The organism is Tatumella sp. UCD-D_suzukii (assembly GCF_000611875.2).
In the GTDB taxonomy this organism is placed as follows: domain Bacteria; phylum Pseudomonadota; class Gammaproteobacteria; order Enterobacterales; family Enterobacteriaceae; genus Tatumella; species Tatumella ptyseos.
On sequence record NZ_JFJX01000053.1, the window covers coordinates 57,672 to 173,014 of the forward strand.

At 51.7% G+C, this 115,343-nt stretch carries 101 protein-coding genes and 1 riboswitch (2 of these 102 cut by a window edge); of the genes, 39 read left to right on the forward strand and 62 right to left on the reverse strand.

The features are described from left to right. The 11 genes from CG67_RS10180 to serC form a co-directional block, all read right to left on the reverse strand. A protein-coding gene (locus CG67_RS10180; RefSeq protein WP_025902842.1) for a phosphotransferase crosses the window boundary here: on the reverse strand, positions 1-219 show its 5' end (the start). It extends 675 nt beyond the left edge of the window; the window shows 219 of its 894 coding nt (coding positions 1-219); its start codon is at positions 217-219; the stop codon falls past the left edge of the window. A gap of 81 nt (positions 220-300) precedes the next feature. Then, positions 301-1,056: a 3-deoxy-manno-octulosonate cytidylyltransferase gene (kdsB, locus tag CG67_RS10185; protein WP_025902843.1), complete on the reverse strand. Its 756-nt coding sequence runs from the start codon at positions 1,054-1,056 to the stop codon at positions 301-303. Continuing rightward, positions 1,053-1,235 (reverse strand): Trm112 family protein, encoded by a 183-nt coding sequence (locus CG67_RS10190; protein ID WP_025902844.1) that lies wholly within the window; start codon positions 1,233-1,235, stop codon positions 1,053-1,055. The genes kdsB and CG67_RS10190 overlap by 4 nt, the downstream gene beginning before the upstream one ends. A gap of 146 nt (positions 1,236-1,381) precedes the next feature. Then, positions 1,382-2,365 (reverse strand): tetraacyldisaccharide 4'-kinase, encoded by a 984-nt coding sequence (gene lpxK, locus CG67_RS10195; RefSeq protein WP_025902845.1) that lies wholly within the window; start codon positions 2,363-2,365, stop codon positions 1,382-1,384. Continuing rightward, the gene (gene msbA, locus CG67_RS10200; protein ID WP_025902846.1) at positions 2,362-4,110 is read right to left on the reverse strand and encodes a lipid A ABC transporter ATP-binding protein/permease MsbA; all 1,749 of its coding nucleotides are present in this window, start codon (positions 4,108-4,110) and stop codon (positions 2,362-2,364) included. The genes lpxK and msbA overlap by 4 nt, the downstream gene beginning before the upstream one ends. Positions 4,111-4,144: 34 nt before the next feature. Next, positions 4,145-6,397, reverse strand: a complete 2,253-nt coding sequence (locus CG67_RS10205) for a DNA internalization-related competence protein ComEC/Rec2 (RefSeq protein ID WP_025902847.1) — start codon at positions 6,395-6,397, stop codon at positions 4,145-4,147. 194 nt (positions 6,398-6,591) lie between these two features. Next, positions 6,592-6,888 (reverse strand): integration host factor subunit beta, encoded by a 297-nt coding sequence (ihfB, locus tag CG67_RS10210; protein ID WP_025902848.1) that lies wholly within the window; start codon positions 6,886-6,888, stop codon positions 6,592-6,594. Positions 6,889-6,978: 90 nt separating this feature from the next. After that, a complete protein-coding gene (gene rpsA, locus CG67_RS10215) occupies positions 6,979-8,658 on the reverse strand; it encodes a 30S ribosomal protein S1 (RefSeq protein WP_025902849.1) in 1,680 nt (559 codons plus the stop codon). Positions 8,659-8,783: 125 nt separating this feature from the next. After that, positions 8,784-9,467: a (d)CMP kinase gene (gene cmk / locus CG67_RS10220; protein WP_025902850.1), complete on the reverse strand. Its 684-nt coding sequence runs from the start codon at positions 9,465-9,467 to the stop codon at positions 8,784-8,786. Between the two features lie 200 nt (positions 9,468-9,667). After that, positions 9,668-10,948, reverse strand: a complete 1,281-nt coding sequence (gene aroA / locus CG67_RS10225; RefSeq protein WP_025902851.1) for a 3-phosphoshikimate 1-carboxyvinyltransferase — start codon at positions 10,946-10,948, stop codon at positions 9,668-9,670. A gap of 76 nt (positions 10,949-11,024) precedes the next feature. Then, positions 11,025-12,110 (reverse strand): 3-phosphoserine/phosphohydroxythreonine transaminase, encoded by a 1,086-nt coding sequence (gene serC, locus CG67_RS10230; protein ID WP_025902852.1) that lies wholly within the window; start codon positions 12,108-12,110, stop codon positions 11,025-11,027. 291 nt (positions 12,111-12,401) lie between these two features. Between serC and ycaO the strand changes: the two genes are divergently transcribed. The 4 genes from ycaO (at position 12,402) to pflA (ending at position 18,618) form a co-directional block, all read left to right on the forward strand. After that, positions 12,402-14,165, forward strand: coding sequence for a 30S ribosomal protein S12 methylthiotransferase accessory factor YcaO (ycaO, locus tag CG67_RS10235; RefSeq protein WP_025902853.1), 1,764 nt, complete (start codon positions 12,402-12,404; stop codon positions 14,163-14,165). A gap of 331 nt (positions 14,166-14,496) precedes the next feature. Next, entirely contained in the window at positions 14,497-15,357 is an 861-nt protein-coding gene (gene focA, locus CG67_RS10240; protein WP_025902854.1) for a formate transporter FocA, read from the forward strand. Positions 15,358-15,445: 88 nt separating this feature from the next. Then, complete coding sequence (gene pflB / locus CG67_RS10245; protein ID WP_025902855.1) at positions 15,446-17,728, forward strand: formate C-acetyltransferase; 2,283 nt, start codon at positions 15,446-15,448, stop codon at positions 17,726-17,728. 149 nt (positions 17,729-17,877) lie between these two features. Then, positions 17,878-18,618, forward strand: coding sequence for a pyruvate formate lyase 1-activating protein (gene pflA / locus CG67_RS10250; protein ID WP_025902856.1), 741 nt, complete (start codon positions 17,878-17,880; stop codon positions 18,616-18,618). A 51-nt stretch (positions 18,619-18,669) separates the two neighbouring features. Here pflA and CG67_RS10255 read toward each other — a convergent pair whose 3' ends face one another. From CG67_RS10255 to lrp, 10 genes are all read right to left on the reverse strand, one after another. After that, entirely contained in the window at positions 18,670-19,821 is a 1,152-nt protein-coding gene (locus tag CG67_RS10255) for an MFS transporter (RefSeq protein ID WP_025902857.1), read from the reverse strand. Positions 19,822-20,651: 830 nt separating this feature from the next. Continuing rightward, entirely contained in the window at positions 20,652-21,608 is a 957-nt protein-coding gene (locus tag CG67_RS10260) for a spore coat U domain-containing protein (protein WP_025902858.1), read from the reverse strand. Further along, on the reverse strand, positions 21,599-23,848 hold the full coding sequence (locus CG67_RS10265) for a fimbria/pilus outer membrane usher protein (RefSeq protein WP_235501127.1): 2,250 nt from the start codon (positions 23,846-23,848) through the stop codon (positions 21,599-21,601). The genes CG67_RS10260 and CG67_RS10265 overlap by 10 nt, the downstream gene beginning before the upstream one ends. Positions 23,849-23,906: 58 nt before the next feature. Further along, the gene (locus CG67_RS10270; protein WP_025902860.1) at positions 23,907-24,620 is read right to left on the reverse strand and encodes a molecular chaperone; all 714 of its coding nucleotides are present in this window, start codon (positions 24,618-24,620) and stop codon (positions 23,907-23,909) included. A 24-nt stretch (positions 24,621-24,644) separates the two neighbouring features. Next, positions 24,645-25,124, reverse strand: coding sequence for a spore coat U domain-containing protein (locus CG67_RS10275; protein WP_025902861.1), 480 nt, complete (start codon positions 25,122-25,124; stop codon positions 24,645-24,647). A 1,046-nt stretch (positions 25,125-26,170) separates the two neighbouring features. After that, positions 26,171-27,463 carry a serine--tRNA ligase gene (serS, locus tag CG67_RS10280; RefSeq protein ID WP_025902862.1) on the reverse strand — a complete coding sequence of 431 codons (1,293 nt, stop codon included), beginning with the start codon at positions 27,461-27,463 and terminating at the stop codon, positions 26,171-26,173. Positions 27,464-27,559: 96 nt separating this feature from the next. Continuing rightward, a complete protein-coding gene (locus tag CG67_RS10285) occupies positions 27,560-28,903 on the reverse strand; it encodes a replication-associated recombination protein A (protein ID WP_025902863.1) in 1,344 nt (447 codons plus the stop codon). A 7-nt stretch (positions 28,904-28,910) separates the two neighbouring features. Beyond that, a complete protein-coding gene (lolA, locus tag CG67_RS10290) occupies positions 28,911-29,522 on the reverse strand; it encodes an outer membrane lipoprotein chaperone LolA (RefSeq protein ID WP_025902864.1) in 612 nt (203 codons plus the stop codon). 174 nt (positions 29,523-29,696) lie between these two features. Beyond that, on the reverse strand, positions 29,697-33,497 hold the full coding sequence (locus CG67_RS10295) for a DNA translocase FtsK 4TM domain-containing protein (RefSeq protein ID WP_025902865.1): 3,801 nt from the start codon (positions 33,495-33,497) through the stop codon (positions 29,697-29,699). A 116-nt stretch (positions 33,498-33,613) separates the two neighbouring features. Beyond that, positions 33,614-34,108 carry a leucine-responsive transcriptional regulator Lrp gene (gene lrp, locus CG67_RS10300; RefSeq protein WP_025902866.1) on the reverse strand — a complete coding sequence of 165 codons (495 nt, stop codon included), beginning with the start codon at positions 34,106-34,108 and terminating at the stop codon, positions 33,614-33,616. 510 nt (positions 34,109-34,618) lie between these two features. On the opposite strand from lrp, the gene trxB reads away from it, so the two are divergent. The 5 genes from trxB (at position 34,619) to infA (ending at position 40,498) form a co-directional block, all read left to right on the forward strand. Further along, positions 34,619-35,578, forward strand: coding sequence for a thioredoxin-disulfide reductase (gene trxB / locus CG67_RS10305; RefSeq protein WP_025902867.1), 960 nt, complete (start codon positions 34,619-34,621; stop codon positions 35,576-35,578). 143 nt (positions 35,579-35,721) lie between these two features. Then, positions 35,722-37,494 carry a cysteine/glutathione ABC transporter permease/ATP-binding protein CydD gene (gene cydD / locus CG67_RS10310; protein ID WP_025902868.1) on the forward strand — a complete coding sequence of 591 codons (1,773 nt, stop codon included), beginning with the start codon at positions 35,722-35,724 and terminating at the stop codon, positions 37,492-37,494. Continuing rightward, on the forward strand, positions 37,491-39,266 hold the full coding sequence (gene cydC / locus CG67_RS10315; RefSeq protein WP_025902869.1) for a cysteine/glutathione ABC transporter ATP-binding protein/permease CydC: 1,776 nt from the start codon (positions 37,491-37,493) through the stop codon (positions 39,264-39,266). Before cydD ends, cydC begins: the two co-directional genes overlap by 4 nt. Further along, on the forward strand, positions 39,241-39,933 hold the full coding sequence (aat, locus tag CG67_RS10320; RefSeq protein ID WP_025902870.1) for a leucyl/phenylalanyl-tRNA--protein transferase: 693 nt from the start codon (positions 39,241-39,243) through the stop codon (positions 39,931-39,933). Before cydC ends, aat begins: the two co-directional genes overlap by 26 nt. Before the next feature lie 346 nt (positions 39,934-40,279). Further along, positions 40,280-40,498 (forward strand): translation initiation factor IF-1, encoded by a 219-nt coding sequence (gene infA, locus CG67_RS10325; RefSeq protein ID WP_002211347.1) that lies wholly within the window; start codon positions 40,280-40,282, stop codon positions 40,496-40,498. 88 nt (positions 40,499-40,586) lie between these two features. Here infA and clpA read toward each other — a convergent pair whose 3' ends face one another. Beyond that, on the reverse strand, positions 40,587-42,869 hold the full coding sequence (gene clpA / locus CG67_RS10330; protein WP_025902871.1) for an ATP-dependent Clp protease ATP-binding subunit ClpA: 2,283 nt from the start codon (positions 42,867-42,869) through the stop codon (positions 40,587-40,589). Between the two features lie 50 nt (positions 42,870-42,919). Further along, positions 42,920-43,243, reverse strand: a complete 324-nt coding sequence (gene clpS, locus CG67_RS10335; protein WP_025902872.1) for an ATP-dependent Clp protease adapter ClpS — start codon at positions 43,241-43,243, stop codon at positions 42,920-42,922. A gap of 302 nt (positions 43,244-43,545) precedes the next feature. Between clpS and cspD the strand changes: the two genes are divergently transcribed. After that, positions 43,546-43,773 carry a cold shock domain-containing protein CspD gene (gene cspD / locus CG67_RS10340; protein WP_025902873.1) on the forward strand — a complete coding sequence of 76 codons (228 nt, stop codon included), beginning with the start codon at positions 43,546-43,548 and terminating at the stop codon, positions 43,771-43,773. A 50-nt stretch (positions 43,774-43,823) separates the two neighbouring features. Here the strand turns inward: cspD and CG67_RS10345 are convergent, their stop codons facing one another. Continuing rightward, the gene (locus CG67_RS10345; RefSeq protein ID WP_025902874.1) at positions 43,824-45,431 is read right to left on the reverse strand and encodes an ATP-dependent endonuclease; all 1,608 of its coding nucleotides are present in this window, start codon (positions 45,429-45,431) and stop codon (positions 43,824-43,826) included. A 121-nt stretch (positions 45,432-45,552) separates the two neighbouring features. Here CG67_RS10345 and CG67_RS10350 point away from each other — a divergent pair, with 121 nt between their 5' ends. The 3 genes from CG67_RS10350 to ltaE all read left to right on the forward strand — a co-directional run bounded on the left by CG67_RS10350 (position 45,553) and on the right by ltaE (position 49,364). After that, positions 45,553-46,452, forward strand: a complete 900-nt coding sequence (locus tag CG67_RS10350) for a lysine exporter LysO family protein (RefSeq protein ID WP_025902875.1) — start codon at positions 45,553-45,555, stop codon at positions 46,450-46,452. Between the two features lie 124 nt (positions 46,453-46,576). Next, on the forward strand, positions 46,577-48,298 hold the full coding sequence (gene poxB, locus CG67_RS10355; RefSeq protein ID WP_025902876.1) for a ubiquinone-dependent pyruvate dehydrogenase: 1,722 nt from the start codon (positions 46,577-46,579) through the stop codon (positions 48,296-48,298). Positions 48,299-48,362: 64 nt separating this feature from the next. After that, complete coding sequence (ltaE, locus tag CG67_RS10360) at positions 48,363-49,364, forward strand: low-specificity L-threonine aldolase (RefSeq protein WP_025902877.1); 1,002 nt, start codon at positions 48,363-48,365, stop codon at positions 49,362-49,364. 16 nt (positions 49,365-49,380) lie between these two features. Here ltaE and CG67_RS10365 read toward each other — a convergent pair whose 3' ends face one another. After that, entirely contained in the window at positions 49,381-50,202 is an 822-nt protein-coding gene (locus CG67_RS10365) for an N-acetylmuramoyl-L-alanine amidase (RefSeq protein ID WP_025902878.1), read from the reverse strand. 185 nt (positions 50,203-50,387) lie between these two features. On the opposite strand from CG67_RS10365, the gene artP reads away from it, so the two are divergent. From artP to artM, 4 genes are read left to right on the forward strand one after another with little or no spacing between them, the layout of a single operon-like run. After that, entirely contained in the window at positions 50,388-51,116 is a 729-nt protein-coding gene (artP, locus tag CG67_RS10370; RefSeq protein ID WP_025902879.1) for an arginine ABC transporter ATP-binding protein ArtP, read from the forward strand. 13 nt (positions 51,117-51,129) lie between these two features. Further along, complete coding sequence (gene artJ / locus CG67_RS10375; protein WP_025902880.1) at positions 51,130-51,861, forward strand: arginine ABC transporter substrate-binding protein; 732 nt, start codon at positions 51,130-51,132, stop codon at positions 51,859-51,861. Positions 51,862-51,867: 6 nt separating this feature from the next. Then, complete coding sequence (artQ, locus tag CG67_RS10380; RefSeq protein ID WP_025902881.1) at positions 51,868-52,584, forward strand: arginine ABC transporter permease ArtQ; 717 nt, start codon at positions 51,868-51,870, stop codon at positions 52,582-52,584. Next, positions 52,584-53,252: an arginine ABC transporter permease ArtM gene (gene artM, locus CG67_RS10385; protein WP_025902882.1), complete on the forward strand. Its 669-nt coding sequence runs from the start codon at positions 52,584-52,586 to the stop codon at positions 53,250-53,252. Before artQ ends, artM begins: the two co-directional genes overlap by 1 nt. Before the next feature lie 120 nt (positions 53,253-53,372). Here artM and CG67_RS10390 read toward each other — a convergent pair whose 3' ends face one another. From CG67_RS10390 to CG67_RS10400, 3 genes are all read right to left on the reverse strand, one after another. Then, positions 53,373-53,846, reverse strand: coding sequence for a YbjN domain-containing protein (locus tag CG67_RS10390; protein WP_025902883.1), 474 nt, complete (start codon positions 53,844-53,846; stop codon positions 53,373-53,375). Positions 53,847-54,009: 163 nt separating this feature from the next. Next, positions 54,010-54,732, reverse strand: a complete 723-nt coding sequence (nfsA, locus tag CG67_RS10395) for an oxygen-insensitive NADPH nitroreductase (protein WP_025902884.1) — start codon at positions 54,730-54,732, stop codon at positions 54,010-54,012. A 34-nt stretch (positions 54,733-54,766) separates the two neighbouring features. After that, complete coding sequence (locus tag CG67_RS10400; protein ID WP_025902885.1) at positions 54,767-55,006, reverse strand: DUF1418 family protein; 240 nt, start codon at positions 55,004-55,006, stop codon at positions 54,767-54,769. Between the two features lie 167 nt (positions 55,007-55,173). On the opposite strand from CG67_RS10400, the gene CG67_RS10405 reads away from it, so the two are divergent. From CG67_RS10405 to ybjG, 3 genes are all read left to right on the forward strand, one after another. Then, complete coding sequence (locus tag CG67_RS10405; RefSeq protein WP_025902886.1) at positions 55,174-55,437, forward strand: GrxA family glutaredoxin; 264 nt, start codon at positions 55,174-55,176, stop codon at positions 55,435-55,437. 181 nt (positions 55,438-55,618) lie between these two features. Further along, positions 55,619-57,304 (forward strand): aspartate:alanine antiporter, encoded by a 1,686-nt coding sequence (locus CG67_RS10410; protein ID WP_025902887.1) that lies wholly within the window; start codon positions 55,619-55,621, stop codon positions 57,302-57,304. 326 nt (positions 57,305-57,630) lie between these two features. Beyond that, positions 57,631-58,236: an undecaprenyl-diphosphate phosphatase gene (gene ybjG, locus CG67_RS10415; RefSeq protein WP_025902888.1), complete on the forward strand. Its 606-nt coding sequence runs from the start codon at positions 57,631-57,633 to the stop codon at positions 58,234-58,236. A 44-nt stretch (positions 58,237-58,280) separates the two neighbouring features. Here ybjG and CG67_RS10420 read toward each other — a convergent pair whose 3' ends face one another. Beyond that, the gene (locus tag CG67_RS10420) at positions 58,281-59,480 is read right to left on the reverse strand and encodes a serine hydrolase (RefSeq protein WP_025902889.1); all 1,200 of its coding nucleotides are present in this window, start codon (positions 59,478-59,480) and stop codon (positions 58,281-58,283) included. 563 nt (positions 59,481-60,043) lie between these two features. Between CG67_RS10420 and moeA the strand changes: the two genes are divergently transcribed. Both moeA and CG67_RS10435 read left to right on the forward strand, forming a co-directional pair. Beyond that, positions 60,044-61,282 (forward strand): molybdopterin molybdotransferase MoeA, encoded by a 1,239-nt coding sequence (gene moeA / locus CG67_RS10430; protein ID WP_025902891.1) that lies wholly within the window; start codon positions 60,044-60,046, stop codon positions 61,280-61,282. After that, positions 61,283-62,044 (forward strand): molybdopterin-synthase adenylyltransferase MoeB, encoded by a 762-nt coding sequence (locus CG67_RS10435; RefSeq protein WP_025902892.1) that lies wholly within the window; start codon positions 61,283-61,285, stop codon positions 62,042-62,044. 47 nt (positions 62,045-62,091) lie between these two features. Here the strand turns inward: CG67_RS10435 and CG67_RS10440 are convergent, their stop codons facing one another. The 4 genes from CG67_RS10440 to ompX form a co-directional block, all read right to left on the reverse strand. Further along, positions 62,092-63,684, reverse strand: a complete 1,593-nt coding sequence (locus tag CG67_RS10440) for an ABC-F family ATPase (protein WP_025902893.1) — start codon at positions 63,682-63,684, stop codon at positions 62,092-62,094. A 253-nt stretch (positions 63,685-63,937) separates the two neighbouring features. Further along, entirely contained in the window at positions 63,938-64,336 is a 399-nt protein-coding gene (locus CG67_RS10445) for an H-NS family nucleoid-associated regulatory protein (protein ID WP_025902894.1), read from the reverse strand. Positions 64,337-64,976: 640 nt separating this feature from the next. Further along, on the reverse strand, positions 64,977-65,444 hold the full coding sequence (gene mntR, locus CG67_RS10450) for a manganese-binding transcriptional regulator MntR (RefSeq protein ID WP_025902895.1): 468 nt from the start codon (positions 65,442-65,444) through the stop codon (positions 64,977-64,979). 766 nt (positions 65,445-66,210) lie between these two features. Continuing rightward, positions 66,211-66,723 carry an outer membrane protein OmpX gene (gene ompX / locus CG67_RS10460; protein ID WP_025902897.1) on the reverse strand — a complete coding sequence of 171 codons (513 nt, stop codon included), beginning with the start codon at positions 66,721-66,723 and terminating at the stop codon, positions 66,211-66,213. A 376-nt stretch (positions 66,724-67,099) separates the two neighbouring features. On the opposite strand from ompX, the gene rhtA reads away from it, so the two are divergent. Both rhtA and dps read left to right on the forward strand, forming a co-directional pair. Further along, positions 67,100-68,008 (forward strand): threonine/homoserine exporter RhtA, encoded by a 909-nt coding sequence (gene rhtA / locus CG67_RS10465; RefSeq protein WP_025902898.1) that lies wholly within the window; start codon positions 67,100-67,102, stop codon positions 68,006-68,008. Positions 68,009-68,155: 147 nt separating this feature from the next. Further along, a complete protein-coding gene (gene dps / locus CG67_RS10470) occupies positions 68,156-68,659 on the forward strand; it encodes a DNA starvation/stationary phase protection protein Dps (protein ID WP_025902899.1) in 504 nt (167 codons plus the stop codon). A 51-nt stretch (positions 68,660-68,710) separates the two neighbouring features. On the opposite strand, the gene rlmF is transcribed toward dps, so the two are convergent. From rlmF to dinG, 3 genes are all read right to left on the reverse strand, one after another. Beyond that, positions 68,711-69,646 (reverse strand): 23S rRNA (adenine(1618)-N(6))-methyltransferase RlmF, encoded by a 936-nt coding sequence (rlmF, locus tag CG67_RS10475; protein WP_025902900.1) that lies wholly within the window; start codon positions 69,644-69,646, stop codon positions 68,711-68,713. Positions 69,647-69,731: 85 nt separating this feature from the next. Next, entirely contained in the window at positions 69,732-70,700 is a 969-nt protein-coding gene (ybiB, locus tag CG67_RS10480) for a DNA-binding protein YbiB (RefSeq protein ID WP_025902901.1), read from the reverse strand. Between the two features lie 45 nt (positions 70,701-70,745). Continuing rightward, positions 70,746-72,956 (reverse strand): ATP-dependent DNA helicase DinG, encoded by a 2,211-nt coding sequence (dinG, locus tag CG67_RS10485; RefSeq protein WP_025902902.1) that lies wholly within the window; start codon positions 72,954-72,956, stop codon positions 70,746-70,748. A gap of 193 nt (positions 72,957-73,149) precedes the next feature. On the opposite strand from dinG, the gene CG67_RS10490 reads away from it, so the two are divergent. Continuing rightward, complete coding sequence (locus CG67_RS10490) at positions 73,150-73,941, forward strand: MerR family transcriptional regulator (protein ID WP_025902903.1); 792 nt, start codon at positions 73,150-73,152, stop codon at positions 73,939-73,941. Between the two features lie 39 nt (positions 73,942-73,980). Continuing rightward, positions 73,981-74,085, forward strand: coding sequence for a protein YohO (locus tag CG67_RS18100; protein WP_025902904.1), 105 nt, complete (start codon positions 73,981-73,983; stop codon positions 74,083-74,085). A gap of 26 nt (positions 74,086-74,111) precedes the next feature. Here the strand turns inward: CG67_RS18100 and idi are convergent, their stop codons facing one another. From idi to pbpG, 5 genes are all read right to left on the reverse strand, one after another. Continuing rightward, complete coding sequence (gene idi / locus CG67_RS10495; protein WP_025902905.1) at positions 74,112-74,645, reverse strand: isopentenyl-diphosphate Delta-isomerase; 534 nt, start codon at positions 74,643-74,645, stop codon at positions 74,112-74,114. A 55-nt stretch (positions 74,646-74,700) separates the two neighbouring features. Beyond that, positions 74,701-75,585 carry an oxygenase MpaB family protein gene (locus CG67_RS10500; RefSeq protein WP_025902906.1) on the reverse strand — a complete coding sequence of 295 codons (885 nt, stop codon included), beginning with the start codon at positions 75,583-75,585 and terminating at the stop codon, positions 74,701-74,703. A 51-nt stretch (positions 75,586-75,636) separates the two neighbouring features. Then, on the reverse strand, positions 75,637-77,931 hold the full coding sequence (bglX, locus tag CG67_RS10505; protein WP_025902907.1) for a beta-glucosidase BglX: 2,295 nt from the start codon (positions 77,929-77,931) through the stop codon (positions 75,637-75,639). Between the two features lie 152 nt (positions 77,932-78,083). After that, positions 78,084-80,498: a DUF3772 domain-containing protein gene (locus CG67_RS10510; protein WP_084764950.1), complete on the reverse strand. Its 2,415-nt coding sequence runs from the start codon at positions 80,496-80,498 to the stop codon at positions 78,084-78,086. Between the two features lie 149 nt (positions 80,499-80,647). Then, positions 80,648-81,556, reverse strand: a complete 909-nt coding sequence (pbpG, locus tag CG67_RS10515; protein ID WP_038024781.1) for a D-alanyl-D-alanine endopeptidase — start codon at positions 81,554-81,556, stop codon at positions 80,648-80,650. A gap of 266 nt (positions 81,557-81,822) precedes the next feature. Here pbpG and CG67_RS10520 point away from each other — a divergent pair, with 266 nt between their 5' ends. Beyond that, entirely contained in the window at positions 81,823-82,398 is a 576-nt protein-coding gene (locus CG67_RS10520; protein ID WP_025902909.1) for a DedA family protein, read from the forward strand. 161 nt (positions 82,399-82,559) lie between these two features. Then, positions 82,560-83,621 carry a L,D-transpeptidase family protein gene (locus CG67_RS10525; RefSeq protein WP_051170826.1) on the forward strand — a complete coding sequence of 354 codons (1,062 nt, stop codon included), beginning with the start codon at positions 82,560-82,562 and terminating at the stop codon, positions 83,619-83,621. Positions 83,622-83,746: 125 nt separating this feature from the next. Here the strand turns inward: CG67_RS10525 and CG67_RS10530 are convergent, their stop codons facing one another. The 11 genes from CG67_RS10530 to moaA all read right to left on the reverse strand — a co-directional run bounded on the left by CG67_RS10530 (position 83,747) and on the right by moaA (position 92,968). Then, positions 83,747-84,937 carry an MFS transporter gene (locus tag CG67_RS10530; protein WP_025902910.1) on the reverse strand — a complete coding sequence of 397 codons (1,191 nt, stop codon included), beginning with the start codon at positions 84,935-84,937 and terminating at the stop codon, positions 83,747-83,749. Between the two features lie 87 nt (positions 84,938-85,024). Further along, positions 85,025-85,972: a tRNA dihydrouridine(16) synthase DusC gene (gene dusC / locus CG67_RS10535; protein WP_025902911.1), complete on the reverse strand. Its 948-nt coding sequence runs from the start codon at positions 85,970-85,972 to the stop codon at positions 85,025-85,027. Between the two features lie 4 nt (positions 85,973-85,976). After that, positions 85,977-87,308 carry an ATP-dependent RNA helicase RhlE gene (gene rhlE / locus CG67_RS10540; RefSeq protein WP_025902912.1) on the reverse strand — a complete coding sequence of 444 codons (1,332 nt, stop codon included), beginning with the start codon at positions 87,306-87,308 and terminating at the stop codon, positions 85,977-85,979. Positions 87,309-87,527: 219 nt separating this feature from the next. Next, on the reverse strand, positions 87,528-87,920 hold the full coding sequence (locus CG67_RS10545; RefSeq protein ID WP_025902913.1) for a YbhQ family protein: 393 nt from the start codon (positions 87,918-87,920) through the stop codon (positions 87,528-87,530). Positions 87,921-88,326: 406 nt separating this feature from the next. Next, positions 88,327-89,037, reverse strand: coding sequence for a Bax inhibitor-1/YccA family protein (locus CG67_RS10550; RefSeq protein ID WP_025902914.1), 711 nt, complete (start codon positions 89,035-89,037; stop codon positions 88,327-88,329). A 72-nt stretch (positions 89,038-89,109) separates the two neighbouring features. Continuing rightward, positions 89,110-90,252 (reverse strand): DUF1615 domain-containing protein, encoded by a 1,143-nt coding sequence (locus tag CG67_RS10555; protein ID WP_025902915.1) that lies wholly within the window; start codon positions 90,250-90,252, stop codon positions 89,110-89,112. A 2-nt stretch (positions 90,253-90,254) separates the two neighbouring features. After that, positions 90,255-90,722 carry a molybdopterin synthase catalytic subunit MoaE gene (gene moaE, locus CG67_RS10560; RefSeq protein ID WP_025902916.1) on the reverse strand — a complete coding sequence of 156 codons (468 nt, stop codon included), beginning with the start codon at positions 90,720-90,722 and terminating at the stop codon, positions 90,255-90,257. A gap of 3 nt (positions 90,723-90,725) precedes the next feature. Then, entirely contained in the window at positions 90,726-90,971 is a 246-nt protein-coding gene (gene moaD, locus CG67_RS10565; protein ID WP_025902917.1) for a molybdopterin synthase sulfur carrier subunit, read from the reverse strand. Beyond that, positions 90,964-91,449 carry a cyclic pyranopterin monophosphate synthase MoaC gene (moaC, locus tag CG67_RS10570; RefSeq protein ID WP_025902918.1) on the reverse strand — a complete coding sequence of 162 codons (486 nt, stop codon included), beginning with the start codon at positions 91,447-91,449 and terminating at the stop codon, positions 90,964-90,966. The genes moaD and moaC overlap by 8 nt, the downstream gene beginning before the upstream one ends. Before the next feature lie 2 nt (positions 91,450-91,451). Further along, positions 91,452-91,967: a molybdenum cofactor biosynthesis protein B gene (gene moaB, locus CG67_RS10575; RefSeq protein ID WP_025902919.1), complete on the reverse strand. Its 516-nt coding sequence runs from the start codon at positions 91,965-91,967 to the stop codon at positions 91,452-91,454. A 14-nt stretch (positions 91,968-91,981) separates the two neighbouring features. Beyond that, on the reverse strand, positions 91,982-92,968 hold the full coding sequence (moaA, locus tag CG67_RS10580; protein WP_025902920.1) for a GTP 3',8-cyclase MoaA: 987 nt from the start codon (positions 92,966-92,968) through the stop codon (positions 91,982-91,984). Then, positions 92,958-93,096, reverse strand: a riboswitch (molybdenum cofactor riboswitch). It overlaps the preceding gene by 11 nt. Positions 93,097-93,300: 204 nt before the next feature. On the opposite strand from moaA, the gene yvcK reads away from it, so the two are divergent. Further along, positions 93,301-94,203 carry a uridine diphosphate-N-acetylglucosamine-binding protein YvcK gene (gene yvcK, locus CG67_RS10585; RefSeq protein ID WP_025902921.1) on the forward strand — a complete coding sequence of 301 codons (903 nt, stop codon included), beginning with the start codon at positions 93,301-93,303 and terminating at the stop codon, positions 94,201-94,203. A gap of 22 nt (positions 94,204-94,225) precedes the next feature. Here the strand turns inward: yvcK and uvrB are convergent, their stop codons facing one another. Further along, complete coding sequence (uvrB, locus tag CG67_RS10590; RefSeq protein ID WP_025902922.1) at positions 94,226-96,253, reverse strand: excinuclease ABC subunit UvrB; 2,028 nt, start codon at positions 96,251-96,253, stop codon at positions 94,226-94,228. A gap of 839 nt (positions 96,254-97,092) precedes the next feature. Here uvrB and CG67_RS10595 point away from each other — a divergent pair. Beyond that, the gene (locus CG67_RS10595) at positions 97,093-97,803 is read left to right on the forward strand and encodes an ATP-binding cassette domain-containing protein (protein WP_025902923.1); all 711 of its coding nucleotides are present in this window, start codon (positions 97,093-97,095) and stop codon (positions 97,801-97,803) included. Here CG67_RS10595 and bioD read toward each other — a convergent pair. From bioD to bioB, 4 genes are read right to left on the reverse strand one after another with little or no spacing between them, the layout of a single operon-like run. Then, the gene (bioD, locus tag CG67_RS10600) at positions 97,784-98,479 is read right to left on the reverse strand and encodes a dethiobiotin synthase (RefSeq protein WP_025902924.1); all 696 of its coding nucleotides are present in this window, start codon (positions 98,477-98,479) and stop codon (positions 97,784-97,786) included. The two genes, CG67_RS10595 and bioD, sit on opposite strands and share 20 nt — an antisense overlap. Continuing rightward, positions 98,476-99,252: a malonyl-ACP O-methyltransferase BioC gene (gene bioC / locus CG67_RS10605; RefSeq protein WP_235501128.1), complete on the reverse strand. Its 777-nt coding sequence runs from the start codon at positions 99,250-99,252 to the stop codon at positions 98,476-98,478. Before bioC ends, bioD begins: the two co-directional genes overlap by 4 nt. Further along, complete coding sequence (gene bioF, locus CG67_RS10610; protein ID WP_025902926.1) at positions 99,236-100,387, reverse strand: 8-amino-7-oxononanoate synthase; 1,152 nt, start codon at positions 100,385-100,387, stop codon at positions 99,236-99,238. Before bioF ends, bioC begins: the two co-directional genes overlap by 17 nt. Continuing rightward, a complete protein-coding gene (gene bioB, locus CG67_RS10615; RefSeq protein WP_025902927.1) occupies positions 100,384-101,418 on the reverse strand; it encodes a biotin synthase BioB in 1,035 nt (344 codons plus the stop codon). Before bioB ends, bioF begins: the two co-directional genes overlap by 4 nt. A gap of 81 nt (positions 101,419-101,499) precedes the next feature. Between bioB and bioA the strand changes: the two genes are divergently transcribed. Beyond that, positions 101,500-102,792, forward strand: coding sequence for an adenosylmethionine--8-amino-7-oxononanoate transaminase (gene bioA / locus CG67_RS10620; protein ID WP_025902928.1), 1,293 nt, complete (start codon positions 101,500-101,502; stop codon positions 102,790-102,792). Between the two features lie 201 nt (positions 102,793-102,993). Here the strand turns inward: bioA and pgl are convergent, their stop codons facing one another. Then, positions 102,994-103,992, reverse strand: a complete 999-nt coding sequence (gene pgl, locus CG67_RS10625) for a 6-phosphogluconolactonase (RefSeq protein WP_025902929.1) — start codon at positions 103,990-103,992, stop codon at positions 102,994-102,996. 156 nt (positions 103,993-104,148) lie between these two features. Between pgl and CG67_RS10630 the strand changes: the two genes are divergently transcribed. Further along, complete coding sequence (locus tag CG67_RS10630) at positions 104,149-104,967, forward strand: pyridoxal phosphatase (protein WP_025902930.1); 819 nt, start codon at positions 104,149-104,151, stop codon at positions 104,965-104,967. Positions 104,968-105,022: 55 nt separating this feature from the next. Here CG67_RS10630 and CG67_RS10635 read toward each other — a convergent pair whose 3' ends face one another. Further along, entirely contained in the window at positions 105,023-105,181 is a 159-nt protein-coding gene (locus tag CG67_RS10635; RefSeq protein ID WP_025902931.1) for an AcrZ family multidrug efflux pump-associated protein, read from the reverse strand. A gap of 147 nt (positions 105,182-105,328) precedes the next feature. Between CG67_RS10635 and CG67_RS10640 the strand changes: the two genes are divergently transcribed. The 6 genes from CG67_RS10640 to gpmA all read left to right on the forward strand — a co-directional run bounded on the left by CG67_RS10640 (position 105,329) and on the right by gpmA (position 112,003). Continuing rightward, on the forward strand, positions 105,329-106,102 hold the full coding sequence (locus CG67_RS10640) for a TOBE domain-containing protein (RefSeq protein ID WP_025902932.1): 774 nt from the start codon (positions 105,329-105,331) through the stop codon (positions 106,100-106,102). Positions 106,103-106,198: 96 nt separating this feature from the next. Further along, a complete protein-coding gene (gene modF, locus CG67_RS10645; protein WP_025902933.1) occupies positions 106,199-107,674 on the forward strand; it encodes a molybdate ABC transporter ATP-binding protein ModF in 1,476 nt (491 codons plus the stop codon). A 210-nt stretch (positions 107,675-107,884) separates the two neighbouring features. Next, positions 107,885-108,928, forward strand: coding sequence for a galactose-1-phosphate uridylyltransferase (gene galT / locus CG67_RS10650; RefSeq protein ID WP_025902934.1), 1,044 nt, complete (start codon positions 107,885-107,887; stop codon positions 108,926-108,928). A 1-nt stretch (position 108,929) separates the two neighbouring features. Then, positions 108,930-110,078 carry a galactokinase gene (galK, locus tag CG67_RS10655; protein WP_025902935.1) on the forward strand — a complete coding sequence of 383 codons (1,149 nt, stop codon included), beginning with the start codon at positions 108,930-108,932 and terminating at the stop codon, positions 110,076-110,078. Then, complete coding sequence (gene galM / locus CG67_RS10660; protein ID WP_025902936.1) at positions 110,072-111,100, forward strand: galactose-1-epimerase; 1,029 nt, start codon at positions 110,072-110,074, stop codon at positions 111,098-111,100. The genes galK and galM overlap by 7 nt, the downstream gene beginning before the upstream one ends. 150 nt (positions 111,101-111,250) lie before the next feature. Next, a complete protein-coding gene (gene gpmA / locus CG67_RS10665; RefSeq protein WP_025902937.1) occupies positions 111,251-112,003 on the forward strand; it encodes a 2,3-diphosphoglycerate-dependent phosphoglycerate mutase in 753 nt (250 codons plus the stop codon). Between the two features lie 66 nt (positions 112,004-112,069). Here gpmA and aroG read toward each other — a convergent pair whose 3' ends face one another. Next, positions 112,070-113,122 carry a 3-deoxy-7-phosphoheptulonate synthase AroG gene (aroG, locus tag CG67_RS10670; RefSeq protein WP_025902938.1) on the reverse strand — a complete coding sequence of 351 codons (1,053 nt, stop codon included), beginning with the start codon at positions 113,120-113,122 and terminating at the stop codon, positions 112,070-112,072. A 274-nt stretch (positions 113,123-113,396) separates the two neighbouring features. Between aroG and zitB the strand changes: the two genes are divergently transcribed. Then, the gene (zitB, locus tag CG67_RS10675) at positions 113,397-114,359 is read left to right on the forward strand and encodes a CDF family zinc transporter ZitB (protein ID WP_025902939.1); all 963 of its coding nucleotides are present in this window, start codon (positions 113,397-113,399) and stop codon (positions 114,357-114,359) included. On the opposite strand, the gene pnuC is transcribed toward zitB, so the two are convergent. After that, positions 114,353-115,078 (reverse strand): nicotinamide riboside transporter PnuC, encoded by a 726-nt coding sequence (gene pnuC, locus CG67_RS10680; RefSeq protein WP_025902940.1) that lies wholly within the window; start codon positions 115,076-115,078, stop codon positions 114,353-114,355. The two genes, zitB and pnuC, sit on opposite strands and share 7 nt — an antisense overlap. A gap of 134 nt (positions 115,079-115,212) precedes the next feature. Further along, on the reverse strand, positions 115,213-115,343 hold the end of the coding sequence (locus CG67_RS10685; protein WP_025902941.1) for a methylated-DNA--[protein]-cysteine S-methyltransferase. Its footprint extends 367 nt past the window's final position; the window shows 131 of its 498 coding nt (coding positions 368-498); its start codon lies beyond the right edge, outside the window; the stop codon is at positions 115,213-115,215.

Below are 115,343 nucleotides of genomic sequence, written 5' to 3' on the forward strand. Positions count from 1 at the left end.
GGGGAGATGGATTGTCCCTTTCTGACGCAATAGCATCAGTTTTCTGGCTTCCTGTTCGGCCATGCCTGGCTGGGAAAAACAGCGTACGGCCATCGGCATCGCATGCCCGGCCCTGTCATAAATAGCATACAGACAGGATTGTGCCTGGCAATGAAGCGTCTCAATTCTGCTGATCGATTCCCCGAGGATAAGGCTGAGTTCAGCCTTTAACAGTTCCATTTTTCCTCCTGATAAGCTGCATCACGCGGCCCGCTATCAGGGACATTTCGTCAGCCTTTCCCTTACCGGCCGGACTGGAAGTTATTGCTGTTCTGCAAGGATCTCACGCACACGCTCAAGATCAGCCTGTGTGTCTACACCCACTTGTGGTGTTTCCAGCGCGACATCCACATGTATTTTTTCACCGTACCAGAGCACTCTTAGCTGCTCCAGCAATTCAATCTGCTCCAGCGCGCAGGGCTGCCAGCGGATATAACGACGGATAAACCCGGCACGATACGCATAAATACCAATATGCCTTAATAAGGTGTCCCCAATGGTATCGCGTGAGGCTGCATAGCGTTCACGATCCCAGGGGATAGTTGCACGAGAGAAATACAGTGCATATCCCTGATGATCAGTCACCACTTTGACTGCGTTCGGGTTAAAGGCTTCTTCCGCTTCGGTCACAGGAACCGCCAGGGTCGCCATTCCGGAACTGGCCTGCGAAAGGTTTTCAGCTACCTGCCGAATGATCGCCGGCGGAACCAGGGGCTCATCACCCTGCACATTCACAATAATGGTATCGTCGGCCAGCTGGCAGGCATCAATAACCTCGGCCAGACGCTCAGTGCCTGAGTTATGATCTTCACGGGTCATACAGACTTCACCACCCGCTGCCGTAACTGCCTCAGCCACTGCCGGATGATCGGTCGCCACAATCACACGGTCTGCCCCGGAGGCCAGCGCCTTATTTAGTACGTGGACAACCATCGGCAGGCCATTGATATCAACCAGCGGTTTTCCGGGCAGGCGTGTAGAGGCATATCGGGCAGGAATGATGACCACAAAACTCATGACAGGCTCTCATCCGCTGTCAATGGACGGGATTCATTTTCCAGTAAAACGGGAATACCATCACGCACCGGATAGGCTAAGCCATCAGGTTTACAGATCAGTTCCTGCTGTTGCTGATTATACTGCAATTTACCATTGCAGACCGGGCATGCCACTATTTCGAGTAAACGGTGATCCATATTTCCTCCATCACGGACCGCGGGTACAGAGTGATAGCATATCACAGCCGCCCGGGAGGAAACATGATTTGTCATAGCCGGAAAAAGAAAACAGAGGCCATCAGGCCTCTGTCAGGGATCGGGATCCGGGGATCGCTAACGGGGTATTATTGTGGCTGGCTAAGGTGAACTATTTTATCCAGTAATACCGATGCGGCTTCTCCGCTCAGTTGCGCAGTCACCGGCAAATACCACCAGTTGGCCCGGGCAAACTGGCGGCATTTAACCGCATCTTTCTCGGTCATCAGCAGTTGCTGAGCGCCGGAAAGCAATACCTCAAGTTCCTGCGCCGAATACGCATGATGGTCAGCGAAAGCAATTTCTGCCACCGGGGTCACTCCGCGGGATTTCAGTGTAGAAAAGAAACGGGGAGGATGACCAATACCCGCCATCGCCACAATATCGGTCAAGGCTGACAGTGGCCGGGTTTCACCGCTCAGCAGATTGACGGCCTCCCCGGAGACCAGCTGCATGGCAATTTCACCGGCATGAGCTTCTCCCCCGTTTGTCACCACCGCGTCCACTTCCTTCAGACGTGATGTGCGCTCTCTCATCGGACCGGCCGGCAGCCACCAGCCATTCCCGAAACGTCGCACACCATCAACCACTACGACTTCAAGGTCGCGGGCCAGCGCGTAATGCTGTAAGCCATCGTCAGTAATAATCACCTCGACCGGTGAGGATCCCAGCAGAGCCGCAACAGCATCTGATCGCCGCGGGGCGACAGCGACAGGCACCCCGGTACGCTGATAAATCAGCACCGGCTCATCCCCGGCTTCCGCCGTGGTGGTCGTGTCTTTCAGAACCAGAGGATAACGTTCGGCTTTGCCGCCATATCCGCGGGAAACAACCCCCGCGGAAATTCCCCTGGCTCTGAGTTGTTCCACCAGCCAGATAACCACCGGTGTTTTACCATTGCCTCCGGCGGTCAGGTTACCTACCACAACCACCGGAACAGGCGCCCGCCAGCTTTTGCGCCAGCCACGACGATAGCTCCAGCGGATAATGGCCGTAATAGCACCATACAGCAAAGAGAATGGCAGAAGGAGTCGCCACCCTCCTGACTTTCCGCTCCAGAGGCGCTCAATCATTGCCCGAACTGCATACTGTGAAGCTGAGCATAGGCACCGCGTTTCTCCAGCAATTCTGCATGAGAACCACGTTCGATAATCCGCCCGTCTTCGACAACCACGATCTCATCCGCTTTTTCGATAGTCGACAAGCGGTGAGCAATCACCAGGGATGTTCTGTTTTTCTGCAGTTCATCCAGAGCCGACTGGATCGCGCGTTCAGATTCGGTATCAAGCGCAGAAGTTGCTTCATCCAGAATAAGAATGGGGCAATCGCGCAGTAACGCCCTGGCGATAGCAATACGCTGGCGCTGACCACCGGATAAAAGGACCCCGTTCTCACCGATCACGGTATCCAGGCCATGTTCCATTTTACTGATAAAGTCCATGGCATGGGCCATTTTTGCAACACGTTCGACATCTGCACGACTGTATTCAGACTCACGGGCATACGCGATGTTATTGGCAATAGTGTCATTGAACAGATGCACGTTCTGAGACACCAGCGCTACCTGATTACGTAATGACTGCAAGGTGTATTCTTTCAGATCATGGCCATCCAGAATAATCTCACCGGACTGAATATCGTAAAAACGGGTCAGCAGACTGGCAATGGTCGATTTACCCGAACCGGAGCGTCCCACCAGGGCAACCGTTTTACCGGCGGGCAGTTCCATGGAGATATTATGTAACGCCGGAATATCCCGGCCAGGGTAACAGAAAGTCACATTGCGGAAAGCAATGTCTCCACGGGCACGGGAGACAACCCGGGTACCTGTGTCTGTTTCCTGCTCTGAGTCCAGAATGGTGAATAAGGTCTGACAGGCAGCCATCCCGCGCTGGAACTGCGCATTGACATTCGTCAGCGACTTTAACGGGCGCATCAGTGCAATCATTGATGAGAAGACGACAGTAATCGTCCCGGCGGTCAGTGTATCCATCACCTCAGGGAAACTGGCCGCATACAGAATAAAGGCCAGCGCCAGGGACGCAATCAGCTGAATAATCGGGTCTGAAATAGAAGAGGCTGAAACCAGCTTCATTCCCTGCTGTCGCATACGGTTACTGACCACATCGAAGCGTTTGGTCTCAATTTCCTGGCCACCAAAGATCAATACTTCTTTGTGTCCTTTGAGCATTTGCTCAGCACTGGTGGTCACCTGCCCCATCGTGTTCTGCATTGTCTTACTGATATTACGGAACCGTTTAGACACTAAGCGGATGGCAAAAGAAACAATCGGAGCCAACACGATAAGGATCAACGATAGCTGCCAGCTATAATAGAACATCATAATAAACAGGCCGATAATCGAGGCCCCTTCCCTGACAACAGTCACCAGCGCACTGGAAGAGGAAGAAGCTACCTGCTCAGAGTCATAGGTGATCCGGGAAAGCAAGGTCCCGGTTGACTGCTGGTCAAAGAAGGCCACCGGCATTCCCATCATATGGGCAAACAAGCTACGACGCATCCGCATGACCACATTACCGGAAACCCAGGAGATGCAGTAACTTGAGATATAACTGGTGATGCCACGCATCAGCATCAGGCCAATCACGGCTAAGGGCATCCAAATTAAAACGGATTTATCGGCTTTACCAAAACCATCATCAAGCAGAGGCTTAAGCAACGATAACATTAGGGTGTCACCGGCGGCATTAAGGACCAATGCAATTGCTGAAACGACCAGCCCCGCTTTATGCGGAGCAATCATTGGCCAGAGCCGACGGAATGTCTGCCACGTTGAGAGATCTTTATCTGAATGCATTATTTCTTCACGTTGTTTGAGATTACCGGTTATTCTACCTGGATTCAGGCCTTACACCAAACCACTGATGATACCAGCGAGGGAAAATTTCTTCGCGCATTTCTGAAATACGATAATGACGCTGGTAAATCCGCAACGAGATCTGCCCCGATATCGCGGTATCCGACCAGCGAAACCCCGCCTTACGATAACGCTCAATCACTTTCAATGACGGCATTTTCCATGCGTTATAACGGGCAAGAGACGCCATAGCCACCTCACCGTTTACCGACCTCAGCAGAACCGGCGATGACGAGGTATTACTCCCATGATGAGGTACCTGGAGAAAGGTTGCCTGCAGGTGCTGCTTCTCCAGCGCGACAAGCTTCATTTCTGCCTGACGTTCAAGATCCCCGGTCAGCAACAGGCTGAAAAAACCATCAGAGACTTTAATCACACAGGAGTCATTATTCTGGCCGTTAGTGCTGCCAGCAGGAGGCCATAGCACGGTAAAGCTCAGTCGCTGCCACTGCCAGCGATCTCCGCGAAAACAGCGAAGATGTCCGCGGCGGGACAATGCTGTTCTGACGGGGGTTGCCGGCCAGTAAGACAGGATCCCGCTCAGACCGCCATAGTGATCCAGATGACGATGACTGATAATGACTTGCTGCAATTTCAATCCGTGCCTTAATAACCAGGGAACAATAATGCGTTCACCGGCATTGCTTTGCTGCCAGCGATTCCCGGTATCATAAACTATCGCCTCATCCCCCTGGCTTATAACAACGGCCAGCCCATGCCCGACATCCAGCATATCCACTCGCCATTCTTCATTACGCGGCGGATAGCGCCAAAGCAGGCAACAGAGTAATAACGTCAGGCCGTGAAAGGGGTAATGATAGCAAGTGGCAGAACGAAAAAAGAGCAGGCCACCCCAAACCACCGTGCCCCATAAATAAGCATCGGTCACATACCACCATCCCGGGGGTGGAGACTCAAGCAACATCACCAACAGGGTGAGAGATTTATCAGCCAATTGCCAGAAAAGTCCGGCGAACCCTGTCGGTGTAAGAAGCAAGGCCAACCCTGCAACGGGCAATGTAAACAGAGAGACCAGCGGAATCGCTATCAGGTTTGCCGGTAACGCCACCAGACTGGTACCATTAAATAATAACGCCTGTAGCGGCAGCATCAGTAACAACATCCCCGACTGCAGATGTAATAGCTGCAGGCTTCGCCAGCGCCAATGACGGGCATAGTGCCGGGGTAAGGCAAACCACCGATACCAGACCAGTAACATCAGCACTGCCAGTGTTGATAACCAGAAGCTGTCCGATAATACAAACATCGGGTCACTGAGCAGCAGGCCCCCGGCACATAACAGCCAGATCTGCCAGCTATTGAAATTGAAATAATGCTGACGAAAGATCTGCCAGAGACTCATAGCAAGCATGGCCCGTAATGCCGGAGCCTGCATCCCGGAGAGCCAGGTATAACAGCCCGCCAGTAACAGGCTGATCATGCCAGGCAGAAAGGGCGTAATCAGTCGGGCTGGTAACCCCCGCTGAAGACATCGCATGACTCCCCATCCGGATGCCGCAGCCAGGCCAATGTGCATACCCGAGATAGCCATCAGGTGAGCAATCCCGGTCTCACGGAAGAGTTGCGAAATTTGCGGGGATATCGTATCCCGGACACCAAACAGCAGTGCCTGTAGTACACCACCGTACTTCAGACCGGTCAGTTCTTCTCCCGCCGCGGCCATAATATCCGCTCTGAGGCTGCATTCCGGCGTGATCACCGTTTTTTGCAGGATGCGCCCGCCGAGCGGCCGGTAACCGGCCAACGCTGCACGTTGCTGATCGTATCCCCCCTCATTCAGTCGGCCATGAACCGGGCGTAATCTCAAACGCATCCGCCACCGCTGTCCGGCACAAAATTCCGTCACCTCGTCCCCCACAGTTACCCGGGCTTGTAACGCCGGAAACTGTGCTTGTCCGGAAACTGAGACGATTTTTATGCTGATCTGCTGCCGGCCTGGTTCTGTCGTGATGACCCTGACTTCAGCCTCCAGTGGCCTTCGGGTCAGTTTATCGATCTGATTAATTTGTTGTTGTGCCACCAGTACTCCCCAGCAGAAGATACCTCCCAGCCAGGCCAGCGCCTGCAATATCCGAACTTCGCTACGTAACAACACGAATGAAAGGACGGCGATCCCGCACAGTACGCTTCCGGTCGGAAGTTCCGGTAAGAAAAGTAAAGCAGACAAAGCAAGGACGGTAATACCGGAAAAAAGTATCAGGCTCATCTTTCCCTCCCGGAGGCGAAAGAGAACAGTGCCCGTTCCGGTTCAGGAATGAAAACAGCCAGCAGAAGGAATGTGCAGGATAACCACAAAGATTACCTGAAGACGTCATACAGAGGGGAAAGGCGAGCGGGCGGGTTCACAACAGGCAAAAAAAAACGATACCCTAAGGTATCGTTTTTAGCATCTTCTGAAATTCAGGCTTTGGCATTAACCGCTAAATTCGCACGGTCACGTAACTCTTTTCCTGGTTTAAAGTGGGGAACGTATTTACCTTCCAGTTCCACTTTGTCACCCGTTTTCGGGTTACGGCCAGTACGGGGAGCACGGTAGTGCAAAGAAAAACTGCCAAATCCCCGGATTTCGATGCGTTCGCCTTGTGCCAGGGTCGATGCCATATGTTCAAGCATCTCTTTAACAGCATCCTCAACAGCCTTAGCCGGTATATGAGTTTGCTGGCTGGCAAGGCGTTCGATCAACTCTGACTTAGTCATGAATCCTCCGGTGATTTCCTTTAGGGAACTTTTTGACAGCTTGCCTGAACAGACAACAGCATTACACCGTTGTCTGTCTCTTCAGGGCAATTACTCGCCTTTAGATGCTGCTTTGAATGCTTCAGCCATCGCATTAGAGAAGGTGCTTTCGTCTTGCTGTTTGTTGTTAACAGTAGCAATTGCATCTTTCTCGTCAGCTTCGTCTTTCGCACGAACAGACAGGCTTACAACGCGGTTCTTACGATCAACACCGGTGAACTTAGCTTCAACATCGTCGCCTACGTTCAGAACCAGAGTCGCATCTTCGATACGGTCGCGTGAAGCTTCAGAAGCGCGCAGGTAACCTTCAACGCCGTCAGCTAATTCAACTGTAGCACCTTTCGCGTCAACTGCAGTAACTTTACCAGTTACGATCGCACCTTTTTTGTTCAGTGTGATGTAGTTGTTGAAAGGATCTTCAGCCAGCTGCTTAACGCCTAAAGAGATGCGCTCGCGCTCTGCATCAACCTGCAGTACAACGGCAGCGATTTCGTCGCCTTTTTTGTACTCACGAACAGCTTCTTCGCCGGTCGCGTTCCAGGAGATGTCTGACAGGTGAACCAGACCATCGATGCCACCGTCCAGGCCGATGAAGATACCGAAGTCAGTGATTGACTTGATTTTACCTTCAACACGGTCGCCCTTGTTGTGGGTTTCTGCGAACTGCTGCCATGGGTTAGATTTGCACTGCTTCAGACCCAGGGAGATACGACGACGTTCTTCGTCGATGTCCAGAACCATAACTTCAACAACATCGCCCACGTTAACAACTTTAGATGGGTGAATGTTTTTGTTAGTCCAGTCCATTTCAGAAACGTGTACCAGACCTTCAACGCCTTCTTCGATTTCAACGAAGCAGCCGTAGTCAGTCAGGTTGGTTACACGGCCGGTCAGACGAGTGCTTTCCGGGTAACGCTTAGCGATAGCAACCCAAGGATCTTCGCCCAGCTGTTTCAGGCCCAGAGATACACGGGTACGTTCGCGGTCGAATTTCAGTACTTTAACTGTAATTTCGTCGCCAACGTTAACAATTTCGCTTGGATGTTTAACACGTTTCCACGCCATATCAGTGATATGCAGCAGACCGTCAACACCACCCAGATCAACGAATGCACCGTAGTCAGTCAGGTTCTTAACGATACCTTTGACTTCCATGCCTTCCTGCAGGTTTTCCAGCAGCTGATCACGTTCAGCACTGTTTTCAGATTCGATAACCGCGCGACGTGAAACGACGACGTTGTTACGTTTCTGATCAAGCTTGATTACTTTGAATTCAAGCTCTTTGCCTTCCAGGTGCAGAGTATCACGAACCGGACGTACATCTACCAGTGAACCTGGCAGGAACGCACGAATACCGTTCAGCTCAACAGTGAAGCCGCCTTTGACTTTGCCATTGATAACACCGGTAACAGTTTCAGCTTCTTCGTAAGCTTTTTCCAGCGTGATCCACGCTTCGTGACGCTTAGCTTTCTCACGGGACAGCAGAGTCTCACCGAAGCCGTCTTCGACAGCGTCCAGGGCTACATCAACTTCGTCACCTACCTGGATTTCCAGTTCGCCGGCTGCGTTTTTGAACTGCTCTGCAGGAATTGCAGATTCAGATTTCAGGCCCGCATCAACCAGGACGATGTCTTTGTCGATAGCAACAACAACACCACGAACAATGGAACCCGGACGGGTTTCGATTTCATTCAGCGACTCTTCAAAGAGTTGAGCAAAAGATTCAGTCATATTGATAATCTTCAGGATTCTTCAATTTAACGTCCATCTGACATCATGTCGGATGGGGTTGTTTCACATTCTTCGCCTCATCCATGAAACGAAGGTAAAGCATTCTGTACGGTGTTCCCCGGGAATTAATCGAAACTCTTCAGCAAGGACTTCGCATAATTCAGAGATTTTTCAATCACCTGGTCGATAGTCATGCCGGTCGAATCAATCACCAGCGCGTCCGCTGCAGGAACCAAAGGTGCCACTGCACGATTGCGGTCCCGATCATCCCGTTCTTTTATCTCGGATAAAAGGCGCTCAAAGTTAACATCAAAGCCCTTCTCCTGCAACTGTAGCATGCGTCGTTGCGCTCTTTCTTCTGCACTTGCATCGAGAAATATCTTCACCGGGGCCTCCGGAAAGACCACGGTGCCCATATCACGGCCATCCGCAATCAGGCCTGGTGCTTCTTTAAATCCGCGCTGGCGACGCAGTAATGCCTCACGAACGCGCGGGAAAGCGGCGACTTTAGATGCGGTATTGCTGACTTCCTGGGTACGGATTTCGTGGGTGACTTCCTCACCTTCGAGGATCACCTGCAACTCGCCCTCTACCGACACAAAGCGGACATCCAGATGGGCAGCGATAGGAACTAATGCTTCTTCGGAACTGATATCCACCTGATGATGCAAAGCGGCCAATGCGAGCACCCGATAGATAGCCCCTGAATCAAGTAAGTGCCATTGCAATGTTTCAGCCAGGGCTTTACATAACGTACCCTTTCCTGCTCCGCTCGGGCCATCAATGGTAATCACCGGGACTGTTGTCATCGTTATCTCCTTGTCACTTTACTGAATTCAGCCTGTAAAAACGCCATCAGCTATCAGTATACCTTCTCTTAAACGTAATAAGTAGCAGAGGCTTATGCTGTCAGTCAGCCAGGAAAACAACATTTTCAGCTAATCTCTCAACACCGGTGTCCCGGTGCTGAGAATAAACATAGACGATAATTTATCATCGCGGGCAATTTTTACTGACTCAATGCCGCAAACTGCCGGAAATAATCAGGGAATGTTTTCGCCGTACAGCCCGGATCAAGAATAGTCACCGGCGTGTCTGAAAGTGCCACCAGCGAGAAACACATCGCAATACGGTGGTCATTGTAGGTCGCGATATCCGCATGCTGAAGCTTTTGCGGTGGTGTGATTTCGATGTAATCATGGCCTTCTTCAACCACCGCACCCACTTTACGCAATTCCGTTGCCATCGCCGCCAGACGATCGGTTTCTTTCACACGCCAGTTATAGATATTGGTCATCCGCGTAGTGCCTTCAGCAAACAGCGCGGTAGTCGCAATGGTCATGGCCGCATCAGGGATATGGTTCATATCCATATCGATACCTTTCAGACTGCCACGGCGACAGGCAATATAATCGTCACCCCATTCGACCTCCGCGCCCATATTCTGCAGCACATCCGCAAAACGGATATCACCCTGAACGCTGTTCCGGCCAATGCCGGTCACCCGCACGGTACCGCCACGAATGGCCGCTGCCGCGAGAAAATAAGAGGCGGAGGATGCATCTCCCTCGACCAGGTAATCACCGGGAGACAGATATTGCTGCTCTCCTTCGATAACAAAACGCTGATAGGCCTGATTTTCTACCGTAACACCAAAGCATTTCATCAGGTTAAGCGTAATGTCGATATAAGGTTTCGAGACCAGATCACCCTTGATAGTAATAGCCGTCTGTTGCGGTGCCAGAGGTGCCGCCATCAGTAACGCCGTCAGAAACTGGCTGGAGACGCTGCCATCCACACTGATCTCGCCCCCGGTGAAACCTCCCTCAATACGCAGTGGCGGATAGTCTTCATTTTCCAGGTAAGTAATCTCCGCGCCGCCCTGACGCAAAGCATCGACCAGATGGCCAATCGGCCGTTCTTTCATGCGAGGCTCACCGGTCAGGATGATATCATTGCCGGCCAGACTTAACGCCGCGGCCAGCGGACGCATTGCGGTACCGGCATTCCCCAGAAACAGTTCAACCGCGCCCGGGGAGCGTAATGCGTCCCCGGTCCCGGTCACAACACATTCGGTACGGTCGTCAGAAAGTGAATACTGAACCCCGAGCAGGGACAATCCGTTCAGCATATGTTTAATATCATCGCTGTCCAGGAGGTTGGTCAGGCGTGTCGTACCTTTCGCCATGGCAGCAAGTAACAGGGCCCGGTTTGAAACACTTTTAGAACCCGGCAGGTTTACGGTGCCCTCAACATGGGCAACAGGTTGTAAGGTCAGAGAATCCGACATGTAAAATCACTCTTTTTAAAAGACAAAAACCCCGTCCATGACGGGGTAAACACAAAAACCGGCATCCCCGGGGGTATCAGCCGTGGCGACGTTCAAAGTCCAGCATAAAATCAGTCAGGGCCTGTACGCCAGCCAGTGGCATAGCGTTATAGATGGAAGCACGCATTCCGCCGACCACACGGTGGCCTTTCAACGCATGCAGTCCCTGACTCAGAGACTCTTCCAGGAAAAGTTTATCCAGCGCAGAATCCGCCAACTGGAAAGGCACATTCATCTGTGAACGGTTGGCTGCTGCCACATTATTCCGGTAGAAGTCACTGTTATCAATGGTGCTGTACAGGAGATCCGCTTTCTGCTGGTTACGTTTTTCCATTGCAGGTACCCCCCCCTGCTCTTTCAGCCATTGGAACACTAACCCTGAGAGATACCAGGCAAAGGTCGGTGGGGTGTTAAACATCGAACCGTTGTCTGCCAGCACGGAATAATTAAAGACTGACGGTAAATCGGTACGGGCTTTGCCGAGCAAATCTTCACGGACGATCACCAGTGTCAGCCCGGCCGGACCGATATTTTTCTGAGCACCCGCGTAAATCACACCATAACGGCTGACATCAATTTCATGGGACAAAATGGTGGACGAAAAGTCAGCCACAACCACTTTATCGCCGAAATCCGGTTGTTCGAAAATCGCCGTGCCATCAATCGTTTCATTCGGGCAATAGTGAACATAAGCCGCATTATCATTCAGTTTCCACTGGCTCATCGGCAGAAGCGCCGTTTTGCCCTCTTCACTGACTTTGATATCGATAGTGTTTGGCGTACAGAATTTTTCAGCTTCTTTGATGGCGCTATGTGCCCAGTAACCCCCGTCGACATAATCCGCATGGCTTGCACCGTTGAGCAGGTTGCCAGGGACAGCAGCAAATTGCCCGCGCCCGCCACCATGGCAGAACAGTACTTTGTAATTCGAAGGGATTTTCAACAGATCACGAAAATCCTGCTCAGCCGTTTCCGCCACCTGGATGAATTCTTTACTGCGATGGCTGATTTCCATTACAGACGTGCCAAGTCCCTGCCAGTTGGTCAGTTCCTGCTGTGCACGACGAAGTACTTCTGCTGGCAACATTGCGGGGCCAGAACTAAAATTATACACCTGCGTCATTTATACTCACCATGGTTACAACGAATGATTATCCGGTACTTACCGGTTTTATCACTGCGGCAATAACGCTGCAATAATAAATCTCTGCCGGAGATGATTTTAAAGGATATCCCCCTGTTCCTTCATGGCGTTGGTGTTTTATCCTGCCACCGTTTACAGGCCTGCAGGCTCCCTCAGCCGCCGCATTCTGCGCGGGTAAGAATTTTCATTCATCCTCATAGCGATAGAGAAAGAAAATCCGTATCATTGCCGGCAACTCAATTACTCATGATCCCCGGGAGAACGCGGCCCATGACACAAACATTTATACCTGGCAAAGATGCTGCACTGGAAGATTCCATTACCCGGTTCCAGGACAAATTACAGGCACTTGGCTTCAATATTGAAGAAGCCTCATGGCTGAACCCTGTCCCCAATGTATGGTCAGTACATATCCGCGATCGCGATTGTCCGCTCTGCTTTACTAATGGTAAAGGCGCAAGCCGCAAAGCGGCACTGGCCTCGGCGCTGGGTGAATACTTCGAGCGTTTATCCACTAACTATTTCTTTGCCGATTTCTGGCTGGGCAACCGTATTTCAGAAGGTGATTTTGTACATTACCCGGACGAAAAATGGTTCCCGTTGACGGAAGATGACAGCCTGCCGGAAGGGCTGCTCGATGAAGGTTTACGTAAATTTTATGACCCGGATGATGTTCTGGGGGCCAGCCTGCTGATCGATTTACAATCCGGCAATGATGAACGCGGGATCTGCGCCCTGCCGTTCACCCGACAGTCGGACAACAAAACGGTCTATATTCCGATGAATATCATCGGTAACCTGTATGTTTCTAACGGCATGTCGGCAGGGAATACCGCGAGTGAAGCCCGTGTACAAGGGCTTTCTGAAGTCTTCGAGCGTTATATCAAAAACCGCATTATTGCTGAGTCCATCAGTCTGCCGGAAATTCCTGATGCGGTGATGGCGCGTTATCCTGCCGTGACTGAGGCTATCGGTCAGTTGGAAGCCGAAGGTTTCCCTATTTTTGCCTATGATGCATCGCTGGGTGGCAAGTATCCGGTGATCTGTGTCGTGCTGTTTAATCCCGCGAATGGCACCTGTTTTGCCTCATTCGGCGCACACCCTGACTTTGGTGTAGCTCTGGAGCGTACCGTCACCGAACTGTTACAGGGCCGTAGTCTGAAAGATCTCGACGTCTTCACACCGCCAACATTCGATGATGAAGAAGTCGCTGAACACACCAATCTGGAAACGCACTTCATCGATTCCAGCGGCCTGATTTCCTGGGATATGTTCAAAGACACGCCTGATTATCCGTTTGCTGACTGGTCTTTCTCCGGCACGACTGGCGAAGAATTTACGACGCTGATGAATATCTTTAAAGCGGAGCAGCAGGAAGTCTATATTGCGGACTACGAACATCTCGGGGTTTATGCCTGCCGTATTATCGTCCCTGGCATGTCAGATATTTATCCTGCAGAAGACCTGATGCTGGCTAATAACAACATGGGGGCAGATTTCCGTGATCTCTTCCTGAGTCTGCCTGACAGTGAGTGGGAGGCTCAGGATTATCTGGATCTGATCACGCGGATAGATGATGAAGGTCTGGATGATTTCACCCGGGTGCGTGAACTGCTCGGTCTGGCAACCGGTAAAGACAGTGGCTGGTCTACCTTGCGTGTCGGTGAACTGAAAGCCATGCTTGCCCTGGCCGGAGGTGATACAGAGCAGGCCCTGATCTGGACAGAGTGGACCATTGAGTTTAATGGTTCTGTCTTCAGTGCTGAACGGGCAAATTACTACCGCTGTCTGCAGACATTACTGTTACTGGCTCAGGAAGATGAACGTACTGCGGTGGAATATCTGAACGCGTTTAACCGGATGTACGGCAGTGATACCGTTGAAGCCGCCTCTGCCGCCCTCAGCGGTGAAGCGCCTTTCTATGGATTACATCCTGTGGATACCGATCTGCAGGCCTTCCCTGCACATCAGTCATTGCTGGCAGCTTATGAGAAACTCCAGAACGCCAAACGTGAGCACTGGAAAACACGCTGATACCCTGCCTTTTAGCACTCCCGACAGCGCCGTGAGAATGGCGCTGTTTTTCTTTCTGCCCCCCGCTTTTCTTCTTTTAATGACGAGCCTGTTTTCCGGCTCAGCTCTCCTGGTAAAACAACTACCGTACGGTAGGGCGATAGCACAAAAATCAAAAATAAGGATATTTTTTAAAAAAAATTTTATCGTTTTATTTCAATGAATTAACCTGAAAACACCTCTAAAACTCCCCCTTTTACTCTGCCTGCAGAGGTGAATGATGATCCATATCAAGTTGCCTTCATAGCCGTTTTGTTACGCTTAATTCAGCGAAATACCCGGAGGGGTTAGTGTGAAAACTGACAATCCTTTTGATTTACTGATGCCGGCAGCCATGGCTAAAGTTGCCGAAGATACCGGGGTATATAAAGCCTCGAAACATCCCTTAACCACGTTCTTGTTGGCTATCACTGCCGGCGTATTTATCTCCATCGCGTTTACCTTTTACATCACCGCGACGACCGGGAGTGCTGTTCTGCCTTACGGTTTGTCAAAACTGGCAGGCGGTTTCTGTTTTTCACTCGGGCTGATTCTGGTCGTGGTCTGCGGTGCCGATCTTTTTACATCAACCGTCCTTATGGTGGTCGCTAAAGCCAGTCAACGTATCAGCTGGGGTCAGCTCGCACGGCACTGGGTCAACGTCTACATAGGAAATTTGTTTGGTGCGCTTTTCTTTGTCGGGTTAATCTGGTTTTCCGGAGAGCATATGTTGGCAAACGGAGGCTGGGGAATGAATGTCCTGCAAACGGCTGACCATAAGATGCACCATACCTTTGTTGAGGCTGTCGTGCTGGGAATACTGGCCAATTTGCTGGTCTGTCTGGCTGTGTGGATGAGTTATGCCGGTCGTTCACTCACCGAAAAAACGATTGCCATGATTTTACCGGTCACAATGTTTGTCTCCAGCGGTTTTGAGCACAGCATTGCTAATATGTTCATGATCCCTTTAGGGATCATCATTAAAAACTTTGCGTCTCCCGAATTCTGGCAAACGGCGGGGATCTCAGCAGATCAATTCCCCTCCCTGACCCCCGGACATTTTATTCTGAACAATCTGATTCCGGTCACCCTGGGCAACATTCTCGGCGGAGGCCTGTTAGTAGGCTTAACTTACTGGATGATTTATCTGCGTAACGACGGTGTCAGTCAGTGACCGCTCGTTACCTTACGGATTCTTTGTACCGCCAGGCACGCATAATGCTGCCAGTGCGTTCAACTCAACTTAATAAGGCAGGCATATCATGACTGAACTCAACGAAAAAATGACCCTGGCGTGGCAGGAATTCACTGCGGGTGAATGGCAGGACAGCATTAATGTCCGCGATTTTATCCAGAAAAACTACACTCCTTATGAAGGCGATGAAACCTTCCTGAGTACTGCGACCGAAGCCACCACCGTGCTTTGGGATAAAGTCATGGAAGGGATTAAAATCGAAAACCGTACCCATGCACCGGTCGATTTTGATACTGACCTTGCCTCCACAATCACTTCTCACGATGCGGGATATATTAATAAGTCCCTGGAAAAAATCGTTGGTTTGCAAACGGATGCCCCGCTCAAACGTGCATTGATCCCTTATGGCGGTATCCGTATGGTGGAAGGCTCCTGTCAGGTTTACGGCCGCCAGCTCGACCCGTCACTGAAAAAAATCTTCACTGACTACCGTAAAACCCATAACCAGGGGGTTTTTGATGTCTATACCCCCGATATCATGCGCTGCCGTAAATCCGGTATCCTGACCGGCTTACCTGACGCCTACGGTCGCGGCAGGATCATCGGTGATTATCGTCGTGTGGCACTGTATGGTATTGATGCCCTGATGAAAGACAAACTTGCACAGTTTGGTTCTCTTCAGAGTGATCTTGAAAGCGGTAAAAATCTGGAAGATACCATCCGCCTGCGGGAAGAAATCGCGGATCAATATCAGGCATTAAAAGACATGAAAGAGATGGCCAGCCGTTACGGTTGTGATATCTCTGTACCGGCGGCAAACGCCCGGGAAGCCGTTCAGTGGACTTATTTCGGCTATCTGGCCGCCGTAAAATCACAGAACGGTGCGGCCATGTCTTTTGGCCGCGTCTCAACGTTCCTCGATATCTATATTGAACGCGATATCCGTGCAGGAAAACTCAGTGAAGATGAGGCTCAGGAACTGATTGACCACCTGGTCATGAAATTACGTATGGTTCGTTTCCTGCGGACACCGGAATATGATGAACTGTTTTCCGGGGATCCTATCTGGGCAACAGAATCACTGGCCGGGATGGGGCTTGACGGCCGGACACTGGTCACCAAAAGTACCTTCCGCTTCCTGAATACCCTCTACACCATGGGACCTTCACCGGAACCTAACATGACCATCCTTTGGTCAGAACACCTGCCGCTGAATTTCAAAAAATTTGCGGCAAAAGTTTCTATCGATACCTCGTCTATCCAGTATGAAAACGATGACCTGATGCGTCCGGATTTCAACAGTGACGACTATGCAATTGCCTGTTGTGTCAGCCCGATGGTGATCGGTAAACAAATGCAGTTCTTCGGCGCCCGTGCTAACCTGGCGAAAACGATGCTCTATGCCATCAACGGGGGCATGGATGAGAAACTGAAAATCCAGGTCGGTCCGAAAGAAGCGCCAATGACCGATGAGGTGCTGGATTTTGATAAAGTGATGGACCGGATGGATCACTTTATGGACTGGCTGGCGACTCAGTATGTCACTGCGCTAAACATTATCCATTACATGCATGATAAATACAGCTATGAAGCTGCCCTTATGGCGCTACACGACCGTGATGTTTACCGCACTATGGCGTGTGGTATCGCCGGGTTATCTGTCGCTGCTGACTCACTTTCCGCCATTAAATACGCAAAAGTAAGGCCGGTGCGTGATGAGAATGGCCTGGCCATCGACTTTGATATCGAAGGGGAGTATCCGCAATTCGGTAACAACGATTCACGTGTTGATGACCTCGCGTGTGACCTGGTAGAACGTTTTATGAAAAAAATTCAGAAACTGAATACCTATCGCAATGCGGTGCCAACGCAGTCTGTCCTGACCATTACGTCCAATGTGGTTTATGGTAAAAAAACCGGGAATACCCCGGATGGTCGCCGGGCTGGCGCACCTTTCGGTCCGGGGGCTAACCCGATGCATGGACGTGACCAGAAAGGTGCTGTTGCATCACTGACTTCCGTCGCGAAATTACCGTTTGCCTATGCGAAAGATGGCATCTCTTATACCTTTTCCATTGTGCCTAACGCGCTGGGTAAAGATGATGATGTGCGTAAAGCAAACCTGGCAGGTCTTATGGATGGCTACTTCCACCATGAATCAGCAATTGAGGGTGGACAGCATCTGAACGTAAATGTTATGAATCGTGAAATGTTACTGGAAGCGATGGAAGATCCGGAAAAATATCCGCAACTGACTATTCGTGTCTCAGGTTATGCCGTTCGCTTCAACTCTCTGACGAAAGAACAGCAACATGATGTCATTACCCGTACGTTTACTCAGTCTATCTGAAGCCACTGAGTCATGACCGATTAAGGCTCCTTAAAAGGAGCCTTTTTACTTGCGTTGTTTTATTATCGGTTAGATAACAATACGACCATCGTAGCCTGTTGAATATCCGCCCTGCATACACCGTTGCAGGTAAAAAGAGGAACCATTCCATGTCAGTGACTGGTCATATTCATTCTATTGAATCCTGTGGAACCGTTGACGGACCGGGGATCCGGTTTATCGTCTTTTTTCAGGGATGCCTGCTTCGCTGTCTCTATTGTCATAACCGGGATACATGGGATATCCATGGCGGTAAAGAGGTATCAGTTAAGGAACTGATGGATGACCTTCTCTCTTACCGTCACTATATTAAGGCTTCCGGCGGTGGAGTGACGGCATCCGGCGGTGAGGCAATTTTGCAGGCAGAGTTTGTTCGTGACTGGTTCCGGGCCTGCAAAGAGGCAGGCATTGATACCTGTCTGGACACCAATGGCTTCGTTCGCCGTTATGATAAAGTGATCGACGAACTGCTTGATGTGACAGACCTGGTTATGCTGGATCTGAAACAAATTAATGATGAGATCCACCAGAAACTGACCGGTGTGCCAAATCATCGGATGCTGGAATTTGCAGAGTATTTACACAAACGTGGGCAGAATACCTGGATACGTTACGTGGTCGTGCCGGGATACAGCGATGATGATGCATCAGCCCATCAACTGGGACAGTTTATCGCGCCGATGGATAATATTACGAAGGTTGAACTGCTGCCCTATCATGAGCTGGGCAAACATAAATGGACGGCCATGGGTGAAGACTATCAGCTCGAAGGCGTCCGGCCTCCACCGAAAGAAACAATGGAAAGAATTAAGGCCATTATTGCCGGTTATGGCCATAAGGTCATTTACTGATCTCCGGACAAAAAAGGGCCAGCAGCCCTTTTTTTGTCGTTAGTCTGAGAGTCAGGCATGTGCTACCGGGGTCGTCTGGTGGTCTGCTTTTCGCAGTAACATCACCAGATAAACAAAAGACACGGCTGCAATCATAGTAAACAGAATATTGTCCGAGTAGTGTTCCATCAGCAATGAGGTCATTACCGGCCCCAGCAGGCTGCCAATGGTATAACTCAGCAGCAAAGCCTGGTTCATAGCAATCAGTTCATGATGTGCCACTTTCTCACAAGCCCATGACATGGCCACCGGATAGAGCGTAAAACAGGAGCATCCCAGAATAAACAACGCCGGTACCATTGCCATTTGAGATAACATGGCCAGAGCGCCCAGTATCACCATAAATACCTGGATCCGTAACACCATCAGACGCCCGAAACGATCTGCAAGCCGACCGATCGGCCACTGCCCGAGGATCGCAGCACTGACCAATAATGCCATCCAATAGCCTACATTCGAATCACTCATGCCACGATGTGAAAGGTATAAGGGGAGTAAGCCATACAATGAACCCAGCACCACACCGGACAGGATGCAGCCATTGATCCCTAAGCGAGAAGAATGACGGCCGAACATCTCACGAACATTAGGCGTTTCAGCTTCATCCGCGATTTCAGGGGTGTTAATACGGGTAAACAGTAATGGCAGGAAGGCTACGATAATCAGCATCACCAACATAGGCAGTACATAACCTGCTTTATCGGAAACGAAGCTGACCAGTAACTGCCCCAACACCGTAGCAATATAATAAACGATCATATACGCTGCCAACAGGCGTCCGCGGTTGCGCGGTGTACCTGAACACAGTAAAGCACTCTCGACAACAACCCAGATTAATGCACAGCCGGTCCCTGCCAGGAAACGCCACAACGTCCAGCCTGCAAAACCGCCAGCGATGAGCAAAGCCCCGGTTGCCATTGCAAACAGCGCAGCAGCAAAGTAATAACTGCGGTTAAAACCGAGCCGGCGAATCACTTTGCCGGCAATGATCGTACCGAGTAAGTTACCGGAGAAATAAGCAGAACTGACGACGCCAACCTGCCAGGTCGCAAACTGGTCATGAGCCAGCCACAAAGGCACAAGCGTATTTAACACCGCAATCGCAATGGTTAATAACAATAAACCACTAAGTAAAAGCAATACGGGACGGGACCATGCAGACATAGCCATAACCACAGAAGGAAATAATGTGGCGAATAATGGCACCAACAATTTTAAAGTCAATTAACAAAAATAAGCAGAGCATTTTTTGCTGTCGTACAGGGAAATTGATGAGAAAAACGGGAAAGGCAGGGTCTGTGTAAATCAACAGTTTAATGACTTCAGGGCATAAAGATAGATAGCAATATCGGGCAGGACATAGAAGCTCTGCCACGGATACATCCTCTGATAGCGTCAGATTTTCCTTTTTATATGTCTTTTTAGTAACTCACCACCACACGGTTCATACCATCCACATTCACCACATCCGGACGAACAGAAATCCTATAGGCTACGTGTCTGTTGCAATGCACTGAGATATCACCTGCTGAGGCTTCTAGTAACATTGCACAGCGGTTAACCACCTGCAAATGTACTCCCAAAGAGGCCTCAACTATCTGACTCGATGCAGGAAAAGCTACCATCAGACTCATTGCTGAAAAAATAGCTGAAAAAACTAAAACTCTGATACTTCTGTATGGATATCGCATTTACCACCCCCTCTTGCAATAAATGCAGCAGGCTAATGCTTTCCGCCCTGGTTAAATGTTTAAAATATAAAACTACTTTAGGTAATCTCTGTTACCTGTTGTCTTAGATATACAAGAGGGTGCGAATATTTACAAATGAAATTAATATTTTTTATGATTTTAATCAGTTTTAAGAAAATCATCTGTTTTAACAGAACAAGGGATGAGCAGAATTTGGGTGAAGCGGGGGAAAATACATCAGGTGTTACTGAAGCCGGCTTGTAAAACGCCCTGAGTCGGGCAGAGTACAAGCCGGAAAGCAGATTAATAATTTAGTGTCACGGTCACTGTATCATTATAGCTGCCAGGCGTTGGCCAGCTTTGGGAAGGGACCACACCATAAACGGTCATACTTTGGCTGGAACCGGTTGCTGAAGAGAACGTTTGAGTATTGGTGTTATCCCATACCTTACTGTGTGCAGCATCCTGATACAGCTTATAAGACACACACTGATTATCTGAACTGTTACACAAATAACGGGTTGATTGCTGGCTATGAAGCCCGCTACCAAGCCCTACTGAGAAAGATGTATTCACAGGGCAGGTCACCGTGATTGTTGAGGTGGAAGTTGTCGACAATGTGGATGAAGCCGCCGGGCTTTGTTCACCGAAGCTCAGGTCACTGACATTGTTTATCTGACAACCATTTTTGATCACTGCACTGGCCCCACTGGATGCCTGATACACTTTTGTGGCGGGCATTGACGCACAGGAAGGCAGTTGAGACGCGCTGCTGGCATAGCTGTACTTAGTAATCGTTGTGAAATTATAGTTATAGTAGTCACCTGCCGAAAGCTTACTCTGTCCGGCGATAATCTTTGCAATCAAAGGAATATTTAACCCTGATTGCTGTCCTGAAGCGAGCACCAAATCTTGCTGAGCATAGACAGTGCTGCTTGCACTTAACGGCGAATCGGGATCAGTCGTTGGATACAAATTAAAATACAACGGATAGCCATTATCCGGATTGAGATGCATAGACAATGGCGCATTATCCTGCAATGTCAGACATGCTCTGATATAGGTCGGGGCTGAAGTATAATTCTGGCATGACAGGGGAACCTGAGCCGACGTCGATGCCGACTGCCCTGCTGTCACTGTACCAAAAGCGAAACTCGCCCCGCCATTTGTCCAGCAGTACGGATCGGCAGAAGCGCCGGAAGAAAAACTGAATCCGATCCCGGCAACGATTATTAACAGAATAACTCTGATCACTGGCATATCGCCTCCATCTGCACCACATTTTGCTCTGCGGGCAACTGTGCTGGTAATTTTATCCGGCAATCTCCGCCGGTACGGTGGACAACGACGTCACCACTGGCCGGAGGATCTTCCAGATAGATATTGCCTTCATAGCCAACTACCGTATGGGTTGTCCCTTTATCGGCAGTCAGCCCCTCGGCGTTTGTTACATCAACCGCGGCTGCAAAAGGTAACGCCGTCCCGTTTGCCTGTTTACCGATAATCAGTAATGCATGCGTGCGATAAATCGAGAACGATGCTATCGCCCCGCCTCCCCCTTTAGGGATGATCTCCTGCTCGGTATAAAGTGCGCGGTAGTCGAGCGGCAGAGACAGCACATCAATCGTAATATCATTTTTGAAGTAAGGATCCAGATCATTCAGGAACAATGTCCCATGCTTATCCGTCTTACCTGCCGGTCGGTGCTGAAGATATACAGGAATATTCGGTACCCCTGCAGTATCAACAATAGCGAACGCATCACCCAGTTCCCGGGTGGCATAGAAATGCCCCATAAAGAACCCAACAGCTCCGGTCATAGATGCGTAATAATTATTCTGCTGGTTGTACCGGTTATAGCCGAGCTCCAAATCACTCCAGGTAGTCCGCTGACGATAGTCTGCATGGGTATTCGGGTTATCCCCGTTTTGCACCGACAGATTGCCCCCCCAGCCTGGTTTATTAGAGTCCAGAGAACGTGACCAGCTAAGCTGGTTATACGTCGACTGACTTCCCTGCGACCGCTGAATCGATACATACTGATGATCTGTCAGCGGGAACGACAGATTGATATATACCGTCTTATCGTGTGTATCCTCCATCGATTGCGTCAGGCTGGTCGCGATATTAAAACGCTGACCGAACGTCTTAAACCATGAAAAACCTGCATATTGCTGATGTGTTTCCGGATACTGACGGTTAATCCAGCTCATACCGACGGTACCGATATGCCTGAAAGACCAACTGATAAATGCATTATCGGAATGTGTGGCTAAGGTGCTATCTGACAGCGCTGACATATCACGATAAGCCGTACTGCGCCGCGTTTGCGACACGGAAGCACTAAAGCGCTGATCCGACCATTGCCAGCCCATCCCCCATTGCTCGCCGGAATCTCCGTCATGGCGGCTGACAGAAAAATCACTATGAACAATCCCCAGTTCCGGGGAGAGCAAATAGTTAAATCCTAAGCCACCGTTCTGAAGAGGTTGCCCCTGTTCCGTATGCCCCTCAAGAGTAAGGTTATCGGCCAGTCCATAACGCCAGTTGCCTGTTGCCATCAAATCAGGATCGTAACTGAACGATCTGTAGCTGTAATTCTCACGGATCCAGCCTGCGTTCAGACTCCAGGTATTCAACCCTTTAGTCAGTAACAGGTCAGAACCATAAAGATTGAGATTGATGACGCGTTGCTGACCATTAATATCGGTGATCACGACCTGAGCCGTATTACTACCGGTAAAAAATGGTGAGGTTGTCAGAGTAAACTGACCGGGATTCACATGTTCTGACGATTGTTTAATCCCCTGCACATAGAGATCGACAGTCGACGGTAATGCTGTCGTATCTGATAATACATCCTGTGTTGAGGTATTAAAGTTTGGCTGCAAACTATAGTTATGAGAAATGCTGAGTCCGCCGAAACGGACGCTGTTAGTCCATGATTGCGAACCGGTATAACTATCGCCCAGGGTGACACTCAGCAGTTTTTCCGGATTGTCATAACTCCAGCTTGTCATAAGACGCTGTGTGTCATTCTCCGTATTCCCCTCCAGGTCCTCAAAACGACTGTTAAAGGAACTGCTGAAATTCCCCGGGCCGATGCCAAAAGAACGTAACTGCGTATAAGCGGTTAAGTCCTGCCCTGAAATATCCTGGCTGGCATAGAGGTCATAATTCAGAGCCATCCCTTTCACTGCCGGAGAGAATTGCTGGCTGGAAATAAAGCCGGAATGCTGCTGGCTATTGAGCTTTTGATCCCCCCCCAGCCAGTGCTTATCTGCTTTTATTTCCAGGATCTGATTTAAGGCATCATAATTGATCACGAGTCCGGGCTGACTGCTCAGATCTAAATGATTATTTTTTAATGGTAACTGCTGAGTATTAATATTTAATTTTTTCGCATCTTCAGCAGAAATATAAAAATTATTACCATTTTTTGAAATCTGAAACAGACCAGGAATGGATGCTCCATTGACAGAAATATTCAGATATAGCATTTCATCCGGAGCAGCAAAAACAGACGAAGAAACGATAAGCGATGTATATAAAAAATATTTACTGGATAGTGATCGGGACTGTTTTTGTTGTCGAATCATCATTAGTGGTAAAAGTAAGTGTTGAACCGGAGTACCTGCCTTTCGGCAAAGACCATGAACGGGTACTATGTGCTAAAACATACCCCATTAACCCCTGGTTAATCGTTACCTGATGCTTACCTGAAGATAAAATTACATTACTCAGTTTCAAGTGTTCCGGCCCATTATTTACGATGCGCAGTTTTTCAGGAACAGAATGAGTATCCAGATAAAAATTAATGTTACTTAAATTTGGCACGCTCTGAGGCGTATTAATAAATACCGGAAGTGTGTAACGCAGTAAGAATCTTACAGCACGCTTTCCGCTAGTATCGGCAGCTCCGGGCAATTCATCTACAACCAGTTTGTAAGTTTGCTCAGATGGCCCTGCCGGGACAGGAAGGATAATACGTAATAACTGCTGCTTGCCTGGCGGTATTGCTGTAATGGGCGGACTGACTATCAGAGACTGAGTTTCTGTCAGCACATCAGTTTCATTCTGCTGCGTCCATTTATAGACCCGAACCTGTGCGCTGATAGGATCGGCCCCCGTATTGTTTACATATATTGCTTTGACATTTTCTCCCTGTGAAAAATTAATATTCACGGGGAAAACCTGTAAGCTGGCGGCATATGAAGAAGAAAAGACAAAAGTCGCAATCAGGATACTGAAAAAATAACAGATACGAGTCATATACCTTACCAGCCAGGAAAATAATTAATAATCTACAGTCAGCATTACTGTATCAGTATAATCGCCAGCAGGTGCAACCTGCAATGCAGCTGAACTTACCTGGCCATAAATGTTAATGCTCTGAGCAACACCGCTACCGGTACCAGTGCTACCTGTGGTAAATGGTGTCGTTGCAGTCTTATCAGTATAGAGACTATAGGCAATTTTGTCTCCGTTAGTATCTGACATTTCATAATCATGTGAACTATCAGACGAAACCTTATACGGCGTATTTTTGGTGCAAACGACCGACGCTGTGGTTGAAACAGATAAGTCACCCGCGTTGCTGTATTGCTTACCAAAAGACATATCACTGGCAGTAATACTACATGCCTTTAATACTGTCAGCGACACATTCATATTGGCAGTTGCCTGCTCAGTATAAGCAGAAGTATCTGCATAACTTGCAGAAGTAAAAACTAAAGATGAAGTTACAGAAATCATTAACAGTGATTTTTTCAACATATTCTTTCTCTTTTTATTTTTTTGGTTGGTATGTTCAATCAGAAGATCGCCGGAGTACCTGAATAAACAGATTAGCGATTCAAATGATTCGTAGTGCGGCAGCACTATACTCGTCAATAATAAAAATCCAACGCAGATGAATGATCAAATATAACTATCAATGAAGTTAGCATCAATAAAACCCATGATGGAGATAGTTTTTAGAGTATATAACTATTAATATTCAAAATTTTAGCACAGAACACTATATAAATAAATAATATGCAATTAAATACTCTAAGGTGCCGTCTTGCATTAATAGGGAAAAACTATTAATCAGTCATTTAATCCAGCTTATAAATCGTCTAAACACCTCTTTTCAAGACTAAAATATCGTCGTAAATTACAAATAGCCTTGATTAATATCGTTATCTTTACAATAAAATTACTCTAAAGGCATTGACCTGATTATGTATTCACCAAAATAACTCTTTTATTCATAAGTACGTATATATATTCCATACATGTTTATTTTTTAACCAGATAAAACACTGGGTTTTTAATGCTTTTTTGTCACTTGTCGTTTTAATCAGGGTGCTATATATTTCAGGGCTATTCTATATTTCGCGGTAAATGTTCTGGTTATTATTAATATTCTTATTTGCGATTTCGTTTCGTTGGTTAATTATTCTGAGCCTATCGAATACACGCTTTTTATTATGATATCTATTGATGCATAAACATTAGGCAGGTAACTATACGCAGTAGGGTGCGGTATATTCTTCTTCTGATTATGGCTAAGCCCATTATCCCGGGACACTGTAAGCCTGTCTGAGAAGCCCCTCACCTGCTTGCTTCACAGGAAGTCAGCAGGCATGCATAAGCATCATTCCGGAATACATACCTGCCAGTAATAGTACTGCTTTTTTAGTACGGTTTAGCTCTGTTCATCACTGGCATGAGAAACATTCAGTGCCCGGCACAACGGTATCGAGAGCATCCTGTTTTACAGGCAAAAAAAAACCTGCCGTTCTTTCGAAAGGCAGGTTTTTTATCAGCATGAAGGATCAGCCAATAAAGTCCAGATTATTCATATAAGGCTTCAGGACTTCCGGAACACGGATCCGACCATCGGCCTGCTGGTAGTTTTCCAGTACAGCCACCAGAGTACGTCCGACCGCCAGTCCTGACCCATTCAGAGTATGCAGCAGCTTCGGTTTTTTCTCGGTTTTACTGCGGCAACGTGCCTGCATACGACGAGCCTGGAAGTCAGCCATATTTGAACAGGAGGAAATCTCGCGATAGGTATCCTGTGCCGGTAACCAGACCTCAAGGTCGTAAGTCTTAGTGGCACCAAAGCCCATATCGCCGGTGCATAGCAGCATTTTGCGGTAAGGAAGTTCCAGTAACTGCAGAACTTTCTCTGCATGACCGGTCAGTTCTTCCAGCGCCTGCATCGACGTCTCCGGAGCAACAACCTGCACCATTTCGACTTTATCAAACTGATGCATACGGATTAATCCGCGGGTATCACGACCGTATGACCCGGCTTCAGCACGGAAGCAAGGTGTGTGTGCCGTCATTTTCAGCGGTAAATTTTCTTCGTCCAGAATTTCATCACGGACCAGATTCGTCAACGGAACTTCCGCTGTCGGGATCAACGCATAATTACTGCTGTCGGCTTCTTCTTCCAGCGGACGAGTATGGAACAGGTCGTTACCAAATTTTGGTAACTGACCGGTGCCGTATAATGAATCCTGATTCACCAGATAAGGGACATACATCTCGGTATAACCATGTTCACCGGTGTGCAGGTCCAGCATAAATTGCGTCAGGGCACGGTGCATACGGGCAATTTGCCCTCTCATCACCACAAAACGTGAACCGGTCAGCTTAACCGCAGAAGCAAAATCCATCCCGCCGGCAAGCTCACCCAGATCCACATGGTCACGTACCTGGAAATCAAACTTCAGAGGTTCACCCCAGCGACTGACTTCCAGGTTATCTTGATCATCTTTCCCCTCAGGCACTTCATCTGCTGGCAGGTTTGGCAATGTCAGTGCAAGATTACGGATGTCAGTCTGAAGTGCGTCCAGTTCTGCTTTGGCAGCTTCCAGTCGCTCTCCCAGTTCATTCACTTCCTTACGCAGTGGCTCGATATCTTCCCCACGCGCTTTGGCCTGACCGATGGATTTGGATCGTGAATTACGTTCCGCCTGGAGATTTTCGGTTTCTACCTGCAAAACTTTACGACGTTCTTCAAGAGAACGTAACGTCTCAACATCCAGAGTAAATCCCCGGCGTGCCAGTTTTTCTGCAACTGCGTCTGGCTCATTACGCAGCAGATTGGGATCGAGCATACTAATCCTGTGTATGAGTTAATAATATGAAAAAATCGTCGGGAGAGATCCACAAAACGAAATAACGTTGCTACTCACCTTACCGTAATGTTTTTATCAGCGGTAGCGTTTTGTCGGGCTATTTTGATTCTGTTCAGTCAGCCATGCCAGCTTTTCTGCAATTTTCGTCTCCAGACCGCGTTCAACTGGTGAATAATAGCGCGAACCGGCCATTTCAGGCGGAAAATACTCCTCGCCAGCGGCATAGCCGTTAGGCTCATCATGGGCATAACGGTAACCTTTATTGAGCCCCATTTCTTTCATTAGTCGGGTCGGTGCATTACGGAGATGATCCGGAACATCATAATCAGGATTTTCTCTGGCAGACGCCATAGCAGCATTAAAAGCCCGGTATACCGCATTACTCTTTGGCGCGCAGGATAAATAAACAATCGCTTGTGCTATCGCCCTTTCTCCTTCAGCCGGACCCACCCGGGTATAACAATCCCAGCCGGCAATGGCGACCTGCATCGCTCTTGGGTCGGCATTACCGATATCTTCTGAAGCAATCGCCAGCAGACGACGGGCAACATACAGCGGATCACCGCCTGCGGTAATAATACGTGCGTACCAGTAAAGGGCAGCGTCCGGGGCAGAACCACGGACGGATTTATGCAACGCTGAAATCAGATCATAAAAGCGGTCACCTTTATTATCGAAGCGGGCAGTACGTTCGCCGGCGACTTCGGTTAATAACGCCGGAGTAAGTATTCGCATCCCCCCGGCATCCGGTTCAGCCATATCCGCCATCATCTCCAGCGTATTCAGCGCCCTGCGGGCATCCCCGTTCACCAGTTCCGCTATCATCTTCCGGGTCTCATCCGGTAATTTCAGAGCCTGTCCGCCCAGGCCGCGGTCACTATCGGACATTGCCTGATCGAGAACTTTCTCAATATCGGTGACCGTCAGTGATTTCAGCAGATAAACCCGGGCACGGGAAAGCAGTGCCGAATTAAGTTCAAAAGAGGGATTTTCTGTCGTAGCGCCGATAAAGGTAATGGTTCCGTCTTCTATATGCGGCAGAAAAGCATCCTGCTGACTTTTATTAAAGCGGTGCACCTCATCCACAAAAAGGATCGTCCTGCGACCTGCCTGTCTGCTCTGATCCGCCCTCGCAATAGCTTCACGGATATCTTTGACCCCGGAGGTAACCGCAGAAATACGCTCGACACCGGCATTCGCATACCGGGCGATAATCTCTGCCAATGTTGTCTTACCGGTTCCCGGAGGGCCCCAGAGGATCATAGAATGCAGGTGACCGGCTTCAATGGCTCTCGGCAGGGGTTTACCTGCGGCCAGCAGATGCTGCTGGCCGCCATATTCAGCCAGTGTTCGAGGCCGCATACGTGCGGCCAGGGGCTGAAAATCGTTTGCAGCGAAATCCAGAGAAAGTGTATCCACATTCACCTCACTGACGCTGATCATCCACCGTTACCCCTTGAGGAGGAGTAAACCTGAATTTATCCGCGCTGATCGCACCATTCTGTTGGCTTTTCAGCTCATAACTGCTGCGTTGCCCGTCCTGCTCAACCGCACTAAACTGACGGATCGTGCCGCCCGGAGTCACATCAATCGTGAACTCTTTTAAATTACCGTCACTGCTCTTCGGCGTCAGTTCAAAATTATCGCCCTGCTGCTTCACATTATAGCGTTTCCAGTCTGATGGCTGATTACGTGCGATCAGCATAAAAGGCGTATTGCTGGTGGCATTTTTCACCCAGGTCGCCGTCACCTGTTCAACGAAAGGATTATAAAACCATAACGTTTTGCCATCGGAGATAATGGTACTTTCATCCGGGGCGGTCATGTGCCAGTTAAACAGGCTCGGACGCTGAACCCACAGTTCACCTTCACCGTTCTGCACGTTATTTCCTGAAGCATCCGTGACTTTCTGACTGAATTGCGCATGAAAACTACTCACTTTATCCAGACGTGCCTGCAGGCTGGCTGAGTCGTCGGCCCTGACAGCGGCTGAAATCATAAGACTGATAACACCTGTAGCAATCAACAATTTTTTCATCTGTAATTATTCCTTATCCTTCATTCCGGCTGTGCACTGTTAACCGTAGTCTCTGCCGGTATATTCCGACAGGAGAAAAAACTGAATTCTGAGTATTACTATGGGGATAGCGGGAGTGATAAGCAATGGGCCAGAAAACTCTGGCCCATCAGGATAACAACCTGTTATCAGAACTTACATTTCGTGCGGCGGGGGTGACAGCACTTCCCGGTTACCGTTATGTCCGGGTTCGGAAACTATCCCCTGAGCTTCCATCTGTTCGATGATCCTGGCGGCCCGGTTATAACCGATACGGAACTGTCGCTGAACACCGGAAATCGAGGCGCGACGTTTTTCGACCACAAATCCGACCGCCTGGTCGAACAGCGGATCCAGTTCTTCACCGTTGCCATCTGCGCCGCCCGCTCCGTTCTCACTCTCATCACCGGCAGTGATACTGTCGATATATTGAGGTCTGCCCCGGGCTTTCCAGTCCTGAACCACAGCATGAACTTCCTGGTCACGGACAAACGCCCCATGCACACGTACCGGCATCGACGAGTTAGGCGGCATATAAAGCATATCCCCCATCCCGAGCAATGATTCCGCCCCGGCCTGATCCAGGATGGTACGGGAGTCAATTTTACTTGAAACGGTAAAAGCGATACGCGTAGGAATATTCGCTTTAATAAGCCCGGTGATCACATCGACCGACGGACGCTGCGTCGCCAATACCAGGTGAATACCGGCGGCACGGGCTTTTTGTGCCAAGCGGGCGATCAGTTCTTCTACCTTTTTACCCACGGCCATCATCAGGTCAGCAAACTCATCTACCAGCACGACGATGTAGGGCAGCTTTTCGAGAACCGGCGGTGTAGTGTCCATACTATCACCAGGTTTCCAGAACGGATCCGGAATAGGCCGGCCCATCGCTTCAGCCTGCACGATTTTTTCGTTATAACCTGCAAGGTTACGTACGCCCAGCGCGGACATCAGCTTGTAGCGACGTTCCATCTCTCCGACACTCCAGCGTAACGCATTGGCTGCATCCTTCATGTCTGTCACAACTTCAGTCAGCAGATGCGGAATACCTTCATACACAGAAAGTTCCAGCATTTTCGGGTCAATCATAATGAAGCGCACTTCATCAGGGGTTGCCTTATACAGCATACTGATGATCATGGCGTTCACGCCGACAGATTTCCCTGAACCGGTGGTACCGGCGACCAGCAAATGGGGCATTTTAGCAAGGTCTGCCACCACTGGCTGACCGGCAATATCTTTCCCCAGTACAATCGCCAGCGGCGACGGATTGTCCCTGAACTTTGCGCAGTCCAGCACTTCACGCAAATAAACGGTCTGGCGATGTTTATTCGGTAATTCCAGCCCGACATACGGCTTGCCCGGAATGACCTCAACAATACGAACCGCAACGGCGGATAATGAACGGGCCAGGTCGCGGGAGAGATTAGAAATTCTGGCGGCTTTCACCCCTGGCGCCAGGTCCAGCTCAAAACGGGTGATCACCGGTCCCGGTGAAATACCGACAACTTCTGCTTTGACTCTGAAGTCATTCAGTCTTGCCTCAACCAGTTTACCTGTTTGTTCCAGTGCAAACATATCCACCGGCTCTTCTTCCACCGGAGGTGGCGTCAGTAAATCCATGGTCGGAAGAGGTGTTGATGGTTTTTCCAGTGGCTGTTCATGACGAACCAGGAACGGGTGGAACAGACTCTGCTGTTCCTGAGCAGCCTGCGGTTGAGAAACCGTTTCCTGCGGGGCCGCGTATTGCGGCTGCCCCGGTTGTGCAGTGGCGCCCTGCGGCTGCGAATACTGCGCTGAGTTAACCCCTGCAGCAGAAGACGGTGACTGTGCCGGTGCTTGCTGAGCCGCGTATTGCGGCTGCCCCGGTTGTGCAGTGGCACCCTGCGGCTGCGAATACTGCGCTGAGTTAACCCCTGAGGCAGAAGACGGTGACTGTGCCGGTGCTTGCTGAGCCGCGTATTGCGGCTGCCCCGGCTGTGCAGTGGCGCCCTGCGTCTGCGAATGCTGCGCTGAGTTAATCCCTGCGACAGAAGACGGTGACTGTGCCGGCGCTGCAGTTTCAGCCCCCGGAGCAATCGTAAACAGAGGCTCTGCCGGATTGTCATCCACCAGTTCTTTCATCGGTGAGAAATCAAACGCAGAGATAGCCTCTGAAGAGAGTGGCGCAGAGGTCGCTACATGGTCAGCACTGACTTCAGTAACATCCTCTGCCGTCGTCTGATACCGCTGTTGTTGCTGTTCGGAGAACTGTCGCGCCAGCATCGCCTGTTGCAGCTCATCTTCTTCTTCAGGTGTCACAGTGACATGATCCTCGCCATACCGTGCCTTTTGCTGCATGGTAAACGCCTGGCGCAGCGCCGCCTGGTCGAATTCATTTTCTTCGGCCGAAGACTCGCTTGTCTCCGTCATCTGAGAATTCAACTGACGCTGTAACTCCTCTTCACGTGCTTTTTCTTCCGCAATACGTTGTGAAGGTAATTTAATACCATAAGAGGCCATTTCACGGCGGGTCGGCAAACGGACAGGATTCGGACGTGGCAGTTCCGGCCCCCCAATCCCGCGTTTTACCTGAGGGTTACCACTACGCTGTACAGGTTCCGTCACCGTCGGAGGGGTCTGTAATTTACCCATACTGGCTGCCACAGCAAACGGTGACTGCCCGGCCGGTTTTACTACGGTGGCAGCCACGGTCTGAGCATTGACTGCAGCAGGCGTCGCCGCCGCAACCCGGGTCTGAGGTACCGCCGACGACGACGTCTGAGGGTCAGACCGGGATGTCTGAACCTGCGGAGCTACCCCGGAGGCCCGTGATGCCGGTGACGGCGGAGCTTCAGGCGTCGGCTGAGACGCAACCGTCTCCGGTACATCGAAACGGTAAAGCGGTGGCTCTGCGGCCTGCGTTGTTTTCACCTGTGCCGGTGCTCTGTAAGCATCGGCTGCGACGACCGGCGTCGGGCGGTTTTCCGGTACCCCGGATTGAACCGATGCAGGTTGCGGGGTTACCGGTGCAGCGGTTTCCGGTGCCGTTCCAAACGCTGGCGCACTGAATAATGGATCGTTGTCATCCTCCGCCGTGACTGAAGCAAAGGTTGATGGGCTCAATAAGGGGTCATTATCATCCGTTTTCGGAGCAGACACTGGCGTTGAAAACAGCGGGTCATGTTCTTCGTTCTCTGACGGATGTGCGGTATTTCCGTGTGCCGATGGCTCGTTTGCCGCAGCATCTGTCGAACGGAACAGAGGATCATCTTCTGTGACTTCCTGTGAGGTTTCTTTGCGGGAAACCGACTCAGGCGCGTCATCCTCATCCTCATATTGCCAGCGATCATCACCCCGGGAGCGATTGCTCGCGAAGGTAAGAACGGTCATTACTGCCCCGCCGATCTTCTCTGCAATTGTCAGCCATGACCACCCGGTATACAGAGTGATCCCGGCCGCCCAGACAAACAGCAGGACCAATGTCCCTGTCATCTGATTGAGATAAGGTGCCATCGCACTACTGACCAGGCTGCCAATCACGCCTCCGGAGGCGAAATACCAGATATCATCAGCATTGATTGCGGCCAGACCACAGGTAGTGACCACCAGCGCCAGCACGCCTATCAGACGCAGGCCGATAGCAAAGCAATCGATGTATTCATTGCGGTTGCGATGACGGAAGGAAATCCAGCATAAACCAATGATCACCACCGGAATGGCGTAAGCCATCACCCCGAAGATAAAGAACAGGGTATCAGCCAGCCAGGCTCCGGGCCGGCCACCTAAATTATGGATGGGCTCATGCCAGGCGGTTTGTGACCAGCTCGGGTCAGAAGGATTAAAACTGACCAGGGAGACCATTAAATAAACGGCAAAAAGTGCCACCAGAATCAGTAATGCTTCCAGCAGCCGTTGTCCACTACTCAGTGGCGTTAAAGATACATCTTTATCTTCTGTATATTCCTGGCTCAAGAGATCTCTCCAGGTGCCTGTCAACGAAAGAGAGGAACAGCACCATTAGTCAGCACTGTTCCTGTATGAATTCACAGGAGTGTACCTAATTGCCACAGGTTTTGCACCTGGCTGATTTAGCGAGTTTTAATCACTAAGCGGTTACTCTGCTTCACTTCTTCCATGACCACATACGTGCGGGTATCGTTGACGCCAGGCAGGCGTAACAGGGTTTCCCCCAGCAGCTTACGGTATGCGGACATATCCGGAACACGGGTCTTCAGCAAATAGTCAAAGTCACCGGAAACCAGATGACACTCCTGAGTTTCCTCAAGTTTCTGGACCGCGGTATTAAATTGCTCGAACACATCAGGGGTGCCACGATTCAGAGTAATCTCAACAAAAACCAGCAGTGATGCATCCAGATAGTGCGGATTAAGCAGTGCGGTATACCCCAGAATAAACCCCTGACGTTCCAGGCGGCGGACTCGTTCAAGGCAAGGCGTCGGAGACAGACCTACCCGTTTAGAGAGCTCGACATTCGAAATACGGCCATCTTTTTGTAGTTCATTCAGGATATTTCTGTCGATACGGTCCAGATCTTTGCCAGGGCGTTTCTTATTATCTGTCATTATTATTTTCTCTCTTCATTTCCTTCCCTAAGACTACCTGCCCTTCAACCTGTCATCGGTGAAGGGCCTGAGTTATGTTGAAACATTGCCTGTATATTTGCTGTTTTCGGTTCATTTCACTGTCTGTCCACGATGAAACAGGCCAAAGACAACTCAGGTTTATTTATCCGGCGTTCAGAAGCTACGGCCTGCGCGGCTCCTGTTCGCTGAACTTTATTTGTCTCACCTCATGTTTTCGCAAAACAACAGGCGATTGTCAAAGTAAAACATCCAATTTCAGTACAACATTCCGCCGTCTGCGGTGAATATAAATTTTCGGCCAATACTTTTAGCCTTTTATCCTCCCGTCACCACAGTGACGGATCCCTGTCAGAGGCCTTAACCACGGGTGATTAGTTTCAACGTTCACATTAATAAGTAATCTCCGCTATCGGACTCTTTTTTTCGTCGTCGCGTTTGCCTACAATCTACCGATATTTGTCAGCGGTTTGTTTTATTGAGGAAAAAAGCATGGCCAAACACAGTAAACTACTGATCCTGGGTTCCGGCCCTGCCGGTTACACTGCAGCTGTCTATGCTGCGCGTGCAAACCTTAATCCGGTATTAATTACCGGGGTAGAAAAAGGCGGGCAACTGACCACCACAACAGAGGTCGAAAACTGGCCGGGTGATCCTGAGGGCCTGACCGGGCCCGGGCTTATGGAACGTATGCATGAACATGCGATTAAATTTAATACTGAAATCGTTCACGACCATATTCATACCGTCGACGTAAAGCAACGCCCGTTTCGTTTGATCGGCGACAGTGGTGAGTACACCACTGATGCGCTGATTATCGCGACCGGAGCCTCTGCACGTTATATTGGTTTACCTTCGGAAGAAGCCTTTAAAGGTAAAGGCGTCTCCGCCTGTGCGACCTGCGACGGTTTCTTTTATCGTCAGCAAAAAGTGGCAGTGGTCGGCGGCGGAAATACTGCCGTCGAGGAAGCCCTCTATCTGGCAAATATCGCCTCTGAGGTTCATCTTATCCACCGTCGCGACACCTTCCGTGCCGAAAAAATCCTTATTGACCGGATGATGGAAAAAGTCGCCAGTGGCAATATCGTTCTGCACACCAATCGCATCCTGGAAGAAGTCACCGGAGATGAGATGGGGGTCACCGGGGCGCGTCTGCGTCCGACAGAAGACAATGCTGAATCCGAGCAGATTGATGTCGCCGGGGTATTTATTGCCATCGGTCACAGCCCGAATACTGCGATTTTTGCTGATCAGCTGGAACTGAATAACGGCTATATCGTGGTGCAGTCCGGTCTTCAGGGGAATGCAACCCAGACCAGTATCCCTGGTGTGTTTGCCGCCGGCGATGTGATGGATCATACCTATCGTCAGGCAATCACTTCTGCAGGAACCGGCTGTATGGCTGCCCTGGATGCCGAACGTTATTTAGACGGCCTGGGCCAGGACGCGTAGTTTTCCCCCTTCATTTTGAATGAGACTCTAAGGCGACAGCGAAACTGTCGCCTTTTTACTGTTCCTCATGTTAAGGTACCTGCACTTTTACAAGGGGTATTACTTTACACCTCTGGTGTCTGACATTCACTTTGCAGAATTCCATGAATAAATCCCGTCAACAGTTTTTAGTTCGCTGGCTCAAAGAACAGCGTCATTACGGACGCCGCTGGTTACGCCTCTCCGTTATCACCGGTGTATTCAGTGCACTGTTAATTATCACGCAGGCCGGGATCATCGCCCGCGTATTACAAAATTTTATTATCAGTCATCAGCCTGCCAGTGACACCCCCGGGTTACTGGTGGCACTGGCGGCCTGCTTTGCCGGGCGCAGTCTGTTGCATTATTTACGGGAAATGGCCGGTTTTCGTGCCGCTAGCGCCATTCGTGAGGCTATACGCCAACAGATTATTTTACGCCTGGAAGCCCGGGGCCCTGCCGGAACAACAAGCCGTGCCGTCGGGAGCTGGACGACCCTGTTGCAGGAACAAATTGATAATATGCAGGACTACTATGCACGTTATCTGCCTCAGATGAGCCTGGCAACACTGATCCCTGCCCTGATCCTGATCACGCTGTTACCCCTTAACTGGACAGCGGCGCTGATCCTGTTCTGTACTGCGCCTCTGATCCCACTGTTTATGGCGATGGTCGGTATGGGAGCCGCAGAAGCCAACCGCAGAAATTTTCAGGCACTAGCCCGCCTTAGCGGTGACTTCCTTGACCGTCTGCGTGGACTGGAAACACTACGGCTTTTTCATCGGGGTCGGGCAGAGCAAGCCGCTATCGCCGGAAGCACTGAACAGTTCCGCCTGCGTACCATGGAGGTTCTGAGACTGGCATTCCTCTCGTCTGCGGTGCTTGAGTTCTTCGCCGCAATTTCTATTGCCGTGGTCGCCGTCTATTTCGGCTTCTCTTATCTTGGCGTACTGCATTTCGGTGACTACCACCGCGGAGTCACCCTGTTTGCCGGCTTTCTGGCACTGATACTGGCACCGGAGTTCTTCCAGCCTCTGCGTGATTTAGGGAATTTCTACCATGCGAAGGCTCAGGCTGTCGGTGCTGCCGACCAGCTGGAAACTTTCCTGAGCGAAACCGAAGAGGCAAACCTGAACACCGGAACACTGACACCGGACAGGTCCGGTGCCTGTACCCTGGTCGCACGTGACCTGGTTGTTATGACAGCCAAAGGGAAGCCGTTAACTCAGCCTCTGAATTTCACCCTTCCGGCAGGCAAACGTATTGCGCTGGCCGGGGTCAGTGGTGCCGGTAAAACGTCACTGATTAATGTCATCCTCGGCTTTCTCCCGTATCAGGGTTCCCTTACGGTTGACGGTACAGAGTTACGGGATATTCGTCCGGATCACTGGCAGAAACAACTGGCCTGGATCGGGCAAAACCCGGTGCTGCCGGCAGAAACCGTACGCGATAACATCATTCTGGATCGCCCCTGTGACGCACAGCAATTTCAACGGGTAATGGAATGCAGCGGTATCAATGCTTTTATTGCCGACCTGCCTGAGGGGATTGATACACCCACCGGCGATAATGCGGTCCGGCTATCTGTCGGCCAGGCCCAGCGTGTTGCGGTTGCACGGGCCCTGTTACTCCCTTCAGCACTGCTACTGCTGGATGAGCCAACAGCCAGCCTGGACAGACAAAGCGAGCAACATGTGATGCATGCACTTACCGAAGCCTCCTTACAGCAGACAACGCTGATGATCACTCACCAGCTCGAAGGGTTACAGGACTGGGATGAAATCTGGGTAATGGCAGCCGGACAAATTATTCAGAAAGGCCGCTGGCAGGCGCTCGCCACGACAGCAGGGCCGTTCAGGGACATGTTAGCTCAGCGTGACGGGGAGATTACCTTATGAAAACTTTACTGCCCTTTTTGCGTCTCTGGAAACGTCACGGCTTCTTACTGGGGCTGGGGTTGATACTGGCCCTGCTGACACTGCTGGCAAGTATCAGTTTACTGACACTTTCCGGCTGGTTTCTGGCTGCCTCCGCAGTCGCCGGGACTGCCGGGCTGTACAGTTTTAACTATATGTTACCTGCTGCCGGAGTCAGGGGGGCCGCCATTATCCGTACCGTGGCACGGTACTTCGAGCGACTGGTCAGCCATGACGGCACATTCCGTGTACTTCAGCATCTTCGCGTGTACACCTTCAGCAAGCTGTTCCCCCTATCCCCTGCCGGGCTGTTACCGTTTAATCAGGGCGATTTGCTGAACCGCTTTGTTGCAGACGTTGACCACCTTGACCATCTCTATCTGCGGGTGATTTCCCCCCTGGCCGGGGCGTTATGTGTCATTATCGTCGTCACTTTCGGACTGAGTTTCCTGAACCTGCCGCTGGCACTGGTCGCGGGCCTGGTGATGTTACTGACGTTGCTGATCCTCCCTCCCCTCTTTTACCGCCTTGGTAAAGGTTCCGGTGAGGCAATGGCTCTGACGCAGGCCAGTTACCGCCGGCAACTGACCCGCTGGCTAAGCAGTATGGCGGAGCTGAAGATTTACCAGCACAGTAAGCGCTGGCAACAGCAACTGACGACCACCGGCGACGATATTTATCAGGCCGAACGGCAGCAGCAGTCGCTGACCGCCGCATCGCAGAGCCTGCTGATGTTTATTACCGGGCTGACTGTCTGCCTTATGCTGGGGCTGGGTTCGCTGCTCCTCCACTCAGCCTCTGCCGACCCCACCTGGCTGGCACTCTTTACTTTCTGCGTTCTGGCGGCTTTTGAGTCCCTGGGGCCGGTGGCTGCCGCTTTCCTCCATATCTCAAAGGTGATGGTTTCTGCTTCACGCTTAAACGAAATTTTAGGCCAGAAACCTGCGGTACAGTTTCCGCAAAAAGCGCTGACAGATAATCACCCGGGGATTGCCGTCCGGATCACCGGACTGGGGTTCAGCTATCCCGGACAACCCCGGGCGGTGATTAACGGACTGAACCTGACGGTTGCTCAGGGCGAAAAAATTGCTCTGCTCGGTTTTACCGGCTGCGGTAAGTCAACGCTCCTGCAACTGCTGACCCGTGCGGCTGACCCCGGGCAAGGCGAAATTTGCTTTAACCAGTCCCCTTTGCCGCAATGGGATGAAGCGACGCTTCGTCGGCGGACCAGCGTGGTGACTCAGCGCGTTTCGGTCTTCAACCAGACCCTGCGTGACAACCTCAAACTTGCTGCACCTGACAGTACCGATGAAGCGCTGGTCGACGTATTGCAACAGACCGGCCTCGGGCAGTTGCTGGAAAATGACGGGCTTAACGGCTGGTTAGGAGAAGGCGGCAGAACACTTTCCGGGGGGGAATTACGCCGTTTAGCCATCGCACGGGCGCTCCTCCACCAGGGAGACCTCTGGTTACTCGATGAGCCGACCGAGGGACTGGATGCCACCACCGAGCAGCATATTCTGGCGCTTCTGGCGCGGGTTACCCGGGATAAAACCGTGATAATGGTGACACACCGCCTGACCGGACTGGCTGCAATGGATCGTGTTTGTGTGATGGAAAACGGCCATATTATCGAACAGGGTGACACGTCAACGCTTCTCAGCGCGCGTGGCCGCTACTGGCAGTTTACTCAGCGTCTGAACCCGAGTGAGGTCATCCCGGATGCCATTGATCCTGCCGCAGTTAGCGGCTGATACACTCAGCTTTCCCCCGCCCTCACAAGCGCTGACAGAACCTGACGGTCTGCTGGCGTTTGGCGGGGATCTGAGCTGGCAAAGGATGCGGGAAGCCTACCGGCAGGGTATCTTTCCCTGGTTCTCTGAACAGGACCCGTTGCTGTGGTGGTCACCGGATCCACGGGCGGTACTTTACCCTGAGGCATTCCATCTTAGCCGCAGTATGGCCCGTTTTCATCGCCACTCACCTTATCAGGTCACCATTAATCGGGACTTCGAGGGCGTGATCCGCGGTTGCGCGGCAGAAAGGACCGGAGGGACCTGGATCACGGATGAAGTGATCGCTGCCTGGCTGACTTTATCGCAGAAAGGCTATGCGCATTCGGTGGAAGTCTGGCAGGACGGGCATCTGGCAGGTGGTTTGTATGGGATGGCGGTCGGCCAGCTATTCTGCGCGGAATCGATGTTCAGTACGCGCCCGAATGCTTCTAAAACTGCACTGATGCTGTTTTGCCGGCACTTCAAGGCCCACGGCGGACAGTTAATTGACTGCCAGATACTGAACCCTCATACCGCCTCCTTAGGGGCGACAGAGATCCCGCGCGAAGCCTATCTGCAACAGGTCGCCGCACTACAGGTATTACCACTGGCAGACGGGTGCTGGCAAACCGGCGAGCCGGGTTAAGCTGCCCGTTAATGTTTTACAGACATTTCACCCGGAAAGTGTTAGACTCTGTCTGCTTGTTATGTCGTTCGCGCTTCAGAAGGTGTTTTCCGATGCGCCCTGATGGAGATTCTGCTGGTACACTGATGAACATCAAGGAAGGTTTCCCCCCGACTTGCTATTCAGATGCACGATTCTGCAAATATCCCCGATTAACGTCAGAACACCCGAATTTATTTGCACTGCGCATGTTTTTGCATGCCGCATAGCGGAGTGTTGGTATTTACACCAACAATTCTTTACATAGATACCAGAATTGGGCATTATCTTGCCGATTCAAATTTAGCTAGTCCATTCAGAGGATTCGATGGCCAAAGAAGACAATATTGAAATGCAAGGTACCGTACTGGATACGTTACCTAACACCATGTTCCGCGTTGAGCTCGAAAACGGGCACGTGGTTACCGCTCATATCTCCGGCAAAATGCGTAAGAACTATATCCGCATCCTGACCGGTGATAAAGTCACCGTTGAGCTGACTCCTTATGATTTGAGCAAAGGCCGCATTGTCTTCCGTAGTCGCTAAGAGTCAGTAACCTGTTTTATACAGGTACAAAAAAATTAAGGCCGGATATTCCGGCCTTTTGTTTTATGACTCACGGGCGAATACGGACTTAATGCACCGTTCCTGCCGCTTTACGCTGTTCCGCACTTTCAAAATGGTAGGTTAACGTATTGCTGGTTTTATCCAGCGCCACCTTCACCGATCCCCCGTCGACCAGTGAACCAAACAGCAATTCATTAGCCAGCGGTTTCTTGAGGTTTTCCTGCACGGCACGGGCCATAGGACGGGCACCCATCGCTTTGTCGTAGCCTTTTTCAGCCAGCCAGTCCCGTGCACCGTCACTGACTTCCAGAGACACGCCTTTCTGATCCAGCTGGGCCTGCAGTTCGACAATAAACTTATCGACCACCTGATGAATAACATCCGTCGACAGATGATCAAACCAGATAATATTATCCAGGCGGTTACGGAATTCAGGTGTAAAGGTTTTCCTGATTTCTTCCATCGCATCGGTCGTATTATCCTGATGGATCAGTCCGATAGATTTACGCTCCGTTTCACGTACCCCGGCGTTAGTGGTCATCACAAGCACCACATTACGGAAGTCTGCTTTACGTCCGTTATTATCCGTCAGTGTCCCGTTATCCATCACCTGCAATAACAGATTAAAGACATCCGGATGGGCTTTTTCAATTTCGTCGAGCAGCACGACCGAATGTGGATGTTTGATCACCGCATCCGTCAGTAACCCGCCCTGATCAAAGCCCACATAGCCCGGAGGCGCACCAATCAAACGACTGACGGTATGACGCTCCATATATTCCGACATATCAAAGCGTAGCAGCTCAATACCCAGAGCTTTCGCCAGCTGTACCGTGACCTCCGTCTTACCTACCCCGGTCGGCCCGGCAAACAGGAAGGAACCCACCGGTTTATGATCATGACCCAGGCCGGCACGACTCATTTTGATAGCTTCCGCCAGAGCATCGATGGCGCTGTCCTGACCAAACACCAGCATTTTCAGCCGTGAATCCAGCTGACGCAGGGTATCGCGATCCGTGGCTGAAACACTCTGCTCAGGAATACGGGCAATACGCGCCACTACACTCTCGATGTCCTGCACATTGATGGTCTTTTTACGTTTACTCTGTGGCACTAACCGTGCACGAGCCCCGGCTTCATCAATAACATCGATGGCTTTATCCGGCAGGTGTCGGTCATTAATATATTTAACCGCCAGCTCTACCGCCGCACGAACAGCTTTCGCGGTGTAACGGACATCATGGTGTGCTTCGTACTTCGCTTTCAACCCGTTAATGATACGAATGGTCTCTTCGGCCGAAGGTTCAGTGATATCAATTTTCTGGAAACGACGTGCAAGCGCACGGTCTTTTTCGAAAATAGAGCTGAATTCCTGATACGTCGTCGAGCCCATCACACGAATTTTACCGCCGGAAAGCAGAGGCTTAATCAGGTTAGCGGCATCTACCTGCCCGCCGGAAGCTGCACCGGCACCGATGATGGTATGGATCTCATCGATAAACAGGATACTGTTGACGTCCTGCTCCAGTTGCTTAAGCAACGCTTTAAACCGTTTTTCAAAATCGCCGCGATACTTAGTCCCGGCCAGCAGAGAACCGATATCCAGTGAGTAGATAGTACAGTCTTTCATCACTTCCGGCACATCGCCTTGCTCAATACGCCAGGCGAGACCTTCCGCGATCGCCGTCTTACCGACACCGGATTCCCCCACCAGCAGCGGGTTATTTTTCCGGCGGCGGCATAGCACCTGAACGGCTCTTTCCAGCTCTTTATCACGTCCGATCAGAGGATCGATACCACCGACCCGGGCCAGCTGATTCAGATTGGTGGTGAAGTTCTCCATACGTTCCTCCCCGCCAGCACTCTGCTCTTCGTTATTGGCCTGGTTTTCAGGGGCAGGCGCACTCTCACCCTCATCTTTACGTACACCATGAGAGATAAAGTTGACGATATCCAGGCGGCTCACTTCGTGCTTACGCAATAAATATGCTGCCTGAGATTCCTGTTCACTGAAAATAGCCACCAGTACATTTGCACCATTGACTTCACTACGGCCGGAAGATTGCACATGAAACACGGCGCGTTGTAATACCCGCTGAAAACTCAGTGTCGGCTGGGTATCACGTTCACCGTCAGTTTCCGGTAAAACCGGGGTTGTTTTTTCGATGAAGGTTTCGAGTTCCTGACGCAAAACCACCAGATCTACCGAGCAGGCTTCAAGAGCCTCCCGGGCAGACGGATTACTGATCAGCGCCAGTAACAGGTGTTCCACGGTCATAAATTCATGGTGGTGCTCCCGCGCTCTGGCGAAAGCCATATTTAAACTGAGTTCCAGTTCCTGATTGAGCATAAAGCACCTCCTCGATTCACGCTCTGATGTCTGCCTACAGATATGGTGGCTTAATCAGATTTTTCCAGAGTGCAGAGCAAAGGATGTTCATTTTCTCTGGCATACTGATTGATTCTGACAACTTTTGTTTCTGCCACTTCGGCAGTAAACACTCCGCAGATGGCTTTGCCATCGTAATGGACTTTCAGCATGAGTTCTGTTGCGCGTTCAATATCATAAGAAAAGAACTTTTGCAGTACGTCAATAACAAATTCCATCGGTGTATAGTCATCGTTGTTCAAAATAACTTTATACATTGACGGTGGCTTCAGTTCCTCACGAACTGTGTTGTCAGTAAGGTGTTCAAAATTAAGCCAGTCGTTTGTATTCGCCATAATATTCCACTGAAGTGTGCCTGTGACTCTGTAGAGAATTCTTCAGTTAAGTCTATCATGCCGCCAAAATGATGCGCAGTCTGCATTATCCTGATTACGGAGGTTCTCTGTGATTTTGAAATACGGATAGCGTTAACTGCTTCAAATTTTGAGAAATTATCCCTGTGATACCTGTGGTAATTTCTTGACGATCATTACCGGTGAAGTGATAGTCTTAATGACAGAGTTGTCTGTTTTTTTCATCAGGTGGCTCTCCGGCCACCCTCATTCATTTTTGCAATTCAGGTGAGAGGCATCATCACATGGAAACAGGATTTGTAAAATGGTTTAACAATGCCAAGGGATTCGGTTTTATTTGCCCGGAAGCCGGAGGTGAAGATATTTTCGCGCACTACTCCACCATTCAGATGGAAGGGTATAAAACACTCAAGGCAGGCCAGAAGGTAAGCTACAATGCCAGTGAAGGTGAAAAAGGTAACCAGGCCAGCCTTATCGTTCCTGTCAACGACCCTATGGCCAATCTGTCATAGTGACGTCTGCTGTGCAAGCCCGTCTCGCACAGCATGTTAAATGTCTGATGTTAACCGAAACGGCCCCTGGCAAGCCCCCGTACCCGGCCCATCATTTTACGGAGTAACAGCGGAATCGACTGGCTGCCCCGCTCTGCAACTTCATTCGCAACCGCAATCGCCAGCGAAGGTTTGGAGCTGTGCTGTATTGCACGAGTGATCACTCGATTCATCCCTCCCGGCCCATGCTCCGGGAGTTGAGCTGCCTGCCGGTAAACCTCAGCAAATCCGTTGCGGTAGAAGTAATGTTCGATATCTGCCGCCGGAAAACGGGTAAGATGATGCCGTTCCGTCTGTTTCTCTGTCAGGTGACTGGTCGCGATGGCGGCGTATTTCGCGCCCGCTTCATCTCCGTCCGTCAGAACATGCCAACGGATCCCCATATGAGCGGCAAACCGTAATAACGGTTTCAGTCCGGACTGGGCAAATTCAACCACACGTATCCCTTCAGAAGCCAGAGAAAACCCTGTCTGCCGGGCCAGTTCGTTAATCAGCCAGACTTCTGTTTCTCCCTCCACCAGAAGCCAGCAACGGGCAAATAACGCCGACGGTCGACTCACCTGAATATGGAAGGTCACTTTTCTCAACTCATCGTGGGACATCCCCTCATCAGGAATATGCCAGCAGCGGGTGATTTGCTGATATCGATCAAGACGGTAAACACTCTCCAGCGGGACCATAGAGACCAGATCTGACGAGTTAGTGGTCACCACTTTTTGTGCCGGTAACAGCGCCAGAAACTGCCATATCATCGATAACATCATCGGATGCAGACGGGTTTCCGGGTCTTCAAACAGGATCAACGGGCTGGCCTCGTCCGGAAGGGTTCCGGCGAACGGCGGGCGGGCGAGTAACATCAGCAGGGCGCGCAATACCGGCGCCCGCTCCGGGCGGGCTGTTTTTGCCAGTTTCCGGTTCAGTTCATTCAATTGCTGCCAGAGAAGATCGTTTTTCTCCTCTGACACAGGCAGTTCTGATAGTGCTCCGCCTGCACGGATATGGAAATAGTGTCCGGATAACCGGCATAACAGCGTAAGAGCCTGTTGCAGAACGTCTTCTCCCTGCAGCGTATTCTGCTGCTCAGTCCCCGCCATGAGTACCTCACCCGTCTGACGGCTACCCTCCGCCGTTGACGCCATCACTTCCGGTGAACTGAACCGCGCATCGCGCAGTCGCAGCACCGGACAGAGGGCCCGTAAAGCGTGTATTAACTGAGATACCACTGGCTGCGTTAAGTGAGGATAGTCCGGAAAGGAAAAATCCTGAGAAATCCCCTGCGTTGTCCTGCGGGCACTGAAGCTGAAACGTAGCCCGCGAGCGCCGGGATCCGCAGGCAGCAGTGCTGCGATGGCTGCCGGAAGCTTCCCTGCCGGGGAGTCCGGACCGAAGGTCAGTTCAATCAGACAGGCCCCTGCGGGCTTATCGTCCTGCGTGCGAAAGAAATCTGTCTCTGTCAGGCGGAAACTCTCAGCCGCAGGCGACATCATCAGGGTCAGCGCATCCAGTAAACTGGATTTCCCCCAGGCATTTTCCCCAATCAGCAGGGACACCTGGCGGAACGCGAGTGACAGAAACGCTATACCGCGAAAATTTCTGATCTCGATCTGTTTTAGCATCATAGGGGAATTACACTCCATAGGGCTAAACTGACAGGCCGGTGAGGGGCATCAGTATTTTATTTACTCTCCAATATCAATCAGATAACCTGATCCTTTGATCATGAAATTTGCCGGGCTTCTCATGTACTCTGGTTTACTCATTGTGCTCCTTCCTCTGGTCGCGGGTTATCTGCTGCCTGTCCGACGTCGCGGTGTTCTGAAAGCCGTAAATTATTCACTGACCCGAATGGTTTACATCATTCTTTTGTTTATGGGGGTCAGTCTGGCCTTTGTGGATAATCTGACCGCGAACCTGTGGGTCATTGTCCGGATCACGCTGACCTGTGCTCTTTGCATTTTAGTCTGTAATTTTCTGGCACTGAGATTATTTGACCGCTTAGCGCCTTCGCCGACTGCCCATGCTTCCGGTCCGCTTCCCTCCCGGCTACACATGCTGCTGGATTCACTGAAAATGTGTGGTGTGGTGATTGCCGGATTTCTTATCGGGTTAACCCATTGGCAGGTGTTACACAATGCTACCCGGGCGGGAGAGTATGCCTTGTTACTGCTGCTATTACTGATTGGTATCCAGTTACGCAGCAGCGACATGAATTTGCGGCAGATCCTGTTTAATCGCCAGGGCGTGATTGTCGCTGCCATCGTGCTGGCCAGCTCCCTGCCTGCCGGAATACTCGCCGCCCTGCTCCTTGGATTACCTTTGAAAACCGGGCTGGCTCTGTCCAGTGGATTTGGCTGGTATTCTCTGTCCGGGATTTTGATGACCAATGCTTTCGGACCGGTGATTGGTAACAGCGCTTTTCTGGTAGATTTGTTGCGGGAACTGATCGCAATGATGCTGATCCCGGTGCTTATCCGCCGCTATCGCTCGACTGCACTGGGGTTATGCGGTGCGACCTCCATGGACTTTACCTTGCCGGTACTGCAACGCGCCGGCGGGGTGGAAATTGTGCCTGCCGCGGTCGTTCACGGTTTTATTATGAGCTTGCTGGCCCCCATCATGATTGCATTCTTTTCCTCATGAGCACCCGGTAACTATCACGCTCCGGGAGCTTCCGGGCGATTGTTAATAAATACGCTACAATTTTATTCATTATCCGTGCTCATAACCGTTCCGGGCGGACCGGTTTTATTCCAGGGAGTCAGTAATGAAAAATACGGTCGCGTCATTTCTTATCAAGAGTCTGGAACTTGCCGGCGTCAAACGTATCTGGGGGGTCACCGGCGACTCCCTGAATGGTCTCAGTGATAGCCTGAATAAACTGGGGACCATTGAGTGGATGTCCACCCGTCATGAAGAGGTCGCCGCCTTTGCCGCCGGTGCTGAAGCCCAAATAACCGGTCAGCTCGCCGTGTGTGCCGGCTCCTGCGGCCCGGGAAACCTGCATCTCATCAATGGGTTGTTTGACTGCCACCGTAACCGGGTGCCGGTACTGGCCATCGCCGCGCATATTCCTTCCAGCGAAATCGGCAGTGGCTATTTCCAGGAAACTCACCCGCAATCCCTGTTTCAGGAGTGCAGCCATTATTGTGAGATGGTCTCTAATCCGGAGCAGTTACCGCAGGTACTGGCCATTGCAATGCGAAAAGCAGTTGTGGAGGGGGGCGTTTCAGTCATTGTATTACCCGGCGATATCGCTCTGGAGCCTGCACCGGAAAATGTGACACCCGCCTGGTATCCGCCTGCCGTACCCGTTTCCGTCCCCCCGTTGTTACAACTCGATACTCTGGCTGCAATGCTGAATCAGTCCGAAAATATCACGTTGTTGTGTGGCAGTGGCTGTGCCGGCGCACACGCAGAAGTCACCGCGCTGGCTGAAAAACTTAAAGCCCCTATCGTGCATGCTCTGCGTGGCAAAGAACATCTGGAATACGATAATCCTTATGATGTCGGAATGACCGGTTTTATTGGTTTCTCTTCCGGATATCAGGCCATGCTGAAAGCCGATACGCTGGTTCTGCTGGGCACCCGCTTCCCTTACCGCGCTTTCTACCCCACCGGCGCGAAAATTATTCAGCTCGATATTTCTGCAGGCAGTCTGGGGGCACACTGCCCTGTCGATCTTCCGCTCATCGGCGATGTAAAAGCCACGCTGATGTTACTGCTTCCCCGCTTAGAGGAAAAACAGAACCGTAAGCATCTCGACAGGGCCATCAACCATTATCAGGATGCGCGCCGGGACCTGGATGATTTAGCGATCCCTGATGATGAACAAGCTATTCATCCCCAGTATCTGGCAAGCCAGATCAGTTCGCTGGCCAGTGAAGATGCGGTATTCACCTGCGATGTCGGTACTCCGACGGTCTGGGCCGCCCGCTATCTGAAAATGAACGGTCGCCGGCGATTACTGGGGTCGTTTAACCACGGTTCGATGGCGAATGCCATGCCGCAGGCGATGGGCGCTCAGTCGGTAGACCCGCAGCGTCAGGTCGTGGCACTGTGCGGGGATGGCGGCTTTGCCATGCTGATGGGCGATTTACTTTCCATCGCGCAACATAACTTACCGGTTAAGATGATTATCTTTAATAACAGTGTACTGGGCTTCGTCGCCATGGAAATGCAGGCTGGCGGCTTCCTGACCGACGGTACTGAGCTGGTTAATCCGGATTTCGCGGCGATTGCGGCGGCCTGCAATATCAAAGGGATCCGTGTGGAAAAATCGTCTGCCCTGCCCGATGCTCTGCAACAGGCCTTTGACCATCCGGGCCCGGTGCTGGTGGATGTCACTACTGCCGGGGATGAGTTGGTGATCCCGCCGAAAATAAAACTTGAGCAGGCGAAAGGCTTCAGTCTGTATATGGTCCGGGCCATTATCAATGGCCGGGGGAATGAGGTGGTAGGTCTGGCGAAAACTAACTGGCTACGGTAAAAGAGTAAGGCCGGCTATGGACAATGGCCGGTCTGCTGATCCTTTACTGACAACGGAGCCTGATGTGATTGATTTACGAAGTGATACAGTGACCCAACCCGGGGCTGAAATGTTGCGTAAAATGACCTCCGCACCGACCGGAGATGACGTTTACGGCGATGACCCGACAGTAAACGCACTACAGGAAAAAGCCGCGGCGATGAGCGGTAAACAGGCTGCCCTTTTCTTTCCCAGCGGAACTCAGGCGAACCTGGTCGCGCTGCTCAGCCACTGTCAGCGGGGGGACGAATATATTGCCGGACAACATGCCCATAATTACCGCTATGAAGCCGGCGGCGCGGCCGTTTTAGGCAGCATCCAGCCCCAGCCCGTTATGGAAAATGCGGACGGTACCCTGCCGCTGGACATTGTCCGGGAGGTCATTAAACCCCGGGATATTCATTTCGCCCGTACCCGCCTTATCAGTATCGAAAATACCCATCATGGCAAAGTGCTGCCCTCTGACTGGCTGGCAGACGTCTTTGCTTTCTCCCGTCAGCATCATCTGGCATTACACACTGACGGGGCGCGTATTTTCAATGCGGCTGTCGCCAGCGGTCAGCCCCTGGATGCGCTAAGCCGTTACTGCGATACACTGTCCATATGCCTGTCAAAAGGTCTTGGAGCACCCGTCGGGTCCCTGTTATGCGGCAGCCATGATTTTATTGAAGAAGCCTGTCGCTGGCGAAAAATGACCGGAGGCGGAATGCGTCAGGCCGGTATTCTGGCCGCGGCGGGGATTTATGCCCTCGACAATAACGTGGCGAGGCTGGCTGAAGATCACGAAAATGCCCGCTGGCTGGCGGCTGAATTAGCAGAACTGGGTATCGAAGTGAGTCGCAGGCAGACAAATATGATTTTTATCCGTCTGCCGGAAACACAGATTACTCCGTTACAGCAATGGATGGATGCCCGGGGTATCCGTATCAGCTTCGGCTACGGCACGCGTCTTGTGACCCACCTGGATACGCCACGCCCGGCACTTCAGAAAGTTGTCGACGCCTGGAAGGCCTTCTTACAGCAATAGCACCGGGCCGGCCGGGTCAGTGCGCGGTGCCGTATTTCTGAAGCAATGCCCGCGCAATGGCTTCGGTTTCAGCATCAGCTTTGCCGGTGACCCGTGCCGGCCTGAAATGCATCTGAAAGGCACTAATGACACCGGCCTGTTCGCCGGGAGAGCCGGGGTCAGTGACGGGATAACCATAACGCGCCAGTAAGGTCATCAGCTCACGGGGATCCGCAGGGTCCCTGGCAGAATGTCCTGCCAGAAACTGCGCGACAGCCCCTGCATCCGGCCAGGCCCCCAGACCGGCTTTTGCCAGCAGGTGCCATGGAAAACAGGGGCCGGGGTCCTGTTTTCGTAAGGGGGCGACATCGCTGTGCCCGACAATATTCACCGGAGTGATTGCATAACGTTTCACCACCGTCTGCAGGAGATTTTCCAGCGCATCGATTTGCGCAGGCGGATACAGGGTGCAGGTCGTCCTGTCGCCTTTCCGGTAATATCCCGGATTAACCAGTTCGATGCCTATCGAAATACTGTTCAGATGGGTATAGCCACGCCAGCCACTCACCCCGGCATGCCAGGCAACACGGGATTCAGGCACCAACTGATAAACCGTCACGGCGGGTGAAGGCTTTCCGTCGGGAGACGTTATCAGATAATGCGCACTGACCTCCCCCTGGCTGAGAAGATGCAGTGACCTGGCATTATCTTCAGCCGTATAGTGAAGGACGACCATTTTCACCCGGGGCTCCTGGCTTCGGGCATTCAGATGATGATCGACGGTGAACACCTGGCGGTGCTCTGTGCCTGAATGACAACCGCTTACCAACAGTGCTATCCATAACCAGTTTTTTTTCATGCGTCCCGCCAGAACAGCCAGAATAAACAGGCTAAAGCATACGCAAGCCCCTGCTAACTGACAAAATTTTGTGCTACTTTTTTGACTCTGACGCGCATTTATACAAATTTCCAGCGACCGGAATTGCATAACTATGCTGGCAACGTTACTATTCGCTCCACTTTATTACTATTCAATTTTTGCGCATGAGTATTCAACTAAACGGGATAAATTGCTTTTACGGCGATCACCAGGCACTGTTTGATATCGGACTGAGTTGTCCGCAGGGTGAAACTATGGTTTTACTCGGCCCAAGCGGTGCGGGTAAAAGTTCGCTCCTGCGGGTACTCAATCTGCTTGAAATGCCACGTACCGGGGAACTGTCAATCGCCGGTAACCACTTTAACTTCAGGAATAAGCCTTCTGAAGAAGCTATCCGTGAGTTACGGCGTAATGTCGGTATTGTTTTCCAGCAATACAATCTCTGGCCTCATCTGACCGTCATGCAGAACCTGACTGAAGCGCCTTGCCGTGTGCTGGGATTGAATAAAACAGCAGCTCGTCAGCGTGCCACCGCACTGCTTGAACGTCTTAAACTCAGCTCGTTTGCTGATCGTTTTCCGCTGCACCTGTCCGGGGGACAACAGCAACGTGTCGCTATCGCCCGGGCATTGATGATGGAACCACAGGTACTGCTTTTCGATGAGCCAACCGCTGCGCTGGACCCGGAAATCACCGGACAGGTCGTCGATATTATCCGCGAGCTGGCACGCACCAACATTACACAGGTTATTGTGACCCACGAAGTGGAGTTTGCCCGGAAAACGGCAAGCCAGGTGGTTTACATGGAAAACGGACACATTATTGAACAGGGTGATGCCGATCGCTTCACTCACCCGCAGACCCCTCAGTTCGCACATTATCTTTCACATTAATCCGGGACTCATTATGAAAAAAATTCTTTTAGCCGCCCTGTTTGCCGGTGCCAGTCTGAGTGCTTCCGCAGCCACGACTCTGCATTTTGCGACCGAAGCGTCTTATCCTCCGTTTGAATTTGTCGGGGCCGATAATAAAATCCAGGGCTTTGATGTTGATCTGGCGAATGCTATTTGTAAAAAGATCGATGCCACCTGTGAATTCACTAATCAGTCATTTGACAGCCTGATCCCGGGTCTGAAATTCCGCCGCTATGATGTGGTGATGGCCGGGATGGATATTACGCCTGAGCGTGAAAAACAGGTGCTGTTCACCAAACCCTACTACGATAACTCTGCGCTCTTTATTGCACAAAAAGGCAAAGTTGCCAGCATTGCGGCTTTAAAAGGCTTACGCGTCGGGGTTCAGAACGGGACTACCCACCAGAAATACCTGACCGACAAGCACCCTGAAATCACCATGGTGGCTTATGACAGCTATCAGAATGCGATGCTGGATCTGAAAAACGGTCGTCTTAATGCCGTATTCGGTGATACTGCCGTGGTGAATGAATGGCTGAAGAAAGATCCTCAGCTGAGCAGTGTCGGTAATAAAGTGACCGATAAAGACTATTTCGGCACCGGCTTAGGGATTGCCGTTCGTCAGGGGAATACCTCTCTGCAAAAATCACTGGATCAGGGCCTGGCAGAAGTGAAAGCCGATGGCACTTACCAGACCATCTATCACAAATGGTTCCAGCAGTAATCGCCAATGAGTGAGTTATTTCCATTAGCAAGCGCCGCCGGGATGACCGTCGGCCTTGCCGTCTGCGCATTACTGCTCGGACTGTTACTGGCGATACTGTTCGCGGGCTGGGAATCGCTGCGTTTTAAGATCCTCGCCTGGCCCGGAACATTGCTGGTGACATTATTGCGGGGACTGCCGGAGCTGCTGGTCGTACTGGGGATTTATTTCGGTTCATCCCAGTTACTGCTGACCCTCTCCGATGGTTTTGACATCCCGCTTGGCATCACCCGGCTGCATGTCCGGATGAACATCACCGATTTCAATGTCAGCCCGTTTCTTTGCGGTGTCATTTCACTGTCGCTGCTCTATTCGGCCTATGCCTCTCAGACCCTGCGCGGAGCTCTGAAAGCCGTTCCCGAAGGGCAACGCGAGTCCGGTATGGCGCTGGGGATGAAAAAATTCACCATCTTCTACCGCCTGATTTTACCGCAGATGTGGCGCCATGCCTTGCCGGGACTGGGTAACCAGTGGCTGGTACTGTTGAAAGATACGGCGCTGGTTTCGCTGATCAGCGTTAACGACTTAATGTTACAGACTAAAAGTATTGCCACCCGTACCCAGCAGCCGTTTACCTGGTATTTGCTGGCGGCTGCCATTTACCTGATTATCACTCTGTTCAGTCAGTTTATATTACGCCGTCTTGAACAACGTGCGACCCGTTTCGACCAGGAGCATACATAATGGCAGAGTATTTTCCTCAGTTGCTGAAAGGTCTGCATACCAGTCTGTTCCTGACGCTCAGCTCTTTACTGATAGCCCTGGCGCTGGCGGTAGTCTTTACCCTGATCCTTGCGCTGAAAAAGCCGCTGGCGGGGCGGCTGGTGAATATCTATATTACCCTGTTTACCGGGACACCGCTGCTGGTACAAATCTTCCTGATTTATTACGGCCCCGGGCAGTTTCCACAGTTACAGCAGTATCCGTGGCTCTGGTCCCTGCTCTCTCAGCCCTGGTTTTGTGCCATTCTTGCACTCTCCCTGAACAGTGCCGCGTATACGACACAGCTCTTTTATGGTGCGCTCAAAGCTATCCCGAAGGGTCAATGGCACTCCTGCGCTGCGCTGGGTATGAGCCGTCATCAGACCATGAGAATACTGCTGCCCTATGCTTTTAAGCGGGCATTATCGGCATATTCCAATGAAGTGGTGCTTATTTTTAAAAGTACGTCGCTGGCTTATACCATCACGCTAATGGATGTGATGGGCGAAGGACAATTGCTGTACGGCCGCACCTACGATGTTTCAGTATTTGTGGCTGCCGGAATTATCTATCTGTGTGTTAACGGGCTCCTGACACTCCTGTTACGTGGCCTGGAACATTACGCATTGCGTTTCGAGCGCCGTAGCTGACCTTGCCAGGGCCGGGGAAAACCGGCCCCGGACACTTCACTCTCTTTTCTCTTTCTCTGTGTTACCGTACCGGTCGCGCTGACTGTCAATACACTCGATATACCCACGCCGGTACAGGCTTTAATGTAACAGGGGCTGTACCGTATGCGGCGAAGCTGTGTTTTCAGAGGTGACCAGTAAATGGTTAGCAGCAAGCTCCATAATAATCATGGATAACTGCTCTTCGCTCTGCTGCATAAAGAAAGAGAATTGCGGTAAAGCCAGGCCATAGCCAATGCTGAGCGACTGACAGATGATAAGCCTGGGTAAACTGTCATCCTGAATATCCAGAAAGCATTTTGCCGTCAGTGAGCTGGCATTGATCTGAGAAATTTCCCCCACCAGCGTTAGCAGGGCTGACGATCTGACTTCCGCACTTACGGTCACCAGGATCACATTATCGATAATGTCCAGTTTTGCATCAAACACCCCATCAATATTCTGCATTGCAGATAAGTGCAGAGCCTGACAGCTGCCACATTCAAACCAGTCAATCGTGGTTTTGTCCATCCAGTCGCGCAGCATTTCAAGGTCAGGTGTGACAAGAGCGTCCATCATTTTTTTCCGGCTTAATCATCAGGCGCAACAGATTACGCAAAAAAACCCTGCAACGCCATGACCGGTGCATAATTTCGTAGCCGCAGACCACAACAATTATCCTTGTTGTGATCGTTAGCACCCGGAGATAGTCTTCAGGACGGAACGGATGGGTCACACCTTAACGTGTTGCCCAGCCTTGCTGGTGCAGGAAATCCAGGATAAATGGCCGGTTCTCTTTGACAAGCATACGCTGGATCATCTCGCTCCAGCTTTCCTGACGGCTATTACTGCCCCGCTGCTGATAATATTCCCGAATATGCTGGTCATAACCGGCCAGCACCTGACTATCCATAGGCTGATAACTGTTTTCATGCACCAGCAGGCTCAGTGGTAACCGGGGTTTTACCTCCGGGTCGGCGTCCGGCCAGCCGAGGCATAGCCCGAACAGAGGCAGTACGAAACGCGGTAATGAGAGTAGTTCGGTCACTTCATGGGGATGATTACGTAAGCCGCCGATAAAGACGCCCCCCAATCCCAATGACTCCGCAGCCACCATCGCATTCTGTGCCATGAGTGACGTATCCACACACCCCAGCAGTAACTGCTCGGCAAGCCCTAACCCGGCCTCAGGGCAAATCTGCTGGTGGCGGTTAAAGTCGGCACAAAAGACCCAAAACTCCGCAGCTTCGCGGACCCAGGGCTGAGGGCCTGCCAGTTCTGACAAACGGCTACGCTTTTGCGGATCTGTCACCCGGATAATAGATGAGCACTGTAAAAAGCTGGAAGTGGAGGCGGACCTGGCTGCAGCCAGAATAGCATGACGCTCTTCATCGCTGATCTGACGGTCAGTAAACGCCCTGATTGAACGATGACGGCGTAACAGGTCGATCGTCGGGGTCATAAGGATCTCCTTCGTGTTGCAGTTAGAGGTTACGTTATTTCTTTGCCGGTGAACCTGTCAATATAGCCCTGAGCGTCCGGTACCCCAGAGTTATCACGGCCGGCAGGATAAGCAGGATGCCGACTGTCAGGATGATTTTTGCCAGTCTCTGGCTGTCTTCCACACCGGGCAGACGACCGGTGCAGTTAATCAGCACTATCGACAACAGCACCAGAATCCCTCCGGCAAGCTCGGTAATAATCAGGTATCGCGGCAATCGTGTAGTATCAGACATCTCATTATATTCCTGTTAACCGGGTGTGCGCCCGACATAGCCAGTCGTTCCTGATTGATAGTAACATTCATAGCAACAGGGATTTCCTGTTTTCCTTTCACCCTGAAGACAGGCATCATAGCGCTTTGTTATATGTTCTGTTTCTATGAATCGCTCAGGAGAGTGCTATGTTCGCTGTTATTTTTGGTCGTCCGGGCTGCCCTTATTGTGTTCGCGCTAAAGACCTTGCCGAAAAATTAACCGAAGATCGCGAAGACTTCAGCTACCGCTATATCGATATTCATGCGGAAGGTATCACTAAAGCTGACCTGGAAAAAACGGTCGGTAAACCTGTAGAAACCGTACCGCAGATTTTCCTCGATCAGCAACATGTGGGCGGATTTACCGAATTTGAAGCCTATGCCAAAGAGCATCTGGGTCTGTTTCAGTAATCTCCCTGCAGTATGCGCGCCGCTTCTCCGGCGCGTAATTCCCTCCCGCTGTTTTTTTCACGTTCCCGCCGTAGTCTGTTACAGAAAATATGTTTAGAATGCTGACCTTAGATCTGCCGCTGAGCGCCAGTGTTCAGAGGTATTTACTCATCTCGTTCCTTTGCGGATAAGAAGCCAATTTGTGAATATTAACGTCGCCAACCTCCTGAGTTCCAATGACGTTTTGTTGTTATTTGTCGTCCTTTCTCTCGGGCTATGCCTGGGTAAACTCCGCCTCGGCAGTATCCAGATAGGCAGCTCTATCGGTGTGCTGGTCATGTCTTTACTTCTCGGACAACAACACTTTTCGATTAATACCGATGCACTGAGCCTGGGCTTTATGCTGTTTATCTTCTGTGTCGGAGTAGAAGCCGGGCCTAACTTCTTTTCTATCTTTTTCCGTGACGGAAAAAACTACTTTATGCTGGCCATGGTCATGGTGGTCACGGCACTGGTACTGGCGCTGGGCCTTGGCCGGTTATTCCATTGGGATATCGGGCTGACGGCAGGTATGCTCGCAGGCTCGATGACCTCGACACCGGTACTGGTTGGTGCCGGGGATACACTACGACAGAGTGTTACGGATGCCAGTAAGCTGAATCTGATGCAGGATCACCTGAGCCTGGGATATGCCCTGACTTATCTGGTCGGGCTGGTCAGCCTTATTCTGGGGGCCCGCTACCTGCCGCGGTTACAGCATCAGGATTTACCCACCAGCGCACAGCAGATTGCCCGCGAACGCGGACTGGATGCAGACAGCCAGCGTAAAGTTTTTTTACCGGTAATACGTGCTTATCGCGTAGGTCAGGAGCTGGTGGAATGGACCGGCGGTAAGAACCTCCGGGAACTGGGGATTTACCGGCATACCGGATGCTATATAGAGCGGATACGTCGCAACGGTATTCTGGCCAACCCCGACGGCGATGCGGTACTGCAGCAAGGCGACGATATCTCGTTGGTGGGTTATCCTGATGCTCATGCGAGGCTGGACCCCAGCTTCCGCCACGGCAAGGAAGTGTTCGATCGCGATTTACTCGATATGCGTATTGTGACCGAAGAAATTGTGGTGAAGAACCATAATGCTGTGAATAAAAGGCTGGGTAAATTACGACTGACGGATCATGGCTGTTTCCTTAACCGGGTGATCCGTAACCAGATCGAAATGCCGATTGATGATGAAATCGTTCTGAACAAAGGCGATATCCTGCAGGTGAGCGGCGAAGCAAAACGTGTAAAAAGTATTGCTGATCGGATTGGCTTTATCGCCATCCATAGTCAGGTGACCGATTTACTGGCGTTCTGTGCCTTTTTTATCGTCGGTCTGATGATAGGAATGATCACTTTTCAGTTCAGTAATTTTAATGTCAGTATCGGTAACGCAGCCGGATTATTATTTTCAGGTATCATGCTGGGCTTTTTACGGGCTAACCACCCGACCTTCGGTTATATCCCTCAGGGCGCCTTAACTATGGTAAAAGAGTTTGGGCTGATGGTCTTTATGGCTGGCGTCGGACTCAGTGCCGGTAGCGGAATTAATCAGGGGTTAGGCAGAGACGGCCTGGAAATGCTTGCCTGCGGTTTGCTGGTCAGCCTTATTCCGGTGGTTATCACTTACCTGGTGGGAGCTTATCTTCTGCGGATGAACAGAGCCATGTTGTTTGGTGCATTAATGGGGGCAAGAACCTGTGCACCGGCCATGGAAATTATTTCTGATACCGCACGCAGTAGTATTCCGGCCCTCGGATACGCCGGAACCTATGCTATCGCTAACGTATTACTGACCCTTGCAGGGACACTGATAGTGCTTATCTGGCCACTGATCAACTGACGGCCATGCTTCCGCTTAACGTATTCAGGCACCCTGTTTCACTTAGGGTGCCTTTATTTTTCCTGAGCCTTCAGCCCTTAACCAACTGTTTTCCTGAGTTTTTATATCTTTCAGGACAGCGACTTGTTAACGCTTTGTGCGCTGAGGATGTTAACGCACAGATACACAAGAAATAAGAACCGGATTATTTACTTTTTATGACGTTGTTTTATGCTGTTAAGCTAATCTTAAGCTATTCACAGTATGCTTGACGTCAATTTAAGATAAATTGCCCGCGCTGAAGAATGTGATACCGCGTTGACTGCCCATAAGGATCGCACAAAACAATGGAACACCTGAATCACATCCTGTTTCTATGGATTAATGCCACACCGGACTCTCCCCACGGACTTATTCAACTGGCACTGTTCTTCGCCAAAGACCTGATAGCCATTGTACCGCTACTGATCATTGCCTTGTGGTTATGGGGGCCGGACAGCCAGGTCACCCAACAACGGATATTGGTACTGAAAACCGGAACAGCCCTGATCTACGCATTAGCCATAGCGACAGTGGTCGCGTTTATTTATCCTCATCCCCGGCCTTTCGCCGTCGGACTGGGCTATCAGTTTCTCAGTCACAGTGCGGACGACTCCTACCCTAGTGATCACGGCACTACTATTTTCACCTTTGCCCTGGCATTTATTTTCTGGCACAGACTTTGGTCAGGGATTGTGTTAATGGCGATCGGTATCGCAATCGCATGGTCGCGGGTTTATCTGGGAGTTCACTGGCCGATGGACATGCTGGGAGGATTTCTGGTCGGTATGCTCGGTTGTCTGGCATCACAGCTGGGCTGGGGTGTTTACGGCGAACGTTTCCTGTCTTTGACCAGCGATATTTATCACCTTGTCTTCGGTCCGTTAATTAAGAAAGGCTGGGTACGTCACTGATAACCTGGCCGGGCCGACGGTAAAACGTCGCCCGGCCAATGGGTTTAGCCAAACCAGCGTTTGAACAGCGTATTGATCTGCAGACTGATAAAGTCCCAGATACGGCTGACAAAGCCGCCCTCTTTGACCTCATCCATCACTACCAGTGATTTCTGATCGATCGTTTTACCATTCAGCAGAAAATTAACCGTACCCACCACCTGCCCGCGGGCCAGCGGCGCTTCCAGTACCGGTGAGTTAAGCGTATAAGATGCTTTAAGGTTGTTGATCTGCCCACGGGGAATAGTCACGGCCGTGTTATTGATCACACCCAGGTTAACCATTCGATTATCACCGTACCAGACCCGTTTCTGCACAAAAGGTTGATCCGACTTTAGCGGAGAGACAGTTTCATAAGAACGGAATCCCCAGTTAAGTAATTTCTCACTTTCACGGAAGCGGCTTGCATCAGTTTTCGCGCCCAGCACCACCGAAATCAGCCGCATATCACCGGCGGTAGCAGAAGCGACAAGGTTATTGCCGGCACCAGAGGTATAACCTGTTTTGATCCCATCAACATGCAGATCGGTGCTCCACAACAGGCGATTCCGGTTAGGCTGGCGAATATTATTAAACGTGAATTCTTTTTCCTGATTTAACGCATACTCCTGAGGAACATCACGGATCAACGCCTGACCGATTAACGCCATATCCCGGGCAGTGCTGTACTGGCCGGGTTCATCGAGTCCGTGCACCGTGGAGAAATGAGTATTCTGTAGTCCCAGTCGTTTGGCATAGTTATTCATCAGGTCAATAAATGCCCCCTGACTTCCTGCAACGTAGTCCGCCAGCGCGATACAGGCATCATTCCCTGACTGGATAACAATTCCCTTGTTCAGGTCGGAGACAGAGACCTGATCGCCGGGTTTCAGGAACATCAGTGACGAACCGCGCAACTGAGGATTCCCCGTTGCCCAGGCATCCTGGCCGATAGAGACCATATCGGTGGATTTAATTTTGCCGTCTTTCAATGCCTGACCGACCACATAACTGGTCATCATTTTGGTGAGACTGGCCGGATCCAGTCTGTCGTCAGCATGGGATTCAGCAAGAACTTTACCGCTGGCATAATCCATCAGGATCCATGCTTTGGCGTCTAAGACGGGGGCATCTGAGGGTTGTGCAGCGTAGCCCACTACCGGTGCCAGCAGCAGCGCAACGATCACCGCACGGGATCGGGAAAAGTGACGTGTGTGATGTACCATTAACAGTCCGTCCTTGTTTGCTCAAAAAATATAACGTATATACAGGTGACTGAACTGACCTTCGCAACCGGAACCCCAATGTTGTTAAACCGGTAAGACACTCACCAGGAGGCAAAGGCTCCTGGTCATAGCAGTGACAGGCGCCTTGCAGAACGGTGCAGATTGACAATTTAATCTACTGATTTCGTTCCCGATACTATCAATAGCATAAGCACCCCTTCGTTGTATACTTCACCCTCTTTATTTACTTTTCACAGTGTTTCTGAGTCACACTTTAGCCGGAAAGCGCCTCAACACCCGGCAGCTTAAGGCACTAAAGGCCCCGGTATAACGTGCGCCGGGCCACTTTATCGGGTCACCGGGGTCGCTCTGACGCAAGCAGGGCCCCGGTCAGGAAGCCCTCAGGAATGCCGGGGCTATCCGCTATCCGCCCCGCCTGCCGGTACTTTTTTTGGGCCGGACGGACAGTTAACATGCTATTCTCTCTCTTAATTCTGTTCTGATCGGCATATGACCCCGCATAGGCCGATGCTCTGATAGCACTCACTAAGGCAGGAGCCACTATGGAACCTTTTACATCCGGACTTATTTCTCCGGAAGAAGCATTACAACTCATTCAACGCCCCCTGAGCCCGATACATGACAAAGTCAGTCTTGCACTGAAGGATGCCACGGGACGTATCACCGCCGGACCGGTGATCTCTCCGATTGCGGTGCCCGGTTTTGATAATTCCGCAATGGATGGTTATGCCGTCCGCCTGTCTGACCTGGTGCTGCCTGAAACCCCGCTGTCCGTGGCCGGTAAAGCGCTGGCGGGTAAACCCTTTACCGGGGATTGGCCACAAGGCAGCGTTATCCGGATCATGACCGGTGCACCGGTACCGCCGGGAACCGATGCCGTCGTGATGCAGGAACAGACCGAAACCCGTGAAGAAGGTATCATTATCACTGCCGATGTTGCCACAGGACAAAATATCCGCAGGGCCGGTGAAGATATTCAGGCCGGGCAACCGGTGCTGGATGCAGGCATCCGGCTGGGAGTTTCGTCCCTTCCGTTGCTGGCCTCACTGGGGATCGCCGAAATCAGCGTTCTGCGCCGGATCCGTGTGGCGATTTTTTCTACCGGAGATGAACTGGTCCCGGTCGGTGAACCTTTACAGGAAGGACAGATTTATGACACGAACCGGTTTGCCATCCGCCTGATGCTTGAAAAAATGGGCTGTGAGGTTGTGGATTTAGGCATCATTGCCGACGATCCGCAATTACTCCGTCAGGCCTTCGAAGAAGCGGATCGTCAGGCGGACGTTGTTATTAGTACCGGGGGCGTATCGGTCGGTGAAGCCGACTATACACGGGATATGCTGGAGGCCCTGGGCTCCGTCACCTTCTGGAAACTGGCGATGAAACCAGGTAAACCTTTTGCTTTCGGCCGCCTGTCGGAAAGCTGGTTTTGTGGTCTGCCCGGTAATCCGGTGTCTGCCGTGGTTACCTTCTATCAGCTGGTTCAGCCCATGTTAAATACCCTGATGGGCCTGAAGAACCACGAGTCCGGGACTTCGTTACAGGCAACTGCCGGGCGGTTTATCCGCAAGACCCCGGGCCGGATGGATTTTCAGCGCGGACATTACTCCAGTGATGCTGAGGGTCGGTTACAGGTTGTTCCTGCCGGACATCAGGGGTCACATGTGTTCAGTTCATTTATGAAGGCCAACTGTTTTATTGTGCTTGAACGTGAACGCGCCGATGTTCAGCCCGGGGAAACCGTGTCGATTGAACCTTTTAATTACCTGCTGGACGACTGAATGGACGGGACTCTCAGCGATGAAGAAATCCTCCGCTACAACCGGCAAATCGTACTGAAAGATTTCGACTTCGAGCGACAGGAGCAGTTAAAAACCTCACGGGTTCTGATTGCCGGACTGGGTGGTTTAGGCTGCGCCGTTGCCCCTTACCTGGTCGCTGCAGGAGTCGGCGAAATGACATTATGTGACTTTGATACTGTCTCAGTATCTAATCTGCAACGACAGATCCTGCATAATGATGAAACGCTGGGGATGCCCAAAACAGCCTCAGCGCTTCTTGCACTGGAAAAGCTGAATCCCTTTGTCCGGCTCATTGCAGATAATCGGGCCTTATCAGAAGAGAATGCCGATGAGCAGGTAAAACATCAACATGCTGTTGTGGATTGCAGTGATAATGTTGCGACCCGTGAACTCCTGAACCGTATCTGTTATCGCCATAAAGTCCCATTGATTTCAGGCGCGGCGATCCGTATGGAGGGTCAGCTTTCGGTGTTCCGCTGGCACGACGATGAGCCGTGTTATCGCTGTATCAGTCGTTTATTTGGCGATCAGGGGCTTAGCTGTATCGAAGCCGGGGTAATGGCTCCGCTGGTGGGGATGATAGGTACGTTGCAGGCCATGGAAACACTGAAGGTCCTGACCGGCTACGGGGAAAGCCCGCGGGGCAAGCTACTGCTGATTGACGCCATGGTAACCCGTTTCAGGGAGTTCCGGGTCCCCCGGGATCCGCACTGTGAGGTCTGCGGCACCAAATCCGCATAAAAAAACGGTTGTCTGTACACAGACAACCGTTTTCACATTACAGACGTTTACACAATGCCCTGGCTGCGCAGGTAATCTTCGTAAGTTCCGGAGAAGTCAGTCACCCCTTCCGGCTTGATCTCAATAATACGTGTTGCCAGCGAGCTGACAAATTCACGGTCATGAGAAACAAAAATCAGCGTACCTTCGTACATTTCCAGTGCCATATTCAGGGATTCGATAGATTCCATATCCAGGTGGTTTGTCGGCTCATCCATTACCAGCACGTTCGGTTTTTCCATCATCAGTTTACCGAACAGCATACGGCCCTTTTCACCCCCGGATAAGACTTTCGCAGGCTTTTTAATATCATCCTGTGAGAACAACAACCGGCCAAGAATACTGCGCACAGCCTGCTCATCATCCCCTTCCTGTTTCCACTGGCTCATCCAGTCGAACACCGTCAGGTCATTCGCAAAATCTGCGGCATGGTCCTGAGCATAATAACCAATCTGCGAATTTTCAGACCACTTAATGCTACCGTTATCCGGCGTCAGCTCACCCATCAGTGTTTTCAACAGTGTCGTTTTACCGATACCATTCGCACCAATAATGGCCACTTTCTCACCCACTTCAAGTAGCAGATTAAGCTTATTGAATAGGGGACCTTTATCAAACCCTTTGGTTAATGCTTCAGTGGTCAGTGCATTTCTGAACAATTTCTTATTTTGTTCAAAACGCATAAACGGATTCTGACGGCTGGAGGCTTTAACTTCATCCAGCTTAATTTTATCCATTTGTTTAGCACGTGATGTTGCCTGACGGGATTTAGAAGCATTCGCGCTAAAGCGACTGACGAATGACTGCAGCTCTGCGAGCTGGGCTTTTTTCTTCGCATTATCAGACAGGAGGCGTTCCCGCGCCTGAGTCGCCGCGGTCATATACTCGTCGTAATTGCCGGGATAGACACGTAACTCACCATAATCCAGATCCGCCATATGCGTACACACCATATTCAGGAAGTGACGATCGTGCGAAATAATGACCATGGTACTGTTACGCTCGTTTAAGACTTGCTCAAGCCAGCGGATAGTATCTATATCCAGGTTGTTCGTCGGTTCATCCAGTAACAATATATCCGGATTAGAGAACAGCGCCTGGGCTAATAACACACGTAATTTCCAGCCCGGAGCCACCTCGCTCATTAAACCGTAATGCTGGCTTACCGGAATGCCTACGCCTAATAACAGTTCCCCTGCCCGTGACTCAGCAGTATAACCATCCATTTCACCATACAGCACTTCAAGATCCGCGACTTTATAACCTTCTTCTTCACTCATCTCAGGTAAAGAATAAATGCGGTCACGTTCTTTTTTTACTTCCCACAGCTCGGTATGGCCCATTATGACCGTATCGAGTACCGTAAATTCTTCGAAAGCAAACTGATCCTGGCGTAATTTACCAATCCGCTCATTCGGGTCATAAGAGACGTTACCTGCCGATGGCTGCAAATCGCCCCCAAGGATTTTCATAAACGTCGACTTACCGCTGCCGTTGGCACCAATTAAACCATAACGATTCCCTCCGCCAAATTTTACAGAGATATTTTCAAACAATGGCTTACTGCCAAACTGCATCGTCACATTACTGGTTACTAACACGGGATAGCCTTATCAATGAATCAAACTCAGGAAAAAATATGCCAGCAGCCACAATGGCTGGCATAGCGTGGTGGAACTTGTTACATGCCCGGCAACTAAAGCATCCTTGTATGGCCTGTACGCTGGACAGGTCCCCTGCCTGTGGTGCCGGGTTCAGGCTAATTTATATAGCCTGTTACGTTACTCGTTAAAAGCAAAAAAGCCAGTAACAAAACGTCACTGGCTCTCCCATTAACAAGGAGTTTACAGCGGATTAGATGAGAAAATCATCCAGGCTTTTGCCTTCATCCAGTGCTTTTTTGATGGCTGCAGGTGTACGGCCCTGACCGGTCCAGGATTTAGTTTCACCGTTTTCGTCGGTGTATTTATATTTCGCAGGACGCGGCGCACGTTTCACACGTTTTTTGCTGACATCAGCAGCACCAATTAATTCGTTAGGATCAATACCATCTGCCAGCAGCATTTCACGGTATTTAGTCAGTTTCTCTTCTTTCTCACGATTCAGAGCTTGTTCAGCTTCAATTTCTTCGCGGCGTTCATTAACTACGACAGTCAGTTTCTCCAGAACTTCTTCCAGATCACTCAGTGCCAGGTCACGAGCCTGAGCGCGCAGAGTACGAATGTTGTTGAGAACTTTAAATGCATCACTCATCTTATTTTCCTTGCTTAACCGGGTACAATTAACAGTGTGGCTGAGATTACCTAATTTAAATAAAAAAATAAATAGCCTTAGCCTGATTATATAATATTAATGCTTACTTTAGCATTATTGGTTACACCTTGAATAAAAATTAACGACACCTTAACAGTGAATGATTTATCTGTGAACAACTTCAGGCGGTGGTAAACACCCGAAAGCAGATACCCTTTCATACCTCTGAAAAAAGATAATCATTACATTCACAGGCATTTAATTACTTAAATCTTCTTTTCTAATCAGATCATGACAGTATAAAAAAATCGGGATTATAATTAGCACTCTCAGTGAATAATCTGATTTTGCAGGTAATCGTTTGCAATACTCAAAAAGTAGCGCTAACAGTCTCTTACTCACCGGGATTAAATTATTCCCCCGGGGATCACAGTGTTATTCACAGTAAAGGTGGAAGGCTTGCAGAGGGTTCCGGCATAAACGATAAAGTGTAATTATCAGTAAATCAGAGAGGTATAAACAACCACAGGGAGTTGAGAAGGGTAATTAAAGGGAAACACTGTTTCCCCCGGCCATCATTCTGTAATAAACCGGGGTCCGTCCGCGGCTGACTCACTTAAGCAGGATCGTCATCTCTGATTCAGGTATTTTGAGTCGATGACTGATAAAAAGCTCTGAAGATCTCCAGCGTTTCATCGCTGACATGATGCTCAATACCTTCCGCATCCCGGTGAGCAATTTCGGAACTGATGCCCAGAGAAAGCAAAAAGTTTTCTACAATATGGTGCCTTTCACGGCTTTGCTCCGCCAGCTTTTCACCTTCAGCGGTCAGAAAAACCCCCCGATAAGGTACCTGCTCTACCAGACCGGTGCCGGCCAGCTTTTTGAGCATTTTAGCGACTGTTGGCTGCGACACCCCCAGTCTGGCGGCCATATCTACCTGGCGGGCTTCACCAAATTCATGGATCAGGTCTGAGATTAATTCAACATAATCATCGATCAATTCACGGCGATGTGCCTCTCTGACCTGCCGAAACCCTTCAACATGCTCTTCGACATCTTTAATCGATCCCGGCCGGGAAACCGTTTTTTTCGCTCGATGATTCATTCAACTTCCTCTTTATGACCCAGGCAATCACTGAATAGATGCCGGTAATCTGCTGCACATTGTAAACCAGCTGAGAAGAAGCTCAAATTTTTCCTGAATAGCCATGGCTAAATCATATAGCCAATGCTATACCTGTCAGTAAGAGAAACGCGTTGATACGTTCTGACTGGTACAGATCTTCTCCGCAATACTCATAGTTTATTTCCGCAAGGGAGTTATATGAAATGCACAACACACTGCACACACTGTCATCGTGACCTGAACACCCGCTCTGACGGATTCAGTAAAACAGCTCTGCTTGCATGCTTACTGCGTCAGTCTCCCTTCCGGTTACGATTGATGCTGGCAGAGCTGCTTCTGAAACGGCTAACCCGCCACACGGTGACGGATCAGGTTGCAGTTAATTTTTCCTGCCGTTTACACGAATGAGGGGTTCTGAGACCACCCATCACTCATTACCCCCACTCTCCCTGCAATATGCAGGGTTTCCACGCGATCTCATCATACCGCAGTCACATCATTTCAGGGCTAAAAAAGCAGCAGCAGCCTTTCACCCGGCTCCCCTGAACCGTCTCTGAACAGCAGAGGCTCTTTTCCGTGAAAAAGTGGGTATGATCTGGTGTTTCCGGAAGGGGTCATGAAAGGATCCAATAGACACTTCATCCGTCTCAGAAAGTTGCCGGGGCCCTTTTATTACCGGTTTTTACAGATAAAAAAACGGCCCTGACGGGCCGTTTTTGGTGTACTCTGAATGCATCGGGCGGGATTAGAAGCTGTAACCGACGCCTGCGATCCAGGTACCGACGTCAACGCTACGGATACGGCTCTGCTCGTAACCAACGTCAACGGCGAAGTTATCGATTGGGTTGAACTGCAGACCTGCACCATAAGAGAAACCAACATCGCTGGTGTCTTGTTTGTGGTACTGAGTCTGGTCGTTCAGCTGGTATTTACCGTAGCCGATACCAACAACACCGTAGATGCTAGCCCAGTCGTTCAGACGGTAGGCCGGACCACCGGTAAAGCCATAGTACTGACCTTTCTGGTAGTCATCACCTACAGTACGGTTTTTCGCCGTGTAAGTGAAAGAGCCGATCCAACCCAGTGGGTTAGAACCATCTTCGTAACGGTATTTCAGGTTGAAACCGTTAGCTTTGTTCAGAACACCCTGGTAATCGCTCTGTGCGTAACCACCAGTAATAGTGCTTTGTGCCATTGCTGAACCAGCAGATACTGCCAGAACGCAAGCCAGCGCTGAAAGACATGCAATTTTTTTCATAATCACCTCAAATGTGAAACGACTTCTTATTTCCTGACAACGACGAAAATATAGCAAAAAATAGTGGGAAACTCTGCCCTGATTTTATTGTCTAACAGATTGTTTGGTGTAACAGAACGTTACCAGTTATCTGTAATTCTATGATTTTAGGCTGTTTTGAAGGTTTACTGCCGGCGCAATTATTTTGTGCTTACCGGGGATTTTCAGGATATTCCTAAAATTAATATGCAGGTTTTCTATATCGGCGACCACAATCGCTTAAAAACCAGCCAATAATGACGGTATTTTTCCGGGACTTCAGTGTGCGTTTTCGGATAATTCAGATAAACTTCCCCGCCTGATCACCTTTCGTTACTTTTTCACAGGATTTCTCCCGATGTCCCCGCACGACAATAAAAAGAATACCAGCCTGCTTTTTCCGATTGCCCTGTTATTAATTGCCATGATGTCATTACAGGGGGCTGCCTCGCTGGCAAAGTATCTGTTTCCGATTGCCGGAGCGCCCGGTGTCGCGGCACTCCGCCTGGGGTTATCCACCCTTATGTTATGGGCTATTTTTAAACCCTGGCGTCTGCGCTTTAAGAAAGAACAGCGTCGCCCGCTGGTCTTTTATGGTCTGGCGTTGGGGGGAATGAATATGTTGTTCTATCTCGCCTTACGCACCATCCCGTTAGGAATCGGTGTGGCGCTTGAATTTCTCGGCCCCCTGACCCTGGCGCTGGCCAATTCCCGGCGGCCGACAGATTTTTTCTGGATAGTGATAGCCGTGACCGGACTCGGTTTTCTTCTGCCGCTGGAACACGGCGTTTCCGATATCGACCCCTTAGGCGCCCTGCTGGCGATTTGTGCCGGAGCCTGCTGGGCAATTTATATTGTCTTCGGCCGGAAAGCCGGTATCGAACACGGTGCGGCCACCGTAGCTGCGGGATCACTGATTGCTTCCGTCATTTATGTCCCCGCCGGGCTGACCTTCGCGGCCAGTGGATTGTGGCACTGGGAAATCCTCCCGCTGGCACTGCTTCTCGCCCTGCTTTCTAATGCCATTCCTTATTCCCTGGAAATGATGGCACTGACCCGTCTGCCTGCCAGACTCTTTGGTACGCTGATGAGCCTTGAGCCGGTTGTTGCGGCAATGTCGGGATTGATTTTTCTCGGAGAAGAGTTAAACCTTCCGCAATGGCTGGGATTAACCGCTATTATTATTGCCTCTGCAGGGTCGACTCTGACGATGCAACCTGCGAAAAATCGCCTGCGTCGGGTCCGGGTGAAATCAGCTAAATCCTGATGAGCAGACTCCCCTCTCTTTTTCGCCATTGCTCAGGACGATAACAGCGATTGGTCAGGCCATCGTGCAAAGTCGTCAGCGGTTGCTATACTTATCCGCACATTCAATATCGCACTGGCAACATCGACTAAGAGAGGAAATCATACTATGAGTACCGCAAAACTGGTCAAAACTGAGGCTTCTGATCTAATCTATACCCGTAATGATGTCAGCGAAAAAGACAAACTTGCTACTATCAACGTCCTGAGCCGCGTAGTCATTGAGCTAATTGATCTGTCTCTGATCACTAAACAAGCACACTGGAACATGCGTGGGGCTAACTTTATTGGTGTCCATGAAATGCTGGATGGTTTCCGCACGGCTATCACCGATCATCAGGACATCGTGGCAGAACGAATTGTGCAGTTAGGGGGCGTTGCTCTGGGAACGCCTCAGGTCGTGGCCGATAAAACCCCGCTGAAAAGCTATCCGCTGAACGCTCACAGTGTTCAGGAGCATCTGCATGCACTGGCAGAACGTTATTCCGTAGTCGCCAATGATGTGCGTAAAGCCATCAGTGAAGTCCCGGATGAAGATACTGCTGATATTTTCACTGCCGCTTCCCGTGACCTGGATAAGTTCCTGTGGTTCATCGAAGCAAATATCGAATAATAGCTCCGGAAAATAACGGATATCACGTTTGAAAGTGATATCCGTTCAGCATCAGGCGGGACGGTGACGTAAGCGTTTCGCCCGCTTCTCAGGGGACAGATAGCTCCATGCCAGTAAACGGCTCTGCTTCTGCCCCTGCCCCATCTCAATAACTCTGTAGTCTTCCACGCCGGCATCCCGTAACAGCCCGCTCAGCGGTTTTATATTTTCCTGCTTTGAAACCAGGGTACTGAACCAGATAACCTGAGATGAGAATCGCTGACTTTCGCGGATCATATTTCCGATAAAGCCACGCTCCCCCCCCTCACACCACAGTTCATGATGCTGACCTGCAAAATTCAGCCCTTTTTCCTCATCTATTCCGAGATTCTTCAGTTTACGTTCGCTTCCCTGCAACGATTCTTCCGCCGAACGATGGAACGGCGGATTACAAAGAGTCAGATGAAAGAAATCGTTTTTCTGAATAATCCCGCCGAAAATCACTCCGGCATTCTTCTGTCGCCGCAGACGGATAAGGCGCTGTAACCCCGGGTTGGCAGCAATGAGACTGTTCGCGGCACGCAACGATTGCGGATTAATTTCCGAACCGGTGAAGCGCCATCCGTATTCTGCTGCCCCAATCAGGGGATAGATACAGTTCGCCCCGCAGCCGATATCCAGAACATCGGCGGTGGCTGGCAGCGTACCCTGCAGGTCAGAGGCTAATAAATCAGCCAGAAAATGCAGGTAATCCGCTCTTCCGGGCACCGGCGGGCAGAGGAAACCCTCAGGCAACTGCCAGTTAATATCATAGTACTGCTTCAGCAGAGCCTGATTCAGCGCTTTTACGGCCTCCGGCTCGGAAAAGTTAACTGAGAGTGTTCCCGCCGGTGTCGTAATCAGCCACTGACTAAGCTGCGGGTTAATTTCGCACAACAAGGATAAATCATATTTTCCCTGATAGCGGTTTCGGGGATGCAGCGTAGCTTTTTTGTTTTTTTTAATCATACCGTTTCATTAATTATTGCGTGACTTCATTAGCTCAGATGAAGAGAGCCATCGCCTGACCGGAGGTCCCCGGTTCACCCGGGGGTCAGTATCCGCAGGCTTGTAACCTGGCCAGCCCTTCATCCACATCGGCGCATTGTCCGCTGAGCATCAGACAGCACGCCACCTGTAAGCGCAGAGGCTGCGGGACGGGGATTTCCCCGGCCAGCACTGCAGAGATCCAGCGGGCCGTCTCTGCTGCAGATTTAGATAATGGCAGAGAAACACTGGCCTCTGGCTGTCGTTCGGTCAGTAATTTCGGTGCCGGATGTTTACCATCCACCGAATACAGTGCCGGACCGCGTTGCGGGTTAGCATAGACTTCACCCTCGCAACCATTAAGTAATAATGCCGGTGCGTCTGACTGATGGAAAAATGCAGCCACTTTCGGAATATATTCCGGATGCGAAACAGCGGAAATACGCAGCCCTTCAGCAGGGGCAAAAGGCGTGGCCAGTTTTGCCAGCGTATGGGCGCTGTTACGTAACCCCAGTTGCCATCGTAATGCCAACTGACCGGCTAACGCCGGGCACCATCCGTCAATGGTCATAAAGGCAACTTTGCCCTGGTCGAGCAATGATTGCGCTTCTGCCGGACTTCCGGCCGGAAGAATGCCCAGCTCAGCAAAGACAGCTTCGCTGGTGATCCGCGTGGGATCGTTACTGATACCATGCACAAAAACCGGAAAACCTGTTTTTTCCAGTAATAAGGCCAGCAGCGGTGTCAGATTTCCCTGCCGGCGGGCACCGTTATAACTCGGTATGACCACGGATATGGGTCTGTTTTTCGGCGGCTGTAACCGGGGAAGCTTCTCCTGCAGTGCCTGGTAAAAGCCCCGCATCTCTTCTTCACTCTCCCCTTTGATCCTCAGTGCAATTAACACTGCTCCAAGAACCAGCGGATCCAACTGGTCATTCAGCATCGCCTGATAGAGCTGATAGGCGGTTGGCTCATCCAGATCGTGGGCGTGATTTTTACCCCGCCCGATTTCTTTGACTATACGGGTGATATCCATCCTGTTTTCCTGCCTGTGGTCACTGAGGGTCATTATCTGTTCGATTTAACGCTTCTGACGACGGGTCGTCGTCTTTTTACGCGGTGCCGCGGAGGATTTTCCGCGACGGTTCACTGTCTGTCCCGTTTCCGGGGGCGGAATTTCCGGTTGTTCGATAGCAAACACCGGTAAAGCCGCCAGCAAACGGCTTCCGTAGGCCTTTGTTAATAGCCGCCGGTCATAAATCACCACCTCGCCAAAGCATTGATGGCTTCGGATAAGTCTGCCTACCTGCTGTATCAGGGTAAAGGACGCGCCGGGCAGACTTTGGATTTCAAACGGATAACGTTGCTGACTTTTCAGCCATTCTCCTTCTGTCAGGATCACCGGACTATCGATGGGCGGAAACGCTATCTTATGAATATGTACCTGAGTCAGCAGTTCTCCCTTCAAATCCAGACCTTCTGAAAAAGACTGTAACCCGACCAGAACGCTTTGCTGCCCCTCAGTGACCCGCTGCCGATGTAGCGCTATCAGACGGGAACGTGGCTGGTCGCCCTGCACCAGAAGCATCAGACGTAAATCGGTCACATGGGCCAGAAACTGCTGCATTGCCCGGCCACTGGAGAACAATACCAGGCTGCCGGTGTGTTTTTTCTCTTTTACCTGTTGGCGGAAGTAACGCGCCATTTCAGCAATATGCAGCACCTCCTCTGCAAGCCTGGGTTCATACTGCATTTCAGGGATCACTAATTTTCCCTGGCTGACATGATTGAACGGGGAATCCAGTGTGACAAAGCGGTCCCCGGCAGACTCTTTCAGGCCCGACATTTCGCTGAAACGGCGAAAGCTATTCAGTGAACGTAATGTCGCAGAGGTCACGATAACATGAGGGACTTTGCGCCATAACAGTTTTTCAAGTTGCTCACTGACCCGGATTCCGGCGCAATGGAAAAAAAGATGACACTTATCTTCCTGCCATTCTGCTGTCAGCCATTTTGATACCGGTGCCCCGGATAACTGGTTAAGACCCGCCAGCCACCATAATTTGCTCAATGATTCAAACCAGCCCTGAAAACGGTTCAGCTGTAATAATCCACGATGGATCCTGACCATATCCTGTTTGCCAGTCATCTCACCCAGTGCATTGATCAGATATTCACATAACCCGCGTAGCCCGTCACAGAGTTTAAATAACTGCTGACAGCGTGCAGTGGCTTCTTCCGGTAATTCCCCCAGAATAAAACGGTATTCCGCCTTCCCCTGCGGATCTTCCGTCAGTAACGGCATAAATTCTTCCGCCATTTCCTGCATTAACTGCCGGACAACACCGCAATGTTCTTCCAGACGACCGGGGCTTGCCAGCGGCGGCGGTGATTTAAAGGTAAACCAGCTGCGCAGGGTACCAATAAATTTAATAAACAGATCCAGCTGCAAGGCGCTACCGGCGGGTGAAATATCACTGCTCATTTCCAGCGCATCCCGCGCCACTTCAGGAAGATGATGTCCTTCATCAACGACCAGCAACATCTCTTTCGCCGGGGGCAGAACCGCATCACTTTCCAGTGCCGCCATCACCAGTGCATGGTTGGCGACAACCACTTCAGCCTGCTCTATTTCCCGGCGAGCCAGGAAGAACGGGCACTCTTTGTACCACTGACAATGGTGAGCCAGACAACTGTTTTTATCGGTCGATAGCCGCAACCATAACGGATCGTCGATCTGTTCATCACAATGATCCCGGAGCCCGTCCCAGGCGCCGGATTTCAGTGAACTCTCCAGCCGGGTACAGACTTTCTGTTCACGTTGCTGCTGTTCGCCGGAAATGGCTGGCCGGGTTCCTGCCGACTCTTCCAGGTAGAGGAATAAATCCCCCTGCGTGTCCGGTTCAGCGGTGGTAAATGCCAGGTTGCGGGGACAGACATACCGGCGGCGCCCGAAGGCCGCCGTAAACGTCAGGTCCGGAATAAACTTTTTTAACAGCGGCAGATCTTTATCAAAAATCTGATCCTGCAGGGCAACGTTGGCGGTACTGATCACCAGTTTCTTTTCTGCCGATCGGGCAACCGCGATCCCCGGGATCAGGTACGAAAGGGTTTTACCGACACCGGTCGGGGCTTCAATCACCAGATGACGATCATCTTCCCCTGCCAGCGTTTTTGCCACTTCAGCAATCATCTGACGTTGCGGCAGACGGGGGATAAAATCGGCGACCTGTGTCTGTAACAGCTTATACCATTCGCCGATTTGTAATTTTAATGCGGGAGTCAGAACCATAACGACCATCTGCCTGAAGAATCAGACTGTATTTTTACACAGTATGGCGGCCGACGGCAGTCCTGAAAGCAAATTAGCCCGCAATTCATTGTGTCGTCCGGTGCCATTGTTCTGCTGAGACTGACAGAATAGTTTTTTGATAACGCATGTTAGATTATAATAGCTATCGGATCTGTGTCAGGATAACTACGATATGTCCCAGTCTGGGTTTTACACAATCGGTGATATTTCAAGGGATTGTTCCATCAACCCGGTCACTTTACGCGCCTGGCAACGGCGTTACGGGCTGATCACGCCGCACCGGACGCCCGGCGGGCACCGCCTGTACAGCGAAGCGGACCGGCAAAAGATACTGGAAATTAAACGCTGGATCGAAAGCGGTTTACCGCCGGCTAAAGTTAAAGCCCTGCTGGATGGCGAAGCCACCGAGACCCGCAGTGAATGGGTTTTACGCCAGGATGAACTGCTGTCTGTTCTGCGGGATAATCAACCGGCACGGTTACGTCAGTGGATTTATTCTCTCGGGAAAGATAATCCGGCGGGCGTACTGATAGATCAGGTATTTCTTCCGGTTCGTCAGAGGCTGATGCTGAATCAACACACGGCCGCCTATATGAGCAGTTTGCTGGACGGTATTCTGATCGATTATGTCAGCTTTTCACTGGCAGCCACACGTAAACGTGCCGGGGAAGATGCACTGCTGATCGGCTGGTCCTCCCGTGACCGCCTCCGCTTGTGGCTGGAAAGCTGGCGTTTAACGGAAAAAAACTGGCGTGTTACCGTACTGGCTGAGCCACTAAAACTGACGGATCCGCACCTGTTACCCCACACACAAATTTTTTTATGGACCGATAATCCATTAACGCGGGTACAACAAAATCAGCTGGCAGAATGGCAAGAGAGTGGTTATAAGATTGAAGCACTTCACAGGTCAGCGTCTTCCTCATCCCCCTTACGGGATAAGATTGCAGAACGGTCATCCTGATCCTGAAGAACCTTTCCCTGTTAACGGAGCAGCATGGACATGAACTGGCAAAAAATCGGCATTACCTTTCTTTTCCTGCTACTTGCTGTCGGGGGGATGGGCGGCCTGATGCTGGTGGGCTATACCATTATCCTCAGGTCCTGACCCACCCTTTGCGGAGTAACACGGCGCTACTCCGCTGCTATAAAAGCGGGATGATGGGCAATAGCCTGTGACAGCGTATAAAGAAACCAGGGAGTAAACCTGTCGGGATCGGCGGCCATTTCACGTTGTAATTCACCCACATGGCTATATCGCCACGCATCGGCTTCCTCAATATTGAGTACCGGCGGTTCGTCGGTGATGCCGAAAAAAACATGCCCGTATTCATGTTCCGTCAGACCATTGTTCAGCGGCATATTATAACTTATTTCGAAAACCGGCTGCAGAGAGATGCTCAGCCCCATTTCTTCACGCAAACGACGTTCTGCCGCCTGTTGTGTCCCTTCGCCAGGAAAAGGATGTCCGCAACAGGTATTGCTCCACAACCCCCCGCAATGGTATTTGCTGGCCGCCCGGCGCTGGAGCAGAAACTCACCTTTCCGGTTAAAGACATACACAGTAACGGCCCGGTGCAGTAGCCCTTTTTCATGTACTTCCAGTTTTTCCATTTTTCCTGTCGGGATATCATTTTTATCGACAAGAATAACTTCGATCGCTGACATAAGAATTCCTTAAAAAATCTTCAGTGATTATACACTGCTGCCAGCGCACAGTGAATCACTCCCCCTCAGCCGGTGAGGCGGCTCTGCGCATCGCTTTGGCGCGTGCGCCGTCGGTCACTGACCAGCGCAAGAGGGCCGCCACACCCTGCATGCTGTGACGGGTCATCCATCGCTGTAAACGACTTCGGCGTGGCAGACCCGGTACCGACGTCCATTCAGGCAGCAGATCGCCTCCGGCACGCAGCATAATATTCATCACGGGACGGGCGGCGGCCGAGGGTGCCGGTGCCGAATACAATAACCGGCTGACTTCGCAGGTCCGTTCATCAATACAGAGTTGAGGCCGCATCGCCTGCAGATACGCTTCCACCTCAGTGACTGTCACCGGAATATTCGTGGCTCCCAGTGCCTGACCGGTCAGTGCTGCCTCTCTGTAATAACGGTTCTGTTCGTCACGGCTCAGTGCCGGGTTTTTGTAGCGCAGGTGAGCGGCAAGAAAACAGTAAGTTTCGGCGACATGAACCCAGGTCAGCAACGCCGGATCATAAGCCCGGTACTTCCGCCCCAGGTGGTCTTCACCGGTGACATGCAGATGAATTTTCTTCACTTTCTCTATCAGCGTGCTGGCATCACGGCAGTTGCCAAAACTGGTGACCGCAATGAACTGGCTGGTCCTGCGTAAGCGCCCGAACATATCTCTGCGAAAGTCCGAGTGATCCCGGACGCCAGCCAATGCCAGCGGATGCTGCATCTGCAAAAGCAGTGCCGCTATCCCGCCACATAGCATAGAAGGGAAATCGCCATGAACTTCCCAGACCATACTCCCCGGGCCGAATAAGCCCGGATCGCCTGGCGGCTGAGTGAGATCAAACTCATTCAGTGACAAACCGTTAAGCCGTGACACCTGTCGGGAAATTTTGTTGCGGATCATACTTATCATGGTCTCTCATGCCGGAAAAAAAGACCGCCGGCATCGGGCCGGCAGTCCGGGTTAACGCAAAGTAAAGACCGTTTTCTGCGTCCTGACCGAATCCAGCCCTATCATCAGGTTAAACTTCCCGGGTTCAGCCACATAGTGCATCTGCGGGTCCCAAAATTTAAGTTCATCTGTGGTAACAGTAAAACTGACACGTTCCGACTGCCCGGGGGCCAGCTGGATCCTGCGAAAATCTTTTAATTCTTCCACCGGACGGCTCAGGCTGGCAACCGGGTCATTCAGGTACATCTGAACCACGGTTGCCCCGGACCGCTTACCCGTGTTGGTGACCGTCACGCTCGCCTGCAGGCTGCCTCCGGCACTGAGTGCCGGTGCTGAAAGTGTGACCGGGGAGACGGTAAAGGTGGTGTAGCTCAGGCCATAACCAAACGGATAGAGTGGGCCATTGATCGCATCGTAGTAATGAGAGGTATACTTATCGGGATGCAGATAGTTATACGGCCTGCCGGTAGGCAGATGGTTATAATACACCGGCAGTTGCCCGACAGAGCGCGGGAAGCTCACCGGTAATTTTCCGGAGGGGTTGATATCGCCAAACAGCACATCAGCAATGGCATGACCTCCTTCCGTCCCACTGAACCAGGTTTCCAGAATCGCATTCGCCTGCTCCGCCTGGTGGCTGATATCCAGTGGCCGGCCATTCATCAGAACGATCACCAGCGGTTTTCCCGTGGCTTTTAACGCATCCAGCAGCCTGCGCTGCGCCTGTGGAATACGGATATCACTACGGCTGGACGCTTCATGTGCCATCCCCTGTGACTCTCCGACCGCGGCCACCACTACATCGGCTTTACGCGCCATATCGACCGCCTGGTCTATCAGTTGCTGCGGTGATTGTTTATCGACCGTCACCGCAGGTTCATAACTGTTCAGAAATTTTTGTACCTGCGGGTTGTCGGTAATATTGGCGCCTTTGGCATAAAGTAACGTTGCCTTCCCCCGCAGGGCATCCTCCATCCCCTGACGTAAGGTCACCGACTGCGTTGCCACCCCGGCGGCAGACCAGCTCCCCATAATATCCCGCTGACTGTCCGCCAGCGGTCCGACCAGGGCAATCGTGCCCTGCTTTTTCAAAGGCAGTACATCCAGGCGGTTTTTCAGTAACACCAGCGTTTCTGCCGCAACATCCCGGGCTTCGCGACGATGAAGGCGACTTTCTGCATTGGTATCTGCCGGGTCATCTTTGGCGGGCCCCAGATGCCGGTAAGGGTCACTGAATAGCCCCATATCGTATTTCACATTCAGAACATGGCGGGTGGCATCGTCTATCTCAGCCATGGTCACCGCACCGCTTTTGACCAGTCCCGGCAGATACTCGCTGTAATACTGATCGCTCATGCTCATATCAATACCTGAGGTAATGGCGATACGTACCGCATCCTGAGGGTCACTGGCGACCCCGTGCTGAATTAACTCTTTAATGGCGCCATGGTCACTGATAGTGATCCCTTTGAATTTCCATTGCCGGCGTAATACATCTTTTAATAACCAGGCATCGGCCGTGGCGGGGACTCCGTTTATCGAGTTCAGCGCCACCATTACCCCGCCACTCCCGGCATCCAGAGCAGCTTTATAAGGTGGCAGATACTCCTGAAACATACGCTGAGGGCTCATATCCACCGAGTTATATTCCCGTCCCCCCTCCACGGCACCATAGAGTGCAAAATGTTTAACCGTGGTCATCAGCGAGTAACGATCGGCCGGGCTTTTTCCCTGCATCGCGGTCACCATCGCCTGCCCCATCCGGGAGGTCAGCAGAGTATCTTCGCCGAACCCTTCAGACATGCGGCCCCAGCGCGGTTCATGGCTGACATCCACCATCGGTGCCCATGTCATATTCAGTCCGTCATCCGCCGCCTCATACGCAGAAATACGCCCGACGGTTTTCACCGTATTCACGTCCCAACTGGCGGCCAGGCCGAGAGGAATAGGAAATATCGTTCGCTGTCCATGCACCACATCATAGGCAAAGAATAACGGGATTTTCAGCCGGCTCAGCTGCATCACCTGATCCTGCATTGCACGGATATCCGGCCGGGTGACCGTATTAAAAATCGCCCCCACCTGCCCCTGACGGATCATATTGCGGATGGCCGACTTCGGATTATCCGGGCCGACGCTTATCAGTCTGAGCTGACCGATTTTCTCATTCAGTGTCATTTTCGAAAGCAGCCGGGTGACAAACGCATCCCGTGCCTGTTCATTAGGAACACCGGGCTCTGCCGGGGTCGTTGCAAATGCAGTGGGGATCGAAACACTTATTACCAGTAACGGGTAAAACCATTTCATAGTCAGGCTCTCAGAGACGGGAAGCTGTCGGGGACCGGGACAGGTGTACACTGAACCGGGGTCGGGTCTGTTCTGAAAAGCATAGCATGCAGAAAGTATTACGGGGAGTGACCGGGCCCGGGAACGGCAAGCCCGATCAAAGAGATAACCGGTTATTCCGTCGGCCCCGGAATGGATGACTCTTTCTTCTGTTCGATAACCATCGTCTGCGGTGAGGACAACGGCACATCGGAATGGCGCAAGCGCACCAGGATTTCGAACAGTAACTCACTTTTCACCGAAGATATCTGCCGTTGAGTCGCCACATTACCGGTGACACTGAGAGAAATCCCCTGAGCGGAAAGATCTTTAAAACTGACCGACGGTGCCGGGGTTTCAAGGATACGTTCGTTGTCCTGATAAACCCCCAGTAAAATCTCTTTCACCTTTACCGGATCAATATCGAGCGGGAAAACCAGCGGAATAGTTACCACCCCCTGGGCATTCCCCATCGTGGCATTACGTACATTCTGTGAGATCAGCTGTGAGTTCGGCACAATCACCGTCGATTTATCGGAGAGCTGGATCTCAGTCGCACGGACATTAATACGACGGATGTCCCCCTCATAACCACTGATGCCGACCAGGTCTCCCACTTTCACCGGACGTTCGGTGAGCAGGATCAGCCCGGAGATAAAGTTTTTAACGATCTCCTGTAAACCAAAACCAATACCGACCGACAGCGCACTGACAATCCAGGCGAGCTTATTCCACTGCACGCCCATCACTGAAAGCGCCAGCAGGATCACCAGCACATAACCCACATTGGTAAATAAAGTGATGATAGAAACCTGCATCCCTTTATCCATCTCAGTTTTCGGCAGGAAGTCCTGATCCAGCCAGCGCCTGACCGCACGCAGAACATATATCCCCGCCACTAACGGGATCAGTGCGGTAACAACCTGCGAAGGCACAATATTGAGTTTTTCGAGCCCTTTCCCGCCCCAGAATGCGATGGCTTTTTGCAGCATTTCTGTCGGAGAGATCGAGGATATGGTGCCATTGAGTAACGCAAATATAAGCAATAACACCAGAAAGGATTTCAGTAATGCCGATAACAGTGAGGCAATCTGATGTAAGTAACGTTCATCGATATCCAGTGTGCTTTGCACTCGCTGGCCACAGGCGTTAGCAGTAGAAAATATCGCTTCACAACTGTCCGCCGCCAGCTGACTGAGAAGATAAAAAGAGCTGAGGAGAATACCAATCCACACCACCTCATAGCTGAGGAAGCGCCCGAAGGTCACATAACCGATGAGTAATGCCACCAGAATGGCCACTCCGGCAAGAAACAGTGAAAGTTCAATAATACCGGCCAGAGTGGAACGCGTTTCCACGGTCGTGTCATCGTTCTGGATCCGGCGTCGGGTTCGATTGATACGCATCACAATCATAACGGCAAACAGACCAATCACTAAGGCCGTCAGTCCGTTACCGAAGACGGTGGTACTGACGCTGGTACCGACCGTATAGTTAAACGATTCCATCGCCTGGAAGACAAAGACCACCAAAGCAATAAAGGTCGGAAAAGGCTTTAGCGCATTGGCAACACCATTACTGATATTCGCCAGGCGCCAGCTGGGTCGCCGCGTGGAAAGAAAAGAACGCCCCAGCCCCGCAATCAGACCACAAATGATACTCAACTGCACCAGCCGGGAAACGTATTCCCGCACATCATTTTCCACCGCATCACTCCGGATAAACGCCAGCGCAATAAAGTTAAATGACAGCACGACGGCCAGTAAGGTGGTTAAGGCAATCGCCATTGCCAGAAAACTGCGTCTCAGGCGCCCTTCCGGCAGCTTATGAATGCTGACCCAGGCAAGAAACTCTTCCATATAGCGACGCCCCGCGACCATCACCAGTATGGCGGCCAGCACCCAGAAAACGGTTCCCACCCGGGCATCGGGACTCCAGGAAAGTAGCGCGGTATCCAGTAATTCCTGACTGAATCGTTCAAACTTCTCATGGTCGAACGGATTACTGTCATAAAGCGGCTGCCAGAACGTTGCTGACAGGATACTGCCGGAGTTAAGCGCCAGCTGGGTTCTTAGCTGATCCCGGCGCAGATTAAGGATCTGTGCGGATAATACCAGAGCACCATTCTTTAGCGCCGTGGCCTGTTTAATCTGACTATCCAGTGTTTTTTTCTGCTCACCCAGCACCCGTCGTTTGCTGGTAACGTCGGCGGTCTCTTTGACACCGCTGCCCGGGGCCGGTGGCGGCCCCAACACTGCAAGCTGAGCATCTATTTTCTGGCTTTGAGGCTGCAGGCTCTGTGCCAGCGTATCGGCATTCTCTGAAAGCTCCTGAGCCATTTCATTCAGCTGGCTCAGGGTAACATCCGGCGTCGAACCAGAGACCTGGCCTTTAATTTTATCCAGGATCACCTGCATTTTAGCCAGTTCATGGCCCGCATTAATCTGAGGTGCCGGCTCTGTCTGTGAGGGTTCAGCCAGCGCATTCGCAGAAAACTGACCGGTGAACAGCAGTAAGAAAACGCTGAGAAGGGTCGGGAAAATTCTCATAATGACTTTATACCCCGGAACGATAACGGTGAAGTGGTCAAAAATTATCAGATAATCAGTTGTAGAGTGTTCTTCCGGGACGTGCCATCGGAATGGTACGGAAAACATGCCGGGAACCGACCAGGTTCCCGCCATGTCCTGACATCGGGTTACAAGGCTTTCTCTTTCTTATACGCCAGCGCAGAGGCCGGTACCGGGGCTGACTTTCCGGTTTCCAGCCAGCTACGAATACGGTTAGCATCCGCAAAATGCGTATATTTTCCGAACGCATCAAGCACCACCAATGCCACCGGATGGCCATTAATTTCTGTGCGCATTGCCAGGCAATGTCCCGCCTCATCCGTATAACCGGTTTTCGTTAACCGGATGTCCCAGGTTTTATTATAAACCAGATGATTCGTATTACGGAAAGGCAGTGCGTATGACGGATGACTAAAGATAGCAGTGTCTTCCGGGGTTCGGCTCAGTTCACCGATCAGCGGATACTTTTCGGTGGCTTTCAGCAACTTCACCAAATCTGACGCTGTAGACACATTGTGGATCGATAATCCGGTGGGCTCCACATAATGAGTATGCGTCATCCCCAGGGCGCGTGCCTTGGCGTTCATGGCCTGGATAAAGGCCTGGTAACCTCCGGGATAATGCGCTGCCAGGCTGGCGGCGGCACGGTTTTCTGACGACATCAATGCCAGCAATATCATATTGCGACGACTGATTTCACTGTTCAGTTTGACCCGGGAGAACACACCGCGCATTTCGGGTGTATGACTGATATCTACATTAATTATCTGGTCCAGCGGCTGTTTCGAATCCAGCACTACCATGACGGTCATCAGCTTGGTTAAAGAGGCAATAGGCCTGACACGGTCCGGATGACTGGAAAAAAGGACTTTATTTGTTTTAAGGTCGAGAACCATCGCACTGCCGGACGCTATCTGTGGTTGCAACGCCGCGCCGACATCGGGCGTGCTGCGTTCAGCACTCGCGGGCAAAACGGCCAGGGTCGCGGGTGAAATTAATGCAAAAATCAGTAAAGAATGGCGTAAATTTAAAGACATGTTATTAATGATACCGTGATGTTTTTCATGACTGTGCAGGCACAGGCCGCCGCCCGGTATTATCGTGTGGTTAGCTGGCGGCAGCATCATACGCTGTTCATAATAAAAAAACTTAAAGTAACGGAAATTTGACTACCGCAGAATTTGTAAGTAAGTCTGACAAAAATACCGGTTCGACTTCTTCGTAAAACCGGGGGCAACATCGCGCCGGAACGAAATGCCGTGTAAACTTACCATACCGATGAATAATACCAGGGACCTCAGCATTGCATATTGATATTAACTCTTTGATTTCACACTATGGTTATCTTGCGCTATTGATAGGTTGTGTCGCGGAAGGTGAAACATTCGTTCTGCTTGGGGGCGTTGCTGCCCATAAGGGATTATTACATTTTTCCGGCGTCGTCGCGGCGGCGATGGCTGGCGGCATTATAGGTGACCAGTTACTCTACTGGCTGGGGAAACGTTACGGTACCCGAATCATTTCCAGGTTCACAAACCATCAGGATAAAGTCGAAAAAGCCAGACAGCTTATCCACCGTTATCCCAGCCTGTTTGTGATTGGTGTCCGTTTTATGTATGGCTTCCGGATCATCGGCCCCATCATTATCGGTTCCAGCCAGTTGTCTCCGCGCCGTTTTCTGATTTTTAATGTGATCGGTGCATTTATCTGGGCAATGCTGTTTGTCAGTCTGGGATATTTTGCCGGTAAGCTGATCGCTCCCTGGCTGGATAAACTGGATAACTATCTGAAACCTTTGTTCTGGGTTGCAGGATTGCTCGTGGTGTTGTACATAGTCTGGAAAGGGATACGCTTTTTAAAACAGCGGAAGCAGCAGTAACCGGTCAGTTGACAGGTCATGCCCTGCAGTAAAATGCTCCGCGATAAAATGCAGGTTCCTGAGATTCGCTCAAGCACATATACTGTGCCGCCAGCAATACTTTACGGTCCCGGACATTACTCTTAACACGCCCGCTTCAGGCACTAATATACTGAATAAATATGAAAAATAGCATTCGCGCGTTCGCTTCACTCGCACTGGCTTTAGTGGCTTATAGCCACTCTGCATTTGCCGTGCTTTATCCGTTGCCCCCGGCAAACAGCAGTCTTATCGGTGAAAACCTTGAGGTGACTCTTCCGCAGGACAATAAACTGCCGCTGGAGGCTTTCGCTTCTCAGTACCAGATGGGGCTGAGTAATATGCTGGAAGCCAATCCTAAAGTGGATGTCTACCTGCCGCAGGGTGGCACTAAGCTTATCATTCCTCAGCAATTGATCCTGCCGGATGCACCGCGCGAAGGTATTGTGATCAACAGTGCCGAAATGCGTCTCTATTACTATCCGAAAGGCACTAACAGCGTTGTCGTTCTGCCAATCGGTATCGGCGAACTGGGTAAAGATACTCCGCTGAACTGGGTAACCAGTGTCCAGCACAAGCGTCCTTTCCCGACCTGGACACCGACAAAAGCGATGCATGCAGAATATGCAGCTAATGGTCAGAACCTGCCGGATGTCTTCCCTGCCGGACCGGATAACCCGATGGGCCTGTATGCGCTTTATATTGGTCGCCTGTATGCTATCCACGGCACCAATGCTAACTTCGGTATCGGTTTACGGGTAAGCCACGGGTGTGTCCGTCTGCGTGCTGATGATATCAAATGGTTGTTTGAAAATGTGCCGGTCGGTACCCGTGTGCAATTTATCGATCAGCCCATTAAAGTTGCCGTAGAGCCTGATGGTTCACGCTATATTGAAGTGCATAATCCGCTGTCCACGACCGAAGCTCAGTTTACTTCTAATGCGGAAGTCCCGTTAACCATTACACCAGCGATCAGCAAATTTCTGACTGACCCGGGCATTAACCAGAACGTATTGAATGCTGCACTGAAAGCGCGTTCAGGGATGCCGGTGAAAATTAATGGTGTGGGGGGTGCGATTAATACGACACCACAACCGGTGGCAGAAACCTCTGAAGCACTGCCGAAAGAAGAACCGCTGACGCCAAACACCCCACAGGGTGCGAATATTATCACTGAGCAGCCTCAGGCAGCCACAGCCGGATAAATCCGCTTCTTCTGAGGTCTGACGAAAAGCCCCGCTTACTGCGGGGCTTTTTTTGGGCGGTGGCTAGCGGGAATGACCGTGATACCGTGCCGACCCGGACCTCTCTGCAGACGATACCAAAAGCGTCAGACCGGCTTGAGTGTGTTTCGCCGGAGTAACTGAATCATCAGCACTACCCCTCCGGCAACCACCAGCATTGCCGCCAGATAAACTGAGCGGATCCCGGCGAAATTCATCAGCAAGCCAGCCACCGGTCCGGTGATCCCCAGACCGAAATCCAGGAAGGCAGAGTAAGTTCCCAGGGCGGATCCCTGGCTTTGAGGTTCAACCTGTTTCACCGCCTCCACGCCCAGTGCAGGAAAGATCAGCGAGAAACCACAGCCGGTAAGAAAAGCACCGATATCGGCGCTCAGTACCGAATCCGCATGCCAGAGCAGAAACAGTCCGATCCCTTCCGCCAGAAAGGAGATCAGTGAAACCTTCAGCCCCCCGAAACGGTTGATAGCATTTCCGGACACCAGCCTTATGACGGTGAATCCGAGGCTATACAGCGTCAGCGTCACTGCTGCCCCGCCCCATCCGCGGCTGCTGAAATAGAGCGTGATAAAGGTAGCAATCACCCCAAAACCAATCGTCCCGGCGCTGAGTCCGAGCCCGAAAATCCACACCCGCCGGAAGACCTGGCTGAAGGGAACACGTTTAGCGACGGTCACGATAATGGCAGGCTTTTTACTGGCTAAGACAAAACCCAGCCCGCCCATGAACGCTACCAGCCCGGCAAAGCCACTGATCCCCATCCCCTGATCGAGTAATACTCCCAGAGGGGCACCAATCGCCATAGCCAGATAAGTCGCCACGCCGTTCCAGGAAATCACTCTGGCCGTATGTACCGGGCCGACGAGATTCATCCCCCACAGGGTTGCTCCCGTACTGCTGAAACTTTCGCCGAACCCCAGACAGATGCGTCCCGCCGCCAATAATACTAAGCTCAGCATCGGACGCCCGGCAACGATAGCTGCGATAATCGTCATCACCCCGCTCATTCCGCACAACACCAGGCCCAGCATAACGACTTTTTTCGGGCCGATACTGTCGGCCAGGCGACCACTTTGCGGCCGACTGATCAGCGTGGAGAAATACTGCAAACTGATAATAATGCCGGCAATAAAGGAACTGTAGCCAAGGTTATGGTGAACGAACCCGGGCAGTACCGCCAGGGGTAAGCCGACCGACAGATAGCAGAAGAAAGTGAAAATAACGACAGAGAGAATACGTAGGTTTAACTGAGTCCGGCCCAGCACTGCAGATTCAGCCATGATAAGTAAAATATCCGAAGAAAAAGAGTGAATCTTTTAATCATAGCGTCTGATGGCGCAATACGACAACCGTAAAACGCATTGTCTTCAGCACAGGCTATCGGCAGCCCGCGCAATCGCCGAGGCAATGAGCCCGGACGTCGCCAGGGGACGGACATCACTGAAAAGTCCGGTGGCTTGCGGATACGCTTTACGGAGATAGCCTAGCCACTGCTTGATCCGTGCGACATGATACAACCCGGTATCGCCCTGCTTTTCCAGCTGACAATACTTATTCAGAAGCTGTACTACCTGCGGCCAGGCCATAGGTGGCTCATTATATTTAATCACCCGGCTGAGGTTCGGCACATTCAGCGCCCAACGGCCCACCATCACATCCTGACACCCGGTCACCTTCAGGCATTGCATCGCACTCTGATGATCGCGAATTTCACCATTGGCAATAACAGGGATAGATAAACGCTGACGGATTTCACCAATCGCCGGCCAGTTAATGGCTTCTGCCTTGTAACCGTCTTCTTTCGTCCGACCGTGCACGACCAGTTCTGTCGCCCCGGCGCTGGCAACTGCATCGGCAATATCAAGGCATCGCGCACTGGAATCCCAGCCCAGCCTGACTTTTACCGTCACGGGTAATTCAGCGGGGACAGCCTCGCGCATGGCTTTCGCTGCCTGATAAATAACCTCGGGATCTTTGAGCAAAGTGGCACCGCCGCCACTCCCGTTGACCATTTTGGAAGGGCAACCACAATTGAGATCCACCCCGTAGGATCCTAATTCGACCGCACGGGCCGCATTCTCAGCCAGCCAGCCGGCATGCTGACCCAGTAGCTGGATCCTGACCAGGGTACCGGACGATGTCCGGCTGTTATGATGCAACTCCGGACAGAGCCGGTAAAACGATTTTGCGGGTAATAACTGATCCACCACCCGGAGGAACTCCGTAATGCACAGATCATAATCATTCACTTCTGAAAGAAGTTCCCTGACTAAAGAATCAAGCACGCCCTCCATAGGCGCCAGTAATACCCGCATAGGATCAGGTCCGTTCAGTCTTTTTCGGTCCCTGCGAACGACGTGGCGGCCGCGGGCTCGCATTATTCGTCCGTGGTTTACCGTTATCACCGCCTGGTTTGCGGGATGACTGACCGCGAGGGCCCTGTCCGCCGCCACCCGGACGACGATCACGTCCCCCCTGGCGACCATTCTGGATGGGTTCAGCCTTGATGGACGGATCCGGCTCAAAGCCAGGCAGTGCCAGACGCGGGATTTCACGTTTCAGTAAACGTTCAATATCACGCAGCAGTTTATGTTCATCAACACATACCAGTGATAAGGCAGCACCGGTGGATGCAGCACGGCCGGTACGACCGATACGGTGAACATAGTCTTCCGCCACATTCGGCAGTTCGTAGTTCACTACGTGAGGCAGTTCTTCGATATCAATTCCCCTGGCCGCGATATCCGTCGCCACCAGGACACGGACAGCGCCGGTTTTGAAATCAGCCAGTGCCCGGGTACGAGCGCCCTGGCTTTTGTTACCGTGAATAGCTGCCGCAGTAATACCGTCTTTACTCAGCTGTTCGGCCAGATGGTTCGCCCCGTGTTTGGTTCGGGTAAATACCAGCACCTGCTGCCAGTTATCACGACCGATCAGATACGAAAGCAGTTCCCGCTTACGTTTTTTGTCCACGAAGTGAACCTGCTGACTGACCTGTTCAGAGGCAGTATTACGACGGACCACTTCAATCAGGGACGGACGATCCAGCAGTTTTTCAGCCAGCGCTTTGATCTCATCCGAGAAGGTGGCGGAGAACAACAGGTTCTGACGGCGCGGAGGTAACTTAGCCAGTACACGACGGATATCATGAATGAAACCCATATCCAGCATCCGGTCAGCTTCATCCAGCACCAGGATTTCGACAGTAGAAATATCAACGGCATTCTGATGGATAAGATCCAGCAGGCGGCCCGGGGTCGCCACCAGGATATCCACACCGCCGCGCAGCTTCATCATCTGCGGATTAATGCTGACACCGCCGAAGACCACCAGTGAACGCATGTTCAGATAGCGACTGTATTCACGCACATTCTCCCCGACCTGAGCCGCCAGTTCACGGGTCGGTGTCAGGATCAATGCACGTACGGGGCGACGCCCTTTCGCCACCGCAGGGGTTGTAGATAACCGCTGCAGCATTGGCAAGGTAAAGCCGGCAGTTTTACCGGTACCGGTCTGAGCGCTTGCCAGTAAATCCCCCCCTGCCAGCACAACAGGGATCGCCTGACGCTGAATAGGTGTAGGTTCACTGTAGCCTTGTTCGCTGACAGCACGCAGGATGTCGGCGCTTAGGCCGAGAGATTCAAAAGACATGGGAAATAGTTACTCCGGAACGCCCTGACCGTAAATTTACGGCGCAGTTTTCAGGGGGTAGTGTTATGTGACTCAGGGATGAGTCAGTGGCAAAAACTACGATGCATAATACAGGCAGTCTACCAGAGTTAGGAGCACTGCGCGAGTGTCATTACCTATCAATAGCGCCGGTCTGTTAAAACCTGACCGGCCGTAGTGAACTGCCATCGTTAAGAAAGATTAACTGCGTTTGTTTTCGGTATGACGAACCGGCTCTTTCGCCAGTAAGGAAATCAGGGCCGGACCCACCAACATGACAACCCCCAGCGCCCCTACCAGTAATGGATTGTGGACCACCCGGGACAGTAAGAACAGAGTTAACATTGCCGCACCGAAATAATAAGTCGTGCTGGCTTCTTCAAGATAATCGCCAATCAGTCGCAGACGTGCGATACGCTGCGTTACCATCATCGCGACCAGTACGATGACGTAAGCCGCCACCAGACCCGCGCTGACTTCAGATAATAACTGGTGTTTCCATCCCCAAATCAGGAACACAACAACACTCAGATGCATTGCAATATGGAAGCAGGTTTGCCCAGTGATAATCTGAACACGGTTAGACCATTTCATTTTTCTCTCCTGGCAGACTGTTTAGCCGCCCATACACACCGGCATCGCCGGTCAGGATTATTCAGACTAATCCAGTTTTAAAAAAAGAGCCTGTTTTTTAATTTTTACGGGTGTTTTTTTGTGACTCAGACACCAGTTTTCGCTAATCCGGCTTAGACTCAGAAACGGCATTATGCCATAAAAATCACTTTTTTTGAATTTTTTGCAATTTTGCAAAATTCCGGCAGTGAGATATTCCTCTGCAACCCCCTGAATTCAGTACGCTGTAGCAGAATATTTTTTTATCGCTCCGCACGCCCTCAGAGCCTTCAAAATGCCGGGAATTAAGCATGTTGTTATACCGGGTTGCCGTGGCAGACAGGCAATAAAAAGGGGCCCTAAGGCCCCGGCACAAAATGAACAGGAATTAGCGGCGATTACCGAAGATCCGCAGCAACATCATAAACAGGTTGATGAAGTCCAGATAAAGCGTCAGCGCGCCGACGATGCTGTAACGACGCAGATTTTCTTTATCATCGATATTGATGTTCTCACCCATATATTTCAGTTTCTGGGTGTCATAGGCGGTCAGACCGACAAAAACCACCACACCAATGTAAGTAATGGCCCACATTAACGCCGGGCTCTTCAGCCAGTAGTTCACCAGAGAAGCCACCAGGATCCCGATCAGCGCCATAAACAACAGACTGCCCATCTTGCTGAGATCACGTTTTGTGGTGTAGCCATACAGAGTCATGGCACCAAACATTCCGGCAGTCACAAAGAACGTGGTGGCAATCGATGAATAGGTGTACACCAGAAAGATGCTGGCCATGGTCAGTCCGGTCAGTGCCGAATAGAGCATAAACAACCCCGTGGCAAGCGCCCCGCTCATTTTATGCACCAGTCCGGAAAGGACAAAGACCACCGCCAACTGAAGAATAATCAGGCCGAAAAAGGTGATCTGACTGGAGAAAACAAACTCCATGACCCGGGGCGTTCTGACAGCAAACCAGCTGACAAAGGCCGTCAGCAATAGCCCGCAGGTCATCCAGCCATAGACCTGAGCCATGTAAGTTTGCAGCCCGGTACCGGCCCGTTGTAACGCTGAATTATCCTGACGTTGATATCGCTCCATGCTCCACCTCATTACATAAGTAAACTGATGCCTAAGTGTGGCACAAATCACTGTGACTGTGCCAGTGAAGGGTTAACCCCGTGCCAGACATTGCCTGTAGCGGGTATTTACCCGCTCAGCATACCAAGCCGTGGTTAGCTGACGGGTAATTTTCGGACTTTCCAGTTCAATGCCTGGCAACCTGGCCCGCGGCAGCGGACGTCCGTTCTGTTTGTCTGCCAGCCGGAAGACTTGTTTCCAGACCGTGCTTTGGGAAAACTCAGGGTCTTCTCCCAGGGTCAGCTGATGACGAAGTGAAGAAGCACTGATCCCGAGGCGGCTCTGCAGGCTCAGCACCGCTTTTTCTGTACTGCCAACCCCGTCACCGTCATAACGGATCAGGTCACCGTCCAGCGCCAGTCTGCGCCCGGTTAATTGCATCACAGCCGCCTGGAACGCGGCATTCCGGCTGGCATACCAGCCGGCATTATAATCGGCAAAGCGATAAATCATCGACGGATAATCAACGGGGTAGCCCAGCAGATGGAGTGTTCCGAACCAGACACTGCCCCGACGACTGAAGACTTCACGGCGCAGTGTTTTATCCACCGGCCACGGGTAACCGGCAGCATGTTGTTCGGCAAAAGCAATACTCACCTGCATCGGCCCGGCGGTATGAACAGGATTCAGATTGCCAAACAGCCGTTGTCCCATCGGCACCGTACCGATAAGGTCATCAAAAATCGCACTCAGCTGTTGCTCATTACGCACCGAATGCAGGCGTTGAGCGTAACTTTTTCCATCCGGGGAAGGGATCTTCAGGGCCGTATCTACGACAAATTGCGGTATGTAAAGCGCTGCAGCCCGGCGATAAATCTCTTTCATCGCAATCGCTGGCAGACCATTGACCGGGGTATCTGCATTAAACCCGGACTCCTGCCCGGCAACAGCAATGACCGCACAAAGGTTTTGCGCTGACGGGGGAAGTTTCTGATGGCTGAAGGCCTGGTAGATATCTTCCGACCAGCCGGCTTTATCTCTGACCGCCGGCGGAAGCAGATGCTGAACCCGGGCTTTGACCACGGCTGGCTTTTCGGCCGGCACAGAAGGCTGATGCTGGCTGCAACCTGCCAGCGTCAGTAACCCGATGCACAGCAGCGCAGAATAATGTCGCAGACTGCCGCGACCCGGTAATAACGGCCGCAGAGCGCTGATCGGCGGGATCACGGCTAACATACTCACCGTGGATCTTCCCAGCGCTTAGCCGCCTGTTCATCACTTTCCCGCGAACTCACCCAGCGATCCCCCTGCGCAGTGGCTTCCCGTTTCCAGAAGGGTGCCTGCGTTTTCAGAATATCCATAATATAACTGGCCGCGGCAAACGCGCTGCTGCGATGCGCTGAACTGACGCCCACCAGCACAATCTCATCGCCCGGTGCCAGGCACCCTACCCGATGGATAATGGCGACCTGCTGTAAGGGCCAACGCTCCCGAGCCCGGGTGGCAATATCGTGCAGCACTTTGTCTGTCATGGCCGGATAATGCTCAAGCGTCAGGGTCGCGATGCTGTCACCGGCATTATGATTGCGCACTTTTCCGGTGAAGGTCACGATAGCCCCGTCTTCATCACTGGCTGACAGCCACTGGTAAACATCGGCGAGGGAGAACGGTGCTTCCCCGACCCTGATCATTGTCTTACTCGTCATCCCTTAACCTCCGGTTACAGGCGGAAAGAAAGCCACTTCGTCCCCGTCATTCAGGGGATGACTGAAAGAGACCAGGGTCTGGTTAACAGCCACCAGCAATTTTTCTTTTTCCAGTGCCAGGGCCAAAGGGTCATCCAGAGTCACCAGATGCTGATGTAACGCATCAACATCCGGGTAAACGGACGCGACCTTAAGTTCTGAACGTCCGGCCAGCTCACGAACGCGGGCAAAAAATAACACATTAATCATGGTCACCCGCCCTGAAATCTCCGGATTTACCGCCGGTCTTACTGACCAGCCTCACCCCGTCAATCACGATATCTTTCTGCACGGCTTTGCACATATCGTAAATAGTCAGTGCCGCGACGGACGCCGCAGTCAGCGCTTCCATTTCCACGCCGGTTTTACCGGTCAGCCGGCAAACGGCTTCAATGTGTACCTGAGCGCTGTCAGGTAACGGAGTCAGTGTCACTTCTGCTTTGCTGAGCATCAGCGGATGACAGAGAGGGATAAGCTCCCAGGTGCGCTTAGCGGCCTGGATGCCGGCAATCCGCGCCGTGGCAAAGACATCGCCTTTGTGGTGGCTGCCGTCAATGATCATCTGCAGGGTCTGCGGATGCATACAAACGTAAGCTTCTGCACGTGCTTCACGTACTGTCTCAGATTTGGCCGAGACATCGACCATGTGTGCATCGCCGGCACGGTTGATATGGGTGAGTTGGGACATAATCAGATTTTCTTAAGCTGAGAAACAAAATTACAGGGACGGGTGGTGGCATCGATTTGTGAGCAGATAATCCGCTCCCAGGCCTGACGACAGGCACTGGTGGAGCCGGGCAGCGCAAATATCAGTGTCTGATTAGCAAGGCCCGCCAGTGCCCGGGACTGCAGCGTCGCCGCGCCGATATCTTCGTACGAAACCATCCGGAACAGCTCACCAAACCCCTCAATAGTGCGGTCGAGCAGAGGTTCAATGGCCTCGGGCGTACTGTTTTTGGGATGGAAGCCGGTGCCACCGTTGATAATAATGACCTGCACCTGCTCACTGGCAATCCAGCGGGAGACACCGGCCCGGATAGAGTAACGATTATCAGGGCAGATAAGCTGCTCAGCTACCTGATGCCCCGCCTCACGGATAGCTTCTGCTAAATAGTCACCTGAGCTGTCCTGCGAGGCATCACGGCTGTCAGAAACGGTCATGATCGCCACGGATAACGGCACAAACTCTTTCGGGGATTTACTCATTCTGTCTCTCCTGATTATCCACCAATAAACGACAGGTTCTGCGTGATCCCGGTATTCCCCTGGTGCAGAAAATGGGTCTGTTTTTTCCGGCCCAGGCTTTGACGGATCCTGGCCAGTAATTCATCCTGATGCTGATCATCTGCCAGTAAATCGCGCAGCGGTATGCCGTGCTCACCGAACAGACAGAGGTGCAGGTTGCCGATGGCCGACACCCGCAGCCGGTTGCAGCTCAGACAAAAGTCTTTTTCATACGGCATGATAAGACCGATGCTGCCCTGGTAATCCGGATGGGAGAAGACCTGTGCCGGGCCATCATCTTTTGCCCTGGCCTGTAATTGCCAGCCCAGATGCAGCAGTTGCTGACGGATAACCTCTCCGGAAACGTGATGTTTTCTGAACAGTGCACTGCCCTCACCGGTTTCCATCAGTTCAATAAAGCGCAACTGGATCGGTCGTGATTTTATCCAGTCAAGAAACATGTGAAGCTGATGGCTGTTGAGATCTTTCATCAGCACGGTATTAACTTTAACCTGTGCAAAACCGGCCTCAAAGGCGGCATCGATGCCGCCCATCACCTGGTGCAGTTTATCCTGCCCGGTGATGGCATAGAACTGGCGGGCATCGAGGCTGTCAATGCTGACATTCACGGCGGTCAGCCCGGCATCCCGCCACTGCTGAATATCGCGCTGCATACGATAACCGTTGGTCGTCATCGCAATCTTACGCAGCTCAGGGTTTTCCCTGACCGCAGCGATGATTTCAGTGAAATCCCGCCGCAAAGAGGGCTCTCCCCCTGTCAGGCGGATCTTTTCCGTTCCGGCGGCTACGAATGCCCGGCTGACCCGGCGGATTTCATCCAGGGATAAAAAACCTTTATTACGGACAGACTGTGGCCGGTAACCCTCCGGCAGGCAATAGGTGCAGCGGAAGTTACAGACATCGGTCACGGACAGTCGTAAATAGTAAAAACGCCGGTCAAAGGTATCAATTAACGAAGACACAGGAACACCTTTCCAAGTCGGGAGATGCGGTCATTTCTTCCCGCACCCTGGCAGTTTGTGACTGCGGCCCGACCGCCATATTCGTGGAGAAACTTAGGTCAGACGGGCTTTGAGTGTAAATTATCCGTACAGATAATCGTCTGTCAGCGATTCTAGCGCGAAAGCACAGCCTGCACCATGCCGTTTGTCAGCCGGCATTTGATGTCAGACAGGTTAAACACAGATTTATCTTCTGTTCAATACACTATGCTTAACCGAAGATGTTGATTTATTCTACCCATTATCCTGTAAAACTTTTGCCGCTCAGGATGGCAGCTCATTTAAGGAGTGTTATGAACCGCACACTGGCAGATTTGGATCGTGTTGTGGCTATCGGTGGAGGGCATGGATTAGGCCGTGTTATGTCCTCACTCTCTTTCCTGGGCTCCAGACTGACCGGGATAGTCACCACGACAGATAACGGCGGTTCGACCGGCAGGATCCGTCGTTCAGAAGGCGGTATCGCATGGGGAGATATGCGTAACTGTCTGAACCAGTTAATCACCGAACCGGGTATTGCCTCTGCTATGTTTGAATACCGCTTCAGCGGCAATGGTGAACTGGCAGGTCATAACCTCGGTAATCTGATGCTGAAAGCGCTGGATAATCTGAGTGTGCGCCCGCTGGAAGCCATCAATCTTATCCGTAACGTTCTGAAAGTGGATGCTCTGCTGATCCCGATGTCAGAGCAACCGGTCGACCTGGTGGCCACTGACAGTAAAGGACAGGCTGTTTACGGTGAAACTGCCATCGATGCCATGACAGATACGCCTGCAACCCTTGAGCTTTGCCCGCAGGTTCAGTCAACCCGTGAAGCCATCGGCGCTATTGCCGAAGCTGACCTGATCCTGATTGGGCCCGGCAGTTTTTATACCAGTCTGATGCCGGTTCTGCTGCTGGAGCAGATGGCGACAGCACTCCGTCGGACTCCCGCCCCGATGATTTTTATCGGCAACCTCGGTCGGGAAATCAGTCCTGCCGGGACATTGAGTGTGGCCGATAAACTGATGAAAATGGAACAGGTCATTGGCCGTCAGGTGATCGATGCCGTGGTCGTCAGTCCCGCCACCGATACGGCGGGACTGAACGGGCGAACAATTATCCGGCATCCGCTGGAAGCCGGTGATATTCGCTACCGCCATGATCGCCAGTTGCTACATATTGCGCTGGAAAAAGCCGTTCAGGCCCTCAGTTGAGGGCCGGGAGGTCGCCGTAACCCTAAGATGTGGCAATAAACAATGCACGGAGTTCGTGTAATTCATCGCGGACCCGTGCTGCCTCCTCAAATTCAAGATCCATCGCGTGCTGCTGCATACGGGCTTCCAGTTCGCTGATCTTTTTCTGCATGGCCTGTGGCGTTAAGGCTGCATATTCTCCGCCGTTTCCGGCCACACCGCGGCCATTCTGTTTGTCCCGCGATTTCCCTTTCGTTTTCCCGGCCGACTGCCCCAGTTCCAGAATATCGGTCACTTTCTTGTTCAGCCGCGTGGGGACAATACCGTGCTCCGCATTCCAGGCTTCCTGTTTTTCACGACGACGTTCGGTTTCGTCGATGGCCCGTGCCATGGAGGGTGTGATGCGGTCGCCATACAGGATGGCCTTACCATTGATATTACGTGCGGCACGTCCGATGGTCTGGATCAATGAACGTTCCGAACGCAGGAAACCTTCTTTATCCGCATCCAGAATAGCCACCAGCGAAACCTCCGGCATATCCAGCCCCTCACGTAACAGGTTAATCCCCACCAGCACATCGAATTCCCCGAGACGTAAGTCGCGAATAATTTCCATACGCTCAACGGTATCAATATCCGAATGCAGATAACGGACCCGCTCACCATGTTCTTCCAGGTATTCGGTCAGATCTTCTGCCATCCGTTTGGTCAGTGTGGTCACCAGCACACGTTCATTCAGGGTCACCCGCTGACGGATTTCTGAGAGCAAATCATCCACCTGAGTCGCCACCGGCCGCACCTCAATAATCGGGTCAAGCAATCCGGTCGGACGTACCACCTGTTCTATCACTTCCCCGCCGGATTTTTCCAGTTCATAGGCCCCGGGCGTTGCAGAAACATAGATAGTTTGTGGTGCCAGCGCTTCAAATTCTTCAAATTTCAGTGGCCGGTTATCCAGCGCTGACGGCAGCCGGAAACCATATTCCACCAGATTTTCCTTACGGGCACGGTCTCCGCGATACATACCGCCTATCTGCGGAATAGTCACGTGAGACTCATCGACCACCAGCAGACCATCGGCAGGCAGATAGTCAAATAAGGTCGGTGGAGCCTCACCAGGTCCGCGTCCGGAAAGATAACGCGAGTAGTTTTCAATCCCGGAGCAATACCCGAGTTCGTTCATCATCTCCAGATCAAACTGGGTACGCTGCGCGATACGCTGCTCTTCCAGCAGCTTATTATTTTCCAGTAACACCCGGCGCCGGTCAGCCAGTTCGGTTTTAATCTCTTCCATGGACTGAACAATACGTTCACGCGGTGTCACATAGTGCGTTTTCGGGTAGACGGTGTAACGCGGTATCGTCTGTGCAATCTGCCCTGTCAGCGGGTCGAAAATCGATAACCGCTCGACTTCATCATCAAATAACTCTACCCGCAGGGCAATTTCATCCGATTCTGCAGGGAAAATATCAATCACCTCGCCACGCACGCGGAACGTTCCGCGCTGAAATGCCTGATCGTTACGTGTGTACTGAAGCTCGGCCAGCCGGCGCAGGATACTGCGTTGATCAATGATCATCCCGCGGGTCAGATGCAGCATCATTTTAAGATACAGATCCGGGTCACCCAGACCATAAATCGCCGAGACCGATGCCACCACAATAACATCTTTGCGCTCCAGCAGGGCCTTGGTGGCAGACAGACGCATCTGCTCTATATGTTCATTTACAGAGGCATCTTTTTCGATAAAGGTATCAGAACTCGGCACATAAGCTTCCGGCTGATAATAGTCATAATACGAGACGAAATATTCCACCGCATTGTCAGGAAAGAAGGCTTTCATTTCGCCATACAACTGTGCCGCCAGCGTTTTGTTGGGGGCAAGTACCATAGTCGGACGGTTAAGGTCCGCAATCACATTGGCGACCGTAAAGGTTTTGCCTGATCCGGTGACCCCGAGCAATGTCTGATGCGCCAGACCGTCTTCCAGACCTTCCTCCAGTTGCCGGATAGCGTCCGGCTGGTCACCGGATGGACTGAATTCAGAATGGAGTTTAAACACTTTGCTCATCGTATGCCTGCCTGTTGCGTTTGACGGTGCGGGGTAACTATTTTACTCGCTGACTGAAAATATGCCAATCGATACACTGTATATATAGCCAGTTCTGTTAAAAAAAACTTAACAGCGCAGACCCTGAAACAGACCCTTCCCCCCGCTAAACATCTCTCCGGTCGGGTTATCCACCGGAACTTTGTTCCTTTACCTTTTGTCAAGCGATTGTCATAAAGCCATGGCAAAATTCCGGGTGGCAATACGCGAAGACTTGCTTTTAATTAACTAGTTGAATAAATAAGAATAATAAGAAAAGCCCGGTTTACAGCCAGCCTGTTGCCAGCCCGCATATTTCCTTGCGTCAGCGCTGTTTTACGACGCTAATGCACATAGTTATCCACAGGAATGGTGGATAACTGATTTTAGCCCAGAGAGGACCTGCTGTGCATAAAGTGCAGGAGGTGGAAAATACCGGTTAAAAAATATTTTTTTAAGTTTTTTTTACCGTTTTACGACGGGTTTCATTGCATTCATAACCGCTGCCAGCGCGGTATTTTTGACTACAGTCAAGCCCCCTGACTCAGATTTTATCACTTTTTAGCCTTTTTGCTGCACCACGATACCTGCACTGAAGCACCGACAAAGTGCAACCATTTCTTAACCTGGCCCACAGGCGGGAAAAAACCGTACTGCAGGCCCCTGCGCTTTCAGGCAGGCTCACGATCCGGGGGGGTCGTAAAAGCTGGCCCGGATATTGCTTAATCAGGTAAAAGCTGTCGCCGGAGGGAGAGATGACACGGACTTGCTGTCCCGTGTTCATTCGTCAGGCCTTGTTTACTACGAGAGGAGTTCAACAGATGCTGAGTTTACGTGCTATCAATCAATTTTACGGTCAAAACCATACACTCTGGGATGTGGATTTGGATCTGATGCCAGGCTCATGCACTGCTGTGCTCGGTCAGCACGGAATGGGTAAAACCACCCTCGTTAACTGTATTATGGGGTATTTGCCGGTCAACAGTGGCACCATGACCTGGCAGGAAAAAAACGCCCCGCCCCGCGATCTGAATCTGCAACCTTCAGAACAACGGGCCGGGATGGGCATCGGGTATGTCCCTCAGGCGCGTAATATTTTCTCCCGGATGAGTGTGGAGGATAACCTGATGATTGCGCTGAAAGCCGCCCGCAGTAACGGACCACTGGCGATCCCGCCGATGATTTTTGACCTTTTTCCTCATTTGTATGACCTGCGCCACCAGCGTAGTGGCGACTTATCCCCGGATCAACAGCAGCAACTGGCCCTTGCCCGGGCGCTGGTATTACAGCCCAAGCTGCTGATCCTGGATGAACCGACTGAAGGTATGTCCCCCTGGCTGGAGGAAGATATGGGCAACCTGCTGCGTTGCCTGAATCATCAGTACGGTATGACCATCCTGCTGCTGGGGCAAAGAGTCTCCTTTATCCGTCGTGTTGCGGATTACTTTTTATTACTGCATCGCGGACGGAATGTGGCCACCGGCCGGGTGGCCCAACTGGATGAGGGAATGATCAATAAGTGGCTGACCTGATACTCTTCGGCAAATCAAGATAGCGACCGCAGGATGAAAACTCCGTATCGTCAGTTAAGTGCGGGATCTCCCCCAGCAAAGGCGCCGGAAGAGAGTGCATCAGTGTGTGCAGGTATGGCTGATGCCGGTATTGCGGCGGCTGTACATTGCTGGCTATCCAGCCCGCCAGCACCTGTCCGGATGCCTGTATCGCCTCCGCCGTCAGTAGTGCATGATTGATACAGCCAAGCTTCATCCCCACCACCAGAATAACCGGGAGTTGCTCACGGATAACCCATTCAGGATAAAGAAACCCTTCACCCAGAGGGGTAAACCAGCCACCTGCCCCTTCAACAGCAATCCAGTCCGCTTTGGTTTTCAGATGCTGTAATCCTGCAGACATCGCCTGTGCTGTTACCGGCCGGTTCTCCGCCTGACTGACTATATGCGGTGAGGTTGCCTCTGCGAAAGTTAACGGGTTAATCTCAGCGTAGTGCAGCCCCGACAGACTGTAGCGTTGCAGCAACAGCCCGTCCCGGTTACGTAATCCCTCCGCGGTCATCTCCGCCCCGGAAGCTACCGGTTTGTAACCCGCGGCCCGCCATCCCCGTTGCGCGGCTGCCTGTAATAACCCGCAGGTTGCCACCGTCTTGCCGGCATCCGTGTCGGTGCCTGTGATAAACCAGCAATTTTTCATCCTTTGACTCCATACAATAACTGATAACTTAACCGGTAGCCCTGTCCGTCTTTCGGCCAGGCGGCATCCAGCAGCGCAAGGCGATGCCGCGTTAACGGTTTGCCGGTGCTCCGCTGATGAAGATGGCTGGCACCCACCCCTTTCAGTGACCAGAGCGCGGATTTCGCATCCGGAAAATGCAATGTGATCGTTTCGCTGAACAGCGAGATACCATATCCGGCAGTCGCCTGCTCAACGGCCGCTTTTGTCAGGAAACGATTGATGTGCGTACTTCCATCCAGCGCCTGCCAGGCGAGATCAACCTCGGGTAGCGATCCCGCCAGCAGCGTGGAAAACCGCAAACCTCCGCCGGGGACTAAAGCGGACAATAACCGTCCAAGACACTGTTGCAAATTGCCGCTCCACTGCAACGCTAAATTGCTCCAGACCATGTCGAAACTGCCGGGTCCGAAAGGTAACGCATCCAGGTCGGCCTGCACGAAGCTGTCAGCCGCCTGCCGGTGTCGGGCAACGGTCAGCATCTGCGATGAAATATCCAGGGCAGTGACGTAATGCCCCTGACGGCGAAAATAGCGGCTGTACCAGCCGCTGCCGCATCCGGCATCCAGCACCCTCCCGTGTTGCGGGGGCGGTGCCATTTCCAGCAGACGATCCCCGCAAAGACGTTGCAGCATGGCATAACTATCATAAGTGGCCGCCGCCCGGCCAAAGGCCCGCCCGATGGCAGCTTTATCTATGTTCAGTTTTTCACTCATCTCAGCGGGCCGCAGCATACAGTTGCTCCGCTAATTGTCTGATTTGTTCCGGCTGATGAGCGGCTGAAAGCGTTATCCGTAATCGGGCACTGCCTGCCGGAACGGTCGGAGGCCGTATAGCATTGACCCAGACCCCGCCCCGGCGCAGGGTCATCGCCAGCTGCTGAGCCGCCTGATTATCGCCGATGATCAATGGCTGGATAGCACTTTCTGAAGGAGCCAAAGCCCAGGGGAGATCCGCTGCCAGCTGACGAAAGCAGGCAATATTCTGTTGCAGCTTCTCACGCAGCTCGTCTCCTCCGGCCACCAGCCTCAGTGCGGTGTCGATAGCGACCGCCTGTGCCGGGGGCATCGCGGTACTATAAATCAGATGCCTCGCTTTTTGTCGCAGGTAGTCTGCCAGCTCCGGCCCGCAGAGAATTGCGGCCCCGCTAATGCCCGCAGCCTTACCGAAAGTCACCACCAGGATATCCGGGCGGATCTGTTGCTGTGAGCAACTCCCGCGGCCCTGAGGACCACAAACGCCAAACCCATGAGCATCGTCCACCACCAGCCAGCTCCCCGAACGGTCGGCCAGCTGGCGAAGTGCGGCCAGAGGCGCCTGGTCACCGTCCATACTGAACACCCCTTCGGTGACGATCAGGCTTTCTCCGTCACAGGAAGAACGGAGTAATTGCGTCAGGCTGCTCAGAGAGTTGTGACGGAAACGGCGCAGGTTCGCCGGACTCAGATGCGCGGCCTCCAGAAACGAGGCATGCATCAGTTTGTCAGCCAGCAGCCGATCCGTTGCTTGTGCCAGTGAAAACACCAGAGCCTGATTCGCGGCAAATCCGGACTGAAACAAGAGCGCCTGCGGAAACCCCAGCCATCCGGCCAGCGTCTCTTCCAGCTGCTGATGAACCGGGGTATGCCCGGTCACATGCCCTGACGCGCCGGCACCGGCTCCCCACCGGCTAAGCCCCTGCTGCCAGGCAGAAATAATCTCCGGGTGATGACTCAGTCCGAGATAATCATTCGATGAGAAATGGTGAAATTCCGTCTCCCCGGCCCGAACCCGGCCCCCGGCCAGCGGAGTAACAGGGAGCCGCGTCCGCCAGAGTCCGGCATTCCGTTGCTGCTGAAGCTCCTGAGTCAGGCGTTGCTGCCAGCTCATTGCGCCGCCGCGTTATAAAACATCGGGGTATCGGCGGTGAGCAATGCCTGCTTTAGCGACTCTTCCCGTGCCCTGTCCCCCTGGTCGGTATCACTCTGCTCCGGCCTGAGCCCCAGTTTACGGAACAGTTTCATGTCATGATCTTCTTCAGGATTCGGGGTTGTCAGTAATTTACAGCCGTAAAAGATGGAGTTTGCGCCGGCCATAAAACACATGGCCTGAGTCTGTTCATTCATCTGTTCCCGCCCTGCAGAAAGCCGGACATAAGAGGATGGCATCATGATGCGCGCGACTGCAATGGTGCGGATAAAATCAAACGGACAGACATCTTCGTTGTCGGCCAGCGGGGTGCCTTTCACTTTCACCAGCATATTGATGGGGACACTTTCCGGCGGCACCGGCAGGTTCGCCAGCTGAACCAGCAGCCCGGCACGATCGTTAACGGTTTCCCCCAGCCCGACGATCCCCCCGGAACAGACTTTAATGCCGGCATCTCTGACGGTTTCCAGGGTATCCAGACGTTCCTGATAACTGCGGGTCGTGACGATACTGCCGTAAAACTCAGGAGAGGTATCCAGGTTATGATTATAAAAATCCAGCCCGGCCCCGGCTAACCGCTCCGCCTGTGCCGGGGTCAGGGTACCCAGCGTCATGCAGGTTTCCATACCCATCGCTTTCACCCCGGCAACCATCTGTTCCAGGTAGGGCATATCCCGATCGTGCGGATTTTTCCAGGCCGCCCCCATACAAAAACGGCCGGATCCGGCCTCCCGCGCTTTACGTGCTGACGCCAGGACTTCCTGCACCTCCATCAGCCTTTCGGATCCCAGACCGGTCTTATAACGGGCACTCTGCGGGCAGTATTTACAGTCTTCCGGACAGGCACCGGTTTTGATCGACAGTAAGGTACTGACCTGTACGCTGCCGGGATCAAAATGTTGCCGGTGGATCTGCTGAGCCTCAAACATTAGCTCCAGAAAGGGTTTTTCAAACAATGCGTTGGCGCGGGATAAGGTCCAGCGTTGTGACATGACATGCTCCGGATAGTTAACAACCACGATGATTATGCGTATACTTGTAAACTAAATCTTTTAGTTTTGGTTTACAAGTTTATGTTAACAGCCGAAGATCTTCATTTTGATCGTCAACACATCTGGCATCCCTATACTTCGATGATCGATCCCCTGCCCTGTTATCCGGTGATTTCTGCACAAGGCTCGACATTGACGCTGGCCGATGGCCGCACCCTGACCGAGGGGATGTCGTCCTGGTGGGCAGCAATCCATGGCTATAACCACCCGCGACTGAACAGGGCCATGACAGAGCAGATAAGCCGCATGTCTCATGTCATGTTTGGCGGCATTACCCACCCGGCAGCCATTGAACTGAGCAGAAAGCTCGTTCGTATCACTCCCGACGGGCTGGATAAGGTCTTTCTGGCCGATTCAGGATCTGTGGCGGTGGAAGTCGCGATGAAAATGGCCGTCCAGTACTACAGCGGTGACCGCCAGCCACGAAAGAAGTTTATGACCATTCGTCAGGGCTACCATGGGGATACGTTTGCCGCCATGTCGGTGTGTGACCCGGACAATTCGATGCATGCCTTATGGAAGGGCTATCTGCCCGAACATCTGTTTGCCCCGGCCCCGCAAAGCCGTTTCACAGGCCCCTGGCAAAGCGGGGATATGCATGAGACACAACAGTTACTTGAGGCGCACCATGCCAGCCTGGCCGCGGTGATCCTGGAGCCTATTGTCCAGGGGGCCGGGGGCATGCGTTTTTATCATCCCGATTATCTGCGCCGGCTTCGTGAATTATGCGATCATTACGGGGTATTACTGATCGCCGATGAAATTGCCACCGGATTCGGACGTACCGGCCGGTTATTTGCCTGTGAGCACGCGGGGATTTCCCCGGATATTCTTTGCCTGGGGAAAGGACTGACCGGGGGGACGATGACACTCTCTGCGGTACTGACCCGTGAAGCGATCGCGGAAAAAATCAGTCTCAGTCCTGCCGGTTGCTTTATGCATGGGCCGACCTTTATGGGAAATCCGCTGGCATGCGCTGTCGCCTGTGCCAGTATTGAACTGCTGGAAGAAGGTCACTGGCCGGCGCAGGTGGCCGCTATTGAACGCCAGCTCTGCACAGAACTGATGCCGCTAAAGGGCCATCCTCAGGTGGCTGATGTCCGGGTATTGGGTGCTATCGGGGTGGTGGAATGTCATCAGCCCGTAAAAATGGCCGATATTCAGCAGTTTTTTGTCAATGAAGGGGTCTGGATCCGCCCGTTCGGCCGGCTGATTTACCTGATGCCCCCTTATATTATTCAGCCGCAGGAGCTGGCACAACTGACCGGCGCTATCCGTAAGGCCATAGAAAAACCTGAGCTGTTCGGTCACTGACCGGCATTGCACCTTTGGCCACACGGGCCGGGATCATCGCCCATTCTGCACCCGCGTTATCCGTCAACGCTACGCAACGCATAACCTGTATTCGCCCCCCGCAGGACACTGTCCACGGAGAACGGCAACAGTTTAGTGACTCACCGGGAGCCGCCTGAGGCAGCGGCTCCCGGTGTTCTGTTTCCGGCCGGGGCCAGAAAACTAAGCCACATCCGGTGAATACAGTGTCACCCACATCGGGCCCTGGCCTACCGCATAGCGGTTGAGAGGCGTGAGCAGACCATTCTGCTGAGAAATAGCATAGACTTCGATGTGATGCGATTTCTGTCCGGCAGCAATCACAAACCGGCCCTCGCCGTCGATATTAAAGCCTCGGGGTTGTGTTTCGGTCGGCTGGTATCCTTCAATGGTCAGTGCTGCACCGTCGGCGCTGACAGAGAAAACGGTGATCGTACTGCTGGTACGGTCACAGGCATAAAGGAAACGGCCATCCGGGGTGAGATGGATATCCGCAGCCCAGCGCGTGTCATTGAAATCGTCAGGCATCATATCCAGAGTCTGCACGGTTTCTGCGCCCTGCGGAGTCAGTTTTAAGACGCTGACCGTGCTGTCGAGTTCATTCACCAGATAGGCATACTGGCCGGCCGGATGAAACGCCATATGGCGGGGGCCCGCACCTGCGACTGTTGCTATCTCTGCGCTGGCAGGTTCGGTCAGCTGATGTTCATGGCTCCAGCGGAATGCACAGACTCTGTCCTGCTTCAGGGCCGGAGCAAACAGCAGTGAGTCATCGTTGCTGATATTGGTGGAATGGCAGCCGTCCAGCCCACTGATCACCTGACTGACGTCCTGCGGTGATCCCTGAGCATCCAGCGGAGTAACGCTTATCAATCCGTCATGATAAAACGCGGTGAACAGAGCATTCCCCGCGTGATCCGTGGAAAGATATGTCGGGCTGCCCGGAAGTGCTGCCTGTCCGGCTTCGGTCAGACAACCATCAGCGCCGATAGTATAAGCGATAACGCGGAATTCGGGACGTACGCCCACATAAAGCACCGGTTTAGTCGGATGAACGACCATTGGCTGTACCTGCCCGTTGACATCAATCACCTGCAATAAAGTCAGCGCTCCTGCCTCAGAGAGTTGCCAGACATGAATTTGCTGACTTTCGGGGCTGGCGGTATAAATAACTTGTTGCATGTATTCTCCTTACCTGGAATATGTCTCTTTCGGGTTCACCCCACTCTATCGCAATATGCCACCGCAAAAAATGATTTATTGATACCCACTTTTTTGGTAGCACTTCCGCTGCCGGGTTAAACTCTGTGAAACTCATCAGGAGCAGGTACAGATTTTATGAACTATCGCGTTATTGCCCTCGATCTGGACGGAACGTTACTGAATTCCGCAAAAACTATCCTGCCGGAAACCCTGGAAGCGCTTCACAAAGCACAGCAGTCCGGCGTTGACATTATTCTTGCTACCGGCCGCCATCACAGTGCAATTCACCCGTTTTATCAGGCACTGCAGTTAACCACCCCGGCGATCTGTTGCAACGGGACCTATCTGTATGATTATCCGCAGCAGCAGGTCTTAGCCAATGATCCGATGACCGTCGGGCAGGCAGAGAAGATCATCCGTAGTCTGGAAACGTATCGCATCACGGGGTTACTTTATGCGGATGATGCCATGCTCTACCAGCAGCCAACCCCGCACGTGATACGTACTCAGGCGTGGGGCGAAAAACTGCCGGAAGCTCAGCGCCCGGTCTTTCGTCAGGTCCCCTCCCTGAGTGAGGCGGCCCGTCAGGCTAAACGGTTATGGAAATTTGCCCTCTCTCATCAGGATACTCAGCAACTGCATGCCTTTGTACAGCACATCACCGACGAAGCCGGAGTGACCTGTGAATGGTCCTGGGTGGACCAGGTCGATATTGCCCAACGGGGAAACAGTAAGGGAAAACGCCTGCAGGAATGGCTGACAAGCCGTGGACTGTCAATGCAGGATGTTATTGCTTTCGGGGATAACTACAATGACCTGAGTATGCTGGAAAGTGCCGGTCTCGGTGTGGCTATGGGGAATGCGGATGATGCGATTAAAGCCCGGGCCGGATGGGTCATTGGTGATAATAATCATCCGTCGATTGCCGAAGCAATATATCAGAAGGTTTTATAAGATAGCACGGTTCACCGATACGGCCTGCCCCTGCGGACAGGTCGCATCACGTCAATCAGTGGGTCGTCGAATGAGACGCCTGGTCATTATTACGGCGGGAACCTGAAATCAGGTTAAACAACTCACCCAGCACGTAAATTAACCCAAGCATAACGGCCGTCACGACCGGTACCATAATAATGGCCATCAACAGGCTTTGAAGCAGTTCCAGCATATGAACCTCAGTCTGTTTATAAAAGAGGTAGTTTATCGACTGCCCCGGGGAATGCCCATTGCTTTTTGTGCTTTTACATTTCATTACTGCGTAGCTCACCTGTCCTGCCGATGACACGAGTCAGGTGAAATCCACAAAGGAATTATCATGCAGGCAAATATCTCTCTGGTGATCCATCTCAGCAACAAGCTGTTTGCTGACCCCCGGCGGATCAGGCTGCTGCTGGCGATTGAAGAGACCGGTTCTATTTCACGGGGAGCCCGGCTGGCGGAAATCAGTTACAAAACCGCCTGGGATGCGATTGATGCAATGAATACCCTGGCTGAACAAACCATTGTCGAACGGGTTGCCGGGGGAAAAGGCGGTGGCGGTGCCCACCTCACGGTCTATGGCCGACGGATGCTCCGGTTATATCAGTTACTGGAACAGATCCAGCAGAAAGCATTTGATGTGCTGCAGGAAGACAACCAGCCTCTGAACAGCCTGCCGGGTGCTATCTCACGCTTCTCATTACAAACCAGTGCCCGTAATCAGTTGTCCGGTACCGTCGCCGATCGCCACTCAGACGGTGTGCTGGAAACCATCACGGTATTACTGAGTGATAAACATACCCGTGTGCAGGTAACTATCACTCACGGGAGTGGCGAACGGTTACAGATAATGCCGGATAAAGAGGTGCTGGTGCTGATTAAGGCGCCCTGGCTGAAAGTACATCACCGCCCGGCCGGGGAGGAAAATCAGTTTCCGGTGACGATTTCCGCGATCACACCCGGCCACACCGGCACCGAAGTTCTGATGCAACTGGCAAACGGCGAGACTCTCTGCGCTACCCTGCCCCCCGGAGAGACAAATTTCACCGAAGGTCAGCCCGCCTGGGCCAGTTTCGACGCCGCCAATGCCTTACTGGCCAGCCTGAATTAATCTTCCCGGAGAAGATAATCGCACAAAGTGAATGTTTGACATCCGCCAGCCTGCCGGATACAACTGTGTAAAACAGTGCGTAAATTGGTATATAACATGGCATCATTTCATATTTCGCAAGGCTCATTCCGTTTAGGTAAACACCGGACGCTTGAGATTGAGCAACTGAATATCCGCGCCGGTGAGAGCTGGGCCTTTGTCGGCACCAACGGTAGCGGGAAATCGTCACTGGCAAAAGCCATTGCCGGGGAGTTGCCGCCGGAACGGGGTGAACTGGCTGAGGACTTTCCGCGGGTGACCCGGCTGTCACTGGAACAGCTTTCCCGGTTGGTGGCCGATGAGTGGCAACGCAGTAATACCGATCTGTTCAGTGAGGGGGAAAATGATCAGGGCAGGCTGACCCGCGATATTATTATGGACAGTGTGCAGGATGAGACACGCTGCCTGGAACTAAGCGATCTGCTGGGGATCCGACCGTTGCTGGATCGCCCGTTTAAATTTCTGTCCACCGGGGAAACCCGTAAAACGCTTCTCTGTCAGGCACTGATGGTCGCCCCGGATCTGCTGGTGCTGGATGAACCCTTCGATGGTCTGGATGTACTTTCCCGGCAAAATCTGACCCGGTTACTGAACAGCCTGTATGAGCAGGGAACAACATTAGTTCTGGTACTGAATCGTTTCGAAGATATCCCGGAGTTTATTGACCATGTGGGCGTTCTGGCGGAATGCACCCTAAGCTATACCGGCCCCCGTCAGCAGGTACTGGCAGAAGCGCTGGTCGCTCAGCTGGCACACAGTGAAAATCTGCACTCCGTTGCCTTGCCGGAGCCGGATAACCTGGCCACCCTGCAAAGTGATCAGGACGCGATACCGCCGGTGATCCTGCGTAATGGCCGGGTTTCCTGGGAAGATAAACCCGTCATTGATGGCCTGGACTGGCAGGTTAGTCCGGGTGAACACTGGCAGATTATCGGGCCGAACGGTGCAGGAAAGTCAACACTGCTCAGCCTGATCACCGGCGACCATCCGCAGGGCTACAGCAATGACCTGATATTGTTTGGCATCCGTCGTGGCAGCGGTGAGACCATCTGGGATATCAAACAACATATCGGGTATGTCAGCAGCAGCCTGCACCTGGAATATCGGGTCAGTGCTTCGGTAAGAACCGTCATTCTGTCCGGTTTCTTTGACTCTATCGGGCTATATGAAGCGGTATCAGATCGCCAGAAGCATCTGGCGAGCGGGTGGTTAGCATTGCTGGGTATGAATAATGCGCTGGCGGATGCCCCTTTCCACAGTTTGTCCTGGGGTCAGCAACGTTTAGTTCTGATAGTCAGGGCGCTGGTAAAACATCCGCGCCTGTTGATCCTTGATGAACCCTTACAGGGACTGGATGCTATTAACCGGCAACTGGTTCGCCGGTTTATCAATATTCTGATCGGTGAGGGGCGCACACAATTACTGTTTGTCTCCCACCATGCAGAAGATGCCCCGGACTGTATTACCCATCGTCTGAGCTTCGTGGCGGACGGGCAGCGCTACACGTATCAGCAGGACGCCCTGACGTCCTGATCCTTTCCCGACGGGAAGCTGATCTTCCCGTCATTTGAGTTATCCCTGCCGTCTTTCTCGCCCCGGTAACGGTTAAAATCTCTGAAAACAACCTAAGCTCTCTTGTGTAAACGTTTCCATTACTCCACACTACTCAAAAATCCATCCTATACTCACTGTCAGAGTCAGGCTTTTCTGACCCCGCAGCCAGGCGATTCTCAGGAATATATTATGTCTGAATTTAATCCGGTCGATCATCCGCACCGCCGCTATAACCCGCTGGCCGATAAATGGGTGCTGGTTTCCCCTCATCGGGCTAAACGTCCCTGGCAGGGGGCCCGGGAAACACCCGCAGAAGCGAAACTCCCTGCCCATGATCCGGACTGTTTTTTGTGTGCAGGTAATCCGCGTATCGGCGGGGAAAAAAATCCTGACTATACCGGTACCTGGGTATTTACCAATGATTTTGCCGCCCTGATGCCCGATACTCCGCAAGCCCCGGAAAACGATGACCCTCTGCTGCGCTGTGAAAGTGCCCGTGGTACCAGCCGGGTGATCTGCTTTTCGCCGGATCACAGTAAAACGCTGCCGGAATTATCCACTGAAGCCCTCGGCGAAGTGATACGGACCTGGCAGGAACAAACCCGCGAACTGGGTCAGTCATGGCCCTGGGTTCAGGTGTTCGAAAATAAAGGTGCCGCGATGGGGTGCTCAAACCCTCATCCGCACGGTCAGGTCTGGGCCAACAGTTTTCTGCCCAACGAAGCCTTGCAGGAAGATCGTTTGCAGCGCGACTATTTTGAGAAGCATGGCTCCCCGATGCTACTGGACTATGTCAGCCGTGAACTGGCTGACGGGCAGCGGACAGTTGTGGAAACAGAACACTGGCTGGCCGTGGTTCCCTGGTGGGCCGCATGGCCTTTTGAAACCTTACTGCTGCCGAAAACCGCAGTCTCACGTCTGAACGAATTATCTGCGGCGCAAAGCAGTGACCTGGCCATTGCCCTGAAAAAACTGACCAGCCGCTATGACAATCTCTTCCGGTGCTCATTCCCCTATTCCATGGGCTGGCACGGCGCGCCGTTTACCGGTGATCCTGCCAATCACTGGCAATTACATGCCCATTTCTATCCGCCGTTATTGCGCTCGGCCAGCGTGCGGAAGTTTATGGTCGGTTATGAAATGCTGGCAGAGTCACAACGGGACTTAACCGCGGAACAGGCTGCCGGACAATTACGGGCAGTGAGCGATATCCATTACAGGGAGGCAAAATAATATGCAGCTGAAGGAAACCACAGAAAACCTTTTCAGAGACGCATTTAGTTATCCGCCTGAACGCACCTTTCAGGCACCCGGTCGCGTAAATCTGATTGGTGAACATACAGACTATAACGACGGTTTTGTGCTTCCCTGCGCTATCGATTACCAGACGGTGATCAGTTGTGCCCGGCGTCAGGATCATCGGGTGCGGGTCATCGCTGCCGATTATGACAATGCGATGGACGAATTCTCCCTTGACGATCCCATCGTGCCGGTGCAGGAACCTCTCTGGGCCAACTATATCCGGGGGGTATTCCGCCATTTGCGGCAGCGACAGGCGGGATTCGGCGGGATGGACATGGTCGTCAGCGGCAATGTGCCGCAGGGAGCCGGGCTCAGCTCATCAGCCTCACTGGAAGTGGCCACAGGTACCGCGATACAACAGTTATGGGGGCTGTCACTCACGCCGTCAGAAATCGCACTGATCAGTCAGGAAGCCGAAAATCAGTTTGTCGGATGTCACTGCGGCATTATGGATCAGATGATTTCCGCGCTGGGTAAAAAGCACCATGCTCTGCTGCTGGATTGCCGCACTCTCGATACACGGGCCGTACCGATGCCGGAAAATGCAGCCGTGGTCATTATTAACTCTAATTTCAAACGCACTCTGGTGGGCAGTGAATATAACACCCGCAGAGAGCAATGCGATACCGGTGCCCGACTGTTTAACCAGCCAGCTTTACGGGATGTGACGCTCGCCCGGTTCAGCACCGTCAGTGCAGACATTGATCCGGTAGTGGCACGGCGGGTCCGGCATATTCTGACCGAGAATCAACGTACGCTGGATGCTGCCGAAGCCCTCATCCGGGGCGATTTAGTCACCATGGGCCGGCTGATGGCCGATTCCCATGCCTCAATGCGGGATGATTTTGAAATCACCGTGCCGCAGATAGATACGCTGGTCGATATCGTTAAATCGGTGATCGGTGACGAAGGCGGCGTACGGATGACCGGAGGCGGGTTTGGTGGCTGTGTCGTCGCGCTGATCCCCAGGCATAAAGTGGAAGAGGTCCGCAACGTCGTTGCCGGACAGTACGAAGCCAGAACCGGTATTAAAGAAACCTTTTATGTTTGCCATGCGTCAGAAGGAGCCGGTGAATGTTAGCACACACCCCGCCCGGACCCGACGGTATGCCGTTACGGGTGACGGTCTTACGTAATGCCAACGGTATGGATGTCACCTTTATGGATTTGGGGGCCACCTGGCTCTCAGCCAGAGTGCCTCTGAACGATGGCAGTGTCCGTGAAGCCCTCCTGGGATGCGCGACCCCTGAGGATTATCTTCATCAGTCAGCCTATCTGGGGGCCTGTGTCGGTCGTTATGCGAACCGGATTGCACAGTCCTTTCTGACCCGAACTCAGCATTCTCTGATCCCGAACCAGCCTCCTCATCAGTTACATGGCGGGCCGGAAGGATTCAGCCATCGTCGCTGGCTGATAGTCAGTCAGTCCCCGACGGACGTGCGCTACCGTCTGCACTCACCGGACGGTGACCAGGGGTTCCCTGGCAATCTGACAACGGAAGTTCACTATCAACTGACGGATGATAATTCGCTGATCATTACCTATCAGGCTGAAACGGATCAGCCCTGCCCGGTCGCATTAACGAATCATGCTTATTTTAACCTTGATGCATGTCAAGGTGATGCCCGCCAACATCGGTTAAAAATAGAGGCAGATCACTATTTACCGGTGAACCGTGAGGGGATCCCTGAACACGGTTTAACATCTGTTGCAGACACCGGATTCGACTTTCGTCAGCCGAAGACCATTGCTGATGATTTTATGAAGGATACCGACCAACAGGCCGTCGGGGGGTATGACCACGCTTTTCTGCTGAATCATCCGGCAGATGACTCAGTGGAGGCTGCGCGATTGTGGTCCGGGGATAATAAACTCAGTCTGGCGGTCACTACCTCGGCCCCGGCATTACAGTTCTACTCCGGTAATTTTTTAGACGGTACCCCGGCACGCCAGGGAACCTGGCAGAATTATCAGGGGATCGCTCTGGAGAGCGGATTCCTGCCGGACTCGCCTAATCATCCGGAATGGCCGCAACCGGATTGCTGGTTACAGCCTGGCGATAAACTGCAGTCAGTCACCCGCTATCAGCTGATCCCGGCATAGCACGTTGACGAAATATACTGCGGACAACCCGTTCCGGACTTACACCGGCCGCTGTTTTCCGCTATGGTAAAGCTATATTGTCCGGCCTGTTTCCGGCCCAGACACCGTTTCCATAATCATAGAAATTTAAAAGCATTAAGGAGTTAAGCGATGGCAGTAACTAAGCTTGTTCTGGTACGCCACGGCGAAAGTCAGTGGAATCAGGAAAACCGCTTTACCGGCTGGTACGATGTGGACCTGTCTGATAAAGGCCGCGAAGAAGCGAAAGCCGCAGGTAAATTACTGAAAAAAGAAGGTTTCAGTTTCGACTTCGCCTATACCTCTGTACTTAAGCGTGCGATCCACACTCTGTGGAGTGTTCTCGACGAACTCGACCAGGTCTGGCTGCCGGTGGAAAAATCATGGCGCCTGAATGAGCGTCATTATGGTGCCTTACAGGGGCTGAACAAAGCGGAAACCGCTGAAAAATACGGTGATGAGCAGGTAAAACAATGGCGTCGTGGTTTTGCTGTCACCCCGCCGGAACTGGAGCGCAGCGATGAACGTTTCCCGGGCCACGACCCGCGTTATGCTTCCCTGACTGAAGCGCAACTCCCGACCACAGAAAGCCTGGCACTGACCATTGAACGTGTGATCCCGTTCTGGGAAGACGCTATTCTGCCTCGCCTGAAAACCGGCGAGAAGGTGATTATCGCGGCACACGGTAACTCTCTGCGTGCGTTAATCAAATATCTGGACAAAATGTCTGAAGATGAAATTCTTGAGCTGAATATCCCGACAGGTGTCCCTCTGGTCTATGAGTTTGATGAAAACTTTAAACCACTGAAACGTTACTACCTGGGCGATGCGGATGAAATCGCAGCGAAAGCAGCGGCGGTGGCTAATCAGGGTAAAGCGAAGTAAGCATTCAGGAGCCTTCAGGTTCTGATAAAACGGCCGGAAACTCCGGCCGTTTTTTTTAACCAAAAATCATGCTGTACGACGATCACGAACCGCTTGCGCAAGTTGCTGCAACACCTGTGCGGTCGCATCCCATCCGATACAGGCATCAGTGACGCTCTGACCATAAACCAGCGTTCCGGCATCGGGATTCTGATTCCCTTCCACCAGATGACTTTCGATCATCACACCCATAATGCTCTGATCGCCGCCTGCGATTTGCCCGGCAACGTCCGTCGCCACTTCCAGCTGTTTCTGATATTGCTTAGAGCTGTTTGCGTGGCTGAAATCGATCATAATCTTCGGGTCCAGACCGGCACGGAGTAATCCCTCCCTCACCTCTGCCACATCAGACGCATGGTAATTGGGGGCTTTACCGCCACGCAGGATAATATGGCAGTCTTTATTCCCGGAGGTTTCGACAATCGCTGAATGGCCGTATTTAGTGACTGACAGGAAGCAGTGCCCCGCCGCCGCGGCATTGATAGCATCAATGGCCACTTTAATCGTACCGTCGGTGCCGTTTTTAAACCCGACCGGGCAGGACAGCCCGGAGGCCAGTTCACGATGCACCTGTGATTCGGTAGTACGGGCACCGATGGCCCCCCAGCTCATCAGGTCAGCCAGATATTGCGGGGTGATCATATCCAGAAACTCCCCGGCGGCCGGTAAGCCCGTATCATTAATGTCTGATAACAGTTTACGTGCAACTCTCAGACCGTCATTAATCCGGAAACTGCCATCCATCTGCGGGTCATTGATCAGTCCTTTCCAGCCTACGGTGGTCCGGGGTTTTTCAAAATAGACACGCATGACAATTTCCAGTTCACCCGACAGCTGATGACGAAGCTGCAGCAATTTACCGGCGTATTCCAGCGCTGCCTGCGGGTCATGGATAGAGCACGGGCCTATCACCACGAGCAGACGGTCATCCTTTCCCTGTAAAATATTCTGAATGGCCTGACGGCATTCAAAAACTGTGGTTGCCGCAGCGTCAGAGGCCGGATACTTTTCCAGCAATGCTATTGGCGGGAGGAGTTCTTTAATCTCCCGGATCCTTAAATCGTCATTCTGGTAGTTCATAACAGTTCCAAAAAATGAGTGTAAAAAATCCCTATCACTCTAGCCTGCTGCGAGACCAGAGTAAATTAGCTTTAACCTTGCTATTTTGCTCACATTACTGAAAATTGTCTGTTAAACCGCTCGCAGGTCTGAAGGAACCGCCTGAAATAGCTCTGTCACGGTCACTCAGTCGGCACAACCTATGCCATACTGATAACCTGTTTTTACAGGCTGTCTGCCCGGTTTTCAGGGCTGAGCAGAGTAACAATAACAATGATCAGGATGAATTTTCCCCATGGCTCATTCACATAACCACGCACCTGCCAGTGTTAACCGCTCACGGTTACTGGCAGCTTTTATCGTGACCGCTCTCTTTATGCTGGTGGAAGTCATTGGCGGCTGGATCTCCGGTTCTCTGGCATTACTGGCCGATGCCGGACATATGCTGACTGATGCCGGGGCATTATTACTGGCATTGCTGGCAACACATTTTTCTCAGCGCGCACCGGCAAAACATCAGACTTTCGGGTTACTGAGACTGAACACCATCGCAGCCTTTATTAATGCCCTCGCGTTACTGGTGATCACTGTTTTGATTGTGTGGGAGGCCCTGTTGCGTTTCCATTCACCGCAGCCGGTCGCCGGCGGGCTGATGCTGGGGATTGCCGTGGCCGGGTTACTGGCAAATATTCTCTGTTTTTATCTTCTGAAACAGGGGCACGGAGAAGAGAATCTAAATGTCCGGGCGGCGGCACTTCATGTGCTGGGTGACCTGCTTGGCTCTGCCGGCGCGGTGGTGGCCGCCTTACTCATTTTATGGACCGGATGGACCCCCTTTGACCCGATTCTTTCGATTCTGGTCTCTCTGCTGGTACTGAATAGCGCAAGACAACTGCTACGTGACAGTTTACGTGAGCTGCTGGAGCATGCACCGGCAGATATCGATATCGATAAACTTCGCCGTCAGCTGACCCTGAATATTGCGGAAATACGTAATGTTCATCACGTTCACCTCTGGCAGGTGGGCGAAAAAAAGGTTCTGACGTTACATGCCCGGGTCATCCCCAATTATCAACAGGATGAATTACTGAGGCGCATTCATGACTGGCTGAAAGCGAATTATGCAATAGCCCATGCGACGGTACAGCTTGAATATCAGGAATGTCCGCAACCGGAATGTCAGTTGGGTACGGAAGAGGCACCCGGGGAGGATGAGCATCACCATCCCCGGGAATATGAAGGGTCTTTACATCATTGATGACGGCTGAGTGCGCGGGAATGATGCTCCCGTGCACTGGCTATCCATAACCGGCAACCATTCAGTGCAATAAACGTCAGTACGACATATTCCAGCGACATCGCATACACCCCTTGCAGGGCGAAAATACCGATACTGATCAGATTGATCACTACCCACAGCAGCCAGTTTTCCACATATTTGCGGGTCATTAACACCATTGCCACAACCGACAACACGGTCATACAGGCATCCCAGAACGGATAGGCATCCGGCTGTAAGGGGGGAACCGACACACTGAAACCGGCCAGTTGAAGCAGCTTAACCATGGTGGCAGACAGCGCCCCGAAAACCGGATCAATAAAGCAGGTCAGTAACCCGATAGCAATGACCACCACCACCAGCCAGACTAACGTCTGTCGGCGTGACATCCAGCGGATAGATAAGGAGGGATCGCTGCCGGACGCATGACGGGTCCAGGCATACCAGCCATAAATATTGGCGAGGAAAAAGAAGATCTGCAATAACAGGCTGGAGTAGAGCTGGATCTGGAAGAAAATCAGTGCAAATAACGTGACATTGATCAGGCCGAAAAGATAATTAATAACCTTTTCTTTACTGGCCAGCCAGATACAAAGTAAACCGCAGAGGGTTCCTGTCGCTTCAATCCAGGAGAGGTTATAACCTCCCCGCCCGATAGGAATATGAACCAGCAAATGGTTAATACTGAAAAAATCCATCCTCACTCCCTTTCGTACAGCCGGACGCCGATTGTTTAATATAGAAAACCACAAGGCCGGATAATGCCACAATACTCACTGATAACACAGTTTTGTTTTATACATTAAACCACAATAGACATTATCACCCTGAATTAGCTGGCACCCGTCCGGAAATCTTTAGCTTCCAGCGTGAGTAATTGCTGCTTAACATCCAGTCCGCCTGCAAACCCGGTCAGACTCCCGTTGGCACCAATTACCCGGTGACAGGGAACGATCACCGATA

Excerpts from the sequence above, each read along its gene's own strand:
- kdsB (WP_025902843.1), bottom strand. The coding sequence starts at position 1,056 with ATGAGTTTTGTGGTCATCATTCCTGCCCGATATGCCTCTACACGCCTG.
- CG67_RS10190 (WP_025902844.1), bottom strand. The coding sequence starts at position 1,235 with ATGGATCACCGTTTACTCGAAATAGTGGCATGCCCGGTCTGCAATGGT.
- lpxK (WP_025902845.1), bottom strand. The coding sequence starts at position 2,365 with ATGATTGAGCGCCTCTGGAGCGGAAAGTCAGGAGGGTGGCGACTCCTT.
- msbA (WP_025902846.1), bottom strand. The coding sequence starts at position 4,110 with ATGCATTCAGATAAAGATCTCTCAACGTGGCAGACATTCCGTCGGCTC.
- CG67_RS10205 (WP_025902847.1), bottom strand. The coding sequence starts at position 6,397 with ATGAGCCTGATACTTTTTTCCGGTATTACCGTCCTTGCTTTGTCTGCT.
- ihfB (WP_025902848.1), bottom strand. The coding sequence starts at position 6,888 with ATGACTAAGTCAGAGTTGATCGAACGCCTTGCCAGCCAGCAAACTCAT.
- rpsA (WP_025902849.1), bottom strand. The coding sequence starts at position 8,658 with ATGACTGAATCTTTTGCTCAACTCTTTGAAGAGTCGCTGAATGAAATC.
- cmk (WP_025902850.1), bottom strand. The coding sequence starts at position 9,467 with ATGACAACAGTCCCGGTGATTACCATTGATGGCCCGAGCGGAGCAGGA.
- aroA (WP_025902851.1), bottom strand. The coding sequence starts at position 10,948 with ATGTCGGATTCTCTGACCTTACAACCTGTTGCCCATGTTGAGGGCACC.
- serC (WP_025902852.1), bottom strand. The coding sequence starts at position 12,110 with ATGACGCAGGTGTATAATTTTAGTTCTGGCCCCGCAATGTTGCCAGCA.
- ycaO (WP_025902853.1), top strand. The coding sequence starts at position 12,402 with ATGACACAAACATTTATACCTGGCAAAGATGCTGCACTGGAAGATTCC.
- pflB (WP_025902855.1), top strand. The coding sequence starts at position 15,446 with ATGACTGAACTCAACGAAAAAATGACCCTGGCGTGGCAGGAATTCACT.
- pflA (WP_025902856.1), top strand. The coding sequence starts at position 17,878 with ATGTCAGTGACTGGTCATATTCATTCTATTGAATCCTGTGGAACCGTT.
- CG67_RS10255 (WP_025902857.1), bottom strand. The coding sequence starts at position 19,821 with ATGTCTGCATGGTCCCGTCCCGTATTGCTTTTACTTAGTGGTTTATTG.
- CG67_RS10260 (WP_025902858.1), bottom strand. The coding sequence starts at position 21,608 with ATGCCAGTGATCAGAGTTATTCTGTTAATAATCGTTGCCGGGATCGGA.
- CG67_RS10265 (WP_235501127.1), bottom strand. The coding sequence starts at position 23,848 with ATGCTATATCTGAATATTTCTGTCAATGGAGCATCCATTCCTGGTCTG.
- CG67_RS10270 (WP_025902860.1), bottom strand. The coding sequence starts at position 24,620 with ATGACTCGTATCTGTTATTTTTTCAGTATCCTGATTGCGACTTTTGTC.
- CG67_RS10275 (WP_025902861.1), bottom strand. The coding sequence starts at position 25,124 with ATGTTGAAAAAATCACTGTTAATGATTTCTGTAACTTCATCTTTAGTT.
- serS (WP_025902862.1), bottom strand. The coding sequence starts at position 27,463 with ATGCTCGATCCCAATCTGCTGCGTAATGAGCCAGACGCAGTTGCAGAA.
- lolA (WP_025902864.1), bottom strand. The coding sequence starts at position 29,522 with ATGAAAAAATTGTTGATTGCTACAGGTGTTATCAGTCTTATGATTTCA.
- lrp (WP_025902866.1), bottom strand. The coding sequence starts at position 34,108 with ATGACAGATAATAAGAAACGCCCTGGCAAAGATCTGGACCGTATCGAC.
- trxB (WP_025902867.1), top strand. The coding sequence starts at position 34,619 with ATGGCCAAACACAGTAAACTACTGATCCTGGGTTCCGGCCCTGCCGGT.
- cydD (WP_025902868.1), top strand. The coding sequence starts at position 35,722 with ATGAATAAATCCCGTCAACAGTTTTTAGTTCGCTGGCTCAAAGAACAG.
- cydC (WP_025902869.1), top strand. The coding sequence starts at position 37,491 with ATGAAAACTTTACTGCCCTTTTTGCGTCTCTGGAAACGTCACGGCTTC.
- infA (WP_002211347.1), top strand. The coding sequence starts at position 40,280 with ATGGCCAAAGAAGACAATATTGAAATGCAAGGTACCGTACTGGATACG.
- clpA (WP_025902871.1), bottom strand. The coding sequence starts at position 42,869 with ATGCTCAATCAGGAACTGGAACTCAGTTTAAATATGGCTTTCGCCAGA.
- clpS (WP_025902872.1), bottom strand. The coding sequence starts at position 43,243 with ATGGCGAATACAAACGACTGGCTTAATTTTGAACACCTTACTGACAAC.
- cspD (WP_025902873.1), top strand. The coding sequence starts at position 43,546 with ATGGAAACAGGATTTGTAAAATGGTTTAACAATGCCAAGGGATTCGGT.
- CG67_RS10345 (WP_025902874.1), bottom strand. The coding sequence starts at position 45,431 with ATGATGCTAAAACAGATCGAGATCAGAAATTTTCGCGGTATAGCGTTT.
- CG67_RS10350 (WP_025902875.1), top strand. The coding sequence starts at position 45,553 with ATGTACTCTGGTTTACTCATTGTGCTCCTTCCTCTGGTCGCGGGTTAT.
- poxB (WP_025902876.1), top strand. The coding sequence starts at position 46,577 with ATGAAAAATACGGTCGCGTCATTTCTTATCAAGAGTCTGGAACTTGCC.
- CG67_RS10365 (WP_025902878.1), bottom strand. The coding sequence starts at position 50,202 with ATGAAAAAAAACTGGTTATGGATAGCACTGTTGGTAAGCGGTTGTCAT.
- artP (WP_025902879.1), top strand. The coding sequence starts at position 50,388 with ATGAGTATTCAACTAAACGGGATAAATTGCTTTTACGGCGATCACCAG.
- artJ (WP_025902880.1), top strand. The coding sequence starts at position 51,130 with ATGAAAAAAATTCTTTTAGCCGCCCTGTTTGCCGGTGCCAGTCTGAGT.
- artQ (WP_025902881.1), top strand. The coding sequence starts at position 51,868 with ATGAGTGAGTTATTTCCATTAGCAAGCGCCGCCGGGATGACCGTCGGC.
- artM (WP_025902882.1), top strand. The coding sequence starts at position 52,584 with ATGGCAGAGTATTTTCCTCAGTTGCTGAAAGGTCTGCATACCAGTCTG.
- CG67_RS10390 (WP_025902883.1), bottom strand. The coding sequence starts at position 53,846 with ATGGACGCTCTTGTCACACCTGACCTTGAAATGCTGCGCGACTGGATG.
- nfsA (WP_025902884.1), bottom strand. The coding sequence starts at position 54,732 with ATGACCCCGACGATCGACCTGTTACGCCGTCATCGTTCAATCAGGGCG.
- CG67_RS10400 (WP_025902885.1), bottom strand. The coding sequence starts at position 55,006 with ATGTCTGATACTACACGATTGCCGCGATACCTGATTATTACCGAGCTT.
- CG67_RS10405 (WP_025902886.1), top strand. The coding sequence starts at position 55,174 with ATGTTCGCTGTTATTTTTGGTCGTCCGGGCTGCCCTTATTGTGTTCGC.
- ybjG (WP_025902888.1), top strand. The coding sequence starts at position 57,631 with ATGGAACACCTGAATCACATCCTGTTTCTATGGATTAATGCCACACCG.
- CG67_RS10420 (WP_025902889.1), bottom strand. The coding sequence starts at position 59,480 with ATGGTACATCACACACGTCACTTTTCCCGATCCCGTGCGGTGATCGTT.
- moeA (WP_025902891.1), top strand. The coding sequence starts at position 60,044 with ATGGAACCTTTTACATCCGGACTTATTTCTCCGGAAGAAGCATTACAA.
- CG67_RS10435 (WP_025902892.1), top strand. The coding sequence starts at position 61,283 with ATGGACGGGACTCTCAGCGATGAAGAAATCCTCCGCTACAACCGGCAA.
- CG67_RS10445 (WP_025902894.1), bottom strand. The coding sequence starts at position 64,336 with ATGAGTGATGCATTTAAAGTTCTCAACAACATTCGTACTCTGCGCGCT.
- mntR (WP_025902895.1), bottom strand. The coding sequence starts at position 65,444 with ATGAATCATCGAGCGAAAAAAACGGTTTCCCGGCCGGGATCGATTAAA.
- ompX (WP_025902897.1), bottom strand. The coding sequence starts at position 66,723 with ATGAAAAAAATTGCATGTCTTTCAGCGCTGGCTTGCGTTCTGGCAGTA.
- rhtA (WP_025902898.1), top strand. The coding sequence starts at position 67,100 with ATGTCCCCGCACGACAATAAAAAGAATACCAGCCTGCTTTTTCCGATT.
- dps (WP_025902899.1), top strand. The coding sequence starts at position 68,156 with ATGAGTACCGCAAAACTGGTCAAAACTGAGGCTTCTGATCTAATCTAT.
- rlmF (WP_025902900.1), bottom strand. The coding sequence starts at position 69,646 with ATGATTAAAAAAAACAAAAAAGCTACGCTGCATCCCCGAAACCGCTAT.
- ybiB (WP_025902901.1), bottom strand. The coding sequence starts at position 70,700 with ATGGATATCACCCGTATAGTCAAAGAAATCGGGCGGGGTAAAAATCAC.
- dinG (WP_025902902.1), bottom strand. The coding sequence starts at position 72,956 with ATGGTTCTGACTCCCGCATTAAAATTACAAATCGGCGAATGGTATAAG.
- CG67_RS10490 (WP_025902903.1), top strand. The coding sequence starts at position 73,150 with ATGTCCCAGTCTGGGTTTTACACAATCGGTGATATTTCAAGGGATTGT.
- CG67_RS18100 (WP_025902904.1), top strand. The coding sequence starts at position 73,981 with ATGAACTGGCAAAAAATCGGCATTACCTTTCTTTTCCTGCTACTTGCT.
- idi (WP_025902905.1), bottom strand. The coding sequence starts at position 74,645 with ATGTCAGCGATCGAAGTTATTCTTGTCGATAAAAATGATATCCCGACA.
- CG67_RS10500 (WP_025902906.1), bottom strand. The coding sequence starts at position 75,585 with ATGATAAGTATGATCCGCAACAAAATTTCCCGACAGGTGTCACGGCTT.
- bglX (WP_025902907.1), bottom strand. The coding sequence starts at position 77,931 with ATGAAATGGTTTTACCCGTTACTGGTAATAAGTGTTTCGATCCCCACT.
- CG67_RS10510 (WP_084764950.1), bottom strand. The coding sequence starts at position 80,498 with ATGAGAATTTTCCCGACCCTTCTCAGCGTTTTCTTACTGCTGTTCACC.
- pbpG (WP_038024781.1), bottom strand. The coding sequence starts at position 81,556 with ATGTCTTTAAATTTACGCCATTCTTTACTGATTTTTGCATTAATTTCA.
- CG67_RS10525 (WP_051170826.1), top strand. The coding sequence starts at position 82,560 with ATGAAAAATAGCATTCGCGCGTTCGCTTCACTCGCACTGGCTTTAGTG.
- CG67_RS10530 (WP_025902910.1), bottom strand. The coding sequence starts at position 84,937 with ATGGCTGAATCTGCAGTGCTGGGCCGGACTCAGTTAAACCTACGTATT.
- dusC (WP_025902911.1), bottom strand. The coding sequence starts at position 85,972 with ATGCGGGTATTACTGGCGCCTATGGAGGGCGTGCTTGATTCTTTAGTC.
- rhlE (WP_025902912.1), bottom strand. The coding sequence starts at position 87,308 with ATGTCTTTTGAATCTCTCGGCCTAAGCGCCGACATCCTGCGTGCTGTC.
- CG67_RS10545 (WP_025902913.1), bottom strand. The coding sequence starts at position 87,920 with ATGAAATGGTCTAACCGTGTTCAGATTATCACTGGGCAAACCTGCTTC.
- CG67_RS10550 (WP_025902914.1), bottom strand. The coding sequence starts at position 89,037 with ATGGAGCGATATCAACGTCAGGATAATTCAGCGTTACAACGGGCCGGT.
- CG67_RS10555 (WP_025902915.1), bottom strand. The coding sequence starts at position 90,252 with ATGTTAGCCGTGATCCCGCCGATCAGCGCTCTGCGGCCGTTATTACCG.
- moaE (WP_025902916.1), bottom strand. The coding sequence starts at position 90,722 with ATGACGAGTAAGACAATGATCAGGGTCGGGGAAGCACCGTTCTCCCTC.
- moaD (WP_025902917.1), bottom strand. The coding sequence starts at position 90,971 with ATGATTAATGTGTTATTTTTTGCCCGCGTTCGTGAGCTGGCCGGACGT.
- moaC (WP_025902918.1), bottom strand. The coding sequence starts at position 91,449 with ATGTCCCAACTCACCCATATCAACCGTGCCGGCGATGCACACATGGTC.
- moaB (WP_025902919.1), bottom strand. The coding sequence starts at position 91,967 with ATGAGTAAATCCCCGAAAGAGTTTGTGCCGTTATCCGTGGCGATCATG.
- yvcK (WP_025902921.1), top strand. The coding sequence starts at position 93,301 with ATGAACCGCACACTGGCAGATTTGGATCGTGTTGTGGCTATCGGTGGA.
- uvrB (WP_025902922.1), bottom strand. The coding sequence starts at position 96,253 with ATGAGCAAAGTGTTTAAACTCCATTCTGAATTCAGTCCATCCGGTGAC.
- CG67_RS10595 (WP_025902923.1), top strand. The coding sequence starts at position 97,093 with ATGCTGAGTTTACGTGCTATCAATCAATTTTACGGTCAAAACCATACA.
- bioD (WP_025902924.1), bottom strand. The coding sequence starts at position 98,479 with ATGAAAAATTGCTGGTTTATCACAGGCACCGACACGGATGCCGGCAAG.
- bioC (WP_235501128.1), bottom strand. The coding sequence starts at position 99,252 with ATGCTGCGGCCCGCTGAGATGAGTGAAAAACTGAACATAGATAAAGCT.
- bioF (WP_025902926.1), bottom strand. The coding sequence starts at position 100,387 with ATGAGCTGGCAGCAACGCCTGACTCAGGAGCTTCAGCAGCAACGGAAT.
- bioB (WP_025902927.1), bottom strand. The coding sequence starts at position 101,418 with ATGTCACAACGCTGGACCTTATCCCGCGCCAACGCATTGTTTGAAAAA.
- bioA (WP_025902928.1), top strand. The coding sequence starts at position 101,500 with ATGTTAACAGCCGAAGATCTTCATTTTGATCGTCAACACATCTGGCAT.
- pgl (WP_025902929.1), bottom strand. The coding sequence starts at position 103,992 with ATGCAACAAGTTATTTATACCGCCAGCCCCGAAAGTCAGCAAATTCAT.
- CG67_RS10630 (WP_025902930.1), top strand. The coding sequence starts at position 104,149 with ATGAACTATCGCGTTATTGCCCTCGATCTGGACGGAACGTTACTGAAT.
- CG67_RS10635 (WP_025902931.1), bottom strand. The coding sequence starts at position 105,181 with ATGCTGGAACTGCTTCAAAGCCTGTTGATGGCCATTATTATGGTACCG.
- CG67_RS10640 (WP_025902932.1), top strand. The coding sequence starts at position 105,329 with ATGCAGGCAAATATCTCTCTGGTGATCCATCTCAGCAACAAGCTGTTT.
- modF (WP_025902933.1), top strand. The coding sequence starts at position 106,199 with ATGGCATCATTTCATATTTCGCAAGGCTCATTCCGTTTAGGTAAACAC.
- galT (WP_025902934.1), top strand. The coding sequence starts at position 107,885 with ATGTCTGAATTTAATCCGGTCGATCATCCGCACCGCCGCTATAACCCG.
- galK (WP_025902935.1), top strand. The coding sequence starts at position 108,930 with ATGCAGCTGAAGGAAACCACAGAAAACCTTTTCAGAGACGCATTTAGT.
- galM (WP_025902936.1), top strand. The coding sequence starts at position 110,072 with ATGTTAGCACACACCCCGCCCGGACCCGACGGTATGCCGTTACGGGTG.
- gpmA (WP_025902937.1), top strand. The coding sequence starts at position 111,251 with ATGGCAGTAACTAAGCTTGTTCTGGTACGCCACGGCGAAAGTCAGTGG.
- aroG (WP_025902938.1), bottom strand. The coding sequence starts at position 113,122 with ATGAACTACCAGAATGACGATTTAAGGATCCGGGAGATTAAAGAACTC.
- zitB (WP_025902939.1), top strand. The coding sequence starts at position 113,397 with ATGGCTCATTCACATAACCACGCACCTGCCAGTGTTAACCGCTCACGG.
- pnuC (WP_025902940.1), bottom strand. The coding sequence starts at position 115,078 with ATGGATTTTTTCAGTATTAACCATTTGCTGGTTCATATTCCTATCGGG.